The 113,809-nt window shown below is 58.8% G+C and carries 114 protein-coding genes and 1 tRNA gene (2 of these 115 running past the window's edge); 68 read left to right on the top strand and 47 right to left on the bottom strand.

What is annotated here, in order from left to right:
• The 8 genes from EV561_RS18880 to EV561_RS18845 form a co-directional block, all read left to right on the top strand.
• Positions 1–375: the 3' portion of an SGNH/GDSL hydrolase family protein gene (locus EV561_RS18880; RefSeq protein WP_132523846.1), read on the top strand. Its footprint begins 267 nt before the window's first position; 375 of the gene's 642 nt are visible here — the last part of the coding sequence; its start codon lies off the left edge, out of view; the stop codon is at positions 373–375.
• Between the two features lie 58 nt (positions 376–433).
• Positions 434–1,882, top strand: a complete 1,449-nt coding sequence (lpdA, locus tag EV561_RS18875) for a dihydrolipoyl dehydrogenase (RefSeq protein WP_132523845.1) — start codon at positions 434–436, stop codon at positions 1,880–1,882.
• Between the two features lie 80 nt (positions 1,883–1,962).
• The gene (locus tag EV561_RS18870; RefSeq protein WP_132523844.1) at positions 1,963–2,217 is read left to right on the top strand and encodes a GlsB/YeaQ/YmgE family stress response membrane protein; all 255 of its coding nucleotides are present in this window, start codon (positions 1,963–1,965) and stop codon (positions 2,215–2,217) included.
• 13 nt (positions 2,218–2,230) lie between these two features.
• Entirely contained in the window at positions 2,231–2,479 is a 249-nt protein-coding gene (locus EV561_RS18865) for a GlsB/YeaQ/YmgE family stress response membrane protein (RefSeq protein WP_132523843.1), read from the top strand.
• Between the two features lie 81 nt (positions 2,480–2,560).
• Positions 2,561–3,532, top strand: a complete 972-nt coding sequence (lipA, locus tag EV561_RS18860) for a lipoyl synthase (protein WP_132523842.1) — start codon at positions 2,561–2,563, stop codon at positions 3,530–3,532.
• Positions 3,533–3,686: 154 nt separating this feature from the next.
• Complete coding sequence (locus tag EV561_RS18855) at positions 3,687–4,280, top strand: AAA family ATPase (protein WP_132523841.1); 594 nt, start codon at positions 3,687–3,689, stop codon at positions 4,278–4,280.
• Between the two features lie 17 nt (positions 4,281–4,297).
• Positions 4,298–4,888: an AAA family ATPase gene (locus EV561_RS18850; RefSeq protein WP_132523840.1), complete on the top strand. Its 591-nt coding sequence runs from the start codon at positions 4,298–4,300 to the stop codon at positions 4,886–4,888.
• Positions 4,889–4,898: 10 nt separating this feature from the next.
• On the top strand, positions 4,899–5,345 hold the full coding sequence (locus EV561_RS18845; protein WP_132523839.1) for a type II toxin-antitoxin system RatA family toxin: 447 nt from the start codon (positions 4,899–4,901) through the stop codon (positions 5,343–5,345).
• Here the strand turns inward: EV561_RS18845 and EV561_RS18840 are convergent.
• Both EV561_RS18840 and EV561_RS18835 read right to left on the bottom strand, forming a co-directional pair.
• On the bottom strand, positions 5,336–5,836 hold the full coding sequence (locus tag EV561_RS18840) for a CinA family protein (protein WP_132523838.1): 501 nt from the start codon (positions 5,834–5,836) through the stop codon (positions 5,336–5,338). The two genes, EV561_RS18845 and EV561_RS18840, sit on opposite strands and share 10 nt — an antisense overlap.
• Complete coding sequence (locus EV561_RS18835) at positions 5,833–7,053, bottom strand: bifunctional 2-C-methyl-D-erythritol 4-phosphate cytidylyltransferase/2-C-methyl-D-erythritol 2,4-cyclodiphosphate synthase (RefSeq protein WP_132523837.1); 1,221 nt, start codon at positions 7,051–7,053, stop codon at positions 5,833–5,835. Before EV561_RS18835 ends, EV561_RS18840 begins: the two co-directional genes overlap by 4 nt.
• A gap of 141 nt (positions 7,054–7,194) precedes the next feature.
• On the opposite strand from EV561_RS18835, the gene dusB reads away from it, so the two are divergent.
• The 8 genes from dusB (at position 7,195) to hflX (ending at position 17,444) form a co-directional block, all read left to right on the top strand.
• A complete protein-coding gene (gene dusB, locus EV561_RS18830) occupies positions 7,195–8,223 on the top strand; it encodes a tRNA dihydrouridine synthase DusB (RefSeq protein ID WP_132523836.1) in 1,029 nt (342 codons plus the stop codon).
• Positions 8,220–9,380: a nitrogen regulation protein NR(II) gene (locus EV561_RS18825; RefSeq protein ID WP_132523835.1), complete on the top strand. Its 1,161-nt coding sequence runs from the start codon at positions 8,220–8,222 to the stop codon at positions 9,378–9,380. Before dusB ends, EV561_RS18825 begins: the two co-directional genes overlap by 4 nt.
• Positions 9,377–10,828, top strand: coding sequence for a nitrogen regulation protein NR(I) (ntrC, locus tag EV561_RS18820; RefSeq protein ID WP_132523834.1), 1,452 nt, complete (start codon positions 9,377–9,379; stop codon positions 10,826–10,828). The genes EV561_RS18825 and ntrC overlap by 4 nt, the downstream gene beginning before the upstream one ends.
• Before the next feature lie 276 nt (positions 10,829–11,104).
• On the top strand, positions 11,105–13,378 hold the full coding sequence (locus EV561_RS18815) for a PAS domain-containing sensor histidine kinase (protein WP_132523833.1): 2,274 nt from the start codon (positions 11,105–11,107) through the stop codon (positions 13,376–13,378).
• Positions 13,368–14,732, top strand: coding sequence for a sigma-54 dependent transcriptional regulator (locus EV561_RS18810; RefSeq protein ID WP_132523832.1), 1,365 nt, complete (start codon positions 13,368–13,370; stop codon positions 14,730–14,732). Before EV561_RS18815 ends, EV561_RS18810 begins: the two co-directional genes overlap by 11 nt.
• A 75-nt stretch (positions 14,733–14,807) precedes the next feature.
• Positions 14,808–15,671 carry a D-amino-acid transaminase gene (locus tag EV561_RS18805; RefSeq protein ID WP_132523831.1) on the top strand — a complete coding sequence of 288 codons (864 nt, stop codon included), beginning with the start codon at positions 14,808–14,810 and terminating at the stop codon, positions 15,669–15,671.
• 109 nt (positions 15,672–15,780) lie between these two features.
• Entirely contained in the window at positions 15,781–16,023 is a 243-nt protein-coding gene (gene hfq / locus EV561_RS18800; RefSeq protein WP_003539403.1) for an RNA chaperone Hfq, read from the top strand.
• 89 nt (positions 16,024–16,112) lie between these two features.
• The gene (hflX, locus tag EV561_RS18795) at positions 16,113–17,444 is read left to right on the top strand and encodes a GTPase HflX (protein WP_132523830.1); all 1,332 of its coding nucleotides are present in this window, start codon (positions 16,113–16,115) and stop codon (positions 17,442–17,444) included.
• A gap of 51 nt (positions 17,445–17,495) precedes the next feature.
• Here hflX and EV561_RS18790 read toward each other — a convergent pair whose 3' ends face one another.
• The 3 genes from EV561_RS18790 to EV561_RS18780 form a co-directional block, all read right to left on the bottom strand.
• Positions 17,496–17,984 (bottom strand): GNAT family N-acetyltransferase, encoded by a 489-nt coding sequence (locus EV561_RS18790; protein ID WP_132523829.1) that lies wholly within the window; start codon positions 17,982–17,984, stop codon positions 17,496–17,498.
• 185 nt (positions 17,985–18,169) lie between these two features.
• Positions 18,170–19,003 carry a nucleoside triphosphate pyrophosphohydrolase gene (gene mazG, locus EV561_RS18785; protein ID WP_132523828.1) on the bottom strand — a complete coding sequence of 278 codons (834 nt, stop codon included), beginning with the start codon at positions 19,001–19,003 and terminating at the stop codon, positions 18,170–18,172.
• Between the two features lie 6 nt (positions 19,004–19,009).
• The gene (locus EV561_RS18780) at positions 19,010–19,597 is read right to left on the bottom strand and encodes a nucleoside deaminase (RefSeq protein WP_132523827.1); all 588 of its coding nucleotides are present in this window, start codon (positions 19,595–19,597) and stop codon (positions 19,010–19,012) included.
• Positions 19,598–19,889: 292 nt separating this feature from the next.
• On the opposite strand from EV561_RS18780, the gene cysG reads away from it, so the two are divergent.
• The 5 genes from cysG to EV561_RS18755 all read left to right on the top strand — a co-directional run bounded on the left by cysG (position 19,890) and on the right by EV561_RS18755 (position 24,859).
• Positions 19,890–21,329 (top strand): siroheme synthase CysG, encoded by a 1,440-nt coding sequence (cysG, locus tag EV561_RS18775; protein ID WP_132523826.1) that lies wholly within the window; start codon positions 19,890–19,892, stop codon positions 21,327–21,329.
• On the top strand, positions 21,329–21,643 hold the full coding sequence (locus EV561_RS18770) for a DUF2849 domain-containing protein (RefSeq protein WP_132523825.1): 315 nt from the start codon (positions 21,329–21,331) through the stop codon (positions 21,641–21,643). The genes cysG and EV561_RS18770 overlap by 1 nt, the downstream gene beginning before the upstream one ends.
• 8 nt (positions 21,644–21,651) lie before the next feature.
• Positions 21,652–23,325: a nitrite/sulfite reductase gene (locus tag EV561_RS18765; RefSeq protein WP_132523824.1), complete on the top strand. Its 1,674-nt coding sequence runs from the start codon at positions 21,652–21,654 to the stop codon at positions 23,323–23,325.
• Between the two features lie 12 nt (positions 23,326–23,337).
• A complete protein-coding gene (locus EV561_RS18760) occupies positions 23,338–23,850 on the top strand; it encodes a DUF934 domain-containing protein (protein WP_132523823.1) in 513 nt (170 codons plus the stop codon).
• A gap of 196 nt (positions 23,851–24,046) precedes the next feature.
• Positions 24,047–24,859, top strand: coding sequence for a ferredoxin--NADP reductase (locus tag EV561_RS18755; RefSeq protein ID WP_132523822.1), 813 nt, complete (start codon positions 24,047–24,049; stop codon positions 24,857–24,859).
• Positions 24,860–24,912: 53 nt separating this feature from the next.
• Here the strand turns inward: EV561_RS18755 and EV561_RS18750 are convergent, their stop codons facing one another.
• The 5 genes from EV561_RS18750 to EV561_RS18730 form a co-directional block, all read right to left on the bottom strand.
• Positions 24,913–25,527 (bottom strand): GntR family transcriptional regulator, encoded by a 615-nt coding sequence (locus EV561_RS18750; RefSeq protein WP_132523821.1) that lies wholly within the window; start codon positions 25,525–25,527, stop codon positions 24,913–24,915.
• Positions 25,528–25,662: 135 nt separating this feature from the next.
• Positions 25,663–26,067, bottom strand: coding sequence for a GFA family protein (locus EV561_RS18745; protein ID WP_132523820.1), 405 nt, complete (start codon positions 26,065–26,067; stop codon positions 25,663–25,665).
• Positions 26,068–26,077: 10 nt separating this feature from the next.
• On the bottom strand, positions 26,078–26,284 hold the full coding sequence (locus tag EV561_RS18740) for a hypothetical protein (RefSeq protein ID WP_132523819.1): 207 nt from the start codon (positions 26,282–26,284) through the stop codon (positions 26,078–26,080).
• A 206-nt stretch (positions 26,285–26,490) separates the two neighbouring features.
• Positions 26,491–26,745 (bottom strand): GlsB/YeaQ/YmgE family stress response membrane protein, encoded by a 255-nt coding sequence (locus tag EV561_RS18735; RefSeq protein WP_132523818.1) that lies wholly within the window; start codon positions 26,743–26,745, stop codon positions 26,491–26,493.
• Positions 26,746–26,925: 180 nt separating this feature from the next.
• Entirely contained in the window at positions 26,926–27,192 is a 267-nt protein-coding gene (locus EV561_RS18730) for a hypothetical protein (RefSeq protein WP_132523817.1), read from the bottom strand.
• A gap of 482 nt (positions 27,193–27,674) precedes the next feature.
• Here EV561_RS18730 and EV561_RS37240 point away from each other — a divergent pair, with 482 nt between their 5' ends.
• Entirely contained in the window at positions 27,675–27,887 is a 213-nt protein-coding gene (locus EV561_RS37240) for a hypothetical protein (RefSeq protein ID WP_165927855.1), read from the top strand.
• 1 nt (position 27,888) lies between these two features.
• On the opposite strand, the gene EV561_RS18720 is transcribed toward EV561_RS37240, so the two are convergent.
• Entirely contained in the window at positions 27,889–28,137 is a 249-nt protein-coding gene (locus EV561_RS18720; RefSeq protein WP_132523815.1) for a hypothetical protein, read from the bottom strand.
• 107 nt (positions 28,138–28,244) lie between these two features.
• Here EV561_RS18720 and EV561_RS18715 point away from each other — a divergent pair, with 107 nt between their 5' ends.
• The 3 genes from EV561_RS18715 (at position 28,245) to EV561_RS18705 (ending at position 29,694) form a co-directional block, all read left to right on the top strand.
• A complete protein-coding gene (locus EV561_RS18715; RefSeq protein WP_132523814.1) occupies positions 28,245–28,430 on the top strand; it encodes a hypothetical protein in 186 nt (61 codons plus the stop codon).
• Between the two features lie 436 nt (positions 28,431–28,866).
• A complete protein-coding gene (locus tag EV561_RS18710; RefSeq protein WP_132523813.1) occupies positions 28,867–29,220 on the top strand; it encodes a hypothetical protein in 354 nt (117 codons plus the stop codon).
• A gap of 231 nt (positions 29,221–29,451) precedes the next feature.
• Entirely contained in the window at positions 29,452–29,694 is a 243-nt protein-coding gene (locus tag EV561_RS18705) for a DUF982 domain-containing protein (protein WP_245512744.1), read from the top strand.
• A 90-nt stretch (positions 29,695–29,784) separates the two neighbouring features.
• On the opposite strand, the gene EV561_RS18700 is transcribed toward EV561_RS18705, so the two are convergent.
• Both EV561_RS18700 and EV561_RS18695 read right to left on the bottom strand, forming a co-directional pair.
• The gene (locus EV561_RS18700; RefSeq protein ID WP_132523811.1) at positions 29,785–29,979 is read right to left on the bottom strand and encodes a hypothetical protein; all 195 of its coding nucleotides are present in this window, start codon (positions 29,977–29,979) and stop codon (positions 29,785–29,787) included.
• 282 nt (positions 29,980–30,261) lie between these two features.
• A tRNA-Lys gene (locus EV561_RS18695) sits at positions 30,262–30,337 on the bottom strand.
• A gap of 191 nt (positions 30,338–30,528) precedes the next feature.
• Here EV561_RS18695 and EV561_RS18690 point away from each other — a divergent pair.
• A complete protein-coding gene (locus tag EV561_RS18690) occupies positions 30,529–31,278 on the top strand; it encodes a cytochrome c biogenesis protein CcdA (RefSeq protein ID WP_132523810.1) in 750 nt (249 codons plus the stop codon).
• Between the two features lie 7 nt (positions 31,279–31,285).
• Here EV561_RS18690 and EV561_RS18685 read toward each other — a convergent pair whose 3' ends face one another.
• Positions 31,286–32,488, bottom strand: a complete 1,203-nt coding sequence (locus EV561_RS18685) for a UbiH/UbiF family hydroxylase (protein WP_132523809.1) — start codon at positions 32,486–32,488, stop codon at positions 31,286–31,288.
• A gap of 210 nt (positions 32,489–32,698) precedes the next feature.
• Between EV561_RS18685 and pcsA the strand changes: the two genes are divergently transcribed.
• The 13 genes from pcsA (at position 32,699) to EV561_RS18620 (ending at position 48,204) form a co-directional block, all read left to right on the top strand.
• Positions 32,699–33,421, top strand: coding sequence for a phosphatidylcholine synthase (gene pcsA / locus EV561_RS18680; protein ID WP_132523808.1), 723 nt, complete (start codon positions 32,699–32,701; stop codon positions 33,419–33,421).
• A gap of 206 nt (positions 33,422–33,627) precedes the next feature.
• The gene (locus EV561_RS18675) at positions 33,628–35,205 is read left to right on the top strand and encodes an ABC transporter ATP-binding protein (protein WP_132523807.1); all 1,578 of its coding nucleotides are present in this window, start codon (positions 33,628–33,630) and stop codon (positions 35,203–35,205) included.
• Entirely contained in the window at positions 35,195–36,280 is a 1,086-nt protein-coding gene (locus EV561_RS18670) for an ABC transporter permease (RefSeq protein ID WP_132523806.1), read from the top strand. Before EV561_RS18675 ends, EV561_RS18670 begins: the two co-directional genes overlap by 11 nt.
• Positions 36,277–37,197: an ABC transporter permease gene (locus EV561_RS18665; RefSeq protein WP_132523805.1), complete on the top strand. Its 921-nt coding sequence runs from the start codon at positions 36,277–36,279 to the stop codon at positions 37,195–37,197. The genes EV561_RS18670 and EV561_RS18665 overlap by 4 nt, the downstream gene beginning before the upstream one ends.
• Before the next feature lie 55 nt (positions 37,198–37,252).
• A complete protein-coding gene (locus EV561_RS18660) occupies positions 37,253–38,332 on the top strand; it encodes a BMP family ABC transporter substrate-binding protein (protein ID WP_132523804.1) in 1,080 nt (359 codons plus the stop codon).
• A gap of 144 nt (positions 38,333–38,476) precedes the next feature.
• Positions 38,477–39,439, top strand: coding sequence for a galactofuranose ABC transporter, galactofuranose-binding protein YtfQ (gene ytfQ / locus EV561_RS18655; protein WP_132523803.1), 963 nt, complete (start codon positions 38,477–38,479; stop codon positions 39,437–39,439).
• A 117-nt stretch (positions 39,440–39,556) separates the two neighbouring features.
• On the top strand, positions 39,557–41,080 hold the full coding sequence (gene ytfR, locus EV561_RS18650) for a galactofuranose ABC transporter, ATP-binding protein YtfR (protein WP_132523802.1): 1,524 nt from the start codon (positions 39,557–39,559) through the stop codon (positions 41,078–41,080).
• The gene (locus tag EV561_RS18645) at positions 41,077–42,105 is read left to right on the top strand and encodes an ABC transporter permease (protein ID WP_132523801.1); all 1,029 of its coding nucleotides are present in this window, start codon (positions 41,077–41,079) and stop codon (positions 42,103–42,105) included. The genes ytfR and EV561_RS18645 overlap by 4 nt, the downstream gene beginning before the upstream one ends.
• Positions 42,102–43,070, top strand: a complete 969-nt coding sequence (gene yjfF, locus EV561_RS18640; RefSeq protein ID WP_132523800.1) for a galactofuranose ABC transporter, permease protein YjfF — start codon at positions 42,102–42,104, stop codon at positions 43,068–43,070. The genes EV561_RS18645 and yjfF overlap by 4 nt, the downstream gene beginning before the upstream one ends.
• 10 nt (positions 43,071–43,080) lie before the next feature.
• Positions 43,081–43,827: a FadR/GntR family transcriptional regulator gene (locus EV561_RS18635; RefSeq protein WP_132523799.1), complete on the top strand. Its 747-nt coding sequence runs from the start codon at positions 43,081–43,083 to the stop codon at positions 43,825–43,827.
• 83 nt (positions 43,828–43,910) lie between these two features.
• A complete protein-coding gene (gene glmU, locus EV561_RS18630) occupies positions 43,911–45,272 on the top strand; it encodes a bifunctional UDP-N-acetylglucosamine diphosphorylase/glucosamine-1-phosphate N-acetyltransferase GlmU (RefSeq protein WP_132523798.1) in 1,362 nt (453 codons plus the stop codon).
• Between the two features lie 202 nt (positions 45,273–45,474).
• Positions 45,475–47,301, top strand: coding sequence for a glutamine--fructose-6-phosphate transaminase (isomerizing) (gene glmS, locus EV561_RS18625; RefSeq protein ID WP_132523797.1), 1,827 nt, complete (start codon positions 45,475–45,477; stop codon positions 47,299–47,301).
• 162 nt (positions 47,302–47,463) lie between these two features.
• Complete coding sequence (locus EV561_RS18620) at positions 47,464–48,204, top strand: DUF502 domain-containing protein (RefSeq protein WP_132523796.1); 741 nt, start codon at positions 47,464–47,466, stop codon at positions 48,202–48,204.
• Here EV561_RS18620 and recG read toward each other — a convergent pair.
• Entirely contained in the window at positions 48,160–50,265 is a 2,106-nt protein-coding gene (gene recG, locus EV561_RS18615) for an ATP-dependent DNA helicase RecG (RefSeq protein ID WP_132523795.1), read from the bottom strand. The genes EV561_RS18620 and recG overlap by 45 nt on opposite strands.
• Before the next feature lie 126 nt (positions 50,266–50,391).
• On the bottom strand, positions 50,392–51,390 hold the full coding sequence (locus tag EV561_RS18610; RefSeq protein WP_132523794.1) for a serine hydrolase: 999 nt from the start codon (positions 51,388–51,390) through the stop codon (positions 50,392–50,394).
• A gap of 254 nt (positions 51,391–51,644) precedes the next feature.
• Here EV561_RS18610 and EV561_RS18605 point away from each other — a divergent pair, with 254 nt between their 5' ends.
• The 3 genes from EV561_RS18605 to EV561_RS18595 are packed head-to-tail and all read left to right on the top strand — an operon-like array spanning position 51,645 to position 56,244.
• Positions 51,645–51,962: a succinate dehydrogenase assembly factor 2 gene (locus tag EV561_RS18605; RefSeq protein ID WP_132523793.1), complete on the top strand. Its 318-nt coding sequence runs from the start codon at positions 51,645–51,647 to the stop codon at positions 51,960–51,962.
• Positions 51,959–55,462, top strand: a complete 3,504-nt coding sequence (mfd, locus tag EV561_RS18600; RefSeq protein ID WP_132523792.1) for a transcription-repair coupling factor — start codon at positions 51,959–51,961, stop codon at positions 55,460–55,462. The genes EV561_RS18605 and mfd overlap by 4 nt, the downstream gene beginning before the upstream one ends.
• A 38-nt stretch (positions 55,463–55,500) precedes the next feature.
• A complete protein-coding gene (locus EV561_RS18595; RefSeq protein ID WP_132523791.1) occupies positions 55,501–56,244 on the top strand; it encodes a dienelactone hydrolase family protein in 744 nt (247 codons plus the stop codon).
• 42 nt (positions 56,245–56,286) lie between these two features.
• On the opposite strand, the gene EV561_RS18590 is transcribed toward EV561_RS18595, so the two are convergent.
• Complete coding sequence (locus tag EV561_RS18590) at positions 56,287–56,958, bottom strand: DsbA family oxidoreductase (protein ID WP_132523790.1); 672 nt, start codon at positions 56,956–56,958, stop codon at positions 56,287–56,289.
• A gap of 103 nt (positions 56,959–57,061) precedes the next feature.
• Positions 57,062–58,876 (bottom strand): extracellular solute-binding protein, encoded by a 1,815-nt coding sequence (locus EV561_RS18585; RefSeq protein ID WP_132523789.1) that lies wholly within the window; start codon positions 58,874–58,876, stop codon positions 57,062–57,064.
• 263 nt (positions 58,877–59,139) lie between these two features.
• On the opposite strand from EV561_RS18585, the gene EV561_RS18580 reads away from it, so the two are divergent.
• Positions 59,140–59,799: an invasion associated locus B family protein gene (locus EV561_RS18580; RefSeq protein WP_132523788.1), complete on the top strand. Its 660-nt coding sequence runs from the start codon at positions 59,140–59,142 to the stop codon at positions 59,797–59,799.
• Between the two features lie 128 nt (positions 59,800–59,927).
• Here EV561_RS18580 and hspQ read toward each other — a convergent pair whose 3' ends face one another.
• The 3 genes from hspQ to EV561_RS18565 form a co-directional block, all read right to left on the bottom strand.
• Complete coding sequence (gene hspQ, locus EV561_RS18575; protein ID WP_132523787.1) at positions 59,928–60,257, bottom strand: heat shock protein HspQ; 330 nt, start codon at positions 60,255–60,257, stop codon at positions 59,928–59,930.
• Between the two features lie 211 nt (positions 60,258–60,468).
• Positions 60,469–61,878 (bottom strand): type I glutamate--ammonia ligase, encoded by a 1,410-nt coding sequence (gene glnA, locus EV561_RS18570; RefSeq protein ID WP_132523786.1) that lies wholly within the window; start codon positions 61,876–61,878, stop codon positions 60,469–60,471.
• A gap of 57 nt (positions 61,879–61,935) precedes the next feature.
• Positions 61,936–62,274 (bottom strand): P-II family nitrogen regulator, encoded by a 339-nt coding sequence (locus EV561_RS18565; protein ID WP_003539626.1) that lies wholly within the window; start codon positions 62,272–62,274, stop codon positions 61,936–61,938.
• Positions 62,275–62,621: 347 nt separating this feature from the next.
• Here EV561_RS18565 and EV561_RS18560 point away from each other — a divergent pair, with 347 nt between their 5' ends.
• A complete protein-coding gene (locus tag EV561_RS18560) occupies positions 62,622–64,097 on the top strand; it encodes an NAD(P)H-hydrate dehydratase (protein ID WP_132523785.1) in 1,476 nt (491 codons plus the stop codon).
• Positions 64,098–64,106: 9 nt separating this feature from the next.
• On the opposite strand, the gene EV561_RS18555 is transcribed toward EV561_RS18560, so the two are convergent.
• On the bottom strand, positions 64,107–64,913 hold the full coding sequence (locus EV561_RS18555; RefSeq protein ID WP_132523784.1) for a DUF72 domain-containing protein: 807 nt from the start codon (positions 64,911–64,913) through the stop codon (positions 64,107–64,109).
• A gap of 436 nt (positions 64,914–65,349) precedes the next feature.
• Positions 65,350–68,271 (bottom strand): excinuclease ABC subunit UvrA, encoded by a 2,922-nt coding sequence (uvrA, locus tag EV561_RS18550; protein ID WP_132523783.1) that lies wholly within the window; start codon positions 68,269–68,271, stop codon positions 65,350–65,352.
• 248 nt (positions 68,272–68,519) lie between these two features.
• Between uvrA and EV561_RS18545 the strand changes: the two genes are divergently transcribed.
• Complete coding sequence (locus tag EV561_RS18545) at positions 68,520–69,053, top strand: single-stranded DNA-binding protein (protein WP_132523782.1); 534 nt, start codon at positions 68,520–68,522, stop codon at positions 69,051–69,053.
• A 90-nt stretch (positions 69,054–69,143) separates the two neighbouring features.
• Here the strand turns inward: EV561_RS18545 and EV561_RS18540 are convergent, their stop codons facing one another.
• Positions 69,144–69,734 carry a cupin domain-containing protein gene (locus tag EV561_RS18540; protein WP_132523781.1) on the bottom strand — a complete coding sequence of 197 codons (591 nt, stop codon included), beginning with the start codon at positions 69,732–69,734 and terminating at the stop codon, positions 69,144–69,146.
• Between the two features lie 60 nt (positions 69,735–69,794).
• On the bottom strand, positions 69,795–70,442 hold the full coding sequence (locus tag EV561_RS18535; protein WP_132523780.1) for a MarC family protein: 648 nt from the start codon (positions 70,440–70,442) through the stop codon (positions 69,795–69,797).
• 216 nt (positions 70,443–70,658) lie between these two features.
• Between EV561_RS18535 and gyrA the strand changes: the two genes are divergently transcribed.
• Positions 70,659–73,454, top strand: a complete 2,796-nt coding sequence (gyrA, locus tag EV561_RS18530) for a DNA gyrase subunit A (RefSeq protein ID WP_132523779.1) — start codon at positions 70,659–70,661, stop codon at positions 73,452–73,454.
• 332 nt (positions 73,455–73,786) lie between these two features.
• Here gyrA and EV561_RS37235 read toward each other — a convergent pair whose 3' ends face one another.
• Together EV561_RS37235 and EV561_RS18525 are read right to left on the bottom strand one after the other, a co-directional pair.
• The gene (locus tag EV561_RS37235) at positions 73,787–73,942 is read right to left on the bottom strand and encodes a hypothetical protein (protein WP_165927854.1); all 156 of its coding nucleotides are present in this window, start codon (positions 73,940–73,942) and stop codon (positions 73,787–73,789) included.
• A gap of 143 nt (positions 73,943–74,085) precedes the next feature.
• On the bottom strand, positions 74,086–74,259 hold the full coding sequence (locus tag EV561_RS18525) for a hypothetical protein (protein WP_245512734.1): 174 nt from the start codon (positions 74,257–74,259) through the stop codon (positions 74,086–74,088).
• 205 nt (positions 74,260–74,464) lie between these two features.
• Between EV561_RS18525 and coaD the strand changes: the two genes are divergently transcribed.
• The 6 genes from coaD (at position 74,465) to EV561_RS18495 (ending at position 79,118) form a co-directional block, all read left to right on the top strand.
• Positions 74,465–74,962: a pantetheine-phosphate adenylyltransferase gene (coaD, locus tag EV561_RS18520; protein ID WP_132523778.1), complete on the top strand. Its 498-nt coding sequence runs from the start codon at positions 74,465–74,467 to the stop codon at positions 74,960–74,962.
• Positions 74,963–74,992: 30 nt separating this feature from the next.
• A complete protein-coding gene (locus EV561_RS18515) occupies positions 74,993–75,562 on the top strand; it encodes a peptidylprolyl isomerase (protein WP_132523777.1) in 570 nt (189 codons plus the stop codon).
• Between the two features lie 20 nt (positions 75,563–75,582).
• The gene (locus tag EV561_RS18510; protein ID WP_132523776.1) at positions 75,583–76,092 is read left to right on the top strand and encodes a peptidylprolyl isomerase; all 510 of its coding nucleotides are present in this window, start codon (positions 75,583–75,585) and stop codon (positions 76,090–76,092) included.
• A gap of 72 nt (positions 76,093–76,164) precedes the next feature.
• Positions 76,165–77,247, top strand: a complete 1,083-nt coding sequence (gene queA / locus EV561_RS18505; protein ID WP_132523775.1) for a tRNA preQ1(34) S-adenosylmethionine ribosyltransferase-isomerase QueA — start codon at positions 76,165–76,167, stop codon at positions 77,245–77,247.
• The gene (gene tgt / locus EV561_RS18500) at positions 77,248–78,378 is read left to right on the top strand and encodes a tRNA guanosine(34) transglycosylase Tgt (RefSeq protein WP_132523774.1); all 1,131 of its coding nucleotides are present in this window, start codon (positions 77,248–77,250) and stop codon (positions 78,376–78,378) included. It abuts the gene before it with no gap.
• A gap of 104 nt (positions 78,379–78,482) precedes the next feature.
• Positions 78,483–79,118: a class I SAM-dependent methyltransferase gene (locus EV561_RS18495; RefSeq protein ID WP_132523773.1), complete on the top strand. Its 636-nt coding sequence runs from the start codon at positions 78,483–78,485 to the stop codon at positions 79,116–79,118.
• Positions 79,119–79,135: 17 nt separating this feature from the next.
• Here EV561_RS18495 and EV561_RS18490 read toward each other — a convergent pair whose 3' ends face one another.
• Positions 79,136–80,020, bottom strand: coding sequence for a DUF2971 domain-containing protein (locus EV561_RS18490; RefSeq protein WP_132523772.1), 885 nt, complete (start codon positions 80,018–80,020; stop codon positions 79,136–79,138).
• Positions 80,021–80,590: 570 nt separating this feature from the next.
• On the opposite strand from EV561_RS18490, the gene EV561_RS18485 reads away from it, so the two are divergent.
• Positions 80,591–81,484: a cell wall hydrolase gene (locus EV561_RS18485; RefSeq protein WP_132523771.1), complete on the top strand. Its 894-nt coding sequence runs from the start codon at positions 80,591–80,593 to the stop codon at positions 81,482–81,484.
• A gap of 121 nt (positions 81,485–81,605) precedes the next feature.
• On the opposite strand, the gene EV561_RS18480 is transcribed toward EV561_RS18485, so the two are convergent.
• From EV561_RS18480 to EV561_RS18470, 3 genes are all read right to left on the bottom strand, one after another.
• The gene (locus EV561_RS18480; RefSeq protein ID WP_132523770.1) at positions 81,606–82,043 is read right to left on the bottom strand and encodes an SRPBCC family protein; all 438 of its coding nucleotides are present in this window, start codon (positions 82,041–82,043) and stop codon (positions 81,606–81,608) included.
• A 53-nt stretch (positions 82,044–82,096) separates the two neighbouring features.
• The gene (locus EV561_RS18475; protein WP_132523769.1) at positions 82,097–82,417 is read right to left on the bottom strand and encodes a metalloregulator ArsR/SmtB family transcription factor; all 321 of its coding nucleotides are present in this window, start codon (positions 82,415–82,417) and stop codon (positions 82,097–82,099) included.
• A 151-nt stretch (positions 82,418–82,568) separates the two neighbouring features.
• On the bottom strand, positions 82,569–83,288 hold the full coding sequence (locus EV561_RS18470) for a Crp/Fnr family transcriptional regulator (protein WP_132523768.1): 720 nt from the start codon (positions 83,286–83,288) through the stop codon (positions 82,569–82,571).
• 131 nt (positions 83,289–83,419) lie between these two features.
• Between EV561_RS18470 and EV561_RS37920 the strand changes: the two genes are divergently transcribed.
• Complete coding sequence (locus tag EV561_RS37920; protein WP_132523963.1) at positions 83,420–83,665, top strand: hypothetical protein; 246 nt, start codon at positions 83,420–83,422, stop codon at positions 83,663–83,665.
• A 184-nt stretch (positions 83,666–83,849) separates the two neighbouring features.
• Here the strand turns inward: EV561_RS37920 and EV561_RS18460 are convergent, their stop codons facing one another.
• The 11 genes from EV561_RS18460 to EV561_RS18410 form a co-directional block, all read right to left on the bottom strand.
• On the bottom strand, positions 83,850–84,275 hold the full coding sequence (locus tag EV561_RS18460; protein ID WP_132523767.1) for a DUF4864 domain-containing protein: 426 nt from the start codon (positions 84,273–84,275) through the stop codon (positions 83,850–83,852).
• 67 nt (positions 84,276–84,342) lie between these two features.
• Positions 84,343–85,608 carry a beta-ketoacyl-ACP synthase II gene (gene fabF / locus EV561_RS18455; protein WP_132523766.1) on the bottom strand — a complete coding sequence of 422 codons (1,266 nt, stop codon included), beginning with the start codon at positions 85,606–85,608 and terminating at the stop codon, positions 84,343–84,345.
• Between the two features lie 81 nt (positions 85,609–85,689).
• Positions 85,690–86,196, bottom strand: a complete 507-nt coding sequence (locus tag EV561_RS18450; protein ID WP_132523765.1) for a helix-turn-helix domain-containing protein — start codon at positions 86,194–86,196, stop codon at positions 85,690–85,692.
• A gap of 424 nt (positions 86,197–86,620) precedes the next feature.
• Positions 86,621–87,850 carry a hypothetical protein gene (locus EV561_RS18445; protein ID WP_245512733.1) on the bottom strand — a complete coding sequence of 410 codons (1,230 nt, stop codon included), beginning with the start codon at positions 87,848–87,850 and terminating at the stop codon, positions 86,621–86,623.
• Between the two features lie 590 nt (positions 87,851–88,440).
• A complete protein-coding gene (locus EV561_RS18440; RefSeq protein ID WP_132523763.1) occupies positions 88,441–89,484 on the bottom strand; it encodes an ATP-binding protein in 1,044 nt (347 codons plus the stop codon).
• Positions 89,485–89,500: 16 nt separating this feature from the next.
• Positions 89,501–91,876, bottom strand: a complete 2,376-nt coding sequence (locus EV561_RS18435; RefSeq protein ID WP_132523762.1) for a hypothetical protein — start codon at positions 91,874–91,876, stop codon at positions 89,501–89,503.
• Positions 91,877–91,889: 13 nt separating this feature from the next.
• Complete coding sequence (locus EV561_RS18430; RefSeq protein ID WP_132523761.1) at positions 91,890–92,468, bottom strand: hypothetical protein; 579 nt, start codon at positions 92,466–92,468, stop codon at positions 91,890–91,892.
• Between the two features lie 20 nt (positions 92,469–92,488).
• Entirely contained in the window at positions 92,489–92,722 is a 234-nt protein-coding gene (locus EV561_RS18425) for a hypothetical protein (protein WP_132523760.1), read from the bottom strand.
• A 35-nt stretch (positions 92,723–92,757) separates the two neighbouring features.
• A complete protein-coding gene (locus EV561_RS18420) occupies positions 92,758–93,195 on the bottom strand; it encodes a hypothetical protein (RefSeq protein ID WP_132523759.1) in 438 nt (145 codons plus the stop codon).
• 64 nt (positions 93,196–93,259) lie between these two features.
• Entirely contained in the window at positions 93,260–93,652 is a 393-nt protein-coding gene (locus EV561_RS18415) for a hypothetical protein (protein ID WP_132523758.1), read from the bottom strand.
• 757 nt (positions 93,653–94,409) lie between these two features.
• Positions 94,410–94,946 carry a hypothetical protein gene (locus EV561_RS18410; RefSeq protein WP_132523757.1) on the bottom strand — a complete coding sequence of 179 codons (537 nt, stop codon included), beginning with the start codon at positions 94,944–94,946 and terminating at the stop codon, positions 94,410–94,412.
• Positions 94,947–95,428: 482 nt separating this feature from the next.
• Between EV561_RS18410 and EV561_RS18405 the strand changes: the two genes are divergently transcribed.
• From EV561_RS18405 to EV561_RS18395, 3 genes are all read left to right on the top strand, one after another.
• Positions 95,429–95,668, top strand: coding sequence for a hypothetical protein (locus tag EV561_RS18405; RefSeq protein ID WP_132523756.1), 240 nt, complete (start codon positions 95,429–95,431; stop codon positions 95,666–95,668).
• 140 nt (positions 95,669–95,808) lie between these two features.
• Positions 95,809–96,396 (top strand): hypothetical protein, encoded by a 588-nt coding sequence (locus EV561_RS18400; RefSeq protein WP_245512731.1) that lies wholly within the window; start codon positions 95,809–95,811, stop codon positions 96,394–96,396.
• Positions 96,397–96,582: 186 nt separating this feature from the next.
• Positions 96,583–98,322 (top strand): AAA family ATPase, encoded by a 1,740-nt coding sequence (locus tag EV561_RS18395; RefSeq protein ID WP_245512729.1) that lies wholly within the window; start codon positions 96,583–96,585, stop codon positions 98,320–98,322.
• Between the two features lie 53 nt (positions 98,323–98,375).
• Here EV561_RS18395 and EV561_RS18390 read toward each other — a convergent pair whose 3' ends face one another.
• Together EV561_RS18390 and EV561_RS18385 are read right to left on the bottom strand one after the other, a co-directional pair.
• Positions 98,376–99,185, bottom strand: coding sequence for a hypothetical protein (locus EV561_RS18390; protein ID WP_132523753.1), 810 nt, complete (start codon positions 99,183–99,185; stop codon positions 98,376–98,378).
• A 129-nt stretch (positions 99,186–99,314) separates the two neighbouring features.
• On the bottom strand, positions 99,315–100,103 hold the full coding sequence (locus EV561_RS18385) for a phosphatase PAP2 family protein (protein WP_165927853.1): 789 nt from the start codon (positions 100,101–100,103) through the stop codon (positions 99,315–99,317).
• A 505-nt stretch (positions 100,104–100,608) separates the two neighbouring features.
• On the opposite strand from EV561_RS18385, the gene EV561_RS18380 reads away from it, so the two are divergent.
• Complete coding sequence (locus EV561_RS18380) at positions 100,609–101,337, top strand: DedA family protein (protein ID WP_132523751.1); 729 nt, start codon at positions 100,609–100,611, stop codon at positions 101,335–101,337.
• A 5-nt stretch (positions 101,338–101,342) separates the two neighbouring features.
• On the opposite strand, the gene EV561_RS18375 is transcribed toward EV561_RS18380, so the two are convergent.
• The gene (locus tag EV561_RS18375) at positions 101,343–102,080 is read right to left on the bottom strand and encodes a hypothetical protein (protein WP_132523750.1); all 738 of its coding nucleotides are present in this window, start codon (positions 102,078–102,080) and stop codon (positions 101,343–101,345) included.
• A 151-nt stretch (positions 102,081–102,231) separates the two neighbouring features.
• On the bottom strand, positions 102,232–103,257 hold the full coding sequence (locus tag EV561_RS18370) for an iron ABC transporter substrate-binding protein (RefSeq protein WP_245512728.1): 1,026 nt from the start codon (positions 103,255–103,257) through the stop codon (positions 102,232–102,234).
• Between the two features lie 326 nt (positions 103,258–103,583).
• Here EV561_RS18370 and EV561_RS18365 point away from each other — a divergent pair, with 326 nt between their 5' ends.
• The 7 genes from EV561_RS18365 to EV561_RS18340 all read left to right on the top strand — a co-directional run bounded on the left by EV561_RS18365 (position 103,584) and on the right by EV561_RS18340 (position 110,176).
• Positions 103,584–104,120: a hypothetical protein gene (locus EV561_RS18365; RefSeq protein WP_132523749.1), complete on the top strand. Its 537-nt coding sequence runs from the start codon at positions 103,584–103,586 to the stop codon at positions 104,118–104,120.
• 624 nt (positions 104,121–104,744) lie between these two features.
• Positions 104,745–104,918, top strand: a complete 174-nt coding sequence (locus EV561_RS37230) for a hypothetical protein (RefSeq protein ID WP_165927852.1) — start codon at positions 104,745–104,747, stop codon at positions 104,916–104,918.
• 626 nt (positions 104,919–105,544) lie between these two features.
• Entirely contained in the window at positions 105,545–106,204 is a 660-nt protein-coding gene (locus EV561_RS18360; protein WP_132523748.1) for a response regulator transcription factor, read from the top strand.
• On the top strand, positions 106,201–107,505 hold the full coding sequence (locus tag EV561_RS18355) for an ATP-binding protein (protein ID WP_132523747.1): 1,305 nt from the start codon (positions 106,201–106,203) through the stop codon (positions 107,503–107,505). The genes EV561_RS18360 and EV561_RS18355 overlap by 4 nt, the downstream gene beginning before the upstream one ends.
• A gap of 85 nt (positions 107,506–107,590) precedes the next feature.
• Positions 107,591–107,959: a response regulator gene (locus EV561_RS18350; protein ID WP_165927851.1), complete on the top strand. Its 369-nt coding sequence runs from the start codon at positions 107,591–107,593 to the stop codon at positions 107,957–107,959.
• A 100-nt stretch (positions 107,960–108,059) separates the two neighbouring features.
• Complete coding sequence (locus EV561_RS18345; protein WP_132523745.1) at positions 108,060–108,731, top strand: response regulator transcription factor; 672 nt, start codon at positions 108,060–108,062, stop codon at positions 108,729–108,731.
• Positions 108,731–110,176, top strand: a complete 1,446-nt coding sequence (locus EV561_RS18340; RefSeq protein WP_132523744.1) for a sensor histidine kinase — start codon at positions 108,731–108,733, stop codon at positions 110,174–110,176. Before EV561_RS18345 ends, EV561_RS18340 begins: the two co-directional genes overlap by 1 nt.
• Here the strand turns inward: EV561_RS18340 and EV561_RS18335 are convergent.
• Positions 110,136–111,200, bottom strand: a complete 1,065-nt coding sequence (locus EV561_RS18335; RefSeq protein WP_348633745.1) for an ABC transporter substrate-binding protein — start codon at positions 111,198–111,200, stop codon at positions 110,136–110,138. The two genes, EV561_RS18340 and EV561_RS18335, sit on opposite strands and share 41 nt — an antisense overlap.
• 249 nt (positions 111,201–111,449) lie before the next feature.
• Here EV561_RS18335 and EV561_RS18330 point away from each other — a divergent pair, with 249 nt between their 5' ends.
• The 3 genes in view from EV561_RS18330 to EV561_RS18320 are tightly spaced (at most 52 nt apart) and all read left to right on the top strand, a layout consistent with a single transcriptional unit that may run on beyond the window.
• Entirely contained in the window at positions 111,450–112,283 is an 834-nt protein-coding gene (locus EV561_RS18330) for an ABC transporter ATP-binding protein (protein WP_132523743.1), read from the top strand.
• Entirely contained in the window at positions 112,283–113,173 is an 891-nt protein-coding gene (locus tag EV561_RS18325; protein ID WP_245512727.1) for an ABC transporter permease, read from the top strand. The genes EV561_RS18330 and EV561_RS18325 overlap by 1 nt, the downstream gene beginning before the upstream one ends.
• Positions 113,174–113,225: 52 nt before the next feature.
• On the top strand, positions 113,226–113,809 hold the 5' portion of the coding sequence (locus EV561_RS18320) for an ABC transporter substrate-binding protein (RefSeq protein ID WP_132523742.1). Its footprint extends 448 nt past the window's final position; only the first 584 of its 1,032 coding nucleotides appear in the window; it begins with the start codon at positions 113,226–113,228; its stop codon lies off the right edge, out of view.

Raw genomic sequence — 113,809 nt, 5'->3', positions numbered from 1 at the left:
ACCAATGACATGAAGCCCGTTGTCGCGGGTTCGGCGTTTGCGGCATGCCAGGGCGTTGCGCGGCTTGTGCGGCTGATCCGCGGACATGCATGGCCCTTCGACTATGATGTGCCCGACATTCTGATCGTTGCGCCGCCGACGATCCGCGAGACCGCAAATGTGGCTTTTGCGGCCTCCTTTGTCGGGGCGATCGAGGAATCCGCGATGCTCGCGACGCTCTATCGCGATCTCGCCGACGAGCTCGGCTGCGGTTTCTTCGACGGTGCTTCGGTTGCCGCCACGACGCCGCTCGATGGCATTCATCTCGATGCGGAAAACACCCGGGCGCTCGGACGCGGCCTTGAGCCGATCGTGCGCATGATGCTCGGAATTTGAACGAATAAAGGCCGGCCTGGCTCTGTTCAGCCGCCAATGAAAAGGCAGGAAACAACACATGGCTGAGAATTACGACCTCATCATCATCGGTTCCGGTCCCGGCGGCTATGTGGCCGCCGTGCGCGCCGGCCAGCTTGGCCTGAAGACCGCGATCATCGAGCGCGAGCATATGGGCGGCATCTGCCTGAACTGGGGCTGCATTCCGACCAAGGCGCTGCTGCGCTCGGCCGAGATCCTCGACCATTCCAACCATCTGAAGGATTATGGCCTCGTTCTCGAAGGCACCGTAAAGCCGGATGCCAAGGCCGTCGTTGGCCGCTCGCGCGCCGTCTCCGCCCGGCTGAACATGGGCGTCGGCTTCCTGATGAAGAAGAACAAGGTCGACATCATCTGGGGCGAGGCCAAGATCAGCAAGCCCGGCGAAGTCGTGGTCACCAAGACCACGAAGCCCGTCGTCGAGCCGCAGCATCCGCTGCCGAAGAACATCAAGAGCCAGGAAGGCACTTACACCGCCAAGAACATCATCATCGCGACCGGCGCGCGCCCGCGCGCTCTGCCGGGCATCGAGCCGGATGGCAAGCTGATCTGGACCTATTTCGAAGCGCTGAAGCCGGACGCTCTGCCGAAGTCGCTGATCGTCATGGGTTCGGGCGCGATCGGCATCGAATTCGCAAGCTTCTACCGCTCCATGGGCGTCGACGTAACCGTCGTCGAAGTCATGCCGACCATCATGCCGGTCGAGGATGTGGAAGTGACCGCGATCGCTCGCAAGCAGCTCGAAAAGCGCGGCCTGAAGATCTTCACCAGCGCCAAGGTGACGAAGGTCGAGAAGGGCGCCGACAGCGTCACCGCGACCGTCGAGACGGCTGACGGCAAGTCGCAGCAGATCACCGCCGATCGGATGATCTCTGCCGTTGGCGTGCAGGGCAATATCGAAAATCTCGGCCTGGAAGCACTCGGCGTGAAGACAGATCGCGGCTGCGTCGTGATCGACGGCTACGGCAAGACCAATGTCCCAGGCATCTACGCGATCGGCGACGTCGCCGGCCCGCCGATGCTCGCCCACAAGGCTGAGCATGAAGGCGTAGTCTGCGTCGAGAAGATCGCCGGCCTGCCGAACGTTCATCCGATCGACAAGCTGAAGGTTCCGGGCTGCACCTATTGCCAGCCGCAGGTTGCTTCCGTCGGCCTCACCGAAGCCAAGGCCAAGGAGCAGGGCCGCGACATCCGCGTCGGCCGCTTCCCCTTCACGGCGAACGGCAAGGCGATCGCGCTCGGCGAGGATCAGGGTCTCTGCAAGGTGATCTTCGACAAGAAGACCGGTGAGTTGCTGGGCGCGCATATGGTCGGCGCGGAAGTCACCGAACTCATCCAGGGCTTCGTCGTCGCCATGAACCTGGAGACGACTGAAGAAGAACTGATGCACACGATCTTCCCGCATCCGACCGTTTCGGAGACGATGAAGGAAGCCGTTCTCGATGCCTACGGCCGCGTGTTGAATACTTGATAATTTCCTGATCCGCTCTTTCTATCCCTTGGTGGCTTCAGCCATCCCAAGGGGTGGAAAACAGAAAAGGAAATCAATACATGACAGCAGTACAGCATGCCTGGATCGTATTTCTCCTGATCGGCCTCGTGGCCGGCTTTCTGGCCAGCCTGGTGGTCGGGGGAGGTGGTCTGATCAGCTGCCTCGTCAGTGGCGTCATCGGTGCCTTCGTCGGCGGTTTCCTTTTCCATGCGCTGGGGATATCGCTCGGAATACAAAACGCGCTGGTGGTTGAGATCATTCATGCGACCGTCGGCGCGATTATCGTCGTCCTGCTGGCGCGATTGATAGCGTAGGGATAGAGGGCGAATGGAAAGCGTGGGCTGGATTGGCGCGATCATTATCGGCGGTTTGGCAGGCTGGCTCGCCGGCAAGCTGATGGAGGCGCGCTACGGCGTCCTCCTCAACATCGTGCTCGGTATCGTCGGTTCCGTCATCGCGACGGCGATATTGGCGCAGTTTCATGTGGTTGTCGCCGGCGGCAGGCTCGGCTTCTTCATCACCGGCTTCCTCGGAGCCTGCCTGTTGATATTTCTGGCGCGGCTGGTGCGGCGCTAGAAGCGCATATCCTTCAATCCGAGATTTCGGTAAGGCAAATATGCGAAAGGGGCCGCGTAGGGGCGGCGGAAAGTTGAACTGATGGTCACGATACTCGACACGATCAATCCCGAGGCCAAGCGCGTCCGGCATCCGGAAAAGGCGCATCGGCCCGATACGGAAGTCCTGCGCAAGCCGGACTGGATCCGCGTCAAGGCGCCGACCTCGAAGGGCTATCAGGAAACCCGCTCGATCGTGAAGGAGCACAAGCTCGTCACCGTCTGCGAAGAGGCCGGCTGCCCCAATATCGGCGAGTGCTGGGACAAGAAGCACGCGACCTTCATGATCATGGGCGAGATCTGCACCCGCGCCTGCGCCTTCTGCAACGTTGCGACCGGCAAGCCGAACGCCCTCGACATGGCTGAGCCGGAGAATGTCGCCAAGGCCGTCAAGGAAATGGGCCTATCCCACGTCGTCATCACCTCGGTCGACCGTGACGATCTCGAGGACGGCGGCGCCGAGCATTTCGAGAAGGTGATCTGGGCAATCCGCGCCGCATCGCCTGCCACAACCATCGAAATCCTGACGCCTGACTTCCTGAAGAAGCCTGGTGCGTTGGAGCGCGTCGTCGCCGCAAAGCCCGACGTCTTCAACCACAACATGGAAACCGTGCCCGGCAACTACCTCACGGTTCGTCCCGGCGCCCGCTATTTCCATTCCATCCGCCTGCTGCAGCGGGTGAAGGAACTGGACCCGACCATGTTCACCAAATCAGGGATCATGGTCGGCCTCGGCGAAGAGCGCAACGAAGTGCTCCAGCTGATGGATGACCTACGCACCGCCGACGTCGATTTCCTCACCATCGGCCAGTACCTGCAGCCGACCCGCAAGCACCACGCCGTCATGAGCTTCGTCACGCCTGAGGAATTCAAGTCTTACGAGACGGTCGCCTATACCAAGGGCTTCCTGATGGTCGCTTCCAGCCCGCTGACCCGCTCGTCCCACCACGCCGGCGACGATTTCGCCCGCCTGAAGGCCGCGCGCGAAAAGAAGCTTTTGATTGCTGCCGAATAATATTTTCGACACTTTTGTTTTGATAAGGCCGCAGCACTTGTTGCGGCCTTTTTATTTATTTAATTTCTGGTTGTGGAATCCTGTCTGTCATGCGCCGGTCATATCGCCGGATTAGACCGCTCGCCCGCACATAGCTATTTGAATGGGGCAGGGCATGGATCAGACATCGAAGCTTGCCACTCCAAACTATGTCGAGGATCTCGCACAGGCGGTGGCCCTCGTTCAAAAGGCGGAGCGCATCCTTATTATCGGCTGCTCCGGCACAGGCAAAAGTACGCTCGCAAAGGCCCTAGCCGAGCAATTCGGTCATGTCTATATCTCGATGGACCGCGAGATCTTCTGGCTGCCCGGGTGGAAGCTGCGACCGCGCGAGGAGATCCTGCAACGCATCCGTGATGCGGTGGCCGGGCCGCGCTGGATCATGGACGGCAACAGCCCCGGAACCCTGCCGCTCAGGCTGCCGCGCACGGATCTCGTGATATGGCGCCGTGCACCACGCCATGTGGCATTCCTCGGCGTGTTCAAGCGCTGGTGGAAATATCACGGAAAGACGCGTCCCGAAATGGCGCCCGGCTGTCCTGAGCACATCGATCTGAAATTCCTGCGTTACATCTGGAATTTCGAGCGCAAGGAAGTGCCTCAGTTCGAGGAGATGCTGACCAAACATGGGTCCCATATTCCTCTCGTTACGCTGAGTTCCTTCCGCGAGATTGATCGATTGCTCGCTCTGTTGCAGACCGCGGCATGATCTTGGAGGAGACCCTTATGGACCAATCGGTGCTGCCGATGGCCTTGAACTTCGTTGACGATGTCATCGCTGCGAGACAGATCCGCAGTGCAAACCGCATCCTTGTCATCGGCTGTTCCGGCGGTGGAAAATCGACGCTGTCGCAGAAGCTCGCACAGCGCTTCGGTCTTACTTACATCTCCTTCGATCGGGACATCTTCTGGATGCCAGGCTGGACCGAGCGTCCGAGGACAGAGCAGCGCGAGCTCATCACTGAAATGGTCGCCAGAGAGCGTTGGATCATGGATGGCAGCAACCCATCGAGCTTCGATCTGCGGCTGCCGCGTGCTGACCTCGTCATCTGGATGCAAATCTCGCGCCTCGTCTGCATCTGGTCGGTTTTCAAACGCTGGATCATGTTCTTCGGTCGCACACGGCCGGAAATGGCGCCGGGTTGCATCGAGAAGGTCGATTGGGAATTCGTGCGTTTCATCTGGACCTATGACAAGAAATTCACGCCACGCTTTTGGGACGGCATCGCCGCGCATGGCCCTCAAGTCCCGGTTTTGCAGCTAAAATCCCGTCGGCAAACACGCGAGCTTCTTGATCTTCTAGGCACGCCAGCTTAATTGCCGGTTCATGCCTCAGTTCGAAACTCACCGCACCGTCCCGCATAGCCCCGAGCAAATGTTCGACCTCGTCGCCGACGTCGAGCGCTATCCCGAATTCTTGCCGCTCTGCGACGCGCTGACTGTGCGAAACCGCAAGGAGAGGGACGGGAAGATCCTGCTGATCGCCGACATGACCGTCGGCTACAAGGCGATCCGCGAGACCTTCACCACCCAGGTGTTGCTGAACAAGGCAGAGAACGCCATCGACGTGAAATATATCGACGGCCCGTTCAAATATCTCGACAATCGTTGGCGTTTCCAGGATGGCCCTGATGGCGGCTGCGTGATCGATTTCTTCATCGATTACGAGTTCAAGAGCCGTATCCTTGGCGCCCTCATGGGCTCGATGTTCGACCGCGCCTTCCGGATGTTCACCGACGCCTTCGAGACGCGTGCGGGCAAGATTTACGCCTGAAAAAGCTTCATCACCATTTCCAGAGCCGTCTGAACCGTCGCGCTTCGCACCTTGTCGCGGCCGATGTCGCCATAGCGCATTTCGCGGTGAATCATCTCGCCGGAGCGTGACTTGGCGGCAAGATGGACGAGGCCGACCGGCTTTTCCGCCGAGCCGCCGCCCGGTCCGGCAATACCGGTGACGGCAACAGCTATGTCAGCCTTCGATCGATAAAGCGCACCATGCACCATCTGGAGGGCCGTTTCTCTGGAGACAGCGCCAAAACTCGCAAGCGTTGCTTCCTGCACGCCCAGCATCTCCATCTTCGCGGTATTGGTATAGGTCACGAAGCCTCGGTCGACGACCGCCGACGAGCCTGAAATATCGGTCAACGCCCCGGCAATCAGACCGCCGGTGCAGGATTCGGCGGTCGAGACCATCAGGCCCTTTGCCGCAAATTCGCTGATGATCGTCTGGGCGAGCGAAAGGATGTCATCGGAAAAATAGCTCATGCCTTGCCTCCGCGGTAAACGACGGTTGCCGTCGCAATGGCAGCTATACCCTCGCGCCGGCCGACGAAGCCGATCGTCTCATTGGTGGTCGCCTTGACCGAGCAGCGCTGGATATCGATGCTGAGATATTCAGAAAGCTTGGCACGCATGCTCTCTCGATGCGGCCCGACCTTCGGCGCTTCGGCGATCAGCGACACATCCGCATTCATGATCGTCCCGCCATTCTCCCGGACTATCTTGGCGGCGTGCTCGATGAAGATACGCGACGGCGCGCCCTTCCACTGCGGATCGGAAGGCGGGAAATGGTCGCCTATGTCACCTGCGCCGCAAGTGGCAAGGAGCGCATCTGTCAATGCATGCAGTGCGACATCGGCGTCGGAGTGACCCTTCAGCTTTTGATCGTGCGGAATGAAGACGCCGCAGAGCGTCACGCCATCGCCGGCTTCGAGCTGATGCACGTCATAGCCGTTTCCCGTACGCACATCCGGCAGCAGCACTGCAGTAAGCTTCTCGTCAGCCATGGCAATATCCCTTTTGACCGTCAGTTTGACATTGTCCGGCGTGCCCAGGACCAGAGTGACCGGCATTCCTGCCCATTCCGCGATGGCGGCATCGTCGGTAAAATCGGTCTTGCGTTCCGCTTCGGCCTTTTCGTGCGCAGCCAGGATCTCGGCGAACTGAAATGATTGCGGCGTCTGCGCCGCATGCAGATGAGCGCGCGGAACGGTCTCGCCGACAAGATTGTCCGCCGTTGCTCGCTTGAGCGTATCTGCGACCGGCATTGCAGGCAGCACGGCAGGCGCACCGGCCGAGAGTGCCGCCAGTAACCGGTCAAGCAGATCATGATCGAAGAACGGGCGTACCGCATCATGGATCATCACGTGGGTGATGTCGGCTTCGCCAAGCGCCTGCAATCCGGCGAGCACCGATTGCTGGCGCGTCTTGCCGCCGAACGCGAATGAGATTTTCGACTGATCGGACAGATGCGCCAGCGCAGCCTTGAAAAGCGCCTCGTCGTCCCGATGGATCACAGCCACGATCTTCACCGTTTGCGGCCATGTCACGAATTTTTCAAGCGTATGCGCAATAACCGGCTTGCCACCGATGGGGCGATACTGCTTCGGGCCTTCTTCAGGCGATCCGGCGCGTTCGCCTCTGCCGGCGGCAACGATGACTATTCCGGCGGACATTGGTTGCATTGAAGGCATTTGCGTCATAAATCCCCGGGAAACAGCCAGTGCGATAGCAGCGGTCTATCGCCTCGACAGGGCATTTTCCAGCATTTGCCCAAAAAATATCGGCTTTCACCGAAACCCCTTGGCAAGCCCACAAAGAGTGGCTAAAAATAGTGCAAATCAATGGCATGCCTGAAAGATAATCATTTGCTTTCCTTCAACTTAGCAGCGCCGTTTTCCATCGGTTCCGTCTCGATCCGAAATCGGGTGATTCTGGCGCCGATGTCCGGTGTCACCGATCTCCCGTTCAGGCAACTCGCCCTGCGCTATGGCGCGGGGTTGGTGGTGACGGAAATGGTTGCGAGCCGGGAGCTGGTGCAGGACACGCCCGAATCCGGGGCGCGTTTGAGGAGTGCAGGGCTCAAGCCACACATGGTCCAGCTTGCCGGCCGCGAGGCCCACTGGATGGCAGAGGCCGCAAAGATCGCCGTCGACAATGGCGCCGATATCATCGACATCAACATGGGCTGTCCAGCCAAGAAGGTGATCGGCGGCTATGCCGGCTCCGCCTTGATGCGCGATCCCGATCACGCGCTCGGCCTGATCGAGGCAACGGTAAAGGCCGTCGATGTGCCCGTGACTCTGAAGATGCGGCTCGGCTGGGATCACACGTCGCTGAATGCGCCGCAGATTGCGCGCCGTGCGGAAGAAGCTGGGATCCAGCTCGTGACCATCCACGGCCGCACCCGCATGCAGTTTTACGAGGGCAGGGCGGATTGGGATGCGATCCGGGCGGTCAGGGACGTGATTTCCGTTCCGCTGGTCGCCAATGGCGATATCGACACGCCCGAGGATGCGCAGGAGATCCTTCGCCGGTCCGGAGCTGATGCCGTGATGATCGGCAGGGGCAGCCGGGGCCGCCCGTGGCATGCCGGCGTGCTGGCTGGTCACGCGGCACCCGATCTCGGCGACATCGCCGACATTGCTGTCGAACACTATGAGATGATGTTGGAATTCTACGGCGAGGCGGTCGGCCTGCGCCATGCGCGCAAGCACCTCGGCTGGTATCTCGATCGCTACGCAACGGCGCTAACCGTCGAGAAGAAGACCGCGATTATGACGGCGACCGACAGCCGTGTCGTCATTCAACATTTCCGCGAGGCGCTTCAGACCAATTATGGCGTCGCGCCTGACGCCCGGGAGGCGGCATGAGCTCCAAGTCAGACTCCACGCCTCCTACCGCGGGTACAGGCAATGCCATGGCGATGGCAGTTTTGAATGCCATTCAGAACCCCGTCGTCATGGTCGACGAAGCCGGCCTCATGGTCTTTGCCAACTGGGAGGCGGAGGCCTTCTTCGGCGCCAGCGCCTCCCATCTCGCCCGTTACAAGATTTCGAGCTTCATTCCCTTCGGCAGCCCGCTTTTGGCGCTCATAGACCAGGTGCGTGAGCGCAGGGCGCCGGTCAACGAATATCGTGTTGACTTAAGCTCGCCACGGCTCGGCCAGGACAAGCTGGTCGATATCTATGTCGCTCCCGTTCCCAGCGAACCGGGCTCCGTGGTCGTCGTGTTCCAGGAACGCTCGATGGCCGACAAGATCGACAGGCAGCTGACGCATCGCGCAGCTGCCCGCTCGGTGACCGGTCTCGCCTCGATGCTGGCGCATGAGATCAAGAACCCGCTTTCCGGCATTCGCGGTGCGGCGCAGCTTCTCGAGCAATCGGTGGAGGATGACGACCGCGCCCTGACGCGGCTCATCTGCGACGAGACGGACCGCATCGTCTCGCTTGTCGATCGCATGGAGGTTTTCTCCGACGAGCGGCCGGTCGATCGCCTGCCGATCAACATCCACTCGGTGCTCGACCATGTGAAGGCGATCGCCAAGGCGGGCTTTGCCCGCAACATCAAGATCACCGAACTCTATGACCCCTCGCTGCCGGCGGTCTTTGCCAATCGCGACCAGCTGATACAGGTCTTCCTCAATCTGGTGAAGAATGCTGCGGAAGCCCTAAGCGATACGCCGGAGGCAGAAATCGTGCTGACCACGGCCTATCGACCTGGCATCCGCCTTTCGGTCGCCGGTACGCGCGAGAAGATTTCGCTGCCGCTCGAATTCTGCGTGATCGACAACGGTCCGGGCGTACCGGCCGATCTCCTCCCGCATCTCTTCGATCCGTTTATCACGACAAAAACGAACGGATCCGGTCTCGGTCTGGCGCTCGTTGCCAAGATCATCGGCGACCATGGCGGCATCATCGAATGCGACAGCCAGAACCATAAGACCATCTTCCGGGTGCTGATGCCTGCCTCCAAGGACATCACGCTCGACGACGCCATCTCTCCGAACGCTACAGGACCTTCCAGATGACTGCCACGATCCTTGTTGCCGACGACGATGCGGCCATCCGCACCGTGCTTAATCAGGCGCTGAGCCGCGCCGGCTACGATGTACGTATCACATCGAATGCAGCGACACTCTGGCGCTGGGTTTCCGCTGGAGAGGGCGATCTCGTCGTCACCGACGTCGTCATGCCCGACGAGAATGCCTTCGATCTGCTGCCGCGCATCAAGAAGGCCCGGCCGGACCTGCCAGTCCTCGTTATGAGCGCCCAGAATACCTTCATGACGGCGATCAAGGCCTCGGAGAAGGGAGCCTACGACTACCTGCCGAAGCCCTTCGACCTGACCGAGCTGATCGCTATCATCGGCCGTGCGCTCTCCGAGCCGAAGCGGAAGCCTGCCAAGCTCGAAGACGACATCCAGGATGGCATGCCGCTGGTCGGTCGATCGGCCGCCATGCAGGAAATCTACCGCGTGCTGGCGCGCCTCATGCAGACCGACCTGACGCTGATGATCACCGGCGAATCCGGCACCGGCAAAGAATTGGTCGCCCGCGCGCTGCACGACTATGGCAAGCGTCGCAACGGTCCCTTCGTTGCCATCAACATGGCCGCCATTCCGCGCGACCTGATCGAATCCGAACTTTTCGGCCATGAGAAGGGCGCCTTTACCGGTGCTCAGACGCGCTCCACCGGCCGTTTTGAACAGGCAGAGGGTGGCACGCTCTTTCTCGACGAAATCGGCGACATGCCGATGGACGCCCAGACGCGCCTGCTGCGCGTCCTGCAGCAAGGCGAATACACGACGGTCGGCGGCCGCACGCCGATCCGCACCGACGTCCGCATCGTGGCCGCCACAAACAAGGATCTGAAGCAGGCGATCAATCAGGGCCTCTTCCGCGAGGACCTCTACTACCGCCTGAACGTTGTACCGCTGCGGCTGCCGCCGCTGCGCGACCGCGCGGAGGATATTCCGGATCTCGTCCGTCATTTCGTCCAGCAGGCGGAGAAGGAGGGTTTGGGTTCGAAGCGTTTCGATCAGGAAGCGCTCGAATTGATGAAGGCCTATCCGTGGCCCGGCAACGTCCGCGAGCTGGAGAACCTCATCCGTCGTCTCATGGCGCTTTATCCACAGGATGTCATCACCCGCGAAATCATCGATTCCGAACTGCGGGCCGATGTGCCCGACAGCCCGATCGACAAGGGGCCGGTTCGCAACGGCAACATGTCGATTGCCCAGGCGGTCGAGGAAAACATGCGCACCTATTTCGCCAGCTTTGGCGAAAATCTGCCGCCGCCCGGATTATATGACCGCGTTTTGACCGAAATGGAGTATCCTCTGATCCTGGCAGCGCTGACGGCGACCCGCGGAAATCAGATCAAAGCCGCCGATCTCCTCGGCCTCAACCGCAATACGCTGCGAAAGAAGATCCGGGAACTCGGTGTTTCGGTCTATCGGAGCTCCCGCACGGCTTGACAAGGTGGCAGGATGCGTTGCATTTTCGCCACAATGCGTTGCTTAAAGGTCACGCAGCGGATTCACGTTTTTCGTGGAAATGAGTGGCGGACATCTTCTTCTCGCTGGGAAGATCGGCGGTGTTTCAGGTGGTTGCAATATTGCGGCCGCATGTTTTGCTGGGAAATGCGCAATGCGCAGCCTCTCCTTTCTCATCGGCCGCCGTGAGGTCGCGAAAAGCAGGAATTCGATGATGCATGACCGGGACGAGGATCGCCCCGGTTGAGAGAGGCGCGAATGAACCAAGATGCGGAATCGCCGAGGCTGCGCGACAGAAAAGTCGTGAATATCAGGGATCGCCGTGCCTCCTTCACGCTGCCGGGACTGATATTGGCTGGTGGTGCGCTGTTATGCGCCGTAGCCACGCTTCTGGTCCTGCTGGGCCTCACCCCAATTCCCCCGACATCGCAGGTCGTCATAGCATCGGTGGCGGTGAATTCGGCATTCGTCTGCGGCCTGCTCATCATGGTCGGTTTCGAGGTCTTCCGCCTCTTCAAGGCCCGCAGCCGTGGACGTGCCGCCGCCCGCTTGCATATTCGTATCGTGGTCCTGTTTTCGATCGTGGCGATTACGCCGGCGATCCTCGTCGCAATCTTCGCCAGCCTGACCCTGAACGTTGGCCTCGACCGCTGGTTTGCCCTGCGCACGCAGCAGATCATCAGCTCGTCCCAGAACGTCGCACAGGCCTATCTGACCGAGAATGCCAGCTATCTCCAGGGTCAGACCGTATCCATGGGCAACGACCTGGAACGCAATCGCGCCCTCTACAATCTCGACCGAACCGGCTTTGCTGATCTGATGACGCGTCAGGCCCGCGGGCGCGGCCTGCTCGGCGCATTTATTGTGCGGTCGGATGGATCGGTCATCGTCCAGGCCGACATCAAGACGGAAAGGCCGCTGCCGGCCATTCCGAAGGATGCACTTGCCGCCTCGGCCGGCGGTCAGCCGACCCTCATTCCACCTGGAGTGACCAACCTTGTCGGCGCGATAATCAAGCTCGATGAGATTTCCGGTGCATTTCTCTATACGGTCCGGGCCGTCGATCCGCGCGTCATGAGCGCCATGCGCATGGTCGAGGAAAATACGGCCGAATATAAGTCGATGGACGAGGGCCGGATATCCCTGCAGATCGCCTTCGCCGTGCTCTACCTCGGTTTCGCGTTGATCGTGCTTCTTGCCGCGATCTGGACGGCCATTGCGGTTGCCGACCGGATCGTACGCCCGATCCGCCTGCTCATCAGCGCCGCCGACAACGTTGCGTCAGGCAATATGAACGTCCTGGTGCCGGTTCGCGCCGCCGACGGCGACGTTGGCAACCTGTCGCGAACCTTCAACAAGATGATCTCGCAGATACGCACTCAGCATGACGAGATTGTCGAAGCCAAGGACGAAGTGGATGATCGCCGCCGCTTCATTGAGGCGGTTTTGTCGGGCGTAACGGCCGCGGTTATCGGTGTTCAGCACGATCGGCAGATAACCATCGTCAACACGTCGGCCGAAGTGCTGTTGACCCAGCCGAGTGCTGAACTCCTGGGCAAGAATCTTGCCGATATTGCCCCTGAGGTCGATCAGGTGGTCACCGAAGCCGCCGCGCGTCATCGCAATGATTTCCGCAAGCAGATTGCACTCGTTCGCGGCGGTACCGTCCGGACACTCAGCGTCCAGGTCACGCGGGAGGAGGCGAGGGATCACAACGAATCCTACGTCATCACCCTCGACGATATCACCGATCTCGTTATCGCCCAGCGTTCGACCGCATGGGCTGATGTTGCCCGTCGCATCGCTCACGAGATCAAGAATCCGCTGACGCCGATCCAGCTTTCAGCGGAGCGCATCCGTCGCCGGTACGGCAAACATATCGATGAGAACGATCGCGCCGTCTTCGATCAGTGCACGGATACGATTATTCGCCAGGTTGGCGACATCGGCCGGATGGTCGATGAGTTCTCTTCCTTCGCGCGCATGCCGAAGCCGACGATGGAGCCGAGCGACCTACGCAACATTTTGCGGGATGCCGTGTTCCTTCGGGAGATGGGCAACACGCATGTCAAGTTCGAACGGGATCTCGGCAGCGAGCCGCTGGAAGGCATGTTCGACGCCCGCATGCTCGGTCAGGCCTTCGGCAATCTCATCAAGAATGCGGTGGAGGCGATCGAGGCTGTCCCAAGTGACGAGAGCCGCGAGCAGCCGAAGGTTCTCGTCCGGGCATCCCTTGATGAAGAGCGCGATCGCTTTACGGTCGACGTGATCGATAACGGGCGCGGCCTGCCCGTCGAAAACCGGCATAGTATTCTTGAGCCTTATATGACCATGCGCGAGAAGGGCACCGGCCTCGGACTCGCGATTGTCAAAAAAATTATTGAAGACCATGGCGGGCAGCTGGAACTCCACGATGCTCCCGCAGATTTCGACCAGGGAAGGGGAGCCATGATCCGCGTGCATCTGCCACGTCGCGAACTGGGAACCGCAGCCCAGCCCGCAAGCGATAAGGAAAATGTTTATGGCATCTGATATTCTCGTTGTAGACGACGAGGAAGACATTCGCGAGATCGTCTCGGGGATCCTTTCCGACGAAGGTCATGAAACCCGGACGGCCCATGATAGCGACAGCGCGCTGGCAGCGATTTCCGATCGTGCTCCGCGGCTGGTCTTCCTGGATATCTGGATGCAGGGCAGCAAGCTGGATGGTCTGGCATTGCTGGACGAAATCAAGACCCGCCATCCCGAACTGCCGGTCGTGATGATATCAGGCCACGGCAATATCGAAACGGCAGTTTCCGCCATCAAGCGTGGCGCCTTCGATTTCATCGAAAAGCCCTTCAAGGCCGACCGGCTGCTGCTGATCGCCGAGCGGGCGCTCGAAAATTCCAAGCTGAAGCGTGAGGTCGTGGAGCTCAAGCGCCGCGCCGGCGAGGCGGCGGAATTGATCGGCACTTCGATTGCCGTGTCCCAGCTTCGCCAGACGATAGACAAGGTCGCTCCGACCAACAGCCGCGTCATGATCTTCGGCCCATCGGGATCAGGCAAGGAACTCGTCGCCCGTATGATCCACAAGAAGTCGACGCGATCGAGCGGCCCCTTCGTCGCTTTGAACGCGGCCAATATCACGCCGGATCGCATGGAGATCGCTCTCTTCGGAACCGAGGGTTCACCCGGTCAGGCGCGCAAGATCGGTGCGCTCGAAGAGGCGCATCGCGGCATCCTTTATCTCGACGAAGTCGGCGAAATGCCCCGCGAGACCCAGAACAAGATCCTGCGTGTTCTCGTCGACCAGCAGTTCGAGCGTGTCGGCGGCTCCAAGCGGGTGAAGGTCGACGTCCGCATCATTTCCTCGACGGCCTACAATCTCGAAAGCCGCATTGCCGAGAGCCTGTTCCGCGAAGATCTCTATCATCGCCTGGCTGTCGTGCCCGTCCGTGTGCCGGCGCTCGCCGAACGCCGCGAGGACATTCCCTTCCTCGTCGATCAGTTAATGCGGCAGATATCCGAACAGGCAGGCATCCGGACCCGCCGGATCGGTGACGATGCCATGGCCGTCCTTCAGGCCCACGACTGGCCGGGCAACATCCGCCAGCTCCGCAACAACATCGAGCGGCTGATGATCCTGGCACGCACCGACGGACCGGAGACCCCGATCACGGCCGAAATGCTGCCGACCGACCTTGGCGACATGCTGCCGAAGGTCTCTGCCAAGAACGACTATCACATCATGACGCTGCCTTTGCGGGAAGCGCGTGAGATGTTCGAGCGGGATTATCTGATCGCCCAGATCAACCGTTTTGGCGGCAATATTTCCCGTACGGCGGAGTTCGTCGGGATGGAGCGGTCTGCGCTGCATCGGAAGCTGAAGTCCCTCGGTGTTTAAAGCCATCTCCGGGCGGTGACATTGCCGCCGCCCGTTTTGCTTTTCTATTTCAAGTGATTTCGACGAAGGTACGCGATGCCGAGAATAGCCTATGTGAATGGACAATACGTACCGCATACGGACGCGATGGTGCATATCGAGGACCGTGGCTATCAGTTTGCCGACGGGGTCTATGAGGTCTGCGAGGTCAGGCATGGCCTGATCGTCGATCTGACGCGGCATCTCGATCGCCTCAATCGTTCGCTCGGTGAGTTGCGGATCGCATGGCCGATGAGCCGCGCGGCGCTGACGCAGGTCATTCGCCAGACGCTGCGCCGTAATCATGTCCGCAACGGGTTGTTCTATCTTCAGGTAACACGCGGTGTGGCTCGCCGCGATCACGTCTTCCCCAGGGAAGGAACGCCCTCTTCGATCGTCGTGACGGCCAAGAGCACCGACTCAACGATAGTCGCCAAAAAGAATGCCAGCGGCATCAAGGCGATCACTGTTCGGGACAATCGCTGGGACCGCGTCGATATCAAGACCGTGGGATTGCTGCCGAACGCGCTGGCGCGCCAGCAGGCCAAGGAGGCCGGTGCGCAGGAAGCGATCTATGTCGATCACAACGGCATGGTGAAGGAGGGGGCCGCCACCAACGTCTGGATCGTCGATGCGGAAGGGGTTCTGGTCACTCGGCCGGCCGAGCATGGCATTCTGCGGGGTATCACGCGAACGACGCTGATCGACGTGGCCGGCAAGCTCGATCTGCCGGTTGCGGAGCGGTATTTTTCCGTCGAAGAGATGATGTCGGCTCGCGAAGTGTTCATCACGGCGGCGACAAGCATTTGTTTTCCCGTTGTTTCCATCGATGGCCAGACCGTCGCCAATGGTCACCCGGGAAGTGTGTCACAGAAAATCCGAGAGGCCTTTTTCGACGTTGCGGAAAAGACAGTGATTTGATACCAAGATTTGCTGGAGGGGAGATACGAGGGAATCTCGCCTCCGGGGACACCAGGACTAAGTTGATATTCCACCGACATTTGTCGGCAAGAAAGAAAGAAGCGGCGCGATGGCGGAACGTTCTCAGAATTTGCAGGATCTGTTTCTCAATACTGTTCGCAAACAAAAAATTTCACTTACGATTTTTCTGATCAACGGTGTAAAGCTCACGGGCGTTGTTACGTCCTTCGACAATTTCTGCGTCCTGCTGCGCCGAGACGGTCATTCGCAACTTGTCTACAAGCATGCGATCTCGACTATCATGCCAGGCCAGCCGATGCAGATGTTCGAGAGCGAAGAAGCCGCATCCTGAATGCATCCTAGATAGGATCTGCCGTCATCACGACACGCGATACCAAGAACGATTCCATCATCCCGGAAACCAAAAAGCTCCGGGATGACATGCGCGCCGTTGTCATCGTGCCTGTGCTGAAACAGGCGCGAAGCAAGGTTTCCCAGAACGAAACCGCGATCACCACCTCACGTTCGCCGGAAAGCCGACTGGAAGAAGCCAAGGGCCTTGCCCAGGCGATCGATCTGGATGTGATGAGCGGCGTCGTGGTGCCGGTCAACGACCCGCGGCCGGCAACCTTGATGGGCACCGGCAAGATGCAGGAGATCAAGGCGCTTCTCGACGAGTTCGACGCCGGCCTCGTCATCGTCGATCATCCCTTGACGCCGGTGCAGCAGCGAAATCTCGAGAAGGAATGGAATGCCAAGGTCATCGACCGCACGGGCCTCATTCTTGAAATCTTCGGCCGCCGCGCCTCCACCAAGGAAGGCACGCTGCAGGTCGATCTGGCGCATCTGAACTATCAGAAGGGCCGCCTGGTTCGAAGCTGGACCCACCTTGAGCGCCAGCGCGGCGGTGGCGGCTTCATGGGTGGCCCCGGTGAAACCCAGATCGAAGCCGACCGGCGCTTGCTGCAGGATCGTATCATCAAGCTTGAGCGCGAACTCGAGCAGGTCGTCCGCACCCGCCAGCTTCATCGCGCCAAGCGCAAGAAGGTGCCGCATCCGATCGTGGCGCTCGTGGGTTACACAAACGCTGGCAAGTCGACTTTGTTCAATCGCATCACAGGGGCAGGCGTGCTGGCTGAAGACATGCTCTTTGCCACGCTCGACCCGACATTGCGCCGCATGAAGCTGCCGCATGGCCGGACCGTTATCCTGTCGGACACTGTCGGTTTCATCTCCGATCTGCCGACCCACCTCGTCGCCGCCTTCCGGGCAACGCTGGAAGAGGTGCTGGAAGCCGATCTGATCCTGCATGTGCGCGACATGGCGGATGAAGACAACGCCGCCCAGAGTTCTGACGTCATGCGCATCCTCGGCGATCTCGGCATCGGCGAGGCGGAAGGTGCTGAACGCATCATCGAGGTCTGGAACAAGATCGATCGACTGGAGCCGGAAGCCCACGACGCCATCGTGCAAAAGGCGGCAAGCGCGCAGAATATCGTCGCGGTTTCCGCAGTAAGCGGCGAGGGAGTCGACCGGCTGATGGACGAGATCAGCCGCAGGCTCTCCGGCGTCATGACCGAAACGACGATCACGCTTCCGGTCGACAAGCTGGCTCTGTTGCCCTGGCTCTACAATCACGCCGTCGTCGACGGACGCGAGGACAATGAGGACGGCTCGGTGACGCTCGACCTGCGTCTCGCCGAAACCGAGGCTGCGGAATTGGAACGCCGTATGGGCAACGGGCCGAAGGCGCAGAAGGAAGATTGGGAGTAGGGCGGGCGCGGGTGCTTTTCTTAGAACCCGTGAGATTCTACCCTCCTGACGTCATTGCTGTCCTTGGGTCCGCGGAGTCCTCTTTAAGAGCTTAGCCATGGGATAGCCGGGCAGTTTGCCCCAAAATTCCGGCGCACCCGCATCGACATAGCCTTGCATGTAATAAAAGCGGCGCGCTGTTTCCGTACTCGTTAAAGTAGCTTGATTGTGGCCCGAATCCGTCAAAAACCCTTCGAGGGTGGCTAACATAATCTTGCTCACACCTTGGAAGCGAATGCTGGGCGCAACATAGTTCAGCGTGATCTCTCCGCTGTTGGTTGCCCCGCCAACTGCGCAAATTTTTCCATCTTGCTCGTCAACGAAAATGCTCTGATTGGCAGAGGCGAGCCACAGGAGAAAGTTCTCAGCCGTTTTGTTTTCTAGCCACATTCGCAGGACTTCGTCGTTTTCCTGGTGATCTGAAACGCAAAGCTCCTGGATAGATTCGCGTATGACGTGGATTGCTCGATCGGCATCATCCGGTATCGCCATACGGATCATAGTCGCTCTCTTTCGCCCTTTAACAGCTGCACTCTGCGGGCATTCCCGATCTGCGAGTTCACACAGACATCCGCTCAATTGGAGCCGAAGACCAAGCTGAAATGCTTCCACTGAAAAGCGCCAATGAGAATTCGGTCATTGACCCCAGTATCTAATAGCAGATGCACGCTTAACCTGAATTCACCCTAGGTCAACTGCCGCTCGATTGCCTTCGCCGCCTGCCAGATCTCTTCCATGCGCTCCAGTGACGCGCCCTCTAGCGTCTCGCCCTCGGCCTCCAGCGTCGTCTCTATATGGCCGAATCGGCGGCGGAATTTGGTGTTTGTCCCGCGCAACGCCTCTTCCGGATCGGCCTTGACGTGCCGGCCGATATTGACGACGGCAAAGATCAGGTCGCCGAGTTCGTCTGCGACCTTGTCCTTTTCTCCGTCGCGCAGTGCGACGCGAAGCTCATCGATTTCCTCTTCGATCTTGTCGAGGATAGGTTCGGGCGCCGACCAGTCAAAGCCGACCTTCGCTGCCCGTTCCTGAAGCTTCAGAGCCTCCGTCAGCGCGGGAAAGCTGCGTTGCACCGAACCCAGGAAACCTGCCTTGAAGTCTTCGGTAATGCCGCGCCGCGCGCGACGTTCGGCTCGCTCCCGCTTCTCCTCGGCCTTAATCTTGTCCCACTGCAGCTTGACGGCATCGGGCGTGTCCGCATCCGAGCGCGCGAAGACATGCGGATGGCGCCGGATCATTTTCCGTGTGATGGCCTCGACGACATCGCCGAATGAAAATTCACCGGCCTCTTCCGCCATCCGCGCATGAAACACCACCTGCAGCAGCAGGTCGCCCAGCTCGTCGCAGAGATCGTCCATATCCCGGCGTTCGATCGCGTCGGAAACCTCGTAGGCCTCCTCGATCGTATAGGGCTTGATCGTCTCGAAGGTCTGGACGATGTCCCAGGGGCAACCCGTCTTGCGATCTCGAAGGGCGGCCATGATTTCGATCAGGCGGGAAATGTCTTTTGAAGATTCCATGATGGCTCAATTCAGCGGAATGTCGTTGTCGCCCTTGGAGGCCTGGTAACTATCGGAAAGCGCCGCATAAGTCGCCTTGATCCGGGCAGTCTGCGCTTTCAGTTCGGTTCGTGTGGGATCTGCTTCCGTCTCCACCAGGTCGGCGATTGCAAAACTGTTCCAGAAGGCGTTCTGCTTGCGATAGCCGCCCGGTTCAAGGTCGAAGACTTCCTTCAGGATCTTTAAGTCGTGCGGGATGGCGAAGCTGTCGCGGGAATCCTCGTGACTGAAGAAATAGTAGAAATTGTCGAAGCCAGCCCATGTGATCGCCGACATGCACATGGTGCAGGGTTCATGCGTGGATAGGAAAATCAGCTCTTTCGTGGTCGGTTTCTCGCCCATCTCGTAGAAGCGCTTCAGAGTATGCACTTCGCCGTGCCAAAGCGGATTTTCAAGTTCGTTGTTGGTTTCCGCTAGGACTAGCGAAAGGTCGGATTTGCGCAGGATTGCTGCGCCGAAAACTTTATTGCCGGCGGCAACGCCCTGTCGGGTGAGCGGCAGGATATCGTTTTCCACGACATCGAGCAGTCGAGCGGCAATCGTATTGGCAGACAAGCGGATACTCCTGAGTTTGACCTGAGCTTATCCGCAACCCCTGTCGTGCGGGAAGCGGAAATGAAGCACCGGTTCCGTTTGCCACAACGAAAACGACTCTGTCATGCTGAAAATGCCATAAAAACTATGGATTTTACGTGTTTGAACGCTTGTTGGTGCGATCGGTGAGATTTACTCAAATCGCCGATCCGGCGAGCAAAAGAATACGAACTCGCTTGAGGTTTGGAATTTCTGTTTCTTCAATCTCTTGCCGCTAAAGGGCATATTCCGGCAGCTTCGAATTGGAAAGAGTATGCCTCCCAAGACTGATCAGCTATCTGTGTTTCCCGCCTTCTTCCGGGTTGAAGGATTGGTGACGGCTGTCTTCGGCAATGGCGACGAGGCCTTTGCCAAGGTGCGGTTGCTGCTGAACACGCGCGCTCGCATCATCGCCTATGCCGACGCCCCGGAAGCCGATTTTCATGCCTTCCTGATTTCCAATCGTATCGAGAACGTTCGCGCCTCCTTCTCGCCCGACCAGGTTTCCGGTGCCACGCTGGTATTCGCAGCTACGGGAAATGCCGAGCTTGACCGCGCGATTGCCGCTGCCGCGCGGGCCGAAAAGATCCCGGCGAATGCCGTCGACCAACCCAATCACTGCGATTTCTTCACGCCGGCGCTGGTCAATCGCGCACCGGTTGCGGTCGCGATCGGCACGGAAGGTGCCGGTCCGGTTCTGGCGCAGATGATCCGTGCGCAGATCGACCAGCTTCTTGCCCCATCACTCGGCCGTCTCGCGGAGCTTGCGACCAGCTATCGCAAAACCGTCGAGCATGTGGTCCCTCGCGGCGTCGCCCGTCGGGTTTTCTGGCGCCGCTTCTTTTCAGGCCCGGTGGCGGACGCTGTCGCTGCCGACAATCTCCCGCACGCTCAACAGGTCGCCAATCGGCTCTTGCGCTCCGAGCAGAAAGTTTCCGGGCATGTCTGGCTCGTCGGTGCTGGTCCCGGCGCTGTCGATTTGCTGACGCTGCGCGCCCAGCGCGTCATGATGGAAGCTGATGTCATCGTCTATGATGCCCTCGTGCCGCAGGCGATCGTCGATATGGGCCGCCGCGACGCCGAACGCCTGTCGGTCGGCAAGCGCAAGGGCTGCCATTCGAAGTCGCAGGAAGAAATCAACGATCTGCTCGTCCAGCTCGGCCGCGACGGTAAACGCGTCGTCCGCCTCAAGAGTGGTGATCCGCTGGTCTATGGCCGGGCAGGCGAAGAGATGGCCGCCCTGCGCGCCGCCGACATCTCCTACGAGATTGTTCCCGGCATCACGTCCGCCTTTGCTGCCGCAGCCGATTTCGAGCTGCCGCTCACCTTGCGTGGCGTTGCATCTTCGCTCGTTTTCACGACGGGCCACGATCTCACGGGTGATGTCCTGCCGGATTGGGCGAGCCTCGCTGTATCGGGCGCGACGATCGCGGTCTATATGGGCCGCACGGTCGCTGCGTCGGTCGCGAGCCGCCTGATGGATGCGGGCTTGCCGGCCGAGACGACAGTCGCGGTCGTCGAGAATGCCAGCCGCTCCGATCGCCGCCTGCTGCACGGCACATTGAAGGATCTTCCGGATCTCGAGTTCCGGGACGAGTTGACGGGGCCCGTCATGGTGATTATCGGCGATGCGGTCGCAGGCGCCAATTTTGAACTGTCCGAGCCGCTGACGCGCAAACGCGCCCGGCTCGATGAACTTGCGAGGAGCATATGATGGTAGACAAGGTTCTCACCGCCAACCGCCTGACCGACGGCATCGCCGTCTGGCTGAATGCGGATGGCGAATGGACGACCTCCCTGCAGGAGGCGCTTGTCGCTCGTCATGCGGAAGCGGTCGCGGCGCTTGAGGCGACCGGCAAGAAATCCTATGCGGATAACAAGGTCGTTGACGTTAATGTCATCGAAGTACAAGAAACCAACGGCATTCTGTGGCCGTTGCGCCTTCGCGAGCGCATCCGCGCCCAAGGTCCCACCATGGAATATGCGCCAGGCTACGCGCCGGCCGATCCAGAATTCATTGATGCCTGAGGAAGACGATGTATCGTTACGATGAATTTGACCACGCCTTTGTCGCCGAGCGCGTTGCGCAGTTTCGCGATCAGGTCGAACGGCGCCTTTCTGGCGAGCTGTCGGAAGATGCATTCAAGCCTCTGCGCCTGATGAATGGCGTCTACCTGCAGCTTCACGCCTATATGCTGCGCATCGCCGTTCCCTACGGCACGCTAAGCTCCAGGCAGGTGCGGATGCTCGCCCATATCGGCCGCACCTACGACCGCGGCTACGGCCACTTCACCACGCGCCAGAACCTGCAGTTCAATTGGCCGAAGCTCTCTGACATCCCGGCGGTTCTGGAAGAGCTGGCGAGCGTGGAGATGCATGCGATCCAGACATCGGGCAACTGCATTCGCAACGTCACGGCGGACCATTTCGCCGGCGCTGCAGCAGACGAAGTCGCCGATCCGCGCCCCTATGCGGAAATCCTTCGGCAGTGGTCTTCGGTTCATCCGGAATTCTCTTTCCTGCCGCGCAAGTTCAAGATCGCCGTGACCGGCGCCGAGCGTGACCGCGCTGCGATCCAGGTTCACGACATCGGCCTGCATCTGAAGAAGAATGAAAAGGGCGAGATCGGCTTTGCCGTCTATGTCGGCGGTGGCCAGGGCCGTACGCCGATGATTGCCAAGCTGATCCGCGACTTCCTGCCGGAAGAGGACCTGCTGTCCTACACGACGGCAATCGTGCGCGTTTACAATCTGCATGGCCGCCGCGACAACAAGTACAAGGCGCGCATCAAGATCCTCGTTCACGAAACCGGCGCCGAGGAACTGACCCGCCAGATCGAGGCCGAGTTCGCCAAGCTGAAGGACAGCGAGCTGAAACTGCCGGAAGCCGACGTTCAGGCGATCACCGCCTATTTCGCACCGCCCGCATTGCCGGAGCGCGCCGAAGGCTGGGAAAACCTCGCTCGCTGGAAGAAGGCCGATCCCGAGTTTGCGCGTTGGGTGCAGCAGAACGTGCAACCCCACAAGAACCCCGACTACGGCATGGTGACGATCTCGCTGAAGCCGATCGGCGGCATTCCGGGCGACGCGTCGGATGCGCAGATGGATGCGATCGCCGATATCGCCGAGGAATATGCCTTCGACGAAATCCGCGTCAGCCACGAGCAGAACCTGATCCTGCCGCATGTGGCACTGGCCGATCTCGAAGCCGTCTATCGCGGCTTGGTCGCGATCGGTCTGGCCGAGGCCAATGCGGGCCTGATCACCGATATCATCGCCTGTCCGGGACTGGACTATTGCGCGCTCGCCAATGCGCGCTCGATCCCGGTCGCCCAGGAAATCTCCCGTCGCTTCGGCTCCGCCGAACGTCAGGCTGAAATCGGCGAGTTGAAGATCAAGATCTCGGGCTGCATCAACGCCTGCGGCCACCACCATGTCGGCCATATCGGGCTGCTCGGTGTCGAAAAGAAGGGTGCCGAACTCTACCAGATCACGCTTGGCGGCTCCGGTGACGAGCACACCTCGATCGGCGAGATCATCGGCCGCGGCTTTGAGCCCGAAAAGGTCACGGACGCGATCGAGACCATCATCGATACTTATCTCGGCCTGCGCCTCAATCCGTCGGAAATCTTCCTCGATGCCTATCGTCGCGTCGGACCGCAGCCTTTCAAGGAAGCGCTCTACGGCTCGTCGGCAGCAGAAGCGGCATAAGGGGGCATAGAGATGACGAAGATCTGGAGAGAGACCGGGTTTGTCGAAAACGATCCGTGGATCATCGAAACCGATGAGGTGAAGGCGACGGAAGACCAGAAGCCGTTGCTGGACCTGGACGCGATGATTGCCAGGGCTGAAGAGAGCAACGATGTCGGCCTCGGCGTGCTGATCAAGCCTGCTGACGATGTAAGGCGCCTTGAGCCCTATCTCTACCGCCTGGAGATCGTTGCTGTTGCATTCCCGGCCTTCAATGACGGCCGGGCTTTCAGCCATGCATCGCTGCTGCGGCAGCGTCTCGGCTATACCAACGAGATTCGCGCGGTCGGTGACGTGCTGATCGACCAGATTCCGCTGATGCTGCGGGTCGGCATCGATAGCTTTGCCGTGACCAACGAAACGGCGCTGAAGCGGCTTTCCGAAAACCGTCTGCCGAGCATCCCGCATCACTATCAGCCGACGGCTCGTCATGCCGAGGGCGGCAAGGGCTATAGCTGGCGCCGCCAGTCCGGAAAGATCGCCTGAAACGATTTCCCCGGATGTGAGAAGAGGTGATATACTTTTCTCCGTCCGGTGACATTGCGGTCTGGAAACTTGACTGCAATAAGCATATTTCCTGCTTACGGTGAGGCATGGAATGGAATGCCTTTAAATGGAGGCAGATTTGTAATATCTGCCTCGCAGCACCGATGATCATCAGACCTACGGGATTAGATTGCGCATGAACGCCCCCGCCAAGACAGAAGAATTCGCATCCGCCATTCCTGCCGGCGTTTTCGCCGAGACGGTGTTGAGCGTCACGCATTATACGGATCGGCTGTTCCGCTTCACCATGACCCGGCCGCAGGGCTTCCGCTTCCGCTCCGGCGAATTTGCGATGATCGGCCTCATGGTCGAGGGCAAGCCGATTTTCCGCGCCTATTCGATCGCAAGCCCGGCCTGGGCCGAAGAGCTGGAATTCTTCTCGATCAAGGTTCCGGATGGTCCGCTGACCTCGCATCTGCAGGCAATCAAGCCTGGCGATCAGGTGCTGATGCGAAAGAAGCCGACAGGCACGCTCGTGCTCGACGCGCTGACCCCCGGCAAGCGTCTCTATATGTTCTCGACCGGCACGGGCGTTGCGCCTTTCGCCAGCCTGATCCGCGATCCCGAGACCTACGAGAAGTTCGAGGAAGTCATTCTTACCCATACGACCCGCGACGTCGCCGAGCTGAAATACGGCTTCGATCTGGTCGATGAAATCCGCAACGACGAGCTGCTGAGCGAGATCGTTGGCGACAAGCTACGGCACTACGCAACGGTGACCCGCGAGGATTTCGAATATCGCGGCCGCATCACCGACCTGATTTCGTCAGGCAAGCTCTTTACCGATCTCGGCGTTCCGCCGCTCGATCCCGCGATCGATCGCGGCATGATCTGCGGCTCCTCGGCCATGCTGAAGGACACCAAGGAACTGCTGGAAAAGGCTGGCATGGACGAGGGCGCCAACAGCAAGCCGGCTGAATTCGTGATCGAACGCGCGTTTGTCGGCTGACGCTGACTGCGGGCAAAATTCCAAGGGCGGTTCCGGAAACGGAGCCGCCTTTTCTATTTGGCGCCGAGATAGTCGATAAGAGAGGTCATCGCGCGGCGGGCTTCCTCCACGTTCGCCTGGTGGATGGCGCGGATCACGCTCACATGAAGCGAGATCGACCGGTCCATGCGTTCGGGGTTGGCAGTGGAGTACCAGAGCCTGCGGGAGTGTGTCTGCACGGGTGCGAGAGCGGCGGTAATGAAGCTATTGGGGCAGGCATCTTCCAGAAGCTCGTCAAAAGCCTTGTCGGCCGCAAAGAAACCCGCGAGATTCCCGCTGACGGCACACTCGGACATGAGCCGTGCGCAATCCAAAAGCTTCATCCGCTGCTCGCCATTGGCATGTTGAGCCACAAGCGCCGCGGCAATCGGCTCCAGTTCGCGGCGCACCTGCATGACATTGGTATGGTCTTCCGGGCGGATCTCTGCGACTTGCAGCCCGACGCGCGGCTTTATGAGAATAAGACCCTGCCACGCGAGCTTCTGGATCGCTTCGCGGACCGGAGTGCGCCCATGACCCGCAAGCTCGATTAACTGCTTCTCCGTCACCAGTGCGCCGGGTTTCAGCGCAAGGGTGACGACCAGATGCTCCAAGGCAAGATAGGCGAGGTGGCTCTGCGAATTCTGCATTGTTGGGCGATTCCAGATGATGCTGATATATCACATATTTGCATGTCGCTTTTGCGATGGCAACTTCGCCTGATATATCAGCCTGAGCAGTAGAGGATTGCGACCGCGTCGAAGCGGGAAACTGCTTCGGCCCATTCATTTCTCGGAAATGGCATCCTCGGAAAATTGCCTGGTTCCGGGCAAGGGATGCAGCCAATGCTCCCGCCGCTTGATCCAAAGTTCGTAGGTCGGCTGCAGATCGGTCGGTGCATCGACAAGGGTGCCGATCTGGATTTCGACTTCGTCCTTGTTCAGATTGAAGAGCCTCGAGCCGCAACGGGGGCAGAAGCTTCGACCGCTGTAGCTCGATACCATTCCTTCTGAGGAAAAGGATGCTCGTGGCCAGATCGCGAAGGTCGCGTAGGCCGAGCCGCTGGATTGCCGGCAATCGGTACAGTGGCAGAGGCCTATGCGTAGCGGGTTTCCGCGAACCTGGTAGCTGACGGCTCCGCACAGGCAATTGCCGGCCCTGGTCTCGGACGAGGTCACCTCAGACTGCATGTCATCGACATCAATGTTCGAGCGTGGACGGCATCATCGGCGGACGACGCTTTGCCGCCATCAACAAATCCAGTTCCGTCGCCGAAGGGCCGAATTTGTCATAGAGGCGCTTGGCCTCACCTTCGTCGAGCCTGTATTTTCTGGCGAACTCCGCAATGCTGTAGGGCTTGCCGCGGATGACCTTCCGGTTCTGTGTCTGGTTGGAAATTCCCGTCATCTCAGCCTCCTTTTTTGAACTCCAGGAGGTAGTTAGGGCTGCCGGCAGCTTTGAGAAGGGGGAACTATAGTCTGATGGCAGCACGCTTCCGCCGAAATACTTCGGAACATCAGAGCCGCGTCGATCCCATCGCGAGATAGGCTAAATTTTATTGGAAACGGTCACCATCCGCCCGGCGCAATAGTGACCGTTACAGGTATTCTCGGCTAGCGCCGAATAAGGCGACCTACGGCGATCAGGATGCAGGCACCGATGAAGCCGGCGATCAGATAAGCGAGCCAGCCGCCTCCAAGGCTGATATGGAGGGCCGATAGAATGGCGTTGGAAATGATCGCGCCGACAATGCCCAGAATGATGTTCATGAACACGCCCATATTGCTGTTCATGAATTTTTCGGCGAGCCAGCCGGCAATACCGCCGATGATGATGGCTGCAATCCAACCCACTTGCGCGTCCTGCATGAATTTCCTCCTGCTTATTGAATTGTTGATTATCAAAGGGCGGCAAGGTTCTTCAAAAGGGCCAATGCCGTAAAGAATTGTGCACTTCCTGCTTGCGAAGCGCAATGCTGGCTATATGCCATATCAATGCTGCAGAGCTTTGACGGTCTGATACCTTGTTCGGTATCAGGGCGACCAGGTTCAATGACCAATTTCTCCCCAGCTCGGGTCCCAGTCGACATGGTCAAGCTGGATATAGACGTTCACGGCGTTGATTCCGGCGTAATTGGCGGCCCATGCTAGGGCGGCTTCAGCATCGCAGCCTGGATCCGGCCAGGAATAGCCTTCGTCGGACAAATCCTCGCTCTTGGAAATAACTGCCTGCAAGCCGCGGCTCGCCTTGTAGAGCCGGATCAATACGTAAGGTGGCTCTGCGCAATCTTCTTCGTAATAGCGAAATTTCGTCATGCCGCCTCGCTCCGAAACTTTGCTCCATCAGATGATGCGATCATGCCAGAGGGAGGCCGCAGATAAAATGACATTTCGTCCGCCGTCTTCGAAAGAGGTCTTCGCCGGTGTTTGGAGTTTGGGGAGACCGCCGACGATCCCCTCGGGAAAAACTATGAGCCGGCGGTCTCTGCGCTGCGCAGTTGCCATTTTGAGGAAAGCTCACCTAACGTCAATTGCCCCGGCCTTATCTCTTTGGGCTAGCTCATTGCGTTCAGCGCGGGTTCATGGCTGCCCGCTCAGACTTGCCGTGTCGTAATGGCAAGGAGCAGAATTCATGAGACGGATAGCGAATTTAGCTGTCGCAGCAAGCCTGGCATTTGGAGCGATTTTTGCTGCGATGGAACCGGCTTCGGCTGTTCCGATGGTCCGCCCCGCAGTGTCGGAAAACTCAAATGTGTTGCAGGTTCAGTATTATAGCCGATACGGCTACTACGGGCATCATGGACACTATCGCTATCCTGATCGCTACTGGCACCATCATCGCTGGCACCATCGGCATTGGCGCCATCATCATCACCACCACAATCATCACCATCATGGTCATCACTACCATCATGGTCATCACCATCACTAGCGGTCGCTTAAACGTGAACCGCGCCAAGTCACGCGAAATCCACCAGGCGTTAGGTACTGCGCCTGGTAAGATCGTCTAGATCAACGCTGGCTGGCCTCCGCCGCCTCGGTTCGTGCCCGGAACGGGAATTTTCGCCCGCATTGGCATTTGATGATGTAGCTCTCCTGGAAATTGGAGGACCGTTGCTCGAAGAACCCCGTCGGAAGCTGGTCGACCTGAAAACCAGGGTGCTTTCGGGTGGGGTGATCGTCTTCGGATGCTTCGGCAAAACCGGTGTTGTTGCATTGTGGGCAGGTGAGTTTCTTCGAAAAGCGATCGCGGGAAGCCATGAGCAGTCTCTCTTTTGGTCGGCTGTTCATACACGGGGATCAGCCATCGGAAAAGACGGAACCATTCCCCACGGCCTGTCGTTGACCTCAACGAAAGGAGAACGACTATGCCGAATAGAGATCCCATACCGACTCCTAGCGCAGAAACCCCGCGCGGCCCGACGCCCACGCCTGGAATCCCGGATCGCACGCAGGAGAAGCCACCATTGACGCCAGCGCAGGATCCCGGTGACACGAAAAACCCGGAAGATCCGGCACTATTGCCGATCGGCGATCCCGCCGGAGCGGCTTAAATTTCTGCAACTGATATCGATAGGGCGAAGGCGGCTGTCAGGTCGTATTCGCTTTGTGAAAAATCCGGAACGATCGGACGTCGGTCAGTTGCAAGGACGTCTTCAGACCAAAGCGGATAGCCGCCTGCTCCCATTCCAGAAAAGAACGGTGTCAGCATCTTCAAGCGTCGAGACGGGAGGAGAAAAAAGCCCCGCCGAAGCGAGGCCGAGTTTGCTGCGCTTCGGGGAAATATCGAAGCGACGCGGCTTATGTATCGCCGAAAACGAGTTGATGGGAGGGCAGATTCGGCCGAAGCGGTACGGTCTTTGAACGAATTCGATCAAGCCGGCCGGGGCTGGGATAGCGGCGGCCGGCCGGATATTGATCCTCCGTTTGCATCTTAATTCGAAACAGCTACATTAATTTCGTGGATGAGAAAGCTGGAGGAGCGATTTCATGAAGAGAATGTGGCCCGAAGAGTTGAATGCGGTTCTCGATGGCGCGGAAGAAGTCATGCTGGAAAGCGCTTCGCCCGAGCATCCGGTACATCGGAAGGCTTTGAAGGCCCATCTGCCGATGGAGGACTACGAGCGCATCTGGCCGCTGGCGGAGATGCGCTTTCGCATGGGGGACGGCCGATTCTCCGGCAAGGCAGTGACGCTGATAACAACAAATCCCCATTACCATGAATGGCACCCTGCGGATGGCGGAAGCGTCGAGAACGTTTCGGAGAGTGGGCGGCATTACACGACGAAATATGTCGACGTCTATTTCTTGCTGGACGACGTCAGGGAAACCGTATCCGCGTGAGATAATCTGACCTTGCGGTCACAGGGCCGCGCCAGCCCATCCTTTGGCCGGCCCTGGACATCACCGCTTCAGCGCGCAGCGTGGGCGACAGAGTCCATCGCCGCATCAAGTCGCAAGCTTCATTCTAACCCCACAAAAACCGGAGTTGTGCGTTCCCGCGCAAGCGCTACAGTGGGCCATCGGGGTTAGGGCGCGACGAATATGCAAGGGACAAGGTGGCAAACTCCCGTGATGTTGGCCTGCAAGAAAAGCGGCCAATATTTCGTGATTACCAGCACGCAGGAAGCACTGGATATGCTGTCGACCAAGTGGCCGGTCAACGAAGGTCGGGCGTTGATAGAAGCGCTGGAAACCTGTAGCGCCGCGCTTGAGGGGAGGCGGAGCAATCTTGACGCCAGGCTTGGCCTCCTGCGCGCGGCAGACGAAGCTGGCGTGCCAGTCGTCGACTGCATGTCGCTTGAATATTCGATTTGAATAGCGTCGTCGTCTTGTCTTCCGTGATGCCGGTACTGGCTAACCACGGCCCGGAAAAGACCTCCTCTTTAAATGGTAGTAGCTTCGGTCTCAGCTGAGGCGAGCAATCGTATCGTCGAGGTTATCGATCGCTAACTGCTCGCGCGCGATCATGCCTTCAATATCGACATCCTCGCTCACCCATTTCGCGCTCAGACCCTGCGTCTTCATCGACAGCAGTTCATTAAGATGCGCGACCTTCTCGTCTCGCATCTTGATCAACTTCAAGCGAAAATCGTCGTTCATACCAAACCCCTCCAGAGGTGACGTTCGTCGATGCGCTACTACACTAGCACTGCTCAGGCCCCGTTGCAGAATTGCGGATATTACTCGGCAACTTCTTTCTGCTCCAGTCCGGCAAGAACACCAGAAAAAGCAACTATCGCCTACAGTTCCTAGCCGTTTTCTCTGATCGGAGTTGACGAACGGAGGCGCGAAGAGCGAGCCTAAGAAGAAGAAAGCCGTGTGACTGTATGACTTTCCAACCGTCACAAAAAGCACACGCAAATCGCTGAATAGTTGATTTCATGGTGAGAGCGATGGGATTCGAACCCATGACCTACTGATTAAAAGTCAGTTGCTCTACCGACTGAGCTACGCTCTCCCGTTTCCGGATGCGAAGCACCCCGGTTGGAAGTGCGCGGAACATATGCAGACACCCTATTGTGGTCAACCCGGAAAATTGCCGAAATTGCGGCACCTTGCGGTTTTTTGAAGCGATCCGCTAAAAGGTGATTGGCGTTCGGGCGCTTCAAAAGCTAGGAAGGCTGGATATGTCGTAGCCGGAGTGCCTTCGTGTCGATTGCCGATATCTCGCTTCTCAGCGCCTTGCTGGCCGGAGCGCTTTCCTTCCTTTCGCCTTGCGTCCTGCCTTTGGTCCCACCTTACCTTTGCTATATGGCCGGCATCTCGGTCGAGCAGTTCAGGGGCGGGGAGGCGGTGATCGCCGGGCCAAGCATTCGTGGGAATGTCCTGTTTTCGGCACTGTTCTTCACGCTCGGTTTCGCTACCGTCTTCATTGCGCTCGGCGCCGGCGCCTCCTCGATCGGCTTGCTCTTGCGCCAGCACCTCGATCTGCTTGCGCAGATCGGCGGGCTAATCATCATTGTCATGGGGCTCAACTTCCTCGGCGTTTTCCGCCTCGGAATCCTGGCGCGCGAAGCGCGATTCCAGGGTGGCGGCAAGCCGGCGACGTTGACCGGCGCCTATATCATGGGCCTTGCATTCGCCTTTGGATGGACGCCCTGCATCGGGCCGGTTCTAGGCGCGATTCTCGGTGTTGCCGCGTCGCGTCAGACGGTTGGGGCGGGGGCAGGGCTGCTTGCCATCTATTCGCTCGGCCTTGCCGTGCCCTTCTGGATCGCAGCCGGTTTCTCGGGCGCTTTCATGAATTTTCTCGCCCGCTTCCGTCGTCATCTCGGACTTGTTGAAAAGGTCATGGGCGGCTTTCTTGTCGTCACCGGCCTTGCCTTCATGTTCGGTTTCGTCAGCGACGTCTCGATCTGGTTCCAGCAGACCTTCCCGATCCTGATGCAGATCGGCTGAGTAAAGCCTATCGCCGCAGCTTTTCGCGAAGAGCCGACGGCATCAGCCTGAAGCCGCCGCCGGGCTCTATGCCTTCGCGCATGACGATGCTGCGCAGCGGCGGGATGGCGGAAAGGACATGCAGACCCGCCGCCCGGAGCATCTGCACCGGCAGGAAATCCGACAGCAGCGATCGGTTGAGAAGATCGACGCTCGCCGTGCGGCTGATGATATCGGTGCGGCGCTTGCGGTCGAAACTGTCGCCGGCATCAGCCGCGACCGGCTGATTGGCTCGGCTGCACAGAATATCAACCAATCCCATGACATCGCGCAGGCTGAGGTTGAGACCCTGCGCACCGATCGGCGGAAAGACATGCGCGGCTTCGCCGATCAATGCGGCGCGACCCTTTCCAAAACGGTAGGCGGTCATGCCGGAAAGCGGCCAGACCTGCACGCTGTCCTCGACGGTGACCTTTCCGAGCATCGATTGCATGCGCTCTTCGACGTGCCTGCTGAGTTCCTCATGCGTCAGTTCAGCTCTTGCCGCGGCCTCCGTCGGCTTCTGCACCCAGACGAGGCTCGACCGGCTGCCTGGCAGGGGTACCTGCGTGAACGGGCCGCTCTCGGTGTGAAATTCCGTCGAGATATTCTGGTGCGGCAGCGAATGCGCGAAGTTCAGCACCATGGCGGATTGCGGATAGGACCAGTTGCGAAACTTGATGCCGGCGCTGTCGCGCACGATCGAGCGACGACCATCGGCGCCGACGACGAAGGATGCCTCGACGGTCTCGCCATTGTCGAGAGTGATGGTGACACCGTCTTGCTTTATCTCGATATCAGTGGCGCTTGCCTCGATGGTCGATATGTTTCCCTCCGCCTTGATGGCGTCGTTCAGCACCTGTGTAAGGGCCGCGTTGGGAATATTGTAGCCGAAGCTTTCGAGGCCGATTTCCGATGCTCGGAACGCAACCGTGGGCGCGCGCAACAATCTCTTGGTGCCGTCGATGATCTGCATCGTATCAAGGGAGGCTGCAGAGGGCGCAATCTTCTCCCAAAGCGCAAGTCGCTCCAGAAAGCGAATGGACTGGTCCATCAGTGCCGTTGTGCGCCGATCGGTCTTTGCCGGGGCAGCGGCGATGAGGACAACCTGCCTGCCGCCGCGCGCCAGCGCGATCGCTGCGATGCTTCCGGCCAAGCCTGCGCCGATAACGGCAACCTCAATCTGCTTCATGTCGCTATCCTGTTGTCATTTCCGGCAAAATTAGCTGTTTGTCCTGTTGAAATCCATGGGATGAAACATCGCAGTGGATGAAAATGACAGGAAGTCGGGCTATCGTCCGGCAAACCCTATGCTTTTGCGCTGGCAGCGCGGGGCAAACGATGCATATTAGACAAAACATCGCCGTAGGGGGCGATCGATAAAGGCAGGCTGCGGGGGCGCATGGCAATTTTCAAATACAAGCGGGTGCCCTACGCGGAGATTCGTGCCTTTTCCGTTCACATCCTGACTGCTTCCGGCTCGTTTCTTGCCTTCCTGGGAGTGGTCGCGGCGGCAGAACATCGCTTTATAGACATGTTCTGGTGGCTGGGCCTGGCGCTGCTGGTCGACGGTATCGACGGCCCGATCGCCCGCAAGGTGCGCGTGAAGGAGGTTCTGCCGAACTGGTCCGGCGATACGCTCGACAATATTATCGACTACGTCACCTACGTATTGCTGCCCGCCTTTGCGCTTTATGAAAGCGGCATGATTGGGCAGTTCTGGTCCTTCGTGGCCGCCGGCGCGATCGTGGTTTCGAGCGCCATTTATTATGCCGATACGGGCATGAAGACGGATGAATATTTCTTCTCCGGCTTCCCCGTCGTCTGGAACATGGTCATCTTCACCCTGTTCGTCATCGATGCAAGCGCCACGACGGCGATGATCGTGGTCGGTTTTTCGGTCGTGCTGACCTTCCTGCCGATCAACTTCCTGCATCCGGTTCGTGTCGAGAGGCTGCGGCCTCTCAACCTAGGTGTTTTTTTCCTCTGGTCGGCGCTTGGTGTTTATTCGCTGCTGATGCATTTCATGATGCCGCAATGGGCGGTCGTCCTGTTTATTATTGCCGGCATCTACCTCTATTGCATCGGGGCAGTGTTGCAATTCTTCCCGTCGCTCGGACGATAGGGTGCCTACAGGTGGGTGACGGAAACGCATTCGATTATTTGCTGTTGTGCAAGGCAGCAAAGTGCGTATCAATAATGGCAGAACCCGAACCTTGCGCATCTGCCGCTGCGTGCGTAGGGGTGGAGCCGAGAAGAACAAGTGGAACGAAGCTGCTGGTGCCGTAAAGATCCCGAATGGACAGGACAGCAGGGAGAAATGAGGGGAAAGTGTCGTCATCCGATGTGCCGCAAGCCGGTACGTTATTGTCGGTCCGAAAACTGACGAAGCTCTTTGGCAGCTTTGCTGCCTGCAACGAAATAGATCTCGACATCAGGCCGGGTGAAATCCACGCATTGTTGGGGGAGAACGGCGCCGGCAAATCGACCCTGGTGAAGATGCTGTTCGGCGTATTGGAGCCGAGCCATGGTGAAATCCTCTGGCAGGATCGGCCGGTCTCGATCACGTCTCCGGGCGAGGCGCGCAAGCTTGGCATCGGCATGGTCTTCCAGCATTTCTCGCTGTTCGAGGCACTGACCGTCGCCGAGAATATTGCCTTGTCACTCAGCGACAGCATCCCTGTCGGCCGGATTGCGGAGGAGGCGCGGTCGCTGTCCAGCGCCTATGGCCTGCCGCTTGATCCGCATGCACATGTGGCCGATCTCTCGGTCGGCGAGCGCCAGCGCATCGAGATTGTCCGCGCGCTGTTGCAGAATCCGAAGCTCATCATCCTCGACGAGCCGACCTCGGTGCTGACGCCGCAGGAGGCCGACAAGCTTTTCGAGACCCTGTTCAAGCTGAGGGCCGAGGGCCGCTCGGTTCTCTATATCAGCCACCGCCTGGAAGAGGTGCAGCGCATTTGCGACCGCGCCACCGTTTTGCGCCACGGTCGCGTGACCGGCTCCTGCGATCCGAAGCTGGAAACGCCGGCCTCGCTGGCCCGCATGATGGTGGGCAGCGATGTGGCTGCCGTCACCCATCCGGAGCGTGGCGACAGGGGCGAGGTCCAGCTTGCCGTCAACAATCTTTCCGTCGCCCCGCGCACGCCCTTCGCCATGCCGCTGCGCGATGTTTCGCTCACCGTGCGGGCTGGCGAAATCCTGGCGATCGCCGGTGTCGCGGGTAACGGCCAGGGCGAGCTTTTTGATGCCCTGTCAGGAGAATATCCGGTTGCCTCGGCGGATGCCGTTGTCATCCGCCGCAAGCCGGTCGGGACCCAGGGTATCACCGCCCGCCGGCTGCTCGGTGCGAGCTTCGTGCCGGAAGAACGCCACGGCCATGCTGCCGTGTCGGCCATGAAACTTTCGGACAATCTCGTGCTCGCCCGCAACCAGTCGGACCGCAAAGCCTTCCTCGGCGGCGGGCTCTTCGGCATCATTCGCTACGCCGCGGTCAGAATCGCGTCGCGTCGCATTTCCGAGGCCATGGATGTGCGCAAGAGCGGCGAGGATCCGGCAGCTGGGTCGCTGTCCGGGGGTAATTTGCAGAAGTTCATCGTGGGCCGCGAGCTTGATCGCCAGCCGGCCGTCCTTGTCGTCAATCAGCCGACCTGGGGCGTCGATGCCGGAGCGGCAAGCCGTATCCGCCAGGCCCTTGTCGATCTTGCACGCGCCGGTTCCGCCGTCGTGGTCATCAGCCAGGATCTCGACGAGATCTTCGAAGTGGCGACCGATATCGCCGTCATCTCTGAGGGACGGCTGTCGTCTCCCTTTGCGGCCGGCACACTGACACGCGAAAAGATCGGCCTGCTGATGGGCGGTCTGCACGAGAGCAAGTCAGCCGGCACGGAGGCCACGCATGCGCATTGAACTCGAAAAGCGCCCGCAGGTCTCGAAGCTTTTCGCTTTCGTCTCACCACTGCTTGCCCTGGTGCTGACCCTGATTGCCGGTGTCATCATGTTTGCCATGCTCGGCAAGGACCCGATCGAGGCAATGGATGCATTCTTCGTCGAGCCGCTGCTCGAGGTCTGGTCTCTGCACGAGCTGGCGGTCAAGGCCGCACCGCTCATCCTGATGGGCGTTGGCCTCGCCATTTGCTATCGCTCCAACAACTGGAATATCGGCGCCGAAGGCCAGTTCACGATCGGCGCGATTACCGGCTCCTATATCCCGATCGTCTTCTACGACTGGCATTCGTCGCTGGTTCTGCCGCTGATGCTCATTCTCGGCGCGCTCGGTGGCGCTCTCTTCGCCGCCATTCCGGCGCTGCTGAAGGCGCATTTCAACACCAACGAGATTCTGACCTCGCTGATGCTGGTCTATATTGCCCAGCTCTTCCTCGATTGGCTGATCCGTGGCGCCTGGCGTGATCCCCAGGGCTTCAATTTCCCGGTCTCTCGCGATTTCGCGCCAGAAGCGATCGTGCCGGCGATATGGCCGGATTCCGGCCGTGCGCACTGGGCTTTCATCTTCGCGCTGATTGCGGCCGTCGGCTGCTGGTTCATGATGCGCTATACGCTGAAGGGCTTCGAGATCACGGTGCTTGGTCAATCGGAGCGGGCCGGGCGCTTTGCCGGCTTCTCCTCCAAGAAGATGATCTGGTTCGGCTTTCTCTTCTCTGGTGCGCTTGCCGGGCTCGCCGGCATCTGCGAGGTCTCGGGCTCGATCGGCCATCTGCAGCCGGCGATCTCGCCGGGCTACGGCTTCACCGCCATCATCGTCGCCTTCCTTGGCCGCCTCAATCCGCTCGGCATCGTTGCCTCCGGCCTGGTGCTGGCGCTGACCTATCTCGGCGGCGAGGCGGCGCAGCTGTCGATCGGTGTCTCCGATAAGGTGACACGCGTCTTCCAGGGGCTGCTGCTCTTCTTCGTGCTCTCCTGCGACACGCTGATCTACTACAAGATCCGCATCGTCTGGTCGCGCATTCGTGGAGGCGTGGCATGAGTATCTTTGAAGCTATCCTCCTGACTGTCATCACGGCGTCCACGCCGCTCGTCATCGCAGCGCTCGGCGAATTGGTGACGGAGCGATCGGGCGTCCTCAATCTCGGCGTCGAAGGCATGATGATCATGGGCGCCGTCGCTGCCTTCGTCGGTGCGCAGATGTCCGGCTCGCCCTATGTCGGCATAATCTGCGGCATTGTCGCCGGTGCGCTCTTTTCGCTGCTCTTCGGCTTCCTGACGCTCACGCTGGTCGCAAACCAGGTCGCGACCGGCCTTGCATTGACGCTTCTCGGCCTTGGTGCTTCCGGCATGATCGGCGAGAGCTATGTCGGCGTGCCAGGTATCCGGCTCGAAGCGATCGTCATTCCTGTTCTCTCGAATATTCCGGTCATCGGTTCCGTTCTCTTCAAGCAGGATTTGATCTTCTATCTGTCGATCGCCCTCGTCTTCGGGGTCAATTGGTTCCTGTTCCGCAGCCGCACCGGCCTGAAACTGCGGGCGATCGGCGACAGTCATTCATCGGCCCACGCACTCGGCATCCATGTCATCCGCACGCGCTACCTTGCCGTGATGTTCGGCGGCGCCTGCGCGGGCCTCGCCGGCGCCCAGCTGTCGCTCGTCTATACGCCGCAATGGGTGGAGAACATGTCTGCCGGACGTGGCTGGATCACGCTCGCGCTCGTGGTCTTCGCGTCCTGGCGCCCGTGGCGGGTTTTTGCCGGCGGCTATCTCTTCGGCGCAGTGACGATCCTGCAGCTGCATGCCCAGGCCTTCGGCCTCGGCGTTCCCTCGCAGTTCCTCTCGATGCTGCCCTATGCAGCGACTATTGTCGTTCTCATCATCATTTCCCATAATCGCCGCACGACGTTGATCAACACGCCTGCGTCGCTTGGAAAAGCCTTCGTACCGGAGCGATAGACAAGAACCAAAACCGACGGGTTTCCGGAAAACTTCAAACCAAACAGGGGTCCCTATGAAGAAGTTTGCATTTGCCCTTGCCGCCTCGGCCGCTGCCGTGATCGGCCTCTCCTCCGCCGCTGAGGCTGCGGATAAAACCAAGGTCTGCTTTGTCTACGTCGGTTCGCATACCGACGGCGGCTATTCGCAGGCGCATGATCTGGGTCGCCAGCAGGTCCAGAAGGAATTCGGCGACAAGATCGAGACGCCCTATCTCGAAAACGTGCCGGAAGGTCCGGATGCCGAGCGTGCCATCGAGCGTCTCGCACGCTCCGGCTGCCAGCTGATCTTCACCACCTCCTTCGGCTTCATGGATGCGACGATCAACGTCGCCAAGAAGTTCCCGAAAGTGAAGTTCGAGCACGCGACGGGCTTCAAGACCGCACCGAATGTCGCCACCTACAATTCGCGCTTCTATGAAGGCCGCTACATCATCGGCCAGATCGCTGCGAAGATGTCGAAGAATCACGGTGCCGCCTATCTCGCCTCCTTCCCGATCCCTGAGGTCGTGATGGGTATCAATGCTTTCGAGCAGGGCGCGAAGTCGGTCGATCCGAGTTTCAAGCTGAAGGTTATCTGGGTTAACACCTGGTTCGATCCCGGCAAGGAAGCTGATGCTGCCAAGGCTATGATCGACCAGGGCGTCGATATCCTCACGCAGCATACGGATACGACCGCTCCGATGCAGGTTGCTGAAGAGCGCAAGATCCATGCTTTTGGCCAGGCGACCGACATGATCAAAGCCGGCCCGAACGCGCAGCTGACCGCCATCACCGATACCTGGGGCGCCTATTACTCCAAGCGCGTTCATGCCCTTCTCGATGGGACCTGGAAGTCCCAGCAGAACTGGGACGGTCTTAAGGACGGCATCCTGACGATGGCGCCCTATACCAACATGCCTGACGACGTGAAGAAGATGGCTGAGAATACCGAAGCGAAGATCAAGTCCGGCGAACTGGCTCCGTTCACCGGCCCGATCAACAAGCAGGACGGCACGCCGTGGCTGAAGGCTGGCGAGAAGGCGGACGACGCCACGTTGCTCGGCATGAACTTCTACATCGAAGGCGTGGACGACAAGCTGCCGTCCTCGAAATAAGCTGATTTTCTTCACTTGATACGGGAGGGCGCCATCGGGCGCCCTTTTTTGTTGCAGTGCATCATCGAAACCTCATTTACAAAAGTATTACTATATGATTGTTGTTCACTTGGCCGCTTGGAGGCGGTCGATTGGGAGGACATCATGAAATTCAAGACTGCACTCTTAAGTGCCACGATTTTGGCTGCCTGCATGTTCACATCAGCGTCCGCAAAGGATCTGGTCGTTGGCTTTTCGCAGATTGGCTCTGAATCCGGCTGGCGCGCAGCCGAGACGACGGTGACGAAGGAACAGGCCAAGAAGCGTGGCATCGACCTGAAGTTTGCCGACGCACAGCAGAAGCAGGAAAACCAGATCAAGGCTATCCGCTCCTTCATCGCCCAGGGCGTGGATGCAATTCTGCTCGCTCCGGTCGTAGAAACCGGTTGGGATTCGGTCCTGAAGGAAGCCAAGGAAGCCAAGATCCCGGTCATTCTGCTCGACCGCACGATCAACGCTCCGGAAGATCTCTACCTGACCGCCGTCACTTCCGATCAGGTGCATGAAGGCAAGGTTGCCGGCGACTGGCTGGTCAAGACCGTCGCCGACAGGAAGTGCAACATCGTCGAGCTCCAGGGCACAACCGGTTCCTCGCCGGCGATCGCTCGCAAGAAGGGCTTCGAAGAGGCGATCAAGGGACATGACAACCTGAAGATCGTTCGCAGCCAGACCGGCGACTTCACCCGCACCAAGGGCAAGGAAGTCATGGAAAGCTTCCTGAAGGCCGAGAATGGCGGCAAGGATATCTGCGCACTCTACGCCCATAACGACGATATGGCTGTCGGCGCGATCCAGGCGATCAAGGAAGCCGGCCTCAAGCCAGGCAAGGACATCCTGACCGTTTCCGTCGATTCGGTTCCTGACCTCTTCAAGGCCATGGCTGCGGGTGAGGCGAACGCAACCGTCGAGCTGACGCCGAACATGGCAGGCCCGGCCTTCGACGCGCTCGATGCCTACCTCAAGGACAAGAAGGCTCCGCCGAAGTGGATCCAGACCGAATCGAAGCTCTATACCCAGGCTGACGATCCGCAGAAGGTCTACGAGGAAAAGAAGAACCAGGGCTACTGATCAGACGCCCCGAACTGCACCGGCCCATCATGGACCGGTGCAGAACGGCCGACGCGAGTCGGACATCATGTCCAGCGCTTCGGCATGCGTATCAAATATCAGGAATTTGATTGCCCCATGGCTCACGATTTCGAGAACATTCTGGTCGCCACCGGCTTCTGCAAATACTTTCCAGGCTCTACGGCTCTGGATCATGTGAACTTCACTTTGCGCCGTGGCGAGGTTCATTCGTTGCTCGGTGAAAACGGCGCCGGGAAGTCCACGCTGATCAAATGCATAACCGGCGCCTATCGCCGCGATGCCGGCAGCCTCGTTCTCGATGGCGAGGAAATCAATCCGCACGATACGCTGGCTGCCCAGAAGCTGGGTATCGGTACAGTCTATCAGGAGGTGAACCTCCTTCCCAATCTGAGCGTTGCGGAAAATCTCTTCCTCGGTCGCCAGCCAAGAAGCTTTGGCTTGGTAAAGGCGCGCGAGATCAATCGGCGCGCGAAGGACCTGCTATCGCAATACGGCATCGATATCGATGTGACGCGGCAGCTGGACCGTTTTTCCGTCGCCATCCAGCAGGTCATTGCCATCGCCAGAGCCGTCGACCTTTCCGGCAAGGTCCTTATTCTGGACGAGCCTACCGCCAGCCTGGACACACAGGAAGTGGCGATGCTGTTCCGGATCATACGCGATTTGAAAAATCGCGGATTAGGTATTGTTTTTATTACTCACTTTCTTGAACAGGTCTATGAGATCAGCGATCGCATAACAGTCCTTCGCAACGGCCGCCTTGTCGGCACCCGCGAGACCGCAGGGCTGGAACGACAGGCACTGATCGCCATGATGCTCGGACGTGAATTGGCCCAGGCCGAGGCGGCTATCAAGGAGAGCGTGACCGAGAGTGGCCCGATTAGATACAGCTTCCGCAATTTCGGCAAGCGCGGAAAGATCAAGCCCTTCGATCTGGAAGTCAGGGGCGGAGAAGTTGTCGGCGTGGCCGGCCTGCTGGGATCGGGACGGACCGAGACCGCCGAGGTTCTCTTTGGCGTCGAGAGGGCCGATAGCGGCGAAGCGCTCGTCGATGGCAAGCCGTTGACACTGACCGGCCCGCGCGCTGCGATCAAACAAGGTTTCGGCTTTTGTCCGGAGGATCGCAAGACCGACGGCATCATCGGCGACCTTTCCATCCGCGAGAATATCGTCATGGCGCTGCAGGCCCGCCGCGGCTGGGCGAGACCATTGGCGCGTAGCGAGCAGAATGCGCTCGCCGATCACTACATCAAGGCGCTCGACATCCGGACAACCGATCGCGAAAAGCCGATCAGGCTATTGTCGGGTGGCAACCAGCAGAAGGCCATCCTGGCGCGGTGGCTGGCGACCAATCCAAATTTCCTCATCCTCGACGAACCGACGCGCGGGATCGACGTGGGCGCGCACGCGGAAATCATTCACCTCATCGAGGACCTCTGCCGACAGGGAATGTCTCTGATCGTAATCTCCTCGGAGTTGGAGGAACTCGTGGCTTACAGTTCTCGTGTCATCGTGCTGCGTGACAGGGAGCACATTGCCGAGTTGACGGGCCAGGAAATTTCCGCAGGCGCGATTGTCAATGCGATCGCTGCCGCCCAGGAAAAAGGGGAGGAGGCATGAACTCGTCCTTCAAAGCCTTGCTGACGCGACTGGCACCGCAGCTTATAGCTCTGGCTGCTATTCTTGCGTTGAATTTCATAATGTTCCCGCAGTTTTTTCATGTCGAAGTTCAAAACGGCAGACTTTATGGAAGCTTGATCGACGTGCTCAATCGCGGTGCGCCGGTGGCCCTGATTGCCATAGGCATGACGCTCGTCATCGCGACGAAAGGGATCGATCTTTCCGTCGGTGCGGTTATCGCGATATGCGGTGCGGTTGCGGCCTCCGCGATCGAGTCCGGCAATTCTCTCGGCTATACGCTCGTTCTGGCGATTGCCACGGGCCTGCTATGCGGGCTGTGGAACGGCTTCCTCGTCGCGGCTCTCGACATTCAGCCGATTATCGCCACGCTTGTCCTGATGGTTGCCGGTCGAGGAATCGCCCAATTGATCACAGAGGGCATCATCCTGACCTTCAACAATGACGGGCTGATCTTCTTTGGCAGCGGTTCGCTATTCGGATTGCCCATGCCCGTGGTCATCTGGCTGCTGGCCGGGCTTATCGTGACGCTGCTCGTGCGTCGAACAGCCCTCGGCATGCTGGTCGAGGCGATCGGCATCAATCGCCGTGCAAGTACGCTCTCGGGGATTCAGACCCCCATATTGCTCATTGCCGTCTACGTCCTAAGCGGACTTTGCGCATCGGTGGCAGGCATCATCGTTGCGGCCGACATCAAAGGCGCAGATGCGAACAATGCCGGCCTCTGGCTGGAGCTCGATGCCATCCTTGCCGTCGTGGTCGGTGGCAACTCGCTGCTTGGTGGACGCTTCAGCATCGTTGGTTCCCTGATCGGCGCGATGATCATTCAATCCGTCAACACCGGCATACTGCTTTCCGGCTTTCCTCCCGAGTTCAATCTGGTCATCAAGGCCGTCATCGTCATCATCATTCTGGTCATCCAGTCGCCGGCTTTGCGATCTGTTGCGGCCTTCCTCGGAAGGCATCGGGAGAGTGTTCAGATCGTTCGCGAGGAGCAGGTAAAATGAACTCCAAATATCTGCCGCTGCTCGCAACGATCGTCATCTTCATCCTCGCCTACGCGGTGTGCGCTTTCGAATACCCGGCGATGCTCTCGACCCGGGTGGTGGGTAACTTGCTGACTGACAACGGCTTTTTGGGCATTGCCGCCGTCGGCATGACCTTCGTGATCCTCTCTGGTGGCATCGACTTGTCGATCGGCTCCGTGATTGCTTTCACCGGCGTCTTCCTGGCGGTGCTCTTGCGCGACACCACGATCCATCCGCTTATCGCCTTCGTGCTGGTGCTGATCATCACCACGGCGTTCGGGGCAGGGATGGGCGCGATTATTCACTATCTGCAGATGCCGCCCTTCATCGTTACGCTGGCCGGCATGTTTCTCGCCCGCGGGATCGCCTTCGTCCTGTCGATCAACAGTATTCCGATCGAGCATGATTTCTACTCGCAGTTGAGCGACATATACCTCCTGCTTCCGGGTGGCGGACGGCTCACCCTCATTGGCGGCATTATGCTGCTGGTCTTTGCCGGTGGCACCTTGGTTGCCCATCGCACCCGTTTCGGAGCCAATGTCTATGCGCTCGGCGGCGGCGTCCAGACGGCGGAATTGATGGGCGTTCCGGTCGGCCGTACGACGATCCAGATCTACGCACTATCAGGCTTCCTGGCGGGTCTATCCGGAATCATTTTTTCGCTTTATACCTCAGCAGGATATTCACTGGCGACCGTCGGCGTTGAGCTCGACGCCGTTGCCGCAGTGGTTATCGGCGGGACGTTGCTGACGGGCGGTGCAGGGTTTGTGGGAGGAACCCTGATCGGAATTCTCATACAGGGCCTCATCCAGACTTACATCACTTTCGACGGCACGCTGTCGAGTTGGTGGACGAAGATCCTGATCGGTTTCCTGCTCTTTGCCTTCATCCTGATGCAGAAGGGCCTGTTGCTGCTTTCCCGCTTCAATCGACGATATGCCTGAGGAGAGGCGCTTGCGAAGCAGACTGCTTGAAGCACGAAAGAACGGACGGAAATCGCGGACCAGCCATGCGCAGGTGGTCGACGAGCTCGGCAAGGCTATTGTGTCGGGTGCCTTTCCGGTCGGCGGCATTCTTCCCGGCGACAACGATCTTCTCCAACGCTTCAAGGTTTCCCGAACGGTTCTTCGTGAGAGCATGAAGACGCTCGCAGCCAAGGGGCTTGTCGTTCCGCGCGCCCGGGTCGGAACGAAGGTGACCGAGCGCAATCAGTGGAACATGTTCGACAGCGATGTCCTGACCTGGCATTTCGAAAGCGGAGTCGACCAGGAATTCCTGCTGCATCTCTATGATATCCGCCTTGCCTTCGAGCCAGTCGCCGCGGCCATGGTCGCGGAGCGCGCCGATGCGTCGGAGATCGAGCTGCTGAGGGAAATTGTAGGCGAGATGACCTCAGAGGAAATCACGACCGATAGCCTGGCGCTTATCGATCTTCGTTTTCACCTCGCGATTGCCGAGGCCTCGCACAACCCTTTCATGCGCACGCTTGGCAGCCTTATCGAAGCGGCTCTCGTCGGCATGTTCCGGATAAGCACCCCACCGTCCAAGAATGGCTTTGCCAATATAGCCGATACCCATATGCGCATTGTCGATGCCATTGTCGCCGGCGACGTTCCCGCCGCGCGTCGGGCAATGGAAGTGGTGATCCTTGAAGGCAGAGATCACGTGCTCGAAGCCTTTTCGGCGCAGGAAGCTCACTGATCACCGTCCTGATTTTCGCCTTGGTTCTCCGCCTGACTTGCTGATATGAGACGGCAAACGACCGATCGATCGGAGCTCGCGACATGAACCGCACCTGCCTTGCCATCATCCTCGCCGCTGGCGACAGCACTCGCATGAAATCCTCTATGTCGAAAGTGCTGCATTCGATCGCCAGACGGCCGATGATCGGTCATGTCATGGAAGCAATCCGCAAGACGGGTATCTCATCCGCTGCCCTGGTGGTCGGTCGTGACGCGGAAGAGGTCGCCGCGGCCGCCCGTATCGGCGGTATAGAAGTGACACCTCATCTTCAGGCGGAGCGCCTCGGTACCGGTCATGCGGTATTGGCCGCCCGGGAAGAGATTGCTGCCGGCTACGACGATATTCTCGTAACCTATGGCGACGTGCCCCTGATCACCGATGCACCTCTGCGTGCTGCACGACAGGGGCTGGCAGATGGTGCCGATATCGTTGTGATCGGCTTCCACACGGACAAGCCTGCCGGTTATGGACGATTGCTGGTCAAGGACGGTGAGCTGATCGCGATCCGTGAAGAAAAGGATGCAAGCGACGCCGAGCGCATGGTCACCTGGTGCAACAGCGGCCTTATGGCGATCAACGGCCGCAAGGCATTGGATCTGCTCGATCGTATTCGCAACGACAATGCCAAGGGTGAATATTATCTGACGGATCTCGTCGAGATCGCCCGTTCGCTGGGCGGCAAGGTCGTCGCGGTGGATGCACCCGAGACAGAGGTTGCCGGCTGCAACAACCGCGTGGAACTGGCCGCTATCGAGCGCCTTTGGCAGGAGCGGCGTCGCAACGAGCTGATGCTTTCGGGTGTGACCATGATCGCGCCGGAAACCGTCTTCCTGGCTTATGACACCGTCATTGGCCGGGACACTGTCATCGAACCCAATGTCTTCTTCGGCCCGAAAACTGTCGTGGAGACGGACGCGATCATTCACTCCTTTTCGCATATCGAGGGAGCGCATGTCGGCGCAGGTGCTGAGATCGGACCGTTCGCCCGGCTGCGTCCGGGCGCTGATCTTGCAGAAGACGCGAAGGTCGGCAATTTCTGTGAGGTCAAGAACAGCAAGATCGGGAAGGGCACGAAGGTCAATCACCTGACCTATATTGGAGATTCGACCGTAGGTGCCGGCAGCAACATCGGAGCCGGCGCGATCACCTGCAACTATGATGGTGTCAACAAATACGAGACCCATATCGGCGAGCACGCGTTTATCGGCTCCAATACGTCGCTCGTTGCGCCGGTCAGTATCGGCGACGGCGCCTACATCGCTTCCGGCAGTGTCATCACCAAGGATGTCCCCGCCAATGCCTTGGCGCTGGGAAGGGCGAGGCAGGAGATGAAGCTCGAACGCGCGACCTTCATTCGGGAACGCGCCCTTGCGTTCAAGGCGGCCAAAAAGCCCAAGGATTGATCCCTGGACTTGCGTAACGGTCGGAAACTGAAAGTGACCGGCTACGCCATTGAGAGAATTCCACAAATCGATAGTACTCCCGTCGTAATGCGAAAGAACTCAGGGACCGGGGTCGACTTTCGCGCGGGATTATGCGCCATTTCTAAACTGCGCCTCGACTTCTGTCGGCGCGGCGTTTTGGCAGAGCAAGACGGAGAGTTCTATGTGCGGGATCGTGGGGATTGTCGGAACGAAGCCGGTGGCCGAACGGCTGGTCGATGCGCTGAAGCGGCTCGAGTATCGCGGCTATGATTCGGCAGGTATCGCGACGATCCATGAAGGCGTGATGGACCGTCGCCGGGCGCCGGGCAAACTCTTCAATCTTGAAAAGAAACTGGATAGCGAGCCGCTTCCAGGCACTGCCGGCATTGCGCATACCCGCTGGGCAACGCATGGCGTTCCCAACGAGACGAATGCGCACCCACATTTCGTCAAGGGCGTTGCGGTCGTCCACAATGGCATCATCGAGAACTTTTCCGAACTGCGCGAGGAGCTGAAGGCCGAGGGTGCCATTTTCGAGACCGAGACGGATACTGAAGTCGTCGCACATCTGCTGGCGAAATACCTGGGCGAGGGCCTCGATGCTCGTGCCGCGATGCTCAAGATGCTCAATCGTGTCACCGGTGCCTATGCGTTGGTCGTGATGTTCCAGAGCGATCCCAACATGCTGATGGCCGCCCGCTCCGGACCGCCGCTTGCCATAGGCTTCGGTCGCGGCGAGATGTTCCTGGGATCGGATGCGATCGCTCTTGCGCCTTTCACCAACGACATCACCTATCTGGTCGACGGCGACTTCGCGATCATCACCAGAGACAGCGCGACCATCCTTGATTTTGCCGGAAATCCGGTCGAGCGTGCGCGCCAGATTTCGCAGGCAACCGCGTTTATTGTCGACAAGGGCAACCACCGCCACTTCATGGAAAAGGAAATCTACGAGCAGCCGGAAGTGATCTCCCACGCACTGTCCCAATACGTGGACTTCGCCAGCAACCGCGTCAACCGCGACGCATCGGCGATTGATTTCTCGAATGTTTCGGGCCTGGCACTGTCCGCCTGCGGCACGGCCTATCTGGCCGGCCTCATCAGCAAATATTGGTTCGAGCGCTATGCGCGCCTGCCTGTCGAGATCGATGTCGCTTCCGAGTTCCGCTATCGCGAAATGCCGCTTTCGCCCACCCAGGCCGCACTCTTCATCTCACAGTCGGGCGAAACTGCCGATACGCTCGCCTCGCTGCGCTATTGCAAGGAGAACGGGCTGAAAATCGGCGCCGTCGTCAATGTCCGGGAATCGACGATCGCCCGCGAATCCGACGCTGTGTTTCCGATCATGGCAGGGCCAGAAATCGGGGTTGCCTCAACCAAGGCGTTCACCTGCCAGCTTGCCGTTCTGGCTTCGCTTGCGATCGGTGCCGGCGTGGCGCGCGGCACCGTAACTTCTGACGAAGAAAAGGCGATGGTCCGCCATCTCGCCGAAATGCCGCGCATCATGGCGCGTGTGCTGAACCTCATTCAGCCTCAGATGGAAAGCCTGGCGCGCGAACTCTCGAAGTACAAGGACGTGCTCTATCTCGGCCGCGGCACCAGTTTCCCGCTTGCCATGGAAGGCGCGCTGAAGCTCAAGGAAATTTCCTACATCCATGCGGAAGGCTACGCGGCCGGCGAACTGAAGCATGGTCCGATCGCGCTGATCGATGAAAACATGCCCGTTATCGTCATCGCCCCCTATGATCGCTTCTTCGAAAAGACGATCTCAAACATGCAGGAGGTCGCCGCCCGTGGCGGTCGCATTATCTTTATCACCGACGAAGCGGGCGCCGCTGCCTCGACACTGCCGACCATGGCGACAATAACTTTGCCCAACGTCGAGGAAATCATCGCGCCGATGATTTTTTCCCTTCCAATTCAGCTGCTTGCCTATCACACGGCCGTCTTCATGGGCACCGACGTCGATCAGCCGCGCAATCTCGCAAAGTCAGTCACGGTGGAATGATTGAGCGCTTTGCCGGGCCTTCTGTAAACTTGTCGTAAGATGAGTGCGGAAGCCCGGGAATGCGCCATTTGCCGATTGTGCATGCGGGGGAATTCTGCCATTTTTGCAGACGGGGGATTTGCCGGAGTCGGTTGACGATTGAACGGAGTTCATGAGCGGCGAATGACCGAAAAGACCACCAGATTGTCCGTGGCTGCACGGCTCAGAAACAATTTCCTTGCCGGATTGATCATTTGCGCGCCGATTGCGATCACGACGTGGCTGACCTGGTCTGTCGTGCATTGGGCCGACAGCTGGGTTCGCCCCTATATTCCGGTGCGTTACGACCCTGAGCGCTACCTGGATTTTGCTGTTCCGGGTACCGGCCTCATCATCGCGATCATCTTCATCACGATCATCGGCTTCCTGGCGAAGAATATCATCGGCCAGAGCATCGTCAATTTTGGCGAGTCGTTGGTCCAGCGCGTACCGCTCGTGCGCCTGGTTTATAAGAGTGTGAAGCAGATTTTCGAGACGGTGCTCAAGGAACGGTCCAACTCCTTCAAGAAGGTTGGCCTCATCGAATATCCGAGCCCCGGCTTGTGGTCTCTCGTCTTTGTCGCCACGGATGCCAAAGGCGAGATAGCATCGAAATTCAACGCGATGGGCCATGACATGGTCAGCGTATTCCTGCCGCCGACACCGGTACCGACCGCCGGTTTCCTGATCTTCGTGCCGCGCGAAAAAATCGTCGTACTAGACATGAGTGCGGAGGATGGGGCCAAGCTTCTGATTTCCGGTGGCCTCGTCACGCCCGAATACAAGGAGAGGCTGACCGCGCCCAAGGAAGCGCCAGTCCCTTTTGTCGGCAAGAAGGCTCTATCCAGCGCGAAGGAAGCGGATCGCCTCATCGCGCCGGAATAGGTAGAGCAGGGTACGGATCGCTACTCCCCGCTCGCTCGTCAGATCCGGATCGCGTTCGATGAGATAGGCTGCATCCTTGCGGGCGATTTCCAGAAGATCGGCATGGGCTTCCAGGCTCGCGATGCGAAAGCCTGGCGTACCCGATTGCCGGGTTCCCAGAAGCTCCCCTTCACCGCGCAGCTTCAGGTCTTCTTCTGCAATACGGAACCCATCTTCGGTTTCCCGCATAATCGACAGCCTGGCGTGACCGGTTTCGCCAAGCGGCCCCTTGTAAAGCAGGATGCAGGTCGACGCCTCGTCGCCACGTCCCACGCGGCCACGGAGCTGATGGAGCTGAGCGAGGCCGAAACGCTCCGCATGTTCGATGACCATGATCGTGGCGTCGGGCACGTCGACGCCGACCTCGACAACAGTGGTGGCGACGAGAAGCCTGATTTCGCCATTCTTGAAGGCCATCATCACGGCGTCCTTCTCCGGCCCGCTCATGCGGCCGTGAATGAGCCCGATTCCCGGTCCGAGCGCCTTGCTCAGGGTTTCGTGACGCTCCTCCGCCGACATCAGGTCGGACTCCTCCGATTCCTCGATGAGAGGGCAGATCCAATAAGCCTTCTTGCCCTCGGCAAGCGCGCTCTTCAGGCGGTTGACGATGTCGCCGGTGCGTTCTGTCGGGATGGTGATCGTCTGGATCGGCTTGCGGCCGGCCGGCTTCTCCGTGAGCTTGGAGACATCCATGTCGCCGAAGGCGGCAAGCACCAGGGTTCGCGGGATAGGCGTCGCTGTCATGACGAGCATATGCGGAGAAATGCCTTTGGCCGTCAGCCGCAGGCGCTGGTGAACGCCAAAGCGATGCTGCTCGTCGACGACGGCGAGCATGAGGTTGGCGTAAGCGACGCTGTCCTGGAAGAGTGCATGCGTGCCGATAACGATCTGTGCCTCGCCTGAAGCGATGCGTTCAAGGATGGCATCGCGTTCGCGACCTTTCGTGCGGCCGGTGAGCACTTCAATCCCGAGGCCGGCGGAGGCGGCGAACTTCGAGATCGTGGCATGGTGCTGGCGCGCCAGAATTTCGGTCGGCGCCATCAGCACGGCCTGACCGCCGCTCTCGATCACAGCCGCAATCGCCATCAGCGCCACGAGCGTCTTGCCGGCGCCGACATCGCCCTGCAGGAGACGAAGCATACGCTCGGTGCCCGCCATGTCTTTCAGAATATCGGCAATAGCTTCCGTCTGGCTTCTCGTTGGGGAGAAGGGAAGGGAATTCAATATTTTGCCGCTGATTTCTCCTGTAGGAGTTACGCTTTGCCCAGCGACCTTGCGCAGGCGCTGGCGGACGAGCGAAAGCGAAAGCTGCCCTGCCAGGAATTCGTCATAGGCAAGCCTGCGTCGGGCGGGCGCCTGGGGATCGATATCGGATGTATCGCGCGGCTCATGAAGCGCGCGGAAGCTCTCTGCAATATCATCGAAGCCCTGCTTCTGAATAAGTGCGGCATCGTCCCATTCCGGCAATTCGGGCATCCGGGTGACCGCCGCCTCGATCGTCTTGCGCAGGAATTTTGGCGAAAGCCCTGCAGTCAGCGGATAGACGGGCTCGATCAGCGGCAGGTTCTCGCCTTCGCTTTCGCGCACCATATAGTCCGGGTGAACCATCGAAGGCCGGCCGTTGAACCAGTCGACCTTGCCGCTGACGGTCACGGTCTCGCCGATGGGCAGCTGCTTTTCCAGCCACTGCGCCTTGCCGCGAAAGAAGGTGAGCGCCAGTTCCCCTGTCTCGTCATGCAGGAAGACGCGATAGGGCACATTGCCTCGCCCGCGTGGCGGCGGCTGGTGCCGATCGACACGGCCCGTGATCGTGACGATAGCGCCCTGCGGCGCCCGGGCGATGCCGGGCTGCTCGCGACGGTCGATCAGCGAGGATGGCGCATGGAAGAGGAGATCAATCACCCTCGTATCGTCCACGCCCTCGCGATCGAGCAGCTTCGCAAGGAATTCGGCGACCTTCGGCCCGACACCGGGCAGCGAAGAGACAGAAGCAAACAGGGGATCAAGAATGGCAGGCCGCATAGCCGGCAAGATGCGACGGCGAGCAGGGGCTTGGCAAGGGGCGCAGCGGATACTGGCGATCTGACACCACCGAAAAATCTGCGGCGAACTTGATGCCAATAATTTTCAAAAGTTGAAGACGTTTTGTTAGGGCGCGGGAGGCTGGGCTTCCAGAACCAAGGAGACAAAGGCCCAGAGCTTCTCGTTCTGCTCCCTGGAGCGCTCGATGGATTGTGCGAGATGCACGATGACGATTTCCTTCTCCGGCATGATGGCGATCATCTGGCCATAATGTCCTTGAGCGAAAAAACGAAACGGCGGCATGTGTTTTCGATACGGAGACGGCGCAGTGTTTTGCGCCTCGCCATCATGGCCTGTCGTCCACCACATATAGCCATATCCGTTCGTTCCATCGAAGGAATGAGCCGCGACGCTTTCGTGAACCCAGGTCTCCGGCACGACTTGAGCATCATGCCATCGGCCGCGGTTGAGATAGAGCCAACCGAAGCGCGCGAGGTCTCTGCTTGTCATCAGCATGTGATAGGCGGGGTGAATGGAAGCATCGCCTCGCAGATATTCGCCATCCGACGGCTGAAAATCCTGCATGCCGATCGGCAGCGCGATATCCCTGTATACCCCGTCGAAGACCGATTGCCCCGTTGCGTTTTCATAGATCGTGCCGAGAGCGTTGAAGTCCCAGTTGTTGTAGTACCAGCGATCGCCTGGCTGACTGCTGCCGCGCGGAGGTTTGGCGGCCAGCATCTCCTTTGATTCAGCAAGAGCGGGATGATAGATGCCTGATCGCGCTTGAAGGAGTTGTCTAACCGTCGCCTGCTGTTCCGAAGCGGTAAGACCATTGACGTCGTCAATTCCAAGTTCCGCCAGGGTGTCATCGCGACGTATTCTGCCACGTTCGACCTCGATGCCGATAAGCGCGCTGAGAAAGCTCTTTCTCATGGAACGGATAAGGATTTTCCGCTGCGGATCGCCGTGGCTGGCGATCACAGTACCCTTGTGAATGATGAAGCCGCTGATCGTGCCGAATTCCATCGCCGATTGCTCTGCCCGTGAAAGAAGGTCTCGGCACCATCCGCGCTGCTGGGCATCGACTTTGTCCCAAGCCTGCTTCGGGAAAATGCCTGACATGAAATTTGACCTATCTAAAATTGCTGAAACACCTGGAGTACAAGTAAAATTTCACCGTGTAGTTTTCTTCAGGCAGAATACGCAATTTATAGGCGAGTACAATCGCCGTAGCGGCCTTTCGTCCGATTCCGGTAGATCTCGATCTGTGTCAGCCTTTCCCAAATTTCCCGCCCAGCACACTTTTTTCCGAAAAAGCGGTTCCCACCTTTCAAAGCAATGTTTTATAGAGAGCGCTTCAACGGGAAGGTTTCTTCATGACGGGCGTCACCCTCAGCAGTGCCGATCTTGATGTCAGGCGCCGGCGCATTCTTTTTCGCTGCTGGCATCGCGGTATCAGGGAAATGGATCTGGTCTTCGGCCAGTTCGCCGACAACGAATTGTCGACGCTGCCAGAGGCCGATCTCGATGAGTTCGAACGCATCATGGCGGAAGAGGACAACGATCTCGTCCGCTGGATCATGGGCACGTTGCCGGTGCCGGCCCATCTTGATACGCCGCTCTTTGCTCGCCTGGCTTCCTACAAGCCGGATTTCGAGGAGGTGACGGCCGCTCTTCTTGGGAAGGCAGAATGATCCCCGGTCTTGACGTCAAGAAACTGGCGGCCGCCGCCGAGCCACTGACGATTGGCAACGTGCCCTCGGGCATGGAAGCCCTGTTGCTGGCGGAACTCGCACAATCGGGGCAGGCGGTCGCCTATGTCATGTCCGATGGCCAGCACATGGGTGACATGGAGCAGATGCTCGGTTTCATCGCGCCGGAAATTCCGGTGCTGACGCTGCCGGCCTGGGATTGCCTGCCCTATGACCGGGTGTCGCCGAGCTCCGATACATCCGCCCGCCGCCTTGCTGCGTTGAGTGGTTTGATCGCGCATCATCACAAGCCGCATCCCGCGATCGTTCTCGTTACGGTCAATGCCATGCTGCAGAAGGTGGCGCCGCAGGATGTGATCGAAAGCCTCGCTTTCTCGGCAAGACCCGGCAACCAGCTTCGCATGGACGATATTGCGGGCCGTCTGGAGCGCAACGGCTTCGACCGCGTCGCCACCGTCCGCGAAGTGGGTGAATATGCCGTGCGCGGCGGCATCCTCGATGTCTTTGTGCCGGGAACGGAAGAGCCGGTTCGCCTCGACTTTTTCGGCGATACGCTCGAAAGCATCCGCAGCTTCGATCCGGCGAGCCAGCGCACGACGGGGCAAGTGCGTTCCCTCGATCTCAATCCGATGAGCGAGGTGACGCTGACGCCGGATACGATCAGCCGTTTCCGCAAGAACTATCTCTCATCTTTCGGCGCGGCCACCCGCGACGATGCGCTTTACGTCGCCGTGTCCGAGGGCCGCCGCTATGCCGGCATGGAACATTGGCTGCCGCTCTTCTACGAGAAGCTGGAGACGGTTTTTGATTATCTGAAGGGCTTCCGGCTGGTCGCCGACCATACCGCTCGTGAAGCCGCAGAAGAGCGCTCGAAGCTGGTGCTGGACTATTACGACGCCCGCCTGAATTCCGGCCAGCCAACCAAGGGGCAAATGGCGCAGGGCACGCCCTATAAGCCCGTTACGCCCGGCCAGCTCTATCTCGACAGCAAGAGTTTCGCCACGGCACTTGATGCCTTCAACGCCATCCGCGTCTCGCCGTTCAACGAGCATGAGGGCGAGGCGAGGCGCGTCGTCAATGTCGAGGCGCGGCAGGGTCAGCGCTGGGCGCGCACTGCCGGCGAAAATGCCGATAGCGAACGCGTCAACGTCTTCGATTCCGTCGTCAAGCATATCGCAGACCGCCGCTCCGGCGGTGCCAAGGTCCTGGTCACCGCCTGGACGGAAGGATCGCTGGACCGCCTGCTGCAGGTTCTGGCGGAGCACGGGCTCGGTGGCATCAAGACGATCGGCGCCATGAAGGAGATGGCCGGGCTTGCCAAGGGCGAGGCGGCCGCCGCCGTCTTGAACCTGGAAACCGGTTTTGAGGCCGGCGATCTCGTCGTCATCGGCGAGCAGGATATTCTCGGCGACCGCATGGTTCGCCGGTCCAAGCGCCGCAAGCGCGCGGCCGACTTCATCTCCGAAGTCGCTGGCCTCGACGAAGGTTCGATCGTCGTTCATGCGGAACACGGCATCGGCCGCTTCGTCGGCCTGAAGACCATCGAGGCTGCCGGCGCGCCGCATGCCTGCCTCGAGCTGCAATATGCCGACGACGCAAAGCTCTTCCTGCCGGTCGAGAACATCGATCTGCTGTCACGCTACGGCGGCGAGGGCACGGAGGCTATGCTCGACAAGCTGGGCGGCGGCGCATGGCAGATGCGCAAGGCCAAGCTCAAGAAGCGCCTGCTCGATATGGCGGATGCCTTGATCCGTATCGCGGCCGAACGCCTGACGCGCCATGCGCCCGTGCTCACGACACCCGAAGGTCTCTACGACGAATTCGCCGCTCGCTTCCCCTACGACGAAACGGAAGATCAGGACGCCGCTATTGAATCCGTGCGTACCGACCTCGGTGCTGGTCGGCCGATGGATCGCCTGGTCTGCGGCGACGTCGGCTTCGGCAAGACGGAAGTTGCGTTGCGTGCCGCGTTCGTCGCGGCCATGAACGGCGTGCAGGTCGCAGTAGTCGTGCCGACGACGCTGCTTTCCCGCCAGCATTTCAAGACCTTTTCCGAGCGCTTCCGCGGCCTGCCGATCCGGGTGCAGCAGGCCTCGCGTCTCGTCGGCTCGAAGGATCTGGCGCTGACCAAGAAGGAAGTCGCCGACGGCAAGACCGATATCGTGGTCGGCACGCATGCGCTGCTCGGCGCAGGCATCAATTTCGCCAATCTCGGCCTGCTGATCATCGACGAAGAGCAGCATTTCGGCGTCAAGCACAAAGAGCGGCTGAAGGAGCTGAAGAGCGACGTACACGTGCTGACGCTCTCCGCAACACCGATCCCGCGCACGCTGCAGCTCGCCATGACCGGCGTCCGCGAATTGTCGCTGATTACCACACCGCCGGTCGACCGCATGGCGGTGCGTACCTTCATTTCGCCTTTCGACAGTCTCGTCATCCGCGAGACCTTGATGCGCGAGCACTATCGCGGCGGCCAGAGTTTCTACGTTTGCCCGCGATTGGCCGATCTCGCCGACATCCAGGCCTTCCTGCAGTCGGACGTTCCGGAGCTGAAGGTCGCAGTTGCGCACGGCCAGATGCCGGCCGGCGAGTTGGAAGACATCATGAATGCCTTCTACGAAGGCCGCTACGATGTCCTGCTCTCAACGACCATCGTAGAGTCAGGCCTCGATGTCCCCACGGCGAATACGTTGATCGTCCACCGCGCCGACATGTTCGGCCTTGCGCAGCTCTATCAGCTCCGCGGCCGTGTCGGCCGCTCCAAGGTCCGCGCCTTCGCGCTCTTCACGCTGCCGGTCAATAAGGTGCTGACGACGACTGCCGAGCGACGGCTCAAGGTGCTGCAGTCGCTGGATACGCTCGGCGCCGGCTTCCAGCTGGCAAGCCACGACCTCGACATCAGAGGCGCCGGCAACCTGCTCGGCGAGGAGCAATCGGGCCATATCAAGGAAGTCGGCTTCGAGCTCTATCAGCAGATGCTCGAAGAGGCCGTGGCCGAGGTGAAGGGCGTCGACGAGATCCAGGACACCGGCTGGTCGCCGCAGATTTCGGTCGGCACGCCGGTCATGATCCCGGACAATTACGTGCCGGACCTGCATCTGCGCATGGCGCTCTACCGTCGCCTCGGCGAGATCACGGAATTGAAGGAGATCGACAGTTTTGGCGCTGAAATGATCGACCGCTTCGGGCCGATGCCGATAGAGGTGCAGCACCTCTTGAAGATCGTCTACATCAAGTCGCTCTGCCGCACCGCCAATGTCGAGAAGCTGGACGCCGGCCCGAAGGGCATCGTCGTGCAGTTCCGCAACAAGGAATTCCCGAACCCGGCCAATCTCGTCGCCTATATCGCCAAGCAGGGCACCATGGCGAAGATCCGTCCCGACCACAGCGTCTTCCTGACGCGCGACCTGCCGACGCCGGAAAAACGGCTGCAGGGTGCTGCCGTCGTCATGACACAGTTGGCGGAGCTGGCGAAAGGATAAGCCGGCTGAACCCGCAGGAGCCATGGCAGAGGATTTTGATGCGTTCGCTCGCTGCCGTTGTGTCTGCGTTCCTGCATTTGACATTATTCGCGGACGTCAACGCTGCTGATCGCCTGTCCATCACGGTGCCAACGAGCAATGGTGCTGTCGTAGTCGAGAGGTGGAAAGACGCGGGCGTGTCGCGGCCAGCCGTGATCATTCTGAGCGGCAGCGCCGGCTTCGGTTCTCCTGCTTACGATGATATCGGCAAAACTTTTGAGGCAGCCGGTCTGGATGCCTACCTGGTTCATCTGCTTTCGCCGATCGATTTGAAAAACATCGCAAACGCCGGCAGCCCAAATGCGCGTATCGGCTATTACGCAACACGCCAGTTGGCTTGGATCGCGGCGGTCCAGGATGTCATCTCTTATCTTCGCAGCGCACCCCACCGCGTCGGTAAAATAGGGGTTGTCGGCATTTCCTTGGGCGCGGAAATCGCCGCGGCCGCGTCCAATAGAACCGACATCGGAGCTCTGGTGCTGGTGGATGGCGGCTTTCCCAAGGGCTATTCGAAGCCCGTAAGTTCGCTGCCGCCGTTGCTTTTGATCTGGGGTCGGGCAGACCGGACTTTCCCATTATCAACGGGACGAAAATTGCACGAGATCGCCGAGGGGCTGGGTGGAGTGGCGAAGCTCGACGTTTACGAAGGTCCACACGACTTCTTCTTGAAGTTGAAAACATCCCAAAGCAAAGCAGCCTACGGCAGCGCCGCAAGATTCCTTCTTTCGGAATTGTCGAAGTAGCAGTTGGCGTGCAATTCAAACGCACGCCTAGGACCGCACCGGTCAGTTCATGCCGGCGCGGGCCTCGCTCTTTGCCTTGGCGATATCGCGGAGCGCATTGGCAAGCACGTCGGGCGTCTGGGCGCCGCTCACGGCATATTGCTGATCGAAGATGAAGAACGGCACGCCGCTGACACCGATTTTCTGTGCGGCCTCGATTTCGGCGACAATCAGATCCTTGTCAGCGTCGGAGGAAAGCAGCGACTCAATGACGGAACGGTTGAGCCCCGACTTCTCGGCGATGTCGAGCAGCACGGCATGGTCGCCGACATTGCGGCCTTCTTCGAAATTCGCCTTGAAGAGGGCAGCGACGACCTTTTCCTGTATCTCGCGGCTCTCTGTCGTCGCCCAGTGGATCAGGCGATGGGCATCGAGCGTATTCGGCCCGATCTTGATGGCTTCGAAATTGAACTTGATGCCGACTTCGCGTCCGAGGCCAGTCAGCATTTCATGCCCCTTGGCGACGCGTTCAGGACCGCCGAGCTTCTCTTCCAGCGACCTTTTCTGGTCGACGCCCTCGGGCGGATAGTCGGGATTGAGGCGATAAGGCCGCCAGTTGATGTCGACACCGACCTCGTCCTGCACTTCGGCGATCGCCAATTCGAGCCGCGCCTTGCCGAGATAGCACCAGGGGCAGACGACATCAGAGACGACGTCGATCGTAATGCGTTCCATGGCTTTTTCCTTTCGGCAGGTGTGGGGTCTGCCTGCATCTATGCCCTTTGCTCCGCCGGTTCAACCGGTTACCAAAAGGGAACCTGTAACATTTGCGATAGGCCTACTGCACAGTCGCGTCCCACCAGACCGGCAGCTGATAGCCGTAGAGAGGCAAAGTCTCGGGGTGGCCGATGCGCTTGTGGCGGGCGATCCATTGGTCGTCGATGTGGTAGAGCGGCACCAAATAATGCCCCGATATCAACAGACGATCGAAGGAGCGGACGGCGGCGCGGAAATCGTCGGCGTTGCGGGCCGTCAGGATATGCGAGATCAGCGTGTCGACGTCGGGATCGGCGACGCCAGCGAAATTCGAACTGCCTTCCTTGTTGCGGGTCTGGGACGACCAGTAGGAGATCTGCTCGATTCCCGGCGACAGCGACGACGGATAGACCTTCATGATCATGTCGTAGTCGAAACTGATCGTCCGGCGTTGATATTGCGAATCGTCGACCGTGCGGATCGCCACCGCGATGCCGAGCAGTTCCAGCGAGCGGCGATAGGCGATGGCGATGCGCTCTTGGTCGATGTTCTGCGTCATGATCTCGAAGGAGAGCTGCCGGCCGTTGGCGTCGACCATCTTGCCATCCCTGATCGTGTACCCACCCTCCCTTAGGAGATCGACCGCCTGTTTCAGAACCGTGCGGTCGCGGCCGGAACCGTCGCTGACGGGCAGTTTATAGGTGCCGTCGAGCACGGCCGGATCGATGCGGTTCTTGATCGGCCCGAGCATTTCCAGTTCGCGCTGATTGGCGGGCACACCATAAGAGGAGAGGTCGGAATTCTGCCAGAAGCTTTCCGTGCGCGTATAGGCGTTGGAGGAGAGGTTCCTGTTGACCCATTCGAAATCGAAGGCAAGCGACAGGCCCTCGCGGACCTTCGGATTGGCAAAGATCGGCCGGCGTGTGTTGAAGACGAAGCCGAGCATGCCGCTCGGCAGCTTCGGCGTGAAGACGTCCTTGACAACCTCGCCGGATGAGACCGCCGGAAAATCATAGGCATCCGCCCAATGGCCGGGGCTGCCGTCCTCGTAGACATCGACGTCGCCCTTCTTGAAGGCCTCGAACAGCGTCGTCTCCTGCAGGAAATAATCGACCGATATCGTGTCGTAATTGTCCATGCCGACCTTGGAGGGCAGGTCTTTCGCCCAGTAATCCGGGTTCCGTTCGAAGGTGATGCTTTCGCCGGGATTGACGGTCTTGACCCGATAGGGGCCGGAACCGATGGGCGGCGTCAGCGAGGTCTGGTCGAATGTGTCGGGATTGATGGCATGCTTCGGCAAGATTGGCACGGAGAGAGCGAGGATCATCGGCGTTTCGCGATCGGCCTTCTTGTTGAAGGTGAAGCGGACGCTGCTGTCGCCGACCTTCTCCATCTTCTCCACCGAATCGAGGCGGTTGCTGAAGGGGCTGCGGCCCTTCTCGCGCAGGAGGTTGAAGCTGAAGATGACGTCGTCGGCGGTGAGCGGCTGCCCGTCCGACCATTTCGCCGCCGGGTTCAGATTGAATTGGATGAAGGTGCGGTCTTCGTCCCATTCAACGGTCTGGGCGAGCAGCCCATACATGGTGAAAGGCTCGTCGCGGGAGCGCTGCATGAGCGATTCATAGACCAGATTGCCGAATTCCGGATCCCACATGCCGCGCGCCGTTGTGCGCATGCTCTTCAGGATGAAGGGGTTGAGATTGTCGTACGTCCCGACGACGCCATAGGTAATGTGGCCGCCTTTTTTCACATCCGGATTGACGTAAGGAAAATGCGTGTAGTCGGCGGGAAGGGCAGGGTCGCCATGCATGGTGATCGCGTAAAGCGGTTGTGCTAAGGCGGCAGTACTGGAGAAGATCGCAAAGATCAGGAAAGTAAAGATCCGGAGCGCTTGCATGGCATCCTTTCCGGCAGGGCGTGATTCGAACGGACCTTATCATGCGGATATAAAATCCACATCCGCAGAAGGGATTTCTTGCTGCATGTCGTCAAATCACCAAAGAAATGCTGGATATCCGCCGCAGTGCGATGTAACAGGTGTTCCGAGTTCCGGGTCATGCATTTGCCTCAATCTTTCGACAGGTGGACGGCAGTTTGACCCGACTGGCATGGGGTAGCAAAAAGCTGCTCAGCATCGGATTTCAGGAGGCGGATTTCGCTATGACGTTCAAGAATGACAAAAAAATCCGGGCAGTCGTTTCTGCTCTGGCTCTCATCATCGGCGCGGCTGCCCCGGTTGCTTCTTTTGCCCAGGATGCGTCTAACGCAGCTCCTGCGGATGGTGCCGCTAACCCGGCTCAGCCGCGTCTCGGCTGGTACAAGACCTGCTCCAAGCAGGACGACAATGATATCTGCATCACACAGAATCTGATCATGGCCAATAACGGCCAGCTCGTGACGGCTGTCGGGCTCATCTCGATCGATGGCAAGGTCAACCGCAAGATCCTGCAGATTTCCGTCCCCACGGCTCGCCTGATTGCTCCTGGCGTGACGATGCAGGTTGATGGCGGCAAGGGTCAGAAGATCGACTACGCAGTCTGCCTGCCCGACAAGTGCACGGCCGAAATTCCGGTCACGGACGCCATGATCGCAGGCATGAAGAAGGGCACCGACGTGACCTTCACCTCGATCAACTTCCGCCGCGCTCCGAACCCGATCAAGATTTCCCTCGACGGTTTTGGCGCTGCCTATGACGGTCAGCCGATCTCGGACTCCAAGTTGGCCGAAAGCCAGAAGAGCCTTCAAGACAGCATGCAGAAGAAGGCTGAAGAAGCCCGCAAGAAGCTTGAAGACGCCCAGAAGGCTGCCAAGCAGCAGTAATTTCTGCTTCGATCCTATTGAAAAGCCCGGTTTCAAGCCGGGCTTTTTTGATTCGGGAGGAATGACGGGCATAAAAAAAGGAAGCTGCGCACGCAGCTTCCTCTACCACTGAACTGTTTCGACTGGCCTTAGTGGGCGAAGCTCATCTTGGGTCTGAACTGGCCTGTCGGAGCCGTGTCGAAGATCTGGTAGACTTGCGGATTGCGCAGCGGAATACCACTTTCGTCACTGACGAGATTCTGTTCCGAAACATAGGCGACATATTCCGTCTCCTCGTTTTCAGCAAGCAGGTGATAGAACGGCTGATCCCTGTTGGGCCTCACCTCGGCCGGAATGGCGTTCCACCACTCTTCCGTATTTGCGAATTCGGGGTCGACGTCGAAGATGACTCCACGAAATGGGAAAACCCTGTGTCGAACCACTTCGCCGATGTTGAATTTTGCATTGCTTTGTTTCATGGCGCGAGTTCCTTTCAAGGAAATAAGTGGTGTTATCAGCTCGCCAAATCAAGGTTTTTCCGCAGTTGCTTCATATAGCCGTCATATTTCGTCGCCGGAACTGCCTGACAAAATAGAGGTTCTTTGGTCGTAACCAACTTTAGTTCAAGTCACCCGCAAAGCATCTGCGTTGGCAAAAAGCCCCGGCGAACCGGGGCTTTCGATTTGGTGATCAGGCCGAGTAGTACATGTCGTATTCGACAGGATGCGGCGTCATTTCGAAGCGCATCACTTCCACCATCTTCAATTCGATGAAGGCGTCGATCTGGTCGTCGTCGAACACGCCGCCAGCCGTCAGGAACTTGCGGTCCTTGTCGAGGCTTTCCAGCGCTTCGCGCAGCGAGCCGCAGACGGTCGGGATCTTCTTCAGCTCCTTCGGCGGCAGGTCGTAAAGATCCTTATCCATGGCCTTGCCGGGATGGATCTTGTTCTTGATGCCGTCGAGGCCGGCCATCAGCATGGCGGCGAAGGCGAGGTAGGGGTTCGCGGTCGGATCCGGGAAGCGGACTTCGACACGCTTTGCCTTCGGGTTCGTGCCGAAGGGAATGCGGCAGGAAGCCGAACGGTTGCGAGCCGAGTAGGCGAGCAGAACCGGTGCTTCATAGCCCGGGACGAGACGCTTGTAGGAGTTCGTCGACGGATTGGTGAAGGCGTTGATCGCCTTGGCATGCTTGATGATGCCGCCGATATAGTAGAGGCAGGTTTCGGAAAGGCCCGCATATTCGTCGCCGGCGAAGGTCGGCTTGCCGCCCTTCCAGATCGACTGGTGAACGTGCATGCCCGAGCCGTTGTCGCCGAAGATCGGCTTCGGCATGAAGGTTGCCGTCTTGCCATAGGCATTGGCGACCTGGTGGACCACGTACTTGTAGATCTGCATCTTGTCGGCGTTGCGCACCAGAGTATCGAACTTTATACCGAGTTCGTGCTGGGCAGCAGCGACTTCATGGTGATGCTTTTCGACGACGACGCCCATTTCGGAGAGTACGGTCAGCATTTCCGAGCGCATGTCCTGGCAGCTGTCGACCGGCGGAACCGGGAAGTAGCCGCCCTTGACGCGCGGACGATGGCCGAGGTTGCCGGTCTCGTAATCGGTGTCGTCGTTCGACGGCAGTTCGCTGGAGTCGAGCTTGAAGCCGGTATTGTAGGGATCGGCCTTGTACTTGACGTCGTCGAAGACGAAGAATTCGGCTTCAGGTCCGACGAATACGGTATCGCCGATGCCGGATGCCTTCAGATAGGCTTCAGCCTTCTTGGCGGTGCCGCGCGGGTCGCGGTTATAGGCTTCGCCCGAAACTGGGTCGAGAATATCGCACAAAATGACCATGGTGGACTGCGCGAAGAACGGGTCCATATGGACCGTTTCCGTATCCGGCATGAGCACCATGTCGGACTCGTTGATGGCCTTCCATCCGCCGATCGACGAACCGTCGAACATGACGCCATCGGCAAACATGTCCTCGTCGACGCAAGCGATGTCCATTGTCACGTGCTGCAGCTTACCCTTGGGATCCGTGAAGCGCAGGTCAACGAATTTTACGTCATTGTCCTTGATCTGCTTAAGAATTTCGCTTGCGGTCGTCATTAAGTGCTTCCCTTATTTGATGACGATTATGAACCCTTCGCTTGGCGCGAAGGGCGTTTAAATAGCGTCTATGCCAGTCTCACCGGTACGAATTCGAATGACCTCTTCGACGTTGGAAACGAAAATCTTTCCGTCGCCAATCCGCCCCGTCTGGGCAGCCTTGCGGATCGCGTCGATGACGGCTTCCGCATTCTCGTCCGCCAGCACGACCTCGACCTTTACCTTGGGTAGAAAATCGACCACGTATTCGGCTCCACGGTAAAGCTCCGTGTGACCTTTCTGACGACCGAAGCCCTTCGCTTCCGTGACAGTGATACCCTGCAGGCCGACTTCTTGAAGGGCTTCCTTCACTTCGTCAAGCTTGAAAGGCTTTATGATCGCTTCGATCTTTTTCATGAGAAAATGTCTCTCCGCTTTTCGCGTTACAGCAGGAACGATCCCGCTCGGCCTTGCCAATGCACATAGCGTGCCAGTTCTCATCCATGCTGGGCAAAAAATCTCCAGAATCTGCCCCCGCACCTCCAATTGAGAGGGATTTACGAGAGAATTGATAGTGGTTTTATAGGAGAATTGAAAAAAATCGTGCGAAAATGAAAAAAATCGCGCAATTTTCCGTCCAGCCAATAAGGAGGAAGATTGAACTGAAGAGATTATTTTTTATGCAAAAGCATGTTTTCTACGCAAGCGCGGTTGCGAAATTGCGATTGTTTTTCAGGCAGGTTTAGCATTGAATATCCGATATCATGACCTCAACCCTCGCAGATCTCCTGCTTACACCCAGTGACATGGCCGCGGTCGATCGTGACGCCGCAGCGTCCGGAATTGACTCCTTTGGCCTGATGGAAAAGGCGGGGCAGGCGGTGGCTGCAGCAGCGCTGCGGCATTACCCCCAGGCGTCCAGATACGTCGTCCTTTGCGGTCCCGGAAACAATGGAGGGGACGGCTATATTGCGGCGCGCGCCTTGCGGCAGAGTGGAGCGGATGTAGCCCTGTTCCATCTAGGCGATCCCTCGTCATTAAAGGGGGATGCCGCTCGCGCTTTCGAGGCCTGTGAGATCATGGGAGATGACATCGGGAAATATGAGCCGGGCAGGGGTGACGTGGTCGTCGATGCCATCTTCGGCGCCGGCCTGTCGAGACCTGTCCCGGATACCGTGGCCTCAGTTATAGCGCGAACCACACAGGCGGGCGTTCCGGTCATCGCCGTCGACCTTCCCTCGGGGCTCGATGGTCGCAATGGCCATGTTCTCGGTACCGCATTCCGGGCGACCCACACGATTACCTTCATGACGCGCAAGCCGGGCCATCTGCTGATGCCGGGGCGGGAACTGTGCGGCGTCATGGAAGTCTTCGACATCGGTATTCCCGGACGCATCGTCCGTGCGCATGCCGGCCACGGGATCGCCGAGAACGAACCGACGCAATGGCAGGGGACCGTTCCTGCGGCCATGACCGAGACCCACAAATACAAGCGCGGCCATGTCGTCGTTTTCTCCGGCGGCGCCCACGCGACCGGTGCTGCGCGCATGTCGGCAATGGCCGCCTTGAAAGCAGGGGCAGGCCTTGTGACCATCGCCTCTCCAACGCAAGCGCTCAGCGTCAATGCCGGCGCGCTGACGGCCGTCATGGTCCATCCGGTCGACGATGACGCGACACTGAAGAAATGGCTTGAGGACAAGCGGCTGTCGACCTTCGTTCTCGGTCCCGGATTCGGCATTGGTGAAAAGGCGCGCCATTTTGCGTTCGCCCTCAGCGACCGCCATCTCGTTCTGGACGCTGACGGCATCACCTCGTTCCGTGATAATCCACAGCAGCTGTTCGATGCGTTCGCCCACGGCGACACCCATCTTGTCCTGACGCCACACGAAGGCGAATTCGCCCGGCTGTTTCCGGATATCGCCGCGGACGACAGTCTTGGCAAAGTCGAAAAGGCGCGCGCTGCGGCGAAGCGGGCGAACGCCGCCATCGTCTACAAAGGTGCAGACAGCGTCATAGCATCGCCGGACGGTCGCGCCTTGATCAACGCAAATGCGCCGCCATGGCTCGCGACCGCGGGCTCGGGCGACGTTCTTGCGGGCATAATCGCCGGCCTGTTGGCACAGGGCATGCCCGCTTTCGAGGCGGCCGCCGCAGGCGTCTGGCTGCATGGCGAGACCGGTCAGCGAGCCGGAAAAGGGCTCACCGCCGAAGATCTCGTGGCGCATGTCAGACCGCTCTGACGCGACACTCTATTTCGAAAGGGATTTCTGCAAGGCGATCGCCCCATGCGGCGCATTGACCTTGCCTTCGTGGATCATGAAGGCAAAGACGTCCCTTGGTTCAACCTTGACCTTCCGGTCGGGGTCGATGAGCGGCAGATCGTCGGGAATCTTGCCCTCCGCCCAGGTTTCAAGCCGGTCGGCCCACGCCTTCAGATCCTTCGGCGGGTAGCAGGTCGGAATATCGTCCGATCCCTTTTGAAGGCGGGCATAGACGAAATCGGCGGTGACATCAGCGATCATCGGATAGTCGAAATGCTCGGCGAGAACCGGCGCCACGCCATATTTCTCAAGGAGCGCAACGAATTCCGCCACCTTGAAGGAATCATGGCGGACTTCCACCACATGACGCAACGGAAGCCCGTCCTGCTTTGCCGGCAGCAGCTTCAGGAATGCCTCGAAATCCTCGGGCTCGAACTTCTTCGTCGGCGCGAATTGCCAGAGCAGCGGTCCCAGATGGTCGCCAAGTTCGCTGATACCGGACTGCAGAAATCGTTCCATCGATTCACCTGCCTCCGCCAGCACCTTGCGATTGGTGACGAACCGCGTTGCCTTCAGCGAAAAGATAAAGCCATCGGGCACATCTGACGCCCATTTTGCAAAGACCGCAGGCTTTTGTGTGCTGTAATAGGTGCCGTTGACTTCGATCACCTTCAGCTGCCGGCTGGCAAAGTTGAGCTCGTCCTTCTGCTTCAGCTCCTTCGGAAAGAAATGACCGCGCCACGGTTCAAAGGTCCAGCCGCCGATACCGGTTCGGATTATTCCGGATTTGGTCATGAAGTCCTCCTCGTTGAAGTTTGAATGAGCGCTTCGACGTTACAATTTTCTTTGATCGTTCGACTTGTTCTTAAGTCCAGTCCCAAGGGCGAACTTTATCAGATTCCAATACTTGGCTGCTCGCCGTCTGCTCTGAAACATCCAAATCAGACAACGCAAACGCCAGTTGGAGGGTCGGTGAACCAAATATGAGCGCTCATTTCCTGTCCACCCAAGATATTTTCCTGTCACCAGCTTGCAATTTCGATCAAGCCAACCCTGAAACTCAGTTGACGCCAAACCCTCTTCGGTCACGACCGTCATCTTGAAGAACGGCGATCTTCCAATTTTAAGTCCATGAAAGCGGACAAGTGGAGTCTTGTTGGCGCCAAAAAACTCCCGTTGAATGTCTCGGGGCGTCGCCGAATAAAATCGGAAGACCGAGTTTGCCAAAAGATCACTCCGCCGCCACGACCTTCTTCACCGGCCGCCGCTCCAGCAGTTCCCTGAGGAACTGGCCAGTATAGGATCGCTTCTCCTTGACGATTGCCTCCGGCGTGCCCGTCGCCACGATCTCGCCGCCGCCGTCGCCTCCCTCAGGGCCAAAATCGAGAACCCAATCGGCGGTCTTGATGACCTCGAGATTGTGCTCGATGACCACAACGGAATTGCCCTGGTTCACCAGCTCGTGCAGCATCTCCAAGAGCTTGGCGACGTCGTGGAAGTGCAGGCCGGTCGTCGGTTCGTCGAGGATGTAGAGCGTGCGCCCGGTCGAGCGCTTCGACAGTTCCTTGGCTAGCTTGACGCGCTGCGCCTCGCCACCCGAAAGCGTATTCGCCTGCTGGCCGACCTTGATATAGCCGAGGCCGACATCGAAGAGCGACTGCAGCTTGTCGCGCACCGCCGGGACCGCCGCGAAGAATTCGACGCCTTCCTCGACCGTCATGTCGAGCACGTCGGCTATCGACTTGCCCTTGAAGGTGACGTCGAGCGTCTCGCGGTTATAGCGCTTGCCATGGCAGACATCGCAGGTGACGTAGACGTCAGGCAAGAAGTGCATCTCGATCTTGATCACGCCGTCGCCCTGGCAGGCCTCGCAGCGTCCGCCCTTGACGTTGAACGAGAACCGCCCCGGCTGATAGCCGCGCGCCTTCGCTTCGGGCAGGCCTGCGAACCAGTCACGGATCGGCGTGAACGCGCCGGTATAGGTCGCGGGGTTCGATCGCGGCGTACGACCAATCGGGGACTGGTCGATGTCGATCACCTTGTCGATATGCTCGAAGCCGTCTATGCGGTCGTGATCGGCCGGGATTTCGCGAGCGCCCATGACGCGCCGCGCCGCGGATTTGTAGAGCGTCTCGATCAGGAAGGTGGACTTGCCACCACCGGAAACACCCGTCACAGCCGTGAAAACGCCGAGCGGAATGGCAGCCGTCACGTTCTTCAGGTTGTTGCCGCGGGCGCCGATAACCTTGATTTCCTTGCCCTTCTTCGGCTTGCGCCGCTCGGAAGGCACGGGAACGCCGAGTTCGCCGGAGAGATACTTGCCCGTCAGCGATTTCGGATTGGCCATGATCTCCTGCGGCGTGCCGTGGGCGACGACCTGGCCGCCATGGACGCCGGCCGCCGGGCCTATGTCCACCACGTCGTCGGCCGTCAGGATCGCATCCTCGTCATGCTCGACCACGATCACAGTATTGCCGATATCGCGCAGGTGTTTCAGCGTTTCGAGCAGGCGCGCATTGTCACGCTGGTGCAGGCCGATCGACGGCTCGTCCAGAACGTAGAGAACGCCCGTAAGCCCCGATCCGATCTGTGATGCGAGGCGAATGCGCTGGCTCTCGCCACCGGACAGCGTGCCTGAATTGCGCGACAGGCTGAGATATTCGAGCCCGACATCGTTCAGGAAGCGAAGGCGATCACGGATTTCCTTGAGGATGCGAACGGCGATTTCATTCTGCTTGGCATTGAACGTCTGCGGCAGCTTTTCGAACCAGTCGCGTGCGATCCGGATCGACATGTCGGACACCTGTCCGATATGCAGCTTGTCGATCTTGACGGCGAGCGCTTCCGGCTTCAGGCGAAAGCCGTTGCAGGCCGGGCAGGGGGCCGCCGACATGTAACGCTCGATCTCCTCGCGCGCCCAGGCGGAATCCGTTTCCTTCCAGCGGCGCTCGAGGTTCGGCACGATACCTTCGAAATTCTTGTGCGTCGTATAGGAGCGCGCGCCGTCGGCGTAATGGAATTCGATCTTGTCTTCCGTGCCGTTGAGGATGACGTCCTTCGCCTCGTCGGACAGATCGCTCCAGCGGTTGCTCAGCTTGAAACCGTAGTGCTTGCCGAGCGCTTCCAGCGTCTGATTGTAATAGGGCGAGGTCGACTTGGCCCAGGGTGAGATCGCCCCGTCGCGCAATGTTCGCTCATGTTCCGGTACTATCAGGTCCCGATCGATCTTCTGCTGCGAACCGAGGCCGTCGCAGGTCGGGCAGGCGCCGGTCGGATTGTTGAACGAAAACAGCCGCGGTTCGATTTCCGGAATGGTGAAGCCGGAGACTGGACAGGCGAACTTCTCCGAAAAGAGCACGCGCTCGTGGGTTTCGTTCAGGGACTTGTTGGCCGATCCGCCCGCCGCCGTTTCCTCCGGCGGAAGCGGCTTGTCGGCGAATTCGGCGACGGCGAGCCCGTCGGCAAGCCGCAGGCAGGTCTCGAGGCTGTCCGCCAGGCGAGCAGACACATCGGAACGCACGACGATACGGTCGACCACAACATCGATGTCATGTTTGTATTTCTTGTCTAGCGCGGGCGCCTCGGCGATTTCGTAGAACTGGCCGTCGACCTTGACGCGCTGGAAGCCCTTTTTCATGAGCTCCGCCAGTTCCTTCTTGTACTCGCCCTTTCGGCCGCGGACCAAAGGCGCCAATATATAGAGCCGCGTGCCTTCGCCGAAGGTAAGGATGCGGTCGACCATCTGGCTGACGGTCTGGCTCTCGATCGGGAGACCCGTGGCCGGCGAGTAGGGGACGCCGACACGCGCGAAAAGCAGTCGCATATAGTCGTGGATTTCGGTGACGGTGCCGACTGTCGAGCGCGGATTGCGCGACGTCGTCTTCTGCTCGATGGAAATGGCCGGAGAAAGCCCGTCGATCTGGTCGACGTCGGGCTTCTGCATCATCTCGAGAAATTGCCGCGCATAGGCCGACAGGCTCTCGACATAGCGCCGCTGACCCTCGGCATAGATCGTGTCGAAGGCAAGCGAGGATTTGCCGGAGCCCGATAGCCCCGTCATGACGATCAGCTTGTTGCGCGGAAGCTCAAGATCGATGCCCTTGAGATTATGTTCGCGTGCGCCGCGGATGGAAATTGTTTTCAGTTCACTCATCGTCTTTAGCTTGGTCCCTTGGTCTCCGCCCTTATTTAGTGATGCCGGCTGGCGAGTCGAGGCTCAAATGAACGGAGGGATCAGGTTTTCGATTCTGTTGACAGGATCATAGACATAAACTAGAACAAATAAAGAACAAAATTCCTTGTGGATTAAACCGGCGGCGAGCGCATTCGCCAGCGCGATGGTTTAAAGTATATCGATTGGTTAGAACGCCGCCGGGCAGGGCGGCAAGCAGGGTGAAAAGCATGGCTGGTAGCGTGAACAAGGTAATTCTGGTCGGAAACGTGGGGGCTGACCCCGAAATCCGGCGGACGCAGGACGGCCGGCCGATCGCCAATCTTCGGATTGCGACGTCGGAAACCTGGCGCGACCGCAATTCCGGCGAACGCCGCGAAAAGACCGAATGGCATACTGTCGTCGTCTTCAACGAAGGCCTCTGCAAGGTCGTCGAGCAATATGTGAAGAAGGGCGCCAAGCTCTATATCGAGGGCGCACTCCAGACCCGCAAATGGCAGGACCAGAACGGCCAGGACCGCTATTCCACCGAAATCGTGCTGCAGGGCTTCAATTCGACGCTTACGATGCTGGATGGCCGCGGCGAAGGCGGCGGCGCCAGCGAAGGTGGCAGTCGCGGTGGTCGCGGCAATGATTACGGCGGCGGCGGTGGTGGATATGGCGACGACTACGGCCAGTCCCCGTCCTCCGGTCGCGGCGGTAACAGCAGCGGTGGTGGTGGAAGCAACTTCTCGCGGGATCTGGACGACGATATTCCGTTTTGAGATGGAATTTCGAACGCGCTCGCCGACGTTCGTCTATCGCGGCGGCGCGCGAGACTTGCAAGCCGTTCGATCGCCTCGATGAATTCAAACCTATGGCGGCTGCTGTTTCAAATGCCGGTCTCTGATCGGCTGCTGGGGATGGCCGAGCATTTCAGTCCGATATTTGGGCGCAAGCCGCTGCGCCAGCGCTCGGCGGCTTTCGGCTTCCTCTTCGCTTAATTTGGGAGAGGGTGGCGCGCCTTTGTCGATGGGCATTCCCACCGAGAGAAAGAATTCGTCCTGCCCGCCGGGCGTACACATGCACAGCATATGCGTCATGCGTCCGGACCTGTTTTGAAACCGATGCGGCGCATTCGCCGGTATGTTGATGTTTGCCGGTGCTTTCACCGTGAACGTTTTGCCGCGGAAGGTGAATTCCAGTTCGCCCTCAAGCAGCGTGAACATCTCTTCGAAATCATGCCTGTGCAGCGGAGGCCCGCCGCCATCGGGAACCAGCATGTCGATAAGACAGTATCGACCCTCCGTCTGCGCGCTGGAAATGAGGATCGTGTAGGTATCTCCCGCAAGACTGACGACAGATAGATCCGGGTCGGTTGGTGCTGAAATCGTAAGAACACGCTGCGGATCGTCCACCGGGATCGGACCGGTGTCGCCTGATGCCGTAATGGAATGGTCGGCCATCTCGTCTCTCCAGTTTTCTGGACAGCTAACGCTGAAATCCGGCGAGGGTTCCGCGTTCGATCAATGCGGTGCGCCGCCAGCGAGGCTCAACGCCGCTTTGGTCCCGTCAACGACGAATTGTGCCGCGAGCGCCGCCAGGATGACGCCGAGGAGGCGGGTGAGGATCGCGCGGCCGGTGACACCAAGAAAGCGGTCCAGGCGTTCGGCAATCAAGAGGGTCGCGAAGAGCAGCAGCAGGTTGATGGCGATCACGCCGATCAGCTGCGCCCGCTCGAAGGACGATTGCAGCGATCCCGCGAGCAGAATGGTGGCCGAGATCGCGCCGGGGCCCGCGATCAGCGGAAGGGCCAGCGGAAAAACTGCGATATTGTGGATCTGGTCCAGCGTGATCGCGACGTCCTTCGTCTTTTCCTTGCGGTCCTGCCGCCTCTCGAAAACCATCTCGAAGGCAATCCAGAAAAGCAGCAGGCCGCCGGCAATGCGGAAGGCGCCGATCGAAATTCCGAGGATGCCGAGCACGCTGGAGCCGAAAAGGGCGAAAGCGGCCAGAATGCCGAATGCGATCAAAGAGCCGCGCAGCGCCACCTGGCTGCGCTCCGAGCGGTTCATGCCCGTCGTCAGCCCCAGAAACAGCGGCGCGAGACCCGGCGGATCGACGGTGACGAGCAGCGTCGTGAAGGCATTGATCAGCGTATCCGCAATCGCCATATCATGTTCCCGTAGGGTCGTTTTGTTGCCTGTTGGACCATTGATATGCGACGGAACAGCATTCGCAAGGCAGGAGACGAAAATCTGCCACGGAAATGCGCGATTCCATCGTTTAAAGAGGGGATAAGCCCGTTCCAGGCACCCGCCAAAATTGGCGTAAGCGCATGGTTTCGGATATAAATTCTGCAGTGATTCTAAAAGAGATCGTGATCCGTTTTGACTGAGCAATCCACTCCCGGCGGCGGGAAGCTCCCGCCAGGCATCGAGCCAATTTCCATCATGGAGGAAATGCAGCGGTCGTATCTCGATTACGCCATGAGCGTCATCGTGAGCCGCGCGCTTCCCGACGTGCGCGACGGGCTGAAACCGGTTCACCGGCGCATCCTCTACGGCATGTCCGAGCTCGGCATCGACTGGAACAAGAAATACGTGAAATGCGCCCGCGTCACCGGTGACGTGATGGGTAAATACCATCCGCATGGCAACGCGGCGATCTACGATGCGCTTGCCCGTATGGCGCAGGACTGGTCGCTCCGGCTGCCGCTGATCGACGGTCAGGGCAATTTCGGTTCTGTCGATGGCGACCCACCGGCGGCCGAACGTTACACCGAGTGCCGTCTGCAGAAGGCCGCGCATTCGCTGCTGGACGACCTCGACAAGGAAACCGTCGATTTCCGTGAAAACTATGACGGTACGCTCTCCGAACCGGTTGTCGTTCCCGCCAAATTCCCGAACCTGCTGGTCAATGGCGCCGGCGGTATCGCCGTCGGGATGGCGACAAACATCCCGCCGCATAATCTGTCCGAAGTCATCGATGGCTGCATCGCGCTGATTAACGACCCGGCGATCGAACTACCGGAAATGATGCAGATCATTCCAGGCCCGGACTTCCCGACCGCCGCCAAGATCCTCGGCCGCGCCGGCATTCGCTCCGCCTACGAGACCGGTCGCGGTTCGGTCATTATGCGCGGCGTTGCCGCGATCGAGCCTATGCGCGGGGACCGCGAGCAGATCATCATCACCGAGATTCCCTATCAGGTAAACAAGTCGACGATGATCGAAAAGATGGCCGAACTGGTGCGCGAAAAGCGCATCGAAGGCATCTCCGATCTGCGCGACGAGTCCGACCGTCAGGGCTACCGCGTCGTCATCGAGCTGAAGCGCGATGCGAATGCGGATGTCATCCTGAACCAGCTTTATCGCTATACGCCGCTGCAGACCTCCTTCGGCTGCAACATGGTGGCGTTGAATGGCGGCAAGCCGGAGCAGTTGACGCTGCTCGACATGCTTCGCGCCTTCGTTTCCTTCCGCGAGGAAGTCGTCAGCCGCCGCACGAAATACCTGCTGCGCAAGGCGCGCGAGCGCGCCCACGTCTTGGTCGGTCTCGCAATCGCCGTCGCCAATATCGACGAAGTCATCCGCGTCATTCGCCAGGCGCCGGATCCGGGTTCTGCCCGCGAAGAGCTGATGACGCGCCGCTGGCCGGCTGCGGACGTTGAATCTCTTATCCGGCTAATCGACGATCCGCGTCATCGCATCAACGAGGACGGCACATATAACCTCTCCGAAGAACAGGCGCGCGCCATTCTCGAATTGCGCCTCGCCCGCCTGACCGCTCTCGGCCGTGACGAAATCGGCGACGAACTGAATAAGATCGGCATCGAGATCAAGGATTACCTCGAAATTCTGTCGTCGCGCGTTCGCATCCAAACCATTGTAAAAGAAGAGCTTACGGCGGTTCGCGACGAATTCGGCACGCCACGCCGGACCGAGATTGTCGATGGCGGTCTGGAAATGGACGATGAGGATCTCATCGCCCGCGAAGATATGGTCGTGACGGTTTCGCACCTCGGCTATATCAAGCGCGTGCCCCTCACGACCTACCGCGCGCAGCGTCGCGGCGGCAAGGGTCGCTCCGGCATGACCACTCGTGACGAGGATTTCGTTAGCCGGCTATTCGTGGTCAATACGCATACGCCCGTTCTCTTCTTCTCGTCGCGCGGCATCGTCTACAAGGAGAAGGTCTGGCGCCTGCCGATCGGCACGCCGACCTCGCGCGGCAAGGCACTCATCAACATGCTGCCGCTGGAACCCGGCGAACGCATCACGACGATCCTGCCGCTGCCCGAGGACGAGGACAGCTGGGATAATCTCGACGTCATGTTCTCGACGACCCGGGGCACGGTCCGCCGCAACAAGCTCAGCGACTTCGTCCAGGTCAACCGCAACGGCAAGATCGCCATGAAGCTCGAGGAAGAGGGCGACGAAATCCTCTCCGTCGAGACCTGCATGGAGCATGACGACGTCCTGCTCACCACGGCGTTGGGCCAGTGCATCCGTTTCCCGGTCGATGATGTGCGCGTCTTTGCCGGACGCAATTCGATCGGCGTACGCGGTATCAACCTCGGTGAGGGTGACAGCATTATTTCCATGACGATCGTCGGCCATGTCGATGCCGAGCCTTGGGAGCGTGCTGCCTATCTCCGGAGATCTGCCGCTGAACGCCGTGCAATAGGCGTCGATGAGGAAGATATCGCACTGGTGGGTGAGGAAGTCACCGAAGAGGGACAGCTGAGCGACGAACGCTACGAGGAACTGAAGGCGCGCGAGCAATTCGTGCTGACGGTCTCGGAGAAGGGCTTCGGCAAGCGTTCTTCATCCTACGACTTCCGTATCTCTGGCCGCGGCGGCAAGGGCATTCGTGCCACCGATACCTCGAAGACCGGCGAGATCGGCGAACTCGTCGCAGCCTTCCCGGTTGAAGACACCGACCAGATCATGCTGGTGTCCGATGGCGGTCAGCTGATCCGTGTTCCGGTCGGCGGCATCCGTATCGCCAGCCGCGCCACGAAGGGCGTGACCATCTTCTCGACCGCCAAGGATGAGAAGGTCGTCTCGGTCGAGCGTATCAGCGAGCCGGAAGGCGAGGACGATGTAGCCGAGATTACAGAAGGCACACCGCCTGAGGCAGGTATTTCTGAAGAGGGAGCCGCGCCTGGTAGCGAGGAATAGGTCGCTTTACCATCGGCAAGCTTTAAAAACCGGGCGGCATTTGCTGCCCGGTTTTCGTTTGGAGCCGATTTTGACAAAAAAAACCGGACGCTGTTGGGGGACGGCGTCCGGTGGGAAAGGCCCAAGCGCTCGGGGACATGAGCGCATTGGGTCGGGGAAAATCAGAAAGCCTTGTGATGCTTGTCGATTTCCTTGATCTCTTCAGTTTCGCGGCGCAATGCGGAGATGGTCGACGCCACGGACACGATGAACATGATGCTGATAAGGGCAGTAAGCATTGTTAAAATCGTGAACATGGCGGTCCTTTCTCTAAAAGGGTTGCGTTCAGATCCTCAATACTGGCTCGTCACGAACGGCCGGGCAGAGGCGAAGGGGCCATAGACTTTCGATTGGTCCACCTTCTGATCATAGAGTGCGATTGTGGCTGCCAGCATGCCCGTGACCATGGTCATCCAAACGAGGTTGATCAGATTCATCTTATCGAGCATGAGTTTTTTCCTTTGGGTCATAATCAGCATATCTATGGTTCGATCTGGTAACGCATCCGCTTCAAGATAGTTCCGCCGGATGTTGAGGCTCTGTTTACCAAGGCCGATCTGAAGCGACCTTGAATGCTCTGTTCATCTGGCGTTCAGATTCGCGCCTGGTTTTTCCGCAAATTCCTTGTGATCTCCAGGGCAATGTCATGGCCGGTCTGTTCGGGCACGGAGACCCAGACGATCTCGTAGTTGCGCCTGAAGTGATGCAGCAGCATTTCAACGAGGAAAGAGCCGAGAATTGCGACTGCGACGTAGAGGACCAGCATGGTCATTTGCCTTTGGATGGAGACTTTCGAACCGCGTGGGCAGTGCGGTTGCGGGAACGTCCGCAATAAAGCATTGCCGAGCTGAAACGGGCTTGAATGGCCTGTTCATCTGTGGTTCAGCGCAGCCGGGCCGAGCATCCGCAATTTGCTTGCGATACAGGTCCATCCATGACAAAAGGCCTGCAAAGCAACCGGCCGGCAAAGCATGACGACGACAGCCTTTTATCCTGGATCCTTCGATCCGATGACAAACGGACATCTCGACGTCCTCGTGCAGGCGTTGAACGTCGCTTCCAGGGTCATTGTCGCCATCGGCATCCATCCAGGCAAGAAGCCGCTCTTTTCTTTCGAGGAGCGCGCCGATCTCATTCGCCGCTCGCTTACCGAGGCCTTGCCGGGGCAGGTGGTCGACATTGAGGTGATCGCCTTCGACAATCTGGTGGTCGATGCGGCAAGAGTGCATGGCGCCAAGCTTCTGGTGCGTGGCCTCCGCGACGGCACCGATCTGGACTATGAAATGCAGATGGCCGGCATGAACCGCCAGATGGCGCCGGATGTTCAGACGATCTTTCTGCCGGCGGGCACGGCCTCACGGCCCATAACGGCCACATTGGTGCGGCAGATCGCATCCATGGGCGGCGATGTAAGCGCCTTCGTGCCGGCAGCTGTTCTTGAAGCCCTGAAGGCCAAGCTCAAAGACTAGGCCGAAGATAAATTTCCCGATGGAGCACCCATGAAACTCATTCATATCGCGTTTGCCGGGCTGTTGTGCCTGTTCGCCTTCGCCGTCAGCGCCGTTGCTGCCGACGACAACTTCATCACCATTCAGCTGAAGGACGGCCCCGTTGTCATTCAGCTCATGCCTGAGGTAGCTCCGAAGCATGTCGCGCAGATCAAGACGCTCATCCAGAAGGGCGAATATGATAATGTCGCCTTTCATCGCGTCATCGACGGCTTCATGGCCCAGACCGGCGACGTGAAGTTCGGCAACATGTCGAAGGGCTATGACCCGCAGAAGGCCGGCACCGGCAGCTCCGATCTGCCTGATATCCCGGCTGAATTTTCCAAGGTACCGTTTACCCGTGGTACGGTCGGCATGGCTCGCGCCCAGGATCCGAACTCCGCCAATTCGCAGTTCTTCATCATGTTCGGCGATGGCTCCTTCCTGAACGGCCAGTACACGGTCGTCGGCAAGGTCGTTTCCGGCATGGAACTCGTCGACAAGATCAAGCGCGGCGAAGGCCAGAACGGCGAAGTCAGCAACCCCGACAAGATGATCAAAGTTACGCTCGGTAAGAAGTAAGCAAACCAAGGAGAAGAAGAATGGCTGAAATCAAGGATCCCGAAAACACCATCATCCTCGAAACCACCAAGGGCAAGGTTGTCATCCAACTTCTGCCGGAAGTCGCGCCGCTGCATGTTGCGCGCATCAAGGAACTGGCGCGCGAGAAGGCCTATGACGGCGTGGTCTTCCATCGCGTCATCAACGATTTCATGGCCCAGACCGGCGACGTGAAGTTCGGCAAGAAGGATGGCGAGAGCTTCAACCCGGGCCGTGCCGGCATGGGCGGTTCGGAAAAGCCAGATTTGAAGGCCGAGTTCTCGGCGCTCAGCCACGTTCGTGGCACCTGCTCGATGGCGCGCTCGCAGAACCCGAATTCCGCCAACTCGCAGTTCTTCATCTGCTTTACCGATAGCCCCTGGCTGAACAAGCAATACTCCGTCTGGGGCCAGGTCATCGAAGGCATGGACAACGTCGACAAGATCAAGAAGGGCGAGCCGGTCGTCGATCCGGACTCCATCGTCTCCATGCGGGTTGCCGCAGACGTCTGATTGTGATTGATCCTGAGCCCGCCTTCGCGCTTTTGGCGCGGAGGCGGGTTTCGCTTTGTCTGAGAGTTTGACATGCGCGTAGACCTTTTCGATTTCGATCTGCCGGAGGAACGTATTGCGCTCAGGCCCGCCGAGCCGCGCGACAGCGCGCGCCTGCTCGTTGTCGAACCGAATGCCGAGCCGCAGCTTTCCGACCACAATGTCCGCGATCTGCCATCTTACCTTAGGGAAGGCGATGCAATCGTCTTCAACGACACCAAGGTTATCCCGGCGCAGCTGGAGGGCATCCGTCATCGCGAGGGTGCGCCCGGCCAGCAGGTTTCGGCGACATTGCACATGCGTGCGGCACCCGATCGCTGGAAAGCCTTTGCCAAGCCCGGCAAGCGCATCAAGGACGGCGATCGCATCGAGTTCGGCCATGGTGAAAATGTCTGCATGCTGGGCAGCTTGCAGGCGACCGTCGAGGAAAAGGGTGAGGCAGGCGAGATAACCCTGCTGTTCGATCTTTCCGGTCCGGCGCTGGACGAGGCGATTGCTGCCGTCGGCCATATCCCGCTGCCGCCCTATATCGCAGCCAAGCGTCCGGAAGACGACCGCGACCGCACCGATTATCAGACCATCTATGCCCGTGAAGAGGGTGCGGTTGCCGCGCCGACCGCAGGCCTGCATTTCACGCCTGATCTGTTTGCCAAGCTGGACGCTATGGGCGTCGAACGGCATTTCGTGACTTTGCATGTCGGAGCCGGCACCTTCCTGCCTGTGAAGGCCGACGATACCGAAGACCACAAGATGCATTTCGAGATCGGCCATGTCAGCGCCGAGACGGCCGCTGCATTGAATGCCGTGAAGGCGAGGGGCGGGCGCATCGTCTGCGTCGGCACGACCTCGCTGCGGCTGATCGAAAGTGCCGCCGGCGAGGACGGCAGGATCCAGGCGTGGTCGGATGCAACAGGCATCTTCATCACGCCCGGCTATCGGTTCAGGGCGGTTGACATCCTGATGACCAATTTCCACCTGCCGCGCTCGACGCTGTTCATGCTGGTTTCGGCCTTTGCCGGCCTCGATACGATGCGCGCGGCCTACAACCATGCTATCGAGACGGGCTATCGCTTCTATTCCTATGGCGATGCCAGCCTCCTGTTCCGGAAAGACTAGATGAGCGAGACGTTCCAGTTCACCCTGAAGAAGACCGATGGCGGCGCACGCCTCGGCGAGGTCTCCATGCCGCGCGGTGCGATCCGCACGCCGGCCTTCATGCCGGTCGGCACGGTTGGCACCGTCAAGGCCATGTATCTGGATCAAGTGCGCGAGACCGGCGCCGACATCATCCTCGGCAACACCTATCACCTGATGCTGCGCCCGACGGCTGAGCGCGTCGCCCGCCTCGGCGGCCTGCACAAGCTGATCCGCTGGGAGCATCCGATCCTGACGGATTCCGGCGGGTTCCAGGTCATGTCGCTTTCCGGCCTGCGCAAGCTCGACGAAAAGGGCGTGACCTTCAAGTCGCATGTCGATGGTTCCACGCATCACATGTCGCCGGAGCGGTCAATCGAGATCCAGGGCCTGCTCGACAGCGATATCCAGATGCAGCTCGATGAATGCGTGGCGCTTCCTGCCGAGCCCAGGGAAATCGAGCGCGCGATGGAAATGTCGCTGCGCTGGGCCGAACGTTGCAAGGTCGCCTTCGGTAATCAGCCCGGCAAGGCGATGTTCGGCATCGTCCAGGGCGGCGACCAGCCGAACCTGCGCATCCGCTCGGCCGAGGCATTGAAGCAGCTCGACCTCAAGGGTTATGCGGTCGGCGGCCTCGCGGTCGGTGAGCCGCAGGATGTCATGCTCAGCATGCTGGAGACGACGCTGCCGGTGCTGCCATCGGAAAAGCCACGCTATCTCATGGGCGTCGGCACGCCCGACGATATCTTGAAGTCGGTGGCACGCGGCATCGACATGTTCGATTGCGTGATGCCGACCCGCTCCGGCCGCCACGGCCTCGCCTTCACGCGCCGCGGCAAGGTCAATATCCGCAACGCCCGCCACGCCGAGGATATGCGCCCGCTCGACGAGCAGTCGAATTGCCCCGCCTCGCGGGACTATTCCCGCGCCTATCTCCACCATCTTGTTCGCTCGAACGAGGCTCTCGGAGGCATGCTGCTCTCCTGGCACAATCTCGCTTATTATCAGGAACTGATGCAGGGAATCCGCAAGGCGATTGCCGAGGGACGCTTCGCCGATTTCATGGCGGAAACGCAGGAAAACTGGGCGAAGGGCGATCTGGAGCCGGTTTGAGGTAAAGTTCGCAGTCAGCGGATACAGCGCTCACGGTACATAAAATCGTTACCGAGAACCGACCCCCATATCTGCTAAGGTCGGTTTCAAATGGGGATGATTTGATGGCTGCGACTGACCGAAAAGCACATTGGCAAAATGTGTACACGACCAAGGCGGAGAACGAGGTCAGCTGGTATGAGGATACCCCCGACTTGTCGCTGCGCCTCCTGAGCGAAGCCGGTTTGATGCCCGAAATGTCCGTCATCGATATCGGCGGAGGCGCATCGCACTTGGTGGACACCTTGGAGGCATCCGGCCAGGCCGGAATAGCCGTGCTTGATTTATCTGACGCGGCCCTCGATACCGCAAAAGCGCGATTGGCAGACGCTTCGCGGATAGAATGGATTGTTTCCGATGTGACTACGTGGACGCCCGATCGCCAGTACGATCTTTGGCACGACCGAGCCGCATTCCACTTCCTGACAGCCGAGGCGGATCAACAGGCCTATGTTCGCGTGCTGACAGAAGCGCTGAAGGACGGCGGCAGGGCGATCATCGGCGCCTTTGCGCCTGACGGACCGGAAAAGTGCAGCGGCTTGCCCGTCGTCCGCTACGATGCGGAAAGCCTGCAGGCAGTTCTCGGAGAACAATTCAAGCTGCTGAAGAGCGAGAGGTATCAACACACAACCCCTTGGGGATCGGTGCAGAACTTCCAGTTCAGCACTTTCGAGAAGCTCCCGGAGCACTTGCCTCGATAGGCGGTTTCACTAGAACGCTAGAGAAGTCTGTAGGGGCTCTGCGATTTTCCAATATGCTTGGGCAGGATACCGCCGCGTTCGCATAGCATGACGAAAGCATTCTCGATCAGTTCCTTGTGCGAGCTGGGACCGATCGTGATCCGGTCAAATCCAAGAGATGGCTGCACCTGACCTTCCTGGCTGAGAGGGATCTCCAGATAGGGGATCAACATGCTGGACGTTGCTCGAAAGGAAATCGCGCCGTTGGTGTTTGCTGCAATTTTCGAGACCAGACGCCACTCGTTCTCCTCGGAAAAGGCGCTATCCTTGAAGCAAGCCGCCAACTGGTAGTATTCCCACAGCAGACCATTGGCCGCAAAGTAAGCGCCCCGCGTGTCGATGCCAGCTTCTTTTCCCAAATGGCCAAGTTTGCGATCGAGAAATTCGCCCGCGATCTCCCTCTTTAGCTCGTCATTATAAATGCATTTGATGAGATCAAAGCCCGCGAGGGAGGCGAGATATTTGAGTTGCGCTGTGTCAAACCCGATGGATGCACCGCCGCCCTGGGAATAGCCTCGCCATTGACTTAGCAGATCTCCATCTTCGGTGAAGGAGGCCGCGAACAGATTTATATTTGAAAATTGCGCCACCCGGGTCGGCAATGTTTCAAGAAAAAGCTTGGTGGTTCCCGCCGCGGTTTGGGCACGGACCTTGACGATCTCGCCCAATATCGCGAGCCCATGCTTAAATTCATTGGCGTCGTTCATGTAATGGATGTCGGTCGCGCGCAGCTTCTTGCTTTCGACAATCCCCAATAGCCCGGACATCGTGGTGTAGTGATAGAGCCTGCGAACACCGTCGTCGGGCTCACCCAGCCGATCGGTCGGCGGTTCCACTGACAGGTGTTTGTGGGTCTTGTCCATCCTGTGCCTTGATGATCAGCTCCCTACTGCCGCCGGCAGGCCTTCAACCTAACCGTATACCTCAATTCACCGGGATCAATCTGTAATCACTAAAATACTAACGAATCTCTAGAACGCCGCAGAGAGTTCCTTCGATCACGAAGTCAGCAAGACGATTGCGCGCATCCGAGAGCAAGCGTGAGTTGAGGCGGTGAAAATCAAGCAATGATTTGTAGCGTTGAGGCATCGAAAGAGGGCGCGCGAGGGCCACCCATCAAGGGGAGAATCTACCGGCCTTGACTGCGATTTTGGCCAGTCCGATAGCCGGCAAACGCTCTCCTTTCGTGAGCCACGAAAAGAAAATCATATTTTTTTATTTTCCTTCGCCGACTGAATGTTAACGAATTTTAATATGCGCACGCATGCAGTTTCTTTTAATATCAATAAATTACGTAAGTTTCTTAAATGAAATATTCCCTCAAAATGCGCGGGTATTTTGTGAACGTCACGGGGTTGGGGTTTTTGTTAACTTCAGCTAAAACGTTTTCACCTAACCGATAAGGGCTGAATTCAAATAGGAGGCACCTGACGTTGAGGGCGCAACGTGCTTTGGGTACTTGTATCTCTGGGTTATTGTTTGTGGGGTTGGCGGCAACGGGTTGCACTACTGCGTCCACGATGACACCTCTCGCGCAGAATTCTTCCAAATCCCGGCTGAGCCGGGGAGGGAAAGTCACCTACAACTACACCGCCAAGGACCGCGATTGTCTGAAGCGTGTCATGTATTTCGAGTCGGAGCACTCGGATCATGATGGCTACATGGCGGTGGGAACGGTGGTGATGAACCGGCTGACTTCGGGCGCCTACCCCAGCACGATCTGTGGGATCGTCGCGCAGGAGAAGCAGTTCGCGCCCGGCGTCATGACCAGGGTGGTTCTTCCCCAGGCCGAGCCGGACCTTGATCTTGCTGCGAACGCCTTGCTCCGCGGAGAACGGCATCCCGGCGTCAAGGACGCAATGTTCTTCCATACCAACGGCCTGAAATTCCCTTACGACAACATGCATTATGTTGCAGTTGCAGGCGGAAACGCCTTCTACGAGAAGCGCGATGAATACGGGCAGCTCGAAACGCCCGCACCGCTTCCGGGCTATGAAGTTGCAATGAACTACGTGCCTATGCAGACGATGTCGACGATGGGTTACTTTCCTGTAGACACCGGGTCGACTGCAACGAATGCAATCACAGCGCCTGCAACGACTATGGCTGCGGTATCCCCGACGGTCATGGCGTCTGCAGCTGCCGCGACCGTGCCTGCGACCACCATGGCAGCGCAAGCGCCGGTGCTGCTTCCGGCGCAAGTGCCTGTTCCGATCCTGACGCCGCCGCCTATCCCGGCCTCAGCGCCTGATATGACTGTGACGGCAAGCATCCGTCCCGATCCGGCGATGCCGATAGCAGTGCCATTGCCTCGCCCGGTTTTCTAACGACACCGGCTCATCGGGCAGTTTCGGCGACGCCGGAGGCTATCAAATAGTTCAGCCGTCCGAGAATTCGGGCGGCTTCTCTTATAGCGCAAGGCTTAAGACGCAACCCTCGTCGGTCTTCTCAAATCTCCATCACTTCGCCGGTTTCGAGCAAGGACTTGAGATTGGAAAGTATGCGCGGCCAGCCGCCCGATACGGCGTCAATGAATTTGGCATTTTCAACGTCGATCGTATGCGTGATGCTCAGCTTCGTCGCATTTCCCACCGGCTCGATCTGGAAGACGCACTGCGAATAACCCTCGGCCTTCAGCTCCGGCCTGAATTCGTTTCGCCATTTGAGCACGAGGCGTTTAGCGGGTTCGATCTCAACGATTTCGCCGGTATCTGCGACGCGGCCGTCGGGGAACATCATCTTCCAGGACGAGCCGAGCTTCCAATCCGTATCGAAATGAATGTTGAACCAATATTTCCGCATGAAATCGGGGTTCACGATCGCAGACCAAAGTTCTTCCGGCGTGGTGCGGATGAATGTGACGTAGACGAATTTACTGCCGGCCATGATTCAACTCCTCTTTGTTCAAGGTATCGGAACGTTCCGGCGGCAGGCGCGAACTATTGACTGCCGCCTTCAAGGATCTCCTTCAGATCGGCCAGCGCCCTCAGGCGCCGGTGTTCGAATTTGCCGATCCAGCGTTCCGCGATCTCGTTGATCGGAACAGGATTGATGAAATGCAGCTTCTCCCGCCCATGACGTTCCGAGGAAACGAGGTTGGCTTCCTCAAGCAGGCCGAGATGCTTTGCAACTGCCTGCCGCGTCATGTCTAGGCCCACGCAGAGCTCGCTCAGGGTCTGGCCATTTCTTTCGTAAAGCCGGTCCAGCAATTTCCGGCGGCTTCCATCGGCCAGAGCCTTGAAGACAGCATCATCATCCATGTTGATATACGGAACCTTTTGGTTGCCTATTATATAGGGAACCAAAAGGTTGCCTGTCAAGGCAATATCTGTGCAGGTCGCGTTGGCCGCTATGCGGATGGACAGATGGAGTCGGCTGTTGAGGACTGGTCGGACCGTAATCCGACAGGGACTATCGTGGCTCGACAGTGAGACTGAGATAGGTCCGATCGAATTCAGCGATCTCCTGGAGGCGCTCCCAGTCGACGATGGTGATGGTGCGGTTTTCCCAAGTGAAAGTGCCCTCCTTGCGAAGCGCCTGCAGCGTCTTGTTGAGATGGACAAGGGAGAGGCCCAGCACATCGGCCATTTCTAGCTGCGTCAGCGGGAACTGGAAGCTGGAGCCATTAGTTCGTTGCACCACCTGCAATCGGACGAACAGCTCGCAGATAAGCTGCGCAAGATGCGCCTTTTTCGACCTGCGGCCCATCGCGACGATCCATTCGCGATGGATAGCGCCGTCCACCAATGTCCCCAGCCAGAGAAGCCGGGTCAGGTGAGGAGATTTCTCAGTGATCCTCTTCAATTGCGCATGGTCGGCAAAGGCAACATGGCATGCCGACATTGCAATGATGCCGTGGTCCATCTGCTTCAACAGGAAGGCGTGCAGGTCGACGAAATCGCCGGGCACATGCAGAGCCGTTATCTGCCTCGTGCCATCCGACAGGACCTTGTATCGGCCCGAAAAGCCATCGAGCAGAAGCGTGCTGTAGGTCGGGCGTGCGCCCTCCGAGACGACGTCCTCGCCGGCGGAGAAGCGCCGTTCCTTCACGATAACCGAAGTGAGATCCCTGACTTCATCCTCCGAAAGAATATCGTGGCTCCGCAGGTTTAAGAGGAGCGGCTCAATCACGATCGACTCCGGTGCCCGATGGAAGGGTTCGGAGCAGGCGCGCTTCCGTATTTTCTATTAAAATCAATGCCGCATCCACTGGGAACAAAATTTAATGCCGATTAGTTAGCCGGTAGGATCAGGTGATGCTCATGAACCGGTACTTTTTCGATTTGCATAATGGCGACGGGCCCGTACGCGATGAACAGGGCACCAGGCTTCCATCCCGAGAAGCCGTCCCCCGAGAGATCGCGCGGATTGTTCTCGACATCGCTCGCGACGAACTGCCGGTGAGCGACAGGACGGTAATTTCAGTAAGGGTGCGTGACGAGACCGGCCGAACGATTTCGGTCGCGAGCCTGATATACAACAACGAATGGCTTGATAGAGACCAATAGGACGATCGAAACATTCGTTCCCCAACCCGGACAAGAGCAATTGGGGCGCAACTTAGATTGAAGGCTATAGAGTCTCATTTAATTATGACATATCGCCATCAGTCAGTTGCAAGTAGATCCTGAGATATTGGATGTGGGAAACGAATGCGTTTGCCAGACAAAAGCGCGGTTCGGATGTCTCGCCTCAGATGCCCTGGCTCGTCGTGTTCGGCACGATCTGCACGCCGTTGATCTTGTAGCTTCCATCAGGCTGTCGAGTGACCTGGTAGATCGCCGACCAGTCCTTACCGTCGGTGCCCGTGATCAGCACCTCCTGATAGACCACGGCGCCGTCATCGATCGATTTGTTGCGGCCGAAGGCATAGTTTCCGGGGTGGTAGACCGGCTCGTAGCTCTTCTTCACCATGGCGAAAAAGGCGTCCTTGTCAGGGAAAAGCGCCTTGATGCCGGGTGCTGCAAAGGAATAGGCAGTCGCTGGGTCGTTGTGCAGGAAGGCCTGGATCTGTTGCTGGATCATGGCTTGCGTAGCCTGCAGCGGATCTTCCGCATGAGCGACTGGAGCGATGGTGAGATATCCGGCAAGCATGAAGACGGCAGGCAATGCGCGCATGGGAACGGTCTCCGGCCTCTATCCGGAAAATGATAGCGCGTTTTTGCCTGCCGGAAAGGGGCCGGTTTTAGTGCCAGCGGCGGAATAGCGCGCTGGCGTTCACGCCGCCGAAACCGAAGCCGTTCGAGATGGCATATTCCATGGCCATTGGCCGCGCCGTAGCACCGACGAGATCGATGCCTTCGGCTGCCGGATCCGGTTCCACCAGATTGCGGGTAGGGGGTGCAATCTGGTCGCGCAGCGCCATAATGGTGAAGACTGCCTCGAGGCCGCCGGCGGCACCGAGGAGGTGCCCGGTTGCTGATTTCGTGCCGCTGACGGCAATGCCGCCTTCGCGCCCGAAGATCGTCTTGATCGCTTCCATCTCGCCATGGTCACCAACCTGGGTCGACGTCGCATGCGCATTCAGATGCTGGACTTCCGCCGGCGTGATGCGCGCTTGCGAGAGTGCCGCGTGCATGGCGCGTCGCGCACCATCGCCGTCTTCCGGACCTGAGGTCATGTGATAGGCATCGGCAGCCGTGCCGTAGCCGACGAGTTCTGCAAGCGGGGTCGCACCGCGGGCAAGAGCATGTTCCAGCGTCTCGATGACGAGAATGCCTGCACCTTCGCCCATGACAAAGCCGTCGCGGCCGGTATCGAAGGGACGGGATGCCTCTTCCGGCCGATTGCTGAAGCCGGTCGAGAGGGCGCGTGCCGCCGCAAAGCCGCCGAGACTGACCTTCTCGATGCAGGCTTCCGCGCCGCCGCAGATCGCGACATCGGCCTCGCCGGAGCGGATCAGCCGGGCCGCGTCGCCGAGGGCCTGAACGCTTGCCGCGCAGGCCGTGACAGGCGCGCCGAGCGGGCCCTTGTAGCCATAGCGGATGCTGATCTGGCCGGCCGCGAGATTGACGAGGAACGAGGGGACGATGAAGGGCGAAAGACGGCGGGGGCCACGCGTCTCGACGGTGCGAACCGCGTCGGCAATCGCCGGGAAGCCGCCGATGCCCGATGCGACGATAGTGGCGGTACGCTCGAATTCGGCTGTGGTTGACGGCTGCCAGCCCGATTGCTTGATTGCCTCTTCGGCGGCGGCCATGGCGAAAAGGATGAAGCGGTCCATCTTCTTTTGGTCCTTGACCGGAATGTAACGGTCGACATCGAAGCCACCTTCTCCATCCTCGGCAATATCGGGGACGACGCCACCAACCTTGGCCGCCAGGTCTCCGACCACGTCTTCGGGCAGAACGCGCAGGCCGGACGCGCCCGACACCAGTCGCTTCCAGGCAGTCTCGACCCGGACGCCGAGCGGCGATACGACGCCCATGCCGGTTACAACGATGCGATCCATATGATTGCTCCTATCTGTTCATTGCAATTCCGGCAAAAGCGCAAAGCAGTTTGGCGTCCGGAATTGCGTTAAATCAAAACTCTAGGCGTCGAAGCCCAGGAACCATGCGCGCATATGCGCGATGCGTTCGTAGACGACCTCGTCGGCCGCCGGGCCTGGTTTGATGACGGTTTCCTCCGGAGAGAAGGCGCGTCCCGTGACACGATCGATGAGTAGGGGTTCGCGGTCTTCACCGGTCTCGGGATTGCCGAGGCGCATGGCGATCTCTTCTGGCGGAAGGTATTGGCTTCCCCACGCAAAAAGCGCCATCATGACCGGAAAGAAATCCCGTCCTTTCTGGGTCAGCACATATTCGTAGCGCGGCGGCCGCTCGCAATAGAGCCGGCGCTCGAAGAGGCCTTCTGTTGTCAGATGCTTGAGCCGCCGCGTCAGGATATTCGGCGCAACGCCGAGGCTCTTCTGAAATGCGTCGAAGCGAGTAAGGCCCTGAAAGGCGTCCCGCAGGATAAGCATGCTCCAGCTGTCGCCGACGCTTTCAAGCGAGCGGGCGGCGGGGCAGTTGAGTTCTGTGGAGCAGGCGCGTTGCATGCCGCAGTGGATAGCACCGGTAACTATCAAAATGCAAGTTACTATCTTTCGCGGATCGCGAACGCAAAAAATCCCACGCCGGCGAGCGGGATTTGCGGATTGCAAGAAGAAATATTGGATATAAAATCAATTACATGCAGCGATAATCTAATGCTTTTTCAGCCTCGCCATCGGTAGCGTCAAGTTGTCGCGCGTCACGGGATTTGACACACCCTACAACGGGATTTCAAAGGCTTAGGCAATCCTCGCGACACCATTCCTGACACAAACGTCACGTGAAAGCGACACTGCTTTAGTGGACCGCTGGCCGACGAGCAGGCTACCGGCTGAATTTGCCAGTCGGATAGCAGTGCGGGCAGCAAAAGAAATGGCCCCATCTGCTTTCGAAGATGAGGCCCTAGAATGGATGGAAAGCTATGACCGGCTAATCGCTTTGGAACCTGGCCAGTTCAGCTTCGACGGCGACCCTCTCGTAAAAGACTAACTTCTTCGCTCTAAGCTTTGGGGTGTCTGTCCACCTCAAACGCTGTGCCACTGCCAAGGCTCCGAGCGTCGTCTGCTCTCCTAATTCAGTGGCGGAAACGTATGCTCCGTGGAACCTGTTCACTTCCTCGCGGTCGAAGAACATAGTGGTGGGAGGGTATCCAATGCGATTGAATTTGTGACCGCCGAGCAGGTTTTCTCTCGCCATCAGGCGAACCTGCTGCACCGGAAGCCCAACGAGTGCTGCGACTTCTTCGCTCAGCATCCACTTCGAATCGATCTTGAAATGACTGGCTACTTCCGCTGGATCGACCATAATGCAATCCAGCCCCTGCAATTTTTGGTCGTAGAACACGTTCTTTAGTTTTCCATCAAGCAACAGTGCAACGATGTCGCCGTACAACACGCGGGCGCGTTGGGTTGCCTTGAAGAGGGAGAACAGACCGGCGCTCGAAGACACCGGCTGTATGGCTAGCGCCGCGTCACGCAGCCGCTGCAGCGACGCCTTAGAATACCGGAGCAGACTTCCGGGGAACAGCTGAGGGTAAAGCGGATCGTGTACAATGAGACCTTGACCAACGAGTTGTTCGAAACCAGCCCGGCTAACCCCGAGGACTATTTTTGCCTCGATTGGGAGCAGCAGGTCCTCAAGGTAATGTCTCGCCTGCTCGACTACATCCGAGGGAAAGACAGTGACGGTCTTGTCTTTATCACAATCAAAGTGTGCGAGAATATTTTTAGTCTGTATTTGGTTCCGTTTCAAACGCTTGGACGCTTCCGACAAGCCGACGTGAGTTTGCGTCAACCGCTCCCCGAAAACGATGCACTTTCCGGCGATGGCAACAGTTTCCTTGATGAAATCGAGCAGCTCAAGCCGAACTGCATCGTAATCGGCTCCAGCACGTTTTCCAGGAACCATGATACTCGCGAAGCCGCCCAGAAGATGAGGCCCGCCGTAGGCGGATCGTCGCGGATTTGTCTGTAAGGTCATGAGCCGACCAAAAGCACGTATACCGTCTCGGCCCCGCTTCAAGATTTCGTAACCCGCCTGAGCACCAGTCTGCCATTCTGTTTCGGTGAAGTTATGAAGGTTCACGTGTTTGCCAAACGTCGCAAACATTCCCATCAATTCCGAAACATCGATACCGGCGACCATCGACATGTTGTCCACGAAAGCCCCTGCCTGTTTCCGACCTTCGAGGCGATCTAGGATAAACTGCTCGAAGGGGGTGAATGGGGTCGTATCTACGAGGCCTGCCGCCTTTCTAAGCTCTCGTGCGGATATTGCGGCACGGGTATCAAGATCGAAGGCTCGGGCGCTCGCAATGTCGGGAAGCTGGAACAGCGGGGCATTGTGGATTGGGCAAGAACGGATCGCGGTGAAATGCCAGTGAACCCGGAAATACCTTCGTGCCGACTGGGGGCCGCTCTCGTTTCGGAAATCGTCTTCGAGACAGTGAGGACATACCCTCGACGTGTAGCGAGTGATCCATGGCGAGCGCACCTGTTCACCTCGGAGAACGCCGGCACCTTGTCTTGCACTTATGTAAGCGTTCCGGAAGACCTGCTCGTCTGGAACATGTGCAACCTCACTCAGACGTATTAGTGCTTCGCGACGTCCGTGGATTACGGAGTCGAACGAGAACCCCATGTCTTCGCAGAACGGATAGGGCGACAATCCATTCGCAGATGCCAGCCGGATTGCGAGACTCGTCGTCGTCTCGTCGGCGTGAAATGGAACTTTATAAATCCCTCGCATTGCTAGCCGCCATCCCTCGCGGAATAACCAGACGATCCGCTATCGTCATCTTCATCCTCCTCGGGAGTGAGGGTACCATCATCGCGGACCCCCCGAACGATCGTCCACCATTTGGCCTCGGTGAAGACATTCCGGCCGCCCTTTGCGAGCCGCATGTAGGCGTCGTCCCAATGCTCGATGCCGACCTCGGTTTCTCCGCAATCAAGCGCATCTTCGATAACGAAATGCAGCATCCTAAATACGAGGCCCAGTCGATAGCGGGCGCCGTGAAAGAGCCTCCTCGAGAATTCATCCGTGAAAGGCATCACCGACTTCAGCCCGGCGATTGCCAGGACCTGCTCGATCACGGTGTTGATCTCGGCGCCGTGTTCGGAGGCAACGAGGGGCACAAGCGGATGATGCAGGACACGGGCCTCCATCTGCTCCTTGCTGTCACGCTTGACCAAGTTGACGCTTTCAGGAAGGCCGAGGAGGATCAGATGGATCGGCCAATCGTCTTCCTGCAGGAGGTTCTTAAGCGTGTCCGTCAGGTGGCGTAGCCCTTTTCTCGCGGGTGCATCGAGTACGTGCTGGAACTCATTGATGACGACGACCCGCGTGCCCTGGACGTAGAGCTGGGCTCGAACGCGCTGGAACACTAGATCTTCGGACAGCTGTCTGTGGAGCTTGTACCCCAAGCGCATAGCCATTTCGCGTCCGAGCCCGGCCATCGTGCAGCCCGGCGGCGCAGTGACCCGGAATAGCGGATATGCGGTGTTGTTGTTCTCGATCGCGAAGGGAACCAGCGAAGTGTTCTCTTCGAGATAGTGGTTCACCATGAACGACTTTCCGGCGTGAGATTCACCCGTGATGAGCAGGATGTGCCCGTCCTTCGATGCGCGGGTGGCGCCTCGGACCACGACGTCGATTTCGCGTTTAACTTCCTGGTCGTTGTGCGTGGTGAAGTAGAAGTTCTCGACGGCTTCCATGATGTCCCGGATGCGGCGCTGCTCCTCGGGCAGGCGGTCGCGCATCGTTCGTGTGACTTCGTTGTCTTCTCTGAACATGGCCAGTTCCCTATACCTACTTGCCTTCCCACGGCCTGGGCCCGCCGATGCGGTTCTTGGTGCGACGGGGAGACGGAGCGGAGTTGGGCTCAGGTCGAGGTGGCTCCGCGGCCTCTTGTCCGACCTTCGCCTTCGTCTCGCGGCGTTTACCGGCTTCGGGAGCTGCGAAACGGTTGGGATCGCGTTTGAAACCGTCGTCTGTGTCGCCGAATTCACTGTCGAGAGTGGGTGCTGGCGTGCTCAGGGACTCGATCGGGGCGTTTTTGCTGCCGTCGCCGGGGTTGAGCAGCTCGTTGATTTCCTGCGCGTAGTCGTGTTCAAACTGACGCTTGTAGATCACGCCCTGGACGACATCCCGATCCAGAGCTATTATTTTTTCAAGTGTCCAGGAGTCAGCAGCGATACCGGCGCGATCCTCGGCCGACTTGACAAGCCTCTGCACCTGCGAGAGCGTCCGGAGCACAGTGTCCCACGAGCGCGGCTGAGACTTCTTCACTGTCTTGTTCATGTGAAGAAGTGCGTGCTTCCACTGGTTCAGGGTGAGGTGTTCCGTTCCGGGCAGGTTGCACTTGACTGTAATGTAGCCACGGCCATTCTGCGTCTTGACTCTGATCTTGCTAAGATTTTTGGGCCAGACCCGGATCGTGAACGTGGTTTTGGTGCTGTTGTCGCGAAGTTCCTGCATACGCTCGTCACCATACGTCAGACCTAAGAACACAAGGCCGTTGTTAGAAATATGTCTGTTGGGCACGGAAATCGCGAAAGCCTTCCACCTGGTATCCTCGTCGACGCGTCGAACCTGGTGCATCTTGTTGAGATAGCCCCACATCTGTAACGGGGTCCTGCCATTCAGCGCACCCTCCTGCGGGGTGTTGTGGTAGCAATCGATAATGAGGCGAGCGAGGCATTCCGCGAATTCGATGTCCGTGAGTGCCGCCAGTTTCTTGGGATCGTATCCTTCTCCCTTGGCCAGGATGTTGCCGAACGTCTGGCCTGGAAACATATGCATGTACTTGCTGTCTATGGTGCGGAAGAAGCGCTCGATGGCGCCTCGCATGTTGGGGTGATCGGCCGGAGGGCTTAGCACGCTTCCTGTGAGCGCGACGACGCAGTCCTGAAATTCGAAGCTGTCGTAGGCACTTCCGTGGTCCGCCACCACCAGCCAAGGCTTGCCCTCTTGCGGCCAAGGCGAATTTGTCTTGAGGGCCTCGACGAGGTGCGCCTTCGAACTAACGGCCATTTCGAGAACTTCGATCGCATCCCTGGGCGTTGGCTGGGCGGTGCGAAGGATCTTCATGCCGAGCACGGACCGCGAGGCCGCATCGAACGCTACCGACCACCAAAGACGCTTTCGGTTATCGGCGTCTTTCCTCTTCTTCTTCCGCTTAGGATTTTTAGTATCGCTCTCTTCGTCTTCGTCGTCGACCTCGACCGAAAGAGCTTCGAGCCTGGCGATGGCGTCAGGATGAATTTCATTGATCAACCCGGTTTCCGTGAGAAAGACGAAAAGGTCGAGAAGCTTTTCATCCATTTCCACTCGCTCCAGAGGAAGGTCGGCCGTCGGGCCGCCGTAACTCAAGGCGTGGTCGAGCCGAGCCTTCTTTGCGTCAATCCGCGCTGCGGTCTTGTCGAGATCGCGGAGTGATTTGATGAAACGCTGTACTGTTCGGATCTTTGGTTCAGGAATTTGCGGCTTGCCTTGCAGGCTAAGTTCGAGGTTCCTTTTTTCGAGCGTCACCAAGACGGCCGACGGGGAGGCTTGTTTATTATTCAGGTACGCGGTTCTCAGGAATTCCTGCGTCGCTGGAGCCATCTTCGTGCCGCGCACTGTGCCCTTGTATCGCTTCATGAGGGCGTTCGAGGAGTTTGCATTCTCCTCGTAGAGGTTCGCGATCCGTATGAACTGACGCCACTCAATCAGGTTGCGGTCACTGACGTCTATCCTCTTCGAGCCGCCGCGCCCCTTCTTCTTGGTGTTTCCTTTGTGCAGGATCGCTTCTTGCGTTTCAGTGAAATGCTCGAGGAATGCAGTGACCTTGGCCTTTGAGCGAGACCATTTACCTTCCTTCACCCCCTGGAGAAATGCCGCGACGGCGCGAATACGGACGCGGATGTCAAGCGGCATATCGGCTGGATCAAGCGCAAACTCAAGCTCGCGTTCGTTCTTGCGCGCGAGCGTGTAGTACTCGGGTTCGATGTCGACGATGCCCAGCGAGATGTATCGCGACAACTCCGCCTTTGCAAACTGGTGCTTGAGCGGTCCATTTTCCTGTTCAAGCTGGTATCCGCCGGAAATGTGGGTGACCTGGTAATAGTTGCCTTGGTAAAGGAGCCGGTCCCACTCGCCGACGGCGAAATTCGTATATACGGTCTCCCTTGCGTGCTGACCCATTTTATTTCCCTTTTTACGCGCACTGGCGCAGATAAGAAATGTCCGTCATCGTCATGTAGTCCGGACGACTGCACGCATGCTCCAGAACGCCAATGTCGATCAGGTTCCACATGGCGGTGCGCGCGGCGCCGAGGTCCGCAAACTCCTGCAGGAGTTCGCAAACCTTGAACGTTTCTTTCATTCCGGACAGCAGGCGCTGCATGCAATTGCAGTTCTCATTGTTCTTGAGTTCGCGGGCCCGCAGAATCTCCGCCGATCGTAAAAAAACTGCTTTCGTCACCAGCTCATCGGTCATGATTTTGCAGTCATCCGCATGCAGATGCAGGCTATGGTTACGAATGAGTTCTAGTTTAGCGAGAAGTTTTCCGTGGTTATCGAGCTGCGCGGGGCGGGCGGCAAGCAGACGGACGAGCCCGCTTTTGTAGACCACGCGGAAGTCGAAGTAGTGAAACTTGCCCTTCGCGTATTCGACACCGTACTGGCACGAGACATCGACGACATCGCGTCGTGACATCAGGTAGACAGCACACTGGGCTTCGAACCAGCTCTCGCAACGAAGCGGCCCCGTTCCCAGCGGGTTGTTCAGGAACACACGGCAGTTCTTTCCCGATTTTAGCGAGACGGCGCGGTCGTACGGCGATACGGGGTCAGGCTCGACCGTGAACCCAAGCTTTTCTTCGATACAAGGTTCTTCGTCAGCACCCTTTGCAAGCTCCGGCTCCGCACGTTCCCGATCTGGCGGTCGGAGTTCGCAAAATTGGTCTCGTATCCGTGTTCGATGCTGAGGATATCGAACCCGTTGTTCTTGTAGTGCAGATACTGCAGAGCCAGCTGTGCCTTCTTCATCTATGCCTCCAAATCTTTTCCGGTGATGGGCGCCGTCACTGCTGTTCGTTGCCACACGAGATCTGGACATCCCAGGCGGGATCGCCCCAGGCGCCAATCTCAGGTAAATTCTTCGCGCTATGGCGAACAACCGGCAGAACGACGTGGCCCCCCGGCAACTTAGCCGCGCGGCTGCGCTTGGCCGCGTGATATCCGTCGAGGAGCACCAGGAAGCGCTCATAGTCAGGGATGTCGATGACCGGCGCATTCGCCCGCGCGATCTGGCGATTGAAATCGTCGAACAGCCCAGTGAGGTTCTTCCACCAGTAGCGAGTTGCATCCGGACGCTTCTGTGCGGATTTCAGGAAATCCTGTAGGGCGTCCTCCTTCAGGTTCTCGAAGCCGATCAACTCGCGAAGTTCGGGCGATTCGAGCGCGCTGCTCATGCTGGTGATCGCCGCCTGAAGACGTTCGATCGAGTTTCGGAAGGTCATCTTTTCTCTCCTATGTTTGATGACGATTTCGTCCGTCAGGGGATGGGTGACTGGGTTTGGCAGGCTATTTGAAAGCGATTTCAAGAACTTCGGCGGCCGAGAACAGGAGATCGAAGGTCGTGACGCGACGCAGGCGGCCGAAACGCATGTAGCGAACGAACTCTTCCGGCAACGACTTGACGATGCGGCGGAAGGTCGTGAGGGACGGCTTGCGGGCGGGTGAGCTGTTAAGCGCGGCGTCTTCGTCGATCAACGCGCAGAGGACGCGGTAGACCAGAGTGACACTAGGGCGCGCGGCATCGGCATACGACAGCGCGACAACGCGGAAGAGATTGATCTCGCTCAGCGTGAAGTAGTAGCCGCCGTGCTTCTGTCGCGACCATTTGCGCAGTTCGGGAAGGAAGAGGTCGGGAATACGGTCGCCGAAGAAAAGGCGTGAGTCATCAGCCTGCGTCATAGCGCGGTCCTTTCGTGTCAGGGTCTGGAGAAGGCGCTTCGCAGTCCGGTCATGGAATGCGGATGCAATCATCGAAACGAGGGAGCTTGAACTTGGAGGCACCCGGTCGGAGCGGCTTCCTCATCCCTCAATGAAGATCTTGGATCGGATCTTCCCGGCGAGGCGACGAAGTCTCGCCGGAGGTCGAAGTCGTTACCGTCGGTGACGGTTCAACGACTTCATTGTCGCGTGAGGGGGTATCTGTGGGGAGTTTTATTGTACATGCTATTCCTCGTCGCGCTGAGGGAAGGTGAGCTCTCTGAGGTCACCGAAGTCGCATCGATGCCTAGTTGGCTTGTTGGGCCCTTTGACCGTATGTCGATGTGACCTGTTGCATGTTGGACGGTTCCTTGGCGATGACCCGAAATTGGATCAGCGGCGATGGAAATACATGGATCAGTCGAAGTTGTCTATAGTACAGATCCGTAAGCTGGCCCTTTAGCTCGTTGCAATTGTTAGAATAAATGCTTTATATGTGTAAATTATAATTAAATTTATAGTTAATATTGGCGCGTTTATGCATGGTTTACCAAGAGAGCCTGGACGGCGCCGGGTTCGGCCAAAGTTCATTGATCATCTTGTCTCAATTCGATCCGCCATCGCACAGAGCCGCCTTTGAAAGCTGAAATCAATTTTTTGTGCCACGGACAGGATGCATTGGAGAATTTGCGCGCTGCCCGGATTTTGTTGCGTCACGAATTCGGCCGATCCCATCCTGCTAGAAAATGAGACAGTTAGACCTCTCGTCGTCGAGCACGAACTGCCATTCTTCCGAGGGGTCGACATGCCATCGTCGATGAAACGGCTCATAGACGCCCGGGATGCGAAAATGTCTGTGAATGAGCATGAAGTCGTTGACGTCCCGCGTTGCTACCGGCATCTGGTAGTGGATCGCAACGGCGGCGATTGCTGGATCGCACCCAAACCGAAGTTCGCCCGTCGTCCTGTCGTCTCTCCAGAATCTCCGTAGCGCCGGGACGGTCGCCATTGTTGCGATCAGTCGAAATATTTCGGCGCCCATCGGAGGAATGAAAACGTTCGTCGCCAGAAGGCCGCCGAGCCACGATAGGAGCGGTTCCGCTCGATCGGGCCTCGATGTCCTCAGCATCTGCCCGCCGCGTTCAAGTTCGAAGACGACAGGAGCGGGAATTGCGATGGATTCGTCAGGCAGCGACCGGAGGAAGCGTTGGACTTCTTGTACCGGCTCCTGTCGTCTGGCTTCGCTTAAGACGCTCGTATCAAGTAGAATGTGCATGCGCATTCCCCCGAGGACGTCGAACGATGGTCCCGGATCACGGTTTACGAAGGATTAACGTGTGGTCGTGCACCTTTGAATCGCGTAATCTCTGCCGACACGGAGGATTCGATCATGGTTTCCCGGATGGAGTGGACGCTAGAAGAAGCGGAGGCTGACGTCCGTCAGCTGCTGGAAACTGCCAGACGTGGCGGCCCGCAGACTGTAAGAGATACTGACGGCAAGGGCGTTTTCACCGTGACGTATTCGAAACCAACTTCGCAACCCAGTGTGACCGCATACCTGCTTGAGGGTGGTCCTGAAGAATAAGTGTCCCCCAGTTCAGACGAGCAGGCTTCTTGTCCTCCGAAAATTCCTCCTTCCACCCCGACGTTTGTGAACTCGTGGACCGGTCACGGATTGCCGCTTGGCAAAACAATTTCCTCATTGCTGCCGCCGGGTTTCCGCCACATCATATACCATGGTGGATGAGGGGCGGAACATTGGCAGACATTCTATCAACGGATCGGATTTCGGGTGCAGCTTGTCGCGCAGCCGAGGAATCCCATTTTTCGCAGCGCCACCTTGCGGAACTGCAGTCTTTAATTGGTGCTGCGACGCGATCTACGACAATGGCGGGCCGGGGTGACAATGCGTACCGCGACCTCGCCGATGAAATTCTCAGCCTGGCAAGGCGGGGCAAGATAACGGCTTCCTTTAGCAAAGGATTAAAAACCGATTGACGGTCGGGAGATTGTTCACTATATGTTCCCGTCATGAAAAAGCTCGATCATCGACAACAACAACGCTGAATTGAACCGCCGCCCGCGCGGCAGTCCTTCAATCGTTTGTTGTTGGTGATGTCATGAGTTCCGAGAATCCCTTGCTCGGCGGCCGCAATGCCGCTCGCGTCAACAATGTCTTCTTCTCCCCCAAAGCAACAGTGCGCTGCGCAGGCGAGCCAATCTTCCGCAGTAGGGCCGCGCGCGACTTGGGCTGCCTGTTGGATGTCGATCCGCAGATCGAAACTTGGGAGTGCCTACCCCTCAAGCTGCGGCTGCGCGATGCAGGTCACATCCCCGATTTCCTGGCGAGATACTTCACCGGCGAAGTCCGGCTCGTTGACGCTTGCGAATTGACCGGCGATCCGGAGATCGCCGCGGCAGCGGCGCGGATGGGATTGGTTCATCAGTTCGTCAGTCGGCCGGAAAGAGAGGCAGGCTGGCGGCTTCGCAACGCCCGCGATCTCCTGAGATATGGGAATTTCCGTTGCCCGCTGGGCGACCGCATCAGAGTGATGTCGGCACTGGACGAGTTTGGTTCGTTCACGGTCGCCGAAGGCCTGACATTGTTCCGTGAAGCTCCTCCAATGGCGGGACTGGCTTCTCTTATTCTGCAACGCATTCTTACGGTCGATCTTGATGATGAACTGATCAATCCGGACAGCACCGTCCGTGGCGCTGAACGATAGGAGCCTTCGATGAACCCGAGTCGGATAAATTTTGCCGAGCGCGCGGCAACACTCGAAGTCGCTGTCTACTCTCGGATCGTGAGGGACGCACTGCGAAGGGCAGGCGCATTTCAGCGCAACGACGCATGTGTCGCTTTGATCCTTCCCGCAAACGCTAACGAGCAGTCGTACGCGGACGCTCTCAGCGTGACATTGAAAGCCACGCAGCGAGCCGAAATCTACACCAAGCATGTCGTCGAAGAGTACCGAGGCGGAGGCAATTGGTCGGATGCCGTTGATATCCTGAGGGTTAAACCAGCGGTCGTTTTGCTCGTTCCCAATGGGATAGCCATTCCCTCAGATGTCGGGCTCGCACTCGACAAGACTGTCGAAGTCGGTGCAATTCGCCCAGTGCATCTCGCCGCTGCCGTGAAAGCGTACGGTGGAATTGCGATTACGCTGGACGACGCGAAGGAGCTGCTTTCGTACCCGCCGATCCATATGTTCCAGGCGCTACGACCAGGCAGGAGCGTCGGCGACGCGCTTGCGCGGTTGGCAGCAGTGTTTCACTCGGAAAGGAAGCCTGAGACTTCGGTCTCGACCCTCGGAGTCGAGGACTTGACGGGCTTCGGCGACGCGCGCGAATGGGCTCTCGGTCTTGCGGAGGATATTCGCGCCTGGGACGATGGCACACTCGACTGGGGCGACGTGGACTGCGGTCTGCTTCTGAGTGGCCCGCCGGGCACAGGGAAGACGATGTTCGCTGCTGCCGTCGCCAAAACATGCGGGACCGCCTTTATAAGCAGCTCCTTTGCTCAATGGCAGGCGATGGGTCATCTCGGCGATCTATTAAAGGCTATGAGACGAACATTCAAAGATGCAGCTGAAAAAGCGCCATGCATTCTCTTCCTGGACGAGTTTGACTCCCTTGGAGACAGATCGACTTTCGGTCCCGACCACGCGAGCTACAATATCCAGGTCGTGAACGCACTCCTCGAAGCGTTGGACGGATCGTCGCGCCGAAATGGCGTTGTCGTGATCGCCGCCACGAACCATCCGGACGCCATCGATCCCGCCCTGACTCGACCCGGCCGTCTGGACCGGCACGTGAAAATCGAACTCCCCGACTATGACGCTCGCAAGAAGATTCTCGTAATGCATCTCCGCGCCGAGATGCCGGCGGAAATTCTGGAGACGACGGCCAGAGCGACCAGCGGCATGTCCGGTGCGAAGCTGGCGCAGCTTGCGAAGGACGCTCGAATGCGGGCAAGGCGTGCTCGACGCGAGATGACACCGGACGACTTGAAAGCCGTCACACCAGCGACCGTCGTCCTGGATCCAGCTGTCCGGCACTCGGTCTGCGTTCATGAAGCGGGACATGCCGTCGTTGGGACAGATCTAGGTGTGGCGACGGTGCGATCAATCGTAGTGCCTCGCGAGGTCGGCTCGGCTGAAGCCTGGTCCGGTTTTGTCGAATGGTCTCGCCCGGTGGCGCGCCAGAGATCGAAGGAGGCATACCGGAACGAGATAGCCCTGTTACTGGGAGGCAGGGCAGCCGAGGAGGTAATGCTGGACGACATCAGAGACGGATCTGGAGGAGCGCCGGGTTCGGATCTCCACCGAGCAACTGATCTCGCGACTGTCATGGAGGCGACGCTCGGCATGGGCCAGGGGCTTTCCTACAGCGATGTATCGTCGCCGAGAGATCTGGAGGAACTTCGCCGCGCGGATCCAGTGTTGCGCAGACGAGTGGGACAGCTGTTGAATGCCGAGCTGGAACGCGCGAAGGAGATTGTCCGGAGGCGGAAGGGCGACATTGAAAGTCTAGTAAGGGCACTTTCGGACAGTGAGATTCTCGATGCAGAGGAGGTGAGGGCGCTCCTAGGGTTCGAGCCTGGCGATCCCGTCGAGCGTTCCAGGAAACCCTATGCGCGGCGCGGTTCGTAGTCGGCAGAGTGATGGGAGAGCTGCTAGAATCGATCTGTCGCGCAATCCGGAGCCTACCGGCCCAAAAGGCTGTCGCGATCCGCTTCTTCAACGTCTTTCCGTGTGAGGGCTACATAGCCGACGAAGCCGAAAATGACGATCGCCATTCCCAGGCTGACTGGTCCAGTGCCCCAGCCCAGTCCGCCGCGCTCGTGCGAGACGCCAAACCAGTCGGCGAACGACGCGCCTAGCGGCCGCGTCACCACATAGGCGAACCAGAAAGCCATGATCTCGCCCATGCCAAATTTCCAATAGGCTATGGCTGGCACGGCGAAAATTGCCAGGAAGAGAAAGCCCGATTCGAGATAGCCCAGCCCCATCGAGCTAGCTGTCATGTCGCCAGCAGCTGTACCGAGCGCAAAGGTCGTGGAGACTGTCGCCCAGTAAAAGAGCTCGCGCCTCGCCGTGTGAATGCTGTGGATCGACAGTGTTCCTTCCACACGCTGCCATGCGTAGAGGATGGCGGCAAGGCTAATGGCGAAGAACGGCGTCGAGATCGAATATGGTATGCCGAGCGCGACATGAACGACGTCTGCCGCCATCGTTCCGAAGATCGAGACCATCACCACCGTCAGCCAGTAGATCCAAGCGATGTAACGGCCCGCAGAAAATTGCAGCACCAGCGCGACCCCAAAGGCAAGCCCACCAAGCACAACCGCAATGATTGGATCGATGGTCGTCACAAGAAAATCTGACGTGGTTTCGCCCATGCCGGTCGTCAGAACTTTTATGATCCAGAAGTATACGGTGACCTCAGGTACCTTCGACGGCGTGCCGCCGGACAAGATGGCGTTCGGATGAAACCGAAAAAGCGGTTTGGTCATGTACGAAAGCTCCGAAGGATAACGTGATCAAAGATCGCCATGCTGCACTTGAGAGAGGGTGCAAACGCAGGAGGGAAAGGCTCGGCTGAGCCTTTCCCGTATTGTCTCAAAGCGAGAACGCGTCGCCCCCTACCGCGTGAGAAAGGCGGCTGCGAGCTCCGCGCGGGCATCGTCGAGCAGAGGCTGGAACTTCCTGTTATGCAAAAGAAGCATGCCGAGCGTCGTGCCGAGAATTGCGCTCGCTCTGATGTCGCTGCGCGAATGGACGCCACAGTACATTCGGCTTTCGGCGAAGTCTTCGGCGCGGGCCATGATGAGCTGGCCTTTGGTGGGCATCAGATGGGCGAGGATGACCCCCTGCGCATAGGACAGAGTGCCGTGGCCGCTGGGATAGGCCCGGACTTTCGAACCGTTCTTGCCAGCTGCTTCGCAGACCTGGATGTCGTCGTTGAAGGTCCAGGGACGGCGCCTGCCGTAATAGACCTTGACCACATCCGCTGCAGCGTCGCGCTCATGCAGCACTGCGTCAAGCATTGCAGCGGTCGCGGGAAGTTTCGAAAGGTCGAAGCCGATCGGTCCCAGTGTCGGGATCCAGAGCTCTGAGCTCTCGTGCCGGTCGTCCCAGACGGCCTGATCCAGACGTTCCTTTGAGGCGGTCTGCTGAAAACGGAGCACTTCCGCCACTTCGGCCTTCTGCTGGTCCGACCCATCGGCCGGGGGCGGTGCCAGAAGCGTCACCGGATCGAGATCCTCCGGAGAGAGATACTTAAGAACATGCGTCGGCGTTTGCGGCAAGGCCACCGGCGCCGCGGGCTGCGCGACCGGCTCGGCGGGAAAAGTCACTGGCTGTGCGAAGGAAGGCATGGCGGTACCGACCGCCACTGCCGTCGCGATCGCGAGGCAAGCATATCTCGACATAATAATTTCTCCATAGCGCTTGGGGCTAGCGTCTGACGTGTGAAGCTGCTGCATCGCCGTCACAGTTGACTCGCGTTGCATGGCAATCACTCTGTAGCGAATGCTACGACGTTTGAGATACGCAATGATTGCTACATGGCCGTGACAACTTTGTGGTAAATGCGGCTTCCTTGCCACGCCCGCCCACGTCTGGACCGGATGGCAAAGTGCAGGCTTCGTCGGTGGACCTACAGGCGCCAGCGACCGTTGCCCATCGATTGCACACGATTTCCTGCTGAGCCCCCTGTTTTATCCGTCAAGCGTCGGTGCCGGCGGGCCTTTACAATGCGTCCCCAACGGTCGGAACACGGATGGCTCGGTCGGTCGCGGAACGAATCTTACCAAACGGTATGGTGCGCGACATATTGCGGAAATCTCAGCAAGCGATTCATCACACCTCTTCCCCGGCGACTGACAATCGCCATGACCCAAGGTAACGCGATGAGAATGACGTTGGATTCGCGCCGTGAACGACGATGGCGTTACTCGCTGCAACCAGTCTACCCCTCCGGACGAAACCAACTTCAGAACTGCGATGTGGTTGAATAATGCGTTGAGCAGTCTCGCGGCCTTGATGGCCGGGCACCCGGCAGCGGCATTCGTCGTTGTTTTTCTGGTTGCTGCTGGAGAGGCGGTCTTCATACTTGGCCTCTTCGTGCCAAGCACCGCTGTGCTGTTGGGCGCGGGCGCGCTGGTTGGATCGGGACAACTGCCTTTTCTTTGCGTGTTTATACTGACCACCGCAGGAGCAATCGCGGGCGATGCGCTGTCGTTTTGGTTTGGTCGTCGCTATCGGAGCAGGCTGATCCAGATATGGCCGTTTGTAAAATATCCGGCTCTTATCCGGAGAGGCGAAGGATTCTTTGCTCGATATGGGGCGTCGAGCGTTTTCCTGGGACGCTTCGTGCCGGGCATAAAGTCGGTCATTCCGGGCATCGCAGGAATGATGGGCCTGTCACGCGGCCGCTTCTACCTTGTCAACGTGTCTTCAGCCATTGCCTGGGCGGCGGCGCATATTTTTCCAGGCATGGCGATCGGCCTCGGTCTCAAGGGGCAGGATTTCGCGAACTGGCGCGTCTTGGTGCTCACGGCCCTGCTGCTTGTGGCCACATGGATCGTCTACAAGCTGGCGTCGATATTCGTTCGGCGCGTCATATTTCGGGACCCTTCAGCGTCGAAAACGCTGGAACGATAGAGATTTCAGCCGCGCTCAGCTTCCACGACAAGCTCCGGATCGGTGCGGACATTAGTTCCAATCACGGCGTAGAACCAAATGACGAGGCCGACAAAGACGCCGCCGGAAAGCAGCGTCGCAAATGGCAGCCCCGCGGCATGTGCGAGGGCGTCGCCCGCACCCGTTCCGGCCGTCCGGATAAGTACCAGAGCAAGCCAGTAGATCAATGGGTTGGTCCATCCGCCTTTCCGTTTCGACGCCGCTATGACCACGCCCGCAAGCAGAAAGAAAAGCGCCGCGGTGCCGAGCGGCATCAATCTTAGACGAAAGGACGCTGCGTCGCCTCCGATCGTCCCGACGATCCCGGCAAGCGTCATCGTGAGCCAATAAACGCCCCCTGTGGGAAGATTCTTCATTAGGCTCACGCAGCTGCGCCGATACCACAGGACCGAAACGGCGAACAGAACCAAGACGATCGGCAGAGAGATCTCAAAGCCGATGTGAAAATCATGAAAGGCGTCGCCGAAATTCGTCGCGGCCGTTCTCACTGTGATGATTGCCGCCCAAAACAGGAGCGGCGCCGAAAACTCAGCGACCAGATCGGCCCCGATCAGCAGCAGGAACACGACCAGCAACCAGGGCAGTCCCGCGAGATGTCCGATTCCCATGGCGTCAGAGACATAGTCGCCTGTATTCGTTCCGAAGATGCTGGCAGCACAGAGAGTGATCCAGTAGACCGCGTTGATTTTGGGGAGGGACCGCACGTGATTTCTCCGCTTGTGCCAGATGTCGAGGAAGGGACTGGTGGGCTTCGGCGGAATGGATTGCCCGACAATCCTGACAGGACGCTGAACCATCGGGCGCGGCCGTCCAGCAGGCGGCCGCGCCATTTTTTAGTTAGCAGCGCCGAGCAAATCAGAGGATGCCGGCCGCGGTCATGAGATCCGTCACCTTGGCGCTGTTCAGCTTGGACGGTTCGACCTTCGGAGCCTGGAGATCGGCGAGCGGTACGAGCTTGGGGTTGGAGGCGTCGCCTGTTCCAACCCCATATTCGAAGGAATCACCGTCGCGCAGAATCGCCTGGCCGGCCTTGCCGGTTACGTATTTGAGGAAGGCCTGGGCTTCCTTCTGGTGCCTGCTGGAAGCGAGCACGCCGCCGCCTGATATGCTGACGAATGCGCCCGGGTCCTGGTTCTTGAAATAGTGAAGCGCGACGTTCTTGCTGTTCTCGCCAGTCTTCGCCTGATCGCCGAACCAGTAGTAGTGGTAGATGACGGCGCCTTCGGTCTGCCCGGCATTGACGGCCTTCATGGCGACGCTGTTGCCCTTGTAGAAGGTCGCGTTCTCCTTCAGCGCCTTCAGCCACTTTGCCGTCTCGTCTTCGCCCTTCAGTTCCAGAAGCGCGCTGACGATCGCCTGGAAGTCGGCGCCGGTCGGGGATGCGGCCCAGCGGCCCTTCCATTTCGGATCGGCGAGATCGAGCATCGACTTCGGGAGATCGGCTTCCTTGAGCTTGGTCTTGTCATAGGCAAAGACGGTCGAGCGGGCGGCAACGCCTGTCCACTTGCCGTCAGCCGACTTGAAGGTCTCCGGCACCTGGGCAAGCGTGTCGGTGTCGATCGGCGCGAAGAGGCCCTTGGTATCGACGAGCGTCATGGCCGGCGAATTTTCCGTGAGGAAGACGTCGGCGGGTGAATTGGCGCCCTCCTGGATGATCTGGTTGGCCATTTCGGTGTCGCCGCCGTTGCGGATCGTCACCTTGATGCCGGTCTCCTTGGTGAAGCCGTCGATCCAGGCCTTGCCGAGCGATTCATGCTGGGCGTTGTAGACGACGATCCCGGCGGAATCAGCGGCGAATGCGGTCGTGAAATTGATTGTCGTACCGACGAGCGCCGTACCCAGAACGAGCACGGCTCGCGCTGAAAAAATCATCTTTTTCATTGGTTTATTCCCACATGGTGTCAAATTGCGGGAATACACATCCCATTCTTGAGTATTGCATTCAAGAATTTTATTTGCACGATGAGGCGGTTTATTCTCGTCGTTTGCGGCACCGCTTCAGGTTACTTTCAGCGAGTTGTGCCGAGGGCAAGCCGTCGAAGAGGTCCAACATCTGCAGTGCTGGCAATTTGTGAGGCGGGAGTGAAGGGGTTTTGTTGATGATGACGCGCCCAATTGCACGGCACCTGCTAACGGCGAATTCCTTCAGGTGCCAGTCAGTAAACAGTGATGAATGACAGGCTCAGTTTTGCCAGCTGGGTCGCATCATGTATCGCTATTTGCAGTATTTGCTTTCCGCGCTGGTGCTCGCACCCGGTGTTACCTTCGGCGACGAATTAATGGGGTCGCAAAGCCAGTGGACCGTGACTTATGTCTCGAACCGCGGCGAATATTGCAATCTTGCCTGGGACAGTGGGATGGGCCGGAAGGTGGAGTTCCAGGCGGGTCGAGACACGATCGCGTGGCTCGTGAGCAACGACGCGTGGAAGCTTGCCGGGTCCGGCGGCGGGGAAGTGGACGTTGTAGGCCGCTACCGAAATTGGAAGTTCAATGGCAAGGCCCAGTCAGCGACCAGCCTGCTGCTTTCCGACAACACCGATAGCGCAGCTTCGATCCGCGCGATCCTGACCAAGGCTGTCAGGGGTGGACCGGACATTCAACTGAAGTTTCCTGGCACGGAACCGGATTGGACCGTTCCCATATCGCGCCTATTCCCGATTCATGCGACCGTTGAGAAGTGCATGTCGCGACTGAGGTCGACGCCAATCAGCAAACCTGATCAAGAGACAACGAGCCCGTTTTAGGATCGCCAGCGGCCCGGAAGCCGCGGCCCCCCGTATTGCGGCGACGAACAGTTCGACTCCAGCCATGGAGTACATCCGCGCGGGCCGCCATCGGAGCGATTCTATTGTCGTTGCTTGAATAGGGAGTCCAAAGCCGCGTGCAGAAGGGACGCCGAATAGGACCGCGCTGACGAACGGACGGTGTCGGACAAGCCCAGTTCCTCGCAACGGGCGTCGATGAGCTTGTGCATTACCGCAAACGTCCCTGATCCGGTAAGGGTGTTTCCGCGCACGAAGAGACATTGTGATGGGGTTGACATGAGCTGCAGAACAATTTGTCGCCCCAGGGCTTCGTCGTCGAGTAGCCTTGAATTGTGCGAAGGAAGTTTGTTCTCAATCAATCGATGCATTGCCTTCATTCCGACGCGAGCATTTCGGCGCCACAACGGATAATGCCGGGGCGCAATCGGCTGCAGCCTACGGCACCGCATCTTCAAGTCTCAGTCGAAACAAATATAGTGAACCGCGACAATTAGGAGAGACTTAGCCCTCTCCGTGTTTGGGAAGTAATCCTCCCCAATTCCATAAGTCGTGGCTAAGTCTAACGCTCCATACTCTCTTCAATAACTTCATGAGGATTTTGGTATGGCGGTTGGATGGTCGCAGAGACGGGATGTCGTCAAGCGCAGCGCGCGGAAATCCGTGCGCCCGGCCGTCAGTTGGTGGACCCGGATGATGCCGGTGTTGGAGGTCCTGCTGGCAGTGGCGATCGGACTTGCTGTCACCTGGTTTCTTGTCACGGTGTCGATTTCCGGATGATCCGTCGATAGCTGGGGCGTGCTGATTGCCTATAGTATTGACCTTCGAGCAGTGGCGCAATTCGAATAGTCGGCGGGCTATGTGAAAGAGTCACTTGCTATTCGCTCAGCCTTCGCCTTCGTCTTTCCACGGGTGAACAACCGCAAGTCATTGCAAAATGAGCATTCAAGAACGCTTGTGATACCTTGGCGACTGACCGCCGCGCGCGCGATTGCGATCGTCCGAACCTCGCTCGCCGGATAATGGCTTCATAAATTCTGTCGGCTGCGAGACGGACGTCTACAACAAAACCGAGCCAATCAAACCCATGCTCGACAGAGCGCGGCCACATGGCGTTGGGCGACGCTCTGTCGAGTTTCATGGGGGCAGCGCGACGCGCGAACTCCTCGCTGGTCCCACGGGTGGTGGTCGTTGGTCCGCGTGTCCGACAGCGCATCATGCACTGGTGGACAGAAAAGCCCGCGTACCATCCGTTGCAGTCTAAAGCGGTTTGGACAACAGCTCACGGTTCGCACAATGGCGCGGTATTCTTAGGTGAGACTTAGAGTTTTTATCGTCCTCCTAATTCCACGCTAAATTTTCGATGCGTAATGCTTGATCATAAACGGGCGTGGAGCTTGGTGCAGATGAGAATCCTTGTTGTGGAAGACGACACGATGCTGGCGCTCGGGCTGCAGCGGGCGCTCTCCGACGTCGGCATGTCGGTGGACTGGATTGCCGATGGCAAACTCGCCGAAGAAGCGATGAAGAGCGACAGCTATGCCGCTGTCCTGCTGGATCTGTCTCTGCCTGCTCCCGATGGATTGACCTTGCTTCGGGAGGCTCGTTCCCGAGGAGCCAGCGTGCCCGTAGTGATCATCACGGCTCGCGACGATCTCGATACACGCCTGAACGGCCTGGATCTCGGCGCCGACGATTTCGTGCTGAAGCCTTTCGAACCCTCCGAGATTATCGCACGACTGCGGGCCGTGATCCGGCGCCATTCCGGTCACGCGACCTCCAAGATCGGAACGTCGAACATCGCTCTCGATCTGGCGTCCCATGAGCTTTCGTACGGCGGGATCACGGAGGTTCTTCCGCATCGGGAGTTCGCGTTGATGCGGGCTCTTCTTGAGCGTCCTGGCATCATCCTGTCCCGGTCCCAGCTCGAAGAGAAAATCTATGGCTGGGGAGAGGAAGTCGAAAGCAACGCTGTGGAGGTCCTGATCTTTTATATCCGGCGTCGCTTCGACAAGCAGGTCATCCGCAATGTGCGCGGGGCCGGCTGGATGATTCCAAAGACATGATCTCGCTCAGAACCGCTACCGCCAGTTCGCTGGCGATCCTCTTTACCGGGATCGCGGTCGTGGTCGGTGCCACGTCCTATCTGTCGACGATGCGAGAGAGCGGAGACTTCCTCGACCTGCAGCAACGCCAGATCGCCCGCTATGTCGGCGACCTCACCTTCATCGCGTCGGGCGAGGCGGCGCTGCCGCCGCATGACAGCGAGGACGACTACGTCATCGAGGTGACCTATGCCGATGGACGCCCGGCAAAGACGTCAGACCCATCGGTCGTCATTCCCGATCAGCCGGCTACCGGCTTTTCCGAGTTCTCCGACCGAAACGGGCAATGGCGGGTGTTCTCCCTGGTGACACCCGGTCGGACGGTACAGGTCGCCCAGCAGGTCGTTGTCCGTCGGGAACTTGCGGCAGACGCTGCCGCAAGAGCGATAGTTCCGTTTCTTGTCGCGATACCTCTTTCTTGGCTGCTGGTGGCCTTGGTAGCAGGTCGGATCTTCCGGAGCCTCGAACGCCTCGGCGACGAGATTTCGCGCAAGGCGACGACCGATGTCGAGCCGCTCGATCTCAGCACAATGCCAAGAGAGGTCTGGCCGTTCGTGCGTTCCATGAACGAGCTCATCTCACGCCTGGGGGTCGCCTTGCGCCGCCAGCAAATGTTCTTGTCGGACGCGGCACACGAGCTGCGGACGCCGTTGTCGGCGCTAACCCTGCAGATCGGCAATCTTTCCCAGCACCGCGGCGCCGATCTCGAAGAGCGCCTGACAGACCTTCGCGCAGGTGCACGACGGGTATCGGCTCTTACCGACAAGCTCTTGAAGATCAGCCGATACGAAGGGCAGAATCCGGCCTCGACACCGGCGTGGCTGGACCTTTCCGAAGTCGTGAAAGACGTGGTGTCCGGACTTCTGGTATCTGCCGAAGAGAAGCAGGTCGACCTGGGCTTCTCGGGCCTCGCCGAGAACGCCCGAGTGCGTGTCGATCTCGACGACTTGCAAACATTGTGCGAGACCCTTGTCGACAATGCTGTTCGCTACACGCCGAATGGTGGCGCCGTGGACGTGACGGTCACAGGAGGCCCATATCCGTTGCTCATCGTTGCCGACAACGGTCCTGGTGTCGCGGCCGAGGAATTGCCCCGATTGACCGAGCGCTTCTTTCGTGGCTCGTCGGGCGGCGAGGGGACGGGTCTCGGGCTCGCGATCGTCCACGCCATATGCGTCAGGCAAGGGCTGTCTCTACAATTGCAAAATCGCGCGGAAGGCGGCTTTCTGGTCCAGGTCGGCTTTCCCCGTCCGAAGGACTAGCATCCTGCCGCCGGAGGCGATCGGCGTGCTTCAGATGGTTGTCAGCAAATAGGAGCATTGGTGTTCGCATCAACGGAGAATTGAGTTGCGAATACTGCTCGTGGAAGACAACGTTCTGTTTGGCGACGCCTTGAGGGAGCATCTGGTCTCTTCAGGCTGGGACGTCACATGGGCAACCGGGTTCAAGGCCGCCGTTGATATCTTGAAGCGGTCGACGTTCGATCTCATTTGCCTTGATCGGCGGCTCCCGGATGGCGACGGCTTCGATATTCTGCGTCAAGGGTTGCCGAGGTGCCCTACGCTTGTCCTTTCGGCTTTCGATCAGTTGTCCGACCGCCTTGAGGGCGAGCGGCTGGGTGCATCGGACTATCTGGTAAAGCCTTTCAATCTCGATTCGGTCGTTCATCGGCTGGAGGAGCTCGTGGAAAGGCCCGGCAAAGTGCGGCGCGCATGAGCACCAGTTTTCCCCACCGAAGTGACTTTGCACTGCCCGGTTGGTCGGGCGTGTCGCTAGGGGATTTTTCAGGACAAGTTCGGGGAGGAGAACCAAGCCTATGAGGTTGCTTTTGGTGGAGGATAATCCGGGTCTGTCGACCTGGCTCGCGAAGCTTCTGCGTAGCGACCACTATGTCGTCGACTGCGTAGCTGACGGAGAGACTGCCATCCAGGGCACCGACCTTGGCACCTACGATCTTGCGATCGTCGACCTGGGCCTTCCTGGTATCACCGGACAAGAATTGATCCGCCAGTTGCGGGCGAAGCAGCTTTCCATGCCAATCATGATTTTGACCGCTGATGACAAGCTGAGCACCCGAGTCGAAGGGCTGACGGTTGGCGCCGACGACTACATGACAAAGCCATTCGAGGTTCAAGAATTTGACGCGAGGCTGAAGGCGCTGCTTCGCCGGGCGAAGCTCTCAATGGCTCAGGTGCTGCGCTTCGGGCCGCTTGCCTTCGATTGCCACAAGCGAAACTTCACGATGAACAGTGAGCCTTTCACCGTTTCAGCGCGAGAGCATGCACTTCTTGAGGCATTGATACGGCACGGAGGAGCGACGGTACACAAAGAAATCCTGATGGACGCTATGTATGGAATGGATGACGAGGTCAGCCCCGCGACGATCGAGGTCAACGTTCACCGGCTACGCAAAAGACTTGAAAACTCGCCCGTCTCGATCGAAACCATTCGCGGCGTCGGCTACCTGTTGAGGCTCGCCAGGAGCTGATGCCGCGACTTCTCTCGCGTGGTGGTCTTCGGTTGAACCTGCTCTTATGGGTCATGATACCCATTGCCGGGCTGCTCGCATTGAGCCTCTGGCTTTCCTTCGGCGCGGCGCGGCGTCAGGCGACCCTTCTGAACGAGCAACGGCTACTTTCATCCGCCCGCGTCATTGCGGAGCAGGTCAGGTACGACGCGGGACGAATTCGAGCGGTCGTGCCCCCCGCAGCACTGGAACTCTTTGATTCAGGCGGTCACGACGAGGTCGCCTACCGTGTCGAAACCCTCGACGGGCACCTTATTGTCGGCTTCCCCGAATTGCCGCTTCCAGCAGGTCCGATACGAGATTTCGAGTATCGGTTCTATCCGGCGTCGTTTCGGGACGAAACCATGACCGCAGTCGCCTTTCGTCAGCCAATCGCGACGCCAACTGGCTCCACGCCTGTTCTCGTGCTGATCGGCTCCACATTGAACAGCAGCAAGGCGATGGAGACGCAGCTATGGTTCTCTGGCTTTGTGGAGCAGTCGGCAGTCGTTCTGTTGACAGCCGTCCTCATCTGGATCGGCATCAGCCGGGAATTACGGCCGCTTCTTGCATTGCGCGAGGCGGTTCTCGCACGCACTTCCTCCCAACTCGAACCATTCGATGCAAACGCGATACAGTATGAACTCCGTCCACTCGTCGAGGCGATCAACAGCCACATGGCGCGGCTTCTCGATGTCGTTGGCCGCCAACGCCGCTTCCTCGATGCGGCCGCCCATCAGCTCCGGACGCCGCTCGCCGTTATGAAAATGCAGGTCGCATATGCCGTTCGCACGAGGGATGAAAAGGAGCTTCGAGAGGCATTGAACGCGGTCGGCTCGGATCTGGAGTCGATGTCGCGCATGACACTGCAGCTCCTCGCGCTGGCGCGCGTCGAAAACATTCGGGCCTTGCCTCCGCAAATGGTCGATCTACGCGCCGTCGCGCGCGAAATCGTGGCTGGCGCCGTGCCACGCGCGCTTGACCATGAGGTAGACTTGGGGCTTGAGGCGGCATCTCCCTCGTGGGCGATGATACGCGAGAGGCTCTTGAGGGAACTGTTGACAAACCTGGTCGACAACGTGATCGCCCACGCGGGCCGAGGCGCATCGGCTGTACTGCGAATAGAACGCGAAGACGATCAAGTGACACTCTCCGTCGAGGACGACGGCCGGGGACCCGGAATGGACGATCTCTCAATTCTTACGTCGCGCTTTCAGCGAGGTGGGAATTCGACCAATAGCGGTTCTGGCCTTGGATTGTCGATCGTCGCGGAAATCGTCGATATCTGTGACGGTTCACTGCATCTCTATCATCCAGCCGGAGGTAGGGGGTTCGGCGTTGCCGTACGGCTGCCAGCCGCGCCGCAGGATGAGGTAGCGCGACAGTCTACTGGTTCAGTGTCACCTGATCGACAAAGCGGTTCGTGAAGGTCCTGTTCAGGTCTATTTGCTTGCCGCGGACGTTGTCGTTGAACTGACTCAGCACCGACAGAACCCTCTGCGGGCCACCTTCAGGCATGCGTCCATCAGGCGTGAACATCGCCTTTCCTGCCTCCAACGCCTTCACGTAAAGCTCCTTGTCGCCCGCGAAAAAGTCATGAGGAAGATGGCTGGCGATCTCTTCGGCGCTGTGTCTCGATATGAACTGCAGCGCGTGGACGAGTGCGTTGGCAAGTTTCTGCACGGCATCCGGATGGCTTTCGATCCAGGAGGTCTGGATGTAGAGGCACGACGCCGGATAGACGCCTCCAAGCGCGTTCTCCGTTCCCGCCTGGTTGCGCATGTCGATCATGACATGGGCCAATTTCAGTTCGATGAGCCGGGAAATGGTCGGCTCGGTGGTCATGGCGGCCTGGATACGGTTTCGCTTCATTGCCGAGATCAGAATGTCGCCCGCACCGATGGGATCCAGGGAGACCGTGTCCAAAGAGAGGCCGGATTTTCCAAGAAGATACTCCGTCAGAAAATCCGTCGAGGAACCTAGATCCGTGATGCCAAGGCGCATCCCTTTCAGCGCTGCCATGGTTTTCGCATCCGGCACACGATCGGAGACCATTTCGGCTTCGCCGGGGACGGAGCTGAATTGCACAACGCTTTCCGTATATTTGCCGAGACCCTGCAAGTCGATCGTGTGATCGTAAAAGCCTACGACACCTTGGACAGCGCCTGCCAGCATCTCGTCCGTTGCCTCGACGCCGGCGGGCTCGCTCAGCAGGTGCACGTTAAGACCTTCATTGCTGAAATAGCCTAGCCGCTCGGCCAGGACCGCTGGCAGATAGATCTGCTTTTCCATGCCGCCGATCATCAGCGACACGTCCAATGTCTGGGCACGTGTGGTCGACGCATGCATCAGCAGCAGCGCCGCTACGACAACCGCGTTGAGTCCAAATAGAAATCGCCTCCCGGTCCCTTGCGGAACCTTGGCGGGCAGCCACCACCCCATTCTCGTCATTCTCCTCGCTTCCCAAATTTTTATAGGACTGAAAGGTAGGTGTAAGCAAGCGATGCTACGCCTTCCGTCGAGGAAAAGAGTGGAGGAATCGATTTGCAAATGTCTAGTTGAAATCGCGCGAAATCGAAAAATCAGAACATTAAATATCAGTCGATATGCCCTGAGTATATCGTCACGGTAATTCGCTTTTTGAGTTTCGGAATTGCCGATTTGTACATCTGCATATCTGTAAGTCTCCGGGGAGGATACATGCAATCGAAAGCAATCGGGCAGGCGGGCATCGAGCTGTCGAACGTCACAAAGCGGTTCGTCACGCCGACGGGAGTCGCGATGACCGCCCTCCGTAATGTCAACCTCTCCGTCGAACCCGGACAGTTTTGCGCCATTGTCGGGCCGACTGGTTGCGGAAAATCAACGACGCTTACCATGGCTGCTGGCCTGGACCTGCCGAGCGCGGGCACCGTGAAGGTCGGGGGCAGGCTGGTCGATGGCCTCACCAAGGGAGCGGGCTTCGTTTTCCAAGCCGACGCCTTGCTGCCGTGGAAGTCGGTCCTGACGAATGTCGCGCTCGGTCCCATTTTCCGCGGCGTTGACAAGAAGCTGGCGATGGAAGAGGCGCGGGAATGGCTGACGACCGTAGGACTCGCTGGTTTCGAGAACCACTACCCCCATCAGCTCTCCGGGGGGATGCGCAAGCGTGTCAGCCTTGCCGCCGCTCTGATCAACAAGCCGTCCATGCTGCTGATGGACGAGCCCTTTTCCGCACTCGACGTCCAGACGCGGGCGATCATGTCCAATGAACTTCTGACCCTCTGGGAAAAGAACCGTCCCTCGGTGATGTTCGTCACCCATGACCTCGAAGAAGCGATTGCCCTGGCTGATCGTGTGGTTGTGATCTCGGCGGGACCGGGGACGGTCAAGGCGATCTTCGACATCGATCTTCCGCGGCCGCGGGGAGAAGTTCAGGAGATCCGGTTCAAGCCACGCTTCCTGGAATTGTACCAACAGATCTGGGAGGCCCTCCGCGAAGAGGTCGAGCGTGCCTACTCCCGGACTGCAACTGCCATGAAGGGAGCCGCCTGATGACCATGGTCGAGACCACCACCGATCTCCGAACGGAGGCGCTGTCGCCCGAGGAATTGTCGATCGTCCAGACTGCGAAAGAGCGCATCGCACGCCGAAAGCGCCGGGTTCTTGTCGGTCGTGTCCTTCTGCTGGCAGTGTTCCTTGGAGTTTGGGAAATCGGGGCAGAGACCGGTCTCATAGATCCATTCTTTTTCGGATCGCCGCTCGGCATCGTCCAGCGACTGGCCGACTGGTTCGTCAACGGGACCGCCTACGGTTCGCTTTGGCTGCAGGTGGGCATCACGCTTGAGGAGGCGTTGCTCGGCTTTGCGGCCGGCGTCGCAAGCGGCGTTCTTTTCGGGGTCGTATTGGGCGAAGTCGCCTTCCTCGCAGACGTCGTCGGACCTTACATCAAGATTGTGAACGCGCTGCCGCGCATTGTGCTTGGCTCGATTTTCGTCATGTGGCTTGGTCTGGGCCTTGCCTCCAAGGTGCTGCTCGCAGCGGTCCTGGTTTTCTTCGTCGTTTTCTTCAACGCTTTCCAGGGCGTGCGAAGCGTCGATAGGAACCTGATCGCCAACATGCGGATCCTTGGGGCATCAAGGCTCCAACTGGTCCAATACGTCATCTTTCCATCTGCCATGACGTGGATCATCGCCAGTCTCCATGTCGCCCTCGGCTTCTCGATCATCGGAGCAATCGTCGGCGAATTCCTCGGCGCGGAACGCGGATTGGGCCTGGTCATCGCCACCGCTCAAAACACCTTCGACGCCAACGGCGTTTTCGGCGCGATGCTCGTCATCGGACTTCTGGCGCTGGGCGCGGAAGCGCTGATGGCCAAGGCGGAAAAGCGCCTGCTGGCCTGGCAACCGTCCCACGGCCGCGAACCGGACACCCAAGGCCTCTGAGCTGTCGGGCGTGATCATCCAAATAACTTTGACCATGAAAGGGAGTGAGAACATGGTGAAAAACTGGAAGCTTTCCACAATTGCAATGGCGGCCGTGATGTCGTCGGGGATCGCCGCCCATGCAGAAGACGCCGTTCCAACGGTGAAGCTGATGGTAGGCGGCATCGACAAGCAGATCTATCTGCCATACCAGCTTGCTGAAGGTTTGGGCTATTACAAGAAGTACGGCGTCAACGTCGAACTCAGCACCGAAACCGAGGGCGGCGTGGGAGCCGAAGCGGCCGTTGCTTCCGGCGAAGTTGAGATGGCCGGGGCATGGTACAACCACACCATAGACTTTCAGCTTCACGGCAAGAAAATCATTGGCATCGTCCAGCTTTCAGGCGCGCCGGGCGAACGTGTCATGTGCGCCAAGGATAGCAAGATCAATACGCCCGCCGATTGGAAGGGAAAGGCGGTCGGCGTCACGGACATTGGTTCCGGGACAGACGATCTGACCCTTTTCATGGCGGCCCGCGACAAGCTGACGACAAAGGACTTTCATCGCGTTTCAGTCGGCGCCGGCGCGACGCTGGTTGCCGCCCTTCAGCATGGCAAGATCGTTTGCGGCATGACTACCCAGCCGACGGTCAATGC

This window comes from Rhizobium sp. BK376 (assembly GCF_004341625.1).
Classification (GTDB): Bacteria; Pseudomonadota; Alphaproteobacteria; order Rhizobiales; family Rhizobiaceae; genus Rhizobium.
Note: the sequence above shows the minus strand (reverse complement) of the source record. Positions and strands in the feature narration are given on the sequence as shown.

Coding starts and splice junctions, on each gene's coding strand:
- EV561_RS18660 (WP_132523804.1), top strand. CDS start 37,253: ATGAAGAAGTTTGCATTTGCCCTTGCCGCCTCGGCCGCTGCCGTGATC.
- EV561_RS18580 (WP_132523788.1), top strand. CDS start 59,140: ATGACGTTCAAGAATGACAAAAAAATCCGGGCAGTCGTTTCTGCTCTG.
- EV561_RS18345 (WP_132523745.1), top strand. CDS start 108,060: ATGAGGTTGCTTTTGGTGGAGGATAATCCGGGTCTGTCGACCTGGCTC.
- EV561_RS37240 (WP_165927855.1), top strand. CDS start 27,675: ATGGACACTATCGCTATCCTGATCGCTACTGGCACCATCATCGCTGGC.
- tgt (WP_132523774.1), top strand. CDS start 77,248: ATGAGCGAGACGTTCCAGTTCACCCTGAAGAAGACCGATGGCGGCGCA.
- dusB (WP_132523836.1), top strand. CDS start 7,195: ATGGCATGCCTGAAAGATAATCATTTGCTTTCCTTCAACTTAGCAGCG.
- EV561_RS37230 (WP_165927852.1), top strand. CDS start 104,745: ATGGCGGTTGGATGGTCGCAGAGACGGGATGTCGTCAAGCGCAGCGCG.
- EV561_RS18720 (WP_132523815.1), bottom strand. CDS start 28,137: ATGGCTTCCCGCGATCGCTTTTCGAAGAAACTCACCTGCCCACAATGC.
- EV561_RS18385 (WP_165927853.1), bottom strand. CDS start 100,103: ATGTCGAGATATGCTTGCCTCGCGATCGCGACGGCAGTGGCGGTCGGT.
- EV561_RS18450 (WP_132523765.1), bottom strand. CDS start 86,196: ATGCAACGCGCCTGCTCCACAGAACTCAACTGCCCCGCCGCCCGCTCG.
- EV561_RS18710 (WP_132523813.1), top strand. CDS start 28,867: ATGAAGAGAATGTGGCCCGAAGAGTTGAATGCGGTTCTCGATGGCGCG.
- EV561_RS18490 (WP_132523772.1), bottom strand. CDS start 80,020: ATGGACAAGACCCACAAACACCTGTCAGTGGAACCGCCGACCGATCGG.
- ytfQ (WP_132523803.1), top strand. CDS start 38,477: ATGAAATTCAAGACTGCACTCTTAAGTGCCACGATTTTGGCTGCCTGC.
- fabF (WP_132523766.1), bottom strand. CDS start 85,608: ATGGATCGCATCGTTGTAACCGGCATGGGCGTCGTATCGCCGCTCGGC.
- coaD (WP_132523778.1), top strand. CDS start 74,465: ATGACGACGACAGCCTTTTATCCTGGATCCTTCGATCCGATGACAAAC.
- lpdA (WP_132523845.1), top strand. CDS start 434: ATGGCTGAGAATTACGACCTCATCATCATCGGTTCCGGTCCCGGCGGC.
- uvrA (WP_132523783.1), bottom strand. CDS start 68,271: ATGAGTGAACTGAAAACAATTTCCATCCGCGGCGCACGCGAACATAAT.
- mazG (WP_132523828.1), bottom strand. CDS start 19,003: ATGGAATCTTCAAAAGACATTTCCCGCCTGATCGAAATCATGGCCGCC.
- EV561_RS18495 (WP_132523773.1), top strand. CDS start 78,483: ATGGCTGCGACTGACCGAAAAGCACATTGGCAAAATGTGTACACGACC.
- EV561_RS18730 (WP_132523817.1), bottom strand. CDS start 27,192: ATGACGAAATTTCGCTATTACGAAGAAGATTGCGCAGAGCCACCTTAC.
- EV561_RS18370 (WP_245512728.1), bottom strand. CDS start 103,257: ATGAAAAAGATGATTTTTTCAGCGCGAGCCGTGCTCGTTCTGGGTACG.
- EV561_RS18510 (WP_132523776.1), top strand. CDS start 75,583: ATGGCTGAAATCAAGGATCCCGAAAACACCATCATCCTCGAAACCACC.
- EV561_RS18645 (WP_132523801.1), top strand. CDS start 41,077: ATGAACTCGTCCTTCAAAGCCTTGCTGACGCGACTGGCACCGCAGCTT.
- EV561_RS18560 (WP_132523785.1), top strand. CDS start 62,622: ATGACCTCAACCCTCGCAGATCTCCTGCTTACACCCAGTGACATGGCC.
- EV561_RS18440 (WP_132523763.1), bottom strand. CDS start 89,484: ATGTTCAGAGAAGACAACGAAGTCACACGAACGATGCGCGACCGCCTG.
- ntrC (WP_132523834.1), top strand. CDS start 9,377: ATGACTGCCACGATCCTTGTTGCCGACGACGATGCGGCCATCCGCACC.
- EV561_RS18745 (WP_132523820.1), bottom strand. CDS start 26,067: ATGCAGTCTGAGGTGACCTCGTCCGAGACCAGGGCCGGCAATTGCCTG.
- EV561_RS18365 (WP_132523749.1), top strand. CDS start 103,584: ATGTATCGCTATTTGCAGTATTTGCTTTCCGCGCTGGTGCTCGCACCC.
- EV561_RS18330 (WP_132523743.1), top strand. CDS start 111,450: ATGCAATCGAAAGCAATCGGGCAGGCGGGCATCGAGCTGTCGAACGTC.
- EV561_RS18700 (WP_132523811.1), bottom strand. CDS start 29,979: ATGAACGACGATTTTCGCTTGAAGTTGATCAAGATGCGAGACGAGAAG.
- EV561_RS37235 (WP_165927854.1), bottom strand. CDS start 73,942: ATGCTCGATAAGATGAATCTGATCAACCTCGTTTGGATGACCATGGTC.
- EV561_RS18595 (WP_132523791.1), top strand. CDS start 55,501: ATGCGTTCGCTCGCTGCCGTTGTGTCTGCGTTCCTGCATTTGACATTA.
- EV561_RS18585 (WP_132523789.1), bottom strand. CDS start 58,876: ATGCAAGCGCTCCGGATCTTTACTTTCCTGATCTTTGCGATCTTCTCC.
- EV561_RS18740 (WP_132523819.1), bottom strand. CDS start 26,284: ATGACGGGAATTTCCAACCAGACACAGAACCGGAAGGTCATCCGCGGC.
- EV561_RS18515 (WP_132523777.1), top strand. CDS start 74,993: ATGAAACTCATTCATATCGCGTTTGCCGGGCTGTTGTGCCTGTTCGCC.
- EV561_RS18810 (WP_132523832.1), top strand. CDS start 13,368: ATGGCATCTGATATTCTCGTTGTAGACGACGAGGAAGACATTCGCGAG.
- glmS (WP_132523797.1), top strand. CDS start 45,475: ATGTGCGGGATCGTGGGGATTGTCGGAACGAAGCCGGTGGCCGAACGG.
- recG (WP_132523795.1), bottom strand. CDS start 50,265: ATGCGGCCTGCCATTCTTGATCCCCTGTTTGCTTCTGTCTCTTCGCTG.
- EV561_RS18825 (WP_132523835.1), top strand. CDS start 8,220: ATGAGCTCCAAGTCAGACTCCACGCCTCCTACCGCGGGTACAGGCAAT.
- EV561_RS18665 (WP_132523805.1), top strand. CDS start 36,277: ATGAGTATCTTTGAAGCTATCCTCCTGACTGTCATCACGGCGTCCACG.
- EV561_RS18425 (WP_132523760.1), bottom strand. CDS start 92,722: ATGAAGAAGGCACAGCTGGCTCTGCAGTATCTGCACTACAAGAACAAC.
- EV561_RS18765 (WP_132523824.1), top strand. CDS start 21,652: ATGTATCGTTACGATGAATTTGACCACGCCTTTGTCGCCGAGCGCGTT.
- EV561_RS18670 (WP_132523806.1), top strand. CDS start 35,195: ATGCGCATTGAACTCGAAAAGCGCCCGCAGGTCTCGAAGCTTTTCGCT.
- hspQ (WP_132523787.1), bottom strand. CDS start 60,257: ATGAAACAAAGCAATGCAAAATTCAACATCGGCGAAGTGGTTCGACAC.
- EV561_RS18360 (WP_132523748.1), top strand. CDS start 105,545: ATGAGAATCCTTGTTGTGGAAGACGACACGATGCTGGCGCTCGGGCTG.
- EV561_RS18335 (WP_348633745.1), bottom strand. CDS start 111,200: ATGACGAGAATGGGGTGGTGGCTGCCCGCCAAGGTTCCGCAAGGGACC.
- glnA (WP_132523786.1), bottom strand. CDS start 61,878: ATGACGACCGCAAGCGAAATTCTTAAGCAGATCAAGGACAATGACGTA.
- EV561_RS18420 (WP_132523759.1), bottom strand. CDS start 93,195: ATGACCTTCCGAAACTCGATCGAACGTCTTCAGGCGGCGATCACCAGC.
- EV561_RS18805 (WP_132523831.1), top strand. CDS start 14,808: ATGCCGAGAATAGCCTATGTGAATGGACAATACGTACCGCATACGGAC.
- EV561_RS18540 (WP_132523781.1), bottom strand. CDS start 69,734: ATGGCCGACCATTCCATTACGGCATCAGGCGACACCGGTCCGATCCCG.
- EV561_RS18390 (WP_132523753.1), bottom strand. CDS start 99,185: ATGACCAAACCGCTTTTTCGGTTTCATCCGAACGCCATCTTGTCCGGC.
- hflX (WP_132523830.1), top strand. CDS start 16,113: ATGCGCGCCGTTGTCATCGTGCCTGTGCTGAAACAGGCGCGAAGCAAG.
- EV561_RS18840 (WP_132523838.1), bottom strand. CDS start 5,836: ATGAGCTATTTTTCCGATGACATCCTTTCGCTCGCCCAGACGATCATC.
- glmU (WP_132523798.1), top strand. CDS start 43,911: ATGAACCGCACCTGCCTTGCCATCATCCTCGCCGCTGGCGACAGCACT.
- EV561_RS18545 (WP_132523782.1), top strand. CDS start 68,520: ATGGCTGGTAGCGTGAACAAGGTAATTCTGGTCGGAAACGTGGGGGCT.
- EV561_RS18605 (WP_132523793.1), top strand. CDS start 51,645: ATGACGGGCGTCACCCTCAGCAGTGCCGATCTTGATGTCAGGCGCCGG.
- EV561_RS18705 (WP_245512744.1), top strand. CDS start 29,452: ATGTTGGCCTGCAAGAAAAGCGGCCAATATTTCGTGATTACCAGCACG.
- EV561_RS18715 (WP_132523814.1), top strand. CDS start 28,245: ATGCCGAATAGAGATCCCATACCGACTCCTAGCGCAGAAACCCCGCGC.
- EV561_RS18855 (WP_132523841.1), top strand. CDS start 3,687: ATGGATCAGACATCGAAGCTTGCCACTCCAAACTATGTCGAGGATCTC.
- hfq (WP_003539403.1), top strand. CDS start 15,781: ATGGCGGAACGTTCTCAGAATTTGCAGGATCTGTTTCTCAATACTGTT.
- EV561_RS18435 (WP_132523762.1), bottom strand. CDS start 91,876: ATGGGTCAGCACGCAAGGGAGACCGTATATACGAATTTCGCCGTCGGC.
- EV561_RS18355 (WP_132523747.1), top strand. CDS start 106,201: ATGATCTCGCTCAGAACCGCTACCGCCAGTTCGCTGGCGATCCTCTTT.
- EV561_RS18755 (WP_132523822.1), top strand. CDS start 24,047: ATGAACGCCCCCGCCAAGACAGAAGAATTCGCATCCGCCATTCCTGCC.
- cysG (WP_132523826.1), top strand. CDS start 19,890: ATGCCTCCCAAGACTGATCAGCTATCTGTGTTTCCCGCCTTCTTCCGG.
- EV561_RS18525 (WP_245512734.1), bottom strand. CDS start 74,259: ATGCTGGTCCTCTACGTCGCAGTCGCAATTCTCGGCTCTTTCCTCGTT.
- EV561_RS18415 (WP_132523758.1), bottom strand. CDS start 93,652: ATGACGCAGGCTGATGACTCACGCCTTTTCTTCGGCGACCGTATTCCC.
- mfd (WP_132523792.1), top strand. CDS start 51,959: ATGATCCCCGGTCTTGACGTCAAGAAACTGGCGGCCGCCGCCGAGCCA.
- EV561_RS18760 (WP_132523823.1), top strand. CDS start 23,338: ATGACGAAGATCTGGAGAGAGACCGGGTTTGTCGAAAACGATCCGTGG.
- ytfR (WP_132523802.1), top strand. CDS start 39,557: ATGGCTCACGATTTCGAGAACATTCTGGTCGCCACCGGCTTCTGCAAA.
- EV561_RS18845 (WP_132523839.1), top strand. CDS start 4,899: ATGCCTCAGTTCGAAACTCACCGCACCGTCCCGCATAGCCCCGAGCAA.
- EV561_RS18325 (WP_245512727.1), top strand. CDS start 112,283: ATGACCATGGTCGAGACCACCACCGATCTCCGAACGGAGGCGCTGTCG.
- EV561_RS18870 (WP_132523844.1), top strand. CDS start 1,963: ATGACAGCAGTACAGCATGCCTGGATCGTATTTCTCCTGATCGGCCTC.
- EV561_RS18790 (WP_132523829.1), bottom strand. CDS start 17,984: ATGATCCGTATGGCGATACCGGATGATGCCGATCGAGCAATCCACGTC.
- EV561_RS18340 (WP_132523744.1), top strand. CDS start 108,731: ATGCCGCGACTTCTCTCGCGTGGTGGTCTTCGGTTGAACCTGCTCTTA.
- pcsA (WP_132523808.1), top strand. CDS start 32,699: ATGGCAATTTTCAAATACAAGCGGGTGCCCTACGCGGAGATTCGTGCC.
- EV561_RS18685 (WP_132523809.1), bottom strand. CDS start 32,488: ATGAAGCAGATTGAGGTTGCCGTTATCGGCGCAGGCTTGGCCGGAAGC.
- EV561_RS18770 (WP_132523825.1), top strand. CDS start 21,329: ATGGTAGACAAGGTTCTCACCGCCAACCGCCTGACCGACGGCATCGCC.
- queA (WP_132523775.1), top strand. CDS start 76,165: ATGCGCGTAGACCTTTTCGATTTCGATCTGCCGGAGGAACGTATTGCG.
- EV561_RS18410 (WP_132523757.1), bottom strand. CDS start 94,946: ATGCACATTCTACTTGATACGAGCGTCTTAAGCGAAGCCAGACGACAG.
- EV561_RS18865 (WP_132523843.1), top strand. CDS start 2,231: ATGGAAAGCGTGGGCTGGATTGGCGCGATCATTATCGGCGGTTTGGCA.
- EV561_RS18850 (WP_132523840.1), top strand. CDS start 4,298: ATGGACCAATCGGTGCTGCCGATGGCCTTGAACTTCGTTGACGATGTC.
- EV561_RS37920 (WP_132523963.1), top strand. CDS start 83,420: ATGAACCGGTACTTTTTCGATTTGCATAATGGCGACGGGCCCGTACGC.
- EV561_RS18610 (WP_132523794.1), bottom strand. CDS start 51,390: ATGTCAGGCATTTTCCCGAAGCAGGCTTGGGACAAAGTCGATGCCCAG.
- EV561_RS18735 (WP_132523818.1), bottom strand. CDS start 26,745: ATGCAGGACGCGCAAGTGGGTTGGATTGCAGCCATCATCATCGGCGGT.
- EV561_RS18590 (WP_132523790.1), bottom strand. CDS start 56,958: ATGGAACGCATTACGATCGACGTCGTCTCTGATGTCGTCTGCCCCTGG.
- EV561_RS18460 (WP_132523767.1), bottom strand. CDS start 84,275: ATGCGCGCATTGCCTGCCGTCTTCATGCTTGCCGGATATCTCACCATC.
- yjfF (WP_132523800.1), top strand. CDS start 42,102: ATGAACTCCAAATATCTGCCGCTGCTCGCAACGATCGTCATCTTCATC.
- EV561_RS18555 (WP_132523784.1), bottom strand. CDS start 64,913: ATGACCAAATCCGGAATAATCCGAACCGGTATCGGCGGCTGGACCTTT.
- EV561_RS18835 (WP_132523837.1), bottom strand. CDS start 7,053: ATGACGCAAATGCCTTCAATGCAACCAATGTCCGCCGGAATAGTCATC.
- lipA (WP_132523842.1), top strand. CDS start 2,561: ATGGTCACGATACTCGACACGATCAATCCCGAGGCCAAGCGCGTCCGG.
- EV561_RS18620 (WP_132523796.1), top strand. CDS start 47,464: ATGACCGAAAAGACCACCAGATTGTCCGTGGCTGCACGGCTCAGAAAC.
- EV561_RS18535 (WP_132523780.1), bottom strand. CDS start 70,442: ATGGCGATTGCGGATACGCTGATCAATGCCTTCACGACGCTGCTCGTC.
- EV561_RS18565 (WP_003539626.1), bottom strand. CDS start 62,274: ATGAAAAAGATCGAAGCGATCATAAAGCCTTTCAAGCTTGACGAAGTG.
- EV561_RS18475 (WP_132523769.1), bottom strand. CDS start 82,417: ATGGATGATGATGCTGTCTTCAAGGCTCTGGCCGATGGAAGCCGCCGG.
- EV561_RS18815 (WP_132523833.1), top strand. CDS start 11,105: ATGAACCAAGATGCGGAATCGCCGAGGCTGCGCGACAGAAAAGTCGTG.
- EV561_RS18750 (WP_132523821.1), bottom strand. CDS start 25,527: ATGCAGAATTCGCAGAGCCACCTCGCCTATCTTGCCTTGGAGCATCTG.
- EV561_RS18480 (WP_132523770.1), bottom strand. CDS start 82,043: ATGGCCGGCAGTAAATTCGTCTACGTCACATTCATCCGCACCACGCCG.